We start from the raw sequence: 115,343 nt of genomic DNA on the forward strand, positions 1-115,343 counted from the left end.
TGCGAATACCAAGTTTGCCTTAAAAGCAGAAGCTTGTGGCGTTGATGCCATCGTAGCGGAAGGCTTTGAGGCTGGCGGACACAATGGAAGAGAAGAAACGACAACGCTGTGTTTAATCCCAATGGTCGCTAAAGCGGTGGCCATCCCGGTAATCGCTGCCGGTGGAATCGGAAGCGGTGCTGCGATGCTCGCTGCATTTGCCTTAGGCGCGGAAGCGGTTCAGATTGGATCAGCCTTTGCCATTGCAGAAGAATCTTCTGCCCACCCGAATTTTAAATCGAAAATCCTTGCCGCTGCAGAAGGCGATACGAAACTTCGCATGAAAAAACTGGTTCCCGTTCGGCTGCTCAAAAATTCTTTTGCTGAAGCAGTGGCCCAGGCAGAAGCGGAAGGTGCAGATGCAGAAAAGCTGCAGCAACTTTTAGGTCGCGCAAGGGCGAAATTAGGTATGTTTGAAGGAAATATGGAGGAAGGAGAACTGGAAATCGGACAGGTATCGGCCATGTTAAAGGAAATTAAACCTGCAGCAGAGATCCTGCAAAGCATCTGGCAGGAGTTTTTAACAGAAAAAGAAAGAATCAATAAGTTAGATTTTAGATCAATATAAGAATGAAACACATCAACATAAGAGTTACCGGAAAGGTGCAGGGGGTATCCTTTAGAGAGACCACAAAAGCAATCGCAGATCAAATGGGCGTCCGCGGAATAGTTAAGAATGAGAAAGATGGTACCTTATACCTGGAAGCAGAAGGCGATGATGCTTCTTTAGAAGTCTTTGAAGAATGGTGTAATGAAGGACCTGACCGGGCAAAAATTGAAACGGTAGAAGTAACTCCAGGAGAACTGAAGGGCTACCGTAATTTCGAAATCATCAAGAAATAGCGCGTGTCTGTCATCAAGAAATTCCTCGGTCAGACTGCCATCTACGGTTTAAGTACTGTATTTTCCAGGCTGTTTAACTTTATCCTGACCCCGATTTATACCAGCAAATTTGCTGCGGGAACGTATGGTATTTTCACCACAATGTATGCCTACGCCTCGATGATCAATGCAGTATTGGCATTCGGGATGGAGAGTACCTATTTCAGGTACCTCAATAAACACGAGGATAGAAAACAGGAGGTATACAACAACTCCTTCCTGGTGATCGCTTTTATCTCTACCCTGTTTTTAATTACAGGTTTTGTCTTATCAAACCCGATCGCGGCGTATCTAACAGATGATCCTAAGCAACTTGCAGATTATAAACATTATGTGCAGTTCTTTATTGGTATCCTGTATATCGATGCGATCTGTGTGATTCCATTTGCCAAACTGAGAGCAGATGAAAGAGCATTTAAGTATAGTTTGATCAAGTTCCTGAATATTGGCTGCTTCGTAGGTTTCAACTTATTGTTCATTTATGTGATCCCATTGATGATTAAAAATCAATGGCCAATGGCCGAATGGCTGTCGTCCTGGTACCGGGGTGTATGGGTAGGCTATGTATTTATGGCCAATCTAATTGCCAGTGTGGTTACCTTTTTGATGCTGCTGCCGGAGTTTTTGAAGCTGCAGTTGAAGTTCGACAAAGAACTTTTCGGAAAAATGTTTTCTTATTCATGGCCGGTATTGGTGGCCAACCTTTCCTTTATTGTAAATGAAAATCTGGATAAGATTGTATTGAGCAGGTTATTGCCCGATATGATTGCAGATCATGAAGTCGGCATTTATGGCGCGGTTTGTAAACTGGCTATTTTCATCAGTATTTTCGTAACGGCCTTCCGTTTGGGGGCAGAACCTTTCTTTTTCAGTCATGCTAAAAAGGAAAATGCCAGGCAGACTTACGCCATCATCCTGCATTATTTTGTGATCGCATTGGTGGTGCTATTTGTAGGCTTAATTGCCAATATTGAAATTTTGAAACACTTTATCAGCAATCCGGAGTACTGGGTGGGTTTACCAGCAGTGCCTTATTTACTATTCGGTTATGTCTGCTTGGGCGTATATTCCAACCTTTCTATCTGGTACCGCTTGTCGGATCAAACCCGTTTCGGCTTATATATTTCCCTGATTGGCGCCTTGATTACCATCGTGTTCAACTTTGTGCTGATTCCAAAATTCAGTTATATGGGCTCTGCATGGGTTTCTATGCTGGCGTATTTTGTAATGATGGTGATCTCCTATATATTAGGCCAGAAATATTATCCGATACCTTACAATTTGAAAAGAATTCTTTCTTACTTAATCGTTTCTGTGGTACTGGTGGTGTTATCTTTCTGGGTATTCAACAGAAACATTTACATTGGAAATCTGCTGCTGCTTGCGTTTATAGGCGGCATCACCTATCTGGAAAAAGACCAGTTGAAGGCTATATTATTTAAAAAGTAAAAACAATTATAATGACCATGAAAATCAATATCATTAATCACTCAGGACACGCTTTACCTCAATATGAAACGGCTCATGCGGCAGGAATGGACATGCGCGCGTTTGTAGAAACTGAAATCACGATTAAACCTTTACAGCGTGTTTTGATTCCAACAGGACTGCACATTGAGTTGCCTGTAGGTTTTGAAGCACAAATTCGTCCACGCAGTGGATTGGCTTATAAACATGGCATTAGTATTGTGAATTCGCCGGGAACAATCGATGCGGATTACCGCGGAGAGATTAAAGTGCTATTGGTCAATTTATCTGATACGGATTTTGTAGTGAACAATGGCGATCGCATCGCACAAATGGTGATTGCAAAACATGAAACCATTTCATGGGAAGCGGTAGAAGAATTGTCGGACACTGCACGTGGTGCTGGTGGTTACGGCCATACTGGTAAATAAAAAATATAACAACGATGAAGCAAAGGTCTCTTTTACTGTCATTACTTCTTGCAGGTGCTACTGCTGCGGCACAGCAACCTGTAAATCCAAAATTGGATAGTACTGAAGTGAAGACCCTTTTCTTCGCCGGACTGCGGGAAAAGCTGAATGAAAATTACAGCAAGGCAGGGGAGAGCTTTCAGAAAATCCTGACGCTGGATCCAAATAATGCCGCAGTTTACTATGAAATTGCGAGTCTCAATTACCGCCAGAACAAATTGCAGGAAGCTGAGGCGGCCATCAAAAAATCAGTTGCACTGGATGCCAATAACCTTTGGTATTGGAAAATGATGGCGGAGCTGTATAAGCGCAAAGGCGATATGGATGGACTGGTCAACGTTTTTAACGAATTGATTCGCCTTTCGCCAGATAATGATGCTTTCTATTATGACAAAGGAAACGCTTATCTGTTGCTGGGTAAAACCACTGAAGCCTTCAAAACTTATGATGAGCTGGAAAAGAAATTTGGGGTTTCAAAAGCCCTGATCCAGGCGAGACAACGGATTGACCTGGGCAATAAGAAAACGGCGACCAAGGCCGAAATGGAAAATATGCTTTCCGCAGGGGTAGATGATGTACCGGGAATGCTGGACCTGAGCCAGTCGATGGTAGAGCAAGGGCAAATGGAAAATGCAGTTCTTCTCCTTAAAAAAGCGAAAAGCATCAGCCCTGAAAATTATGAAATCGATCTGGCATTAGCCGATTACTACCAAAATATAAAAAACAGCACTGAAGCAGGATTAGCGCTAAGGACAGCTTTCGCCAATCCGGAAATGCCGGCACAAAGGAAAGGGAAAATCATCCTGATGATTGCGGGTACTGCAAAAAACACCACACGTCTGGAAGAGGCAATTGACTTAACAAAGTTAGCCTTGAAAAGCTCAGCCAATGATCCCAATATGATGGCGCTTTATGGCGATTTACTGTATCAAAAAGGAGATTTATCCGGCGCATTGCAGCAATATCAGGAAGTGCTGAAAGTAAGCGATCAGCTGTACCCGGTATGGGAACGTGTGCTGACCATTCAAAACAACTTAGGAAAATATAAAGACGCTGCAAAAAGCGGAGAAGAGGCCCTGGCTATTTTTCCGAATCAGGGAATCCTTTATTATTACCTGGCTTTCGCCTTGCATCGCGATCAGCAGAATGGGGAAGCAATGACCAACATCAAGGCTGCTTTGCAAATGGATGGCGACAATCCAGCGCTTCAGGCCCTGATTTTTGCATTGCAAGGGGAGATTTTTCTCGATGAACAGAAGTTTTCTGAAGCCAATATCGCGTTTGATAAGGCAGTGAAGCTGGATCCAAAAAATTACCTGCTGTTGAATAACTATGCATTTTATCTGGCGCTAAGCAATCAGGATCTGGCGAAAGCAGAAGAATTGGTGGCAAAAGCAGCAGCAGCGATGCCCGGGAATACTTCTGTAGCGGATACTTATGCGCTGGTGCTGTTGAAGCGCGGGAAATATGATGCCGCGAAACCTTGGGCGGAAATCGCCATACAGCATGATGGTGCCGGTAATGGGCTGTATCTGGAGCATTATGGCGACATCCTGTTTCTAACAGGAGCACGCGAAGCGGCACTGGTACAATGGCAGAAAGCAAAGGCTGCAGGAAATGATTCTGCCAACTTAAACCGAAAAATTAATGAGAAGAAATATATTAAATAGCTTAGTTTTTTTGGCGTTGATATCGCTGACTACGGCTTGTAAAACGAAGAAAAAGATCGTCGTTGTGGCGCCTCCGGTAACAGGGGTGGCTCCGGTAAATTCGGAAAAGCTGGAAACGTTAAACCTGCTGCAAGGCAAGGATATTTCTTATACTACTTTATCACTGAAGGGAAAGGCAAAGTTGGAGATGAATGGAAACTCCAATAATGTAAGTATTAACATCCGAATCCGTAAGGATGAAGGGATCTGGGTTTCTATTACCGGTGCATTCGGAATCGAGGGAGCCAGGGCATTGATCACTCCAGATAGCATCAAAGTGCTGAATAAACTGCAAAGCGTTTATCTGGCGAAGCCGTTCAGCTATGTGCACCGATATACAAATCCACAAGTCACGTATAAATTGTTACAGGCGATTTTATCGGGCAATACCATTTCTGAATTCATGACTGCCGATGCTGATCTAAGCGGTAATAATGGCGTTTGGGAAATCAAAGGCGAAGATGCAGATCTTGCCTATCGTGCCTTGTTCAATACGCTGTTTAAAGTTTCGGAGTATGAGTTAAACGATCTGAAATCTGCGAAAGCAATGAAGGTAGTTTACGGGGATTATCAAAGTATGAATGGTACGCTCTTTCCTACTACCCTTCAGCTCAATTCTATGGCAGGAATGCAAAAAATCGCGCTGAATATTGATTTTTCAAAGGTTGAAAGCAATCTTCCGGTGGAGTTTCCGTTTAATGTTCCAGGGAAGTATGAAGTAATAGACTGATTTTTTTTATACTTTTGACGCAATGAAGCTAAATAAACTATTATTCCTCTTCTTATTTTTATTATCCGCCAACTTCGCCGTTGCGCAGAACAGTTCAGAGCTTAAAAGAAAAAAAGAAGCCATACAACGGGAAATAGAACTGCTTCAGAGAAATCTGACGAAGACGGCTAAAAATAAGAAACTTACCCAGAGCCAGATCAATGCCTTAAACACTAAAATCAGTTTGATGCAGGAGAAGATTTCGGTTATCAATTCTGAGATTAAAAACCTGGACAACCAGATTCACGAAAATACCAACACGGTTATCAATTTAAAAGGACAGCTGTCGCAGCTTAAAAAAGAGTATGCGGGGATGATCCGTTTCGCACAGCGCAATCAGAATGCCTACGACAAGATGATGTTTGTGTTTGCAGCCAGTGATTTCAATCAGGCCTATAAAAGAATCAAATACCTGCAGCAATTCGGTCAGTACCGTAAAAAACAAGCCGGATATATTCAGGGAACGCAAAAAGACCTGAACTATAAGATTGTGGTACTCGATAAAAACTTAAAGCAGAAAAGCAGCTTGCTCCATGAGCAGGAGACTGAAAAGGATAAACTGGGTAAGAACAAGAATGAGCAGGCCCAGGTATTGAACAAAATCAGCAAGCAGGAAAAGCAATATAAACAAGACATTGTAGCCCGTAAAAAACAACAGGCACAGATCGATAGGAGCATCCGTGCGGCCATTGCCCGCGAGATTGCGATCGCTAAGAAAAAAGCGGAAGAAGAAGCAAGGGCTGCGGAACGCGCTAGATTAGCGGCGATTGCGGCGGCAGAGCGTGCCAGAGCGGCGGCTGTGGCCAAAGCAAAAGCAGAAAATAAACCGGTTCCTGTTGCAGCCGCTGCTCCGGTAGCGAAGGCAAAAGTAGCCACAGCAAACAGCAGTAACAATTACCTGACCGCAACGCCGGAAGCAGCAAGACTATCTGCAGCTTTTGAAAGCAATAGGGGCTCTTTACCTTGGCCGGTAGCTGCCGGGACCACCACGGAGAGCTTTGGTAAACATAAAGAAGGACAAGCCAGTTACGACAATGCCGGTATTACCATCCAAACTGCTGAAGGTGCTGCGGTAAGAGCGGTATTTAACGGAAAAGTTACTAAGGTCGGAAATGCGCTGGGCAGGTATTATGTACTGATCAAACACGGACAGTTTTTTACGGTGTATCAGAACCTTAAATCAGTTAGTGTAGGCCAGGGAGACGATGTGAGTACCAAACAAACCATTGGCAGCGTGGCTTCCTCGGGAGATATCCCAGAGCTTCAATTCCAGATCTATAGAGGAACAGTTGCGCAGAATCCTGCAGGATGGCTATCTGCAAAATAGAGGATTGCGAGAGAAATGTTTATATTTGTATATTGATTTAATAAATAGAGCTTAAAATGTATTCAGGAACAGTTTTGGAATTCTTAAATATGGGCAGCGGTGAGATTATGCTGATCCTGGTTGTAGTTCTTTTGTTATTCGGAGGTAAAAAACTTCCGGAATTGGCAAGAGGCCTGGGAAAAGGAATCCGCGATTTTAAAGATGCCTCAGATGGCGTGAAGAGAGAAATCCATCGCAACATAAATTCCGTAGGTATTGTGGACGACATTAATGACGTGATTAACGACAACAGCCGTCACCATCCAAAAGAAACAAGCCTGGAAGAGCAAATGTATCCTGGCAGCACTACCGCTGCTGTAGAAACTACGCCTGCCGCTGCTGAAGGAATTGATTTAGAAAAAAAGGAAACAGTTGCTGTAGCCAGTACTGAAAATCCTAAAATAGAAACAGATAAAACACAACTTTAACTAATCATATCATGTTAAACACACCAATATTAGCCGCATTAGGAGGCATGGAAATTGCCGTTATCCTTGTAATTGTTTTATTACTTTTCGGTGGTAAAAAAATTCCAGAACTAATGCGTGGCTTAGGTAAAGGCATTAAAGAATTTAAAGACGGAAAAGACGGGATGGATGATGCTGCTGACAAAGTAGAACAAAACCGCACCAACAAACCATTATAGGTTTCAATCCGATTTTTAAATTTAACCTATTCTTGAAATTTGAAGAAGTATAACTCCTTATCAGAGATACAAACCCTTATTGCTCAAAAAAAACTTAGTTTAACTGAGCTCCTGGATCACTATTTTAAGCAAATAGAAACTCATGAACACCTCAATGCTTTTAATGAGGTGTTTTTTTATTCTGCGGCCGCTCAGGCTAAAGTAGTACAAGAGAAAATAGACAATGGTACTGCCGGTAAACTGGCAGGAATGGTGATTGGTATTAAAGACAATATTTGTTATAAAGACCACATCGTGACCGCCTCTTCCAAAATGCTGGAAGGTTTTGTTTCTCCTTATTCTGCTACCGTAGTAGAGCGTCTATTGGCCGAAGATGCCATCATTATCGGAAGACTCAATTGTGATGAGTTTGCCATGGGTGGGTCCAATGAAACTTCTTATTATGGCGTGGTAAAAAACGCGGCAGATGCAGAACGCGTTGCCGGAGGCTCTTCAGGAGGCTCGGCAGTAGCGGTACAGGCAGACCTTTGCTTATCAGCATTGGGAACAGATACCGGCGGCTCTGTCAGACAGCCCGCTGCTTTTTGCGGATGTATCGGAATGAAGCCTACTTATGGCCGCATTTCCAGATATGGCGTGATCGCTTACGCTTCTTCCTTTGATCAGGTAGGTACCATCACCTCTTCTATCTCTGACGCTGCCCTATTGCTGGAAATTCTAGCTGGTGCGGATGATTATGACAGTACGGTTTCTAAACAGGAAGTACCGGATTATACTGCCGGACTATCAGCAGGAGGACCGAAAAAGATTGCGGTATTGAAGGAAACACTGGAAAGTGAAGTTCTGGACCCTGCAATTAAAGCATCCATTCTAAGCGCAATTGAGCGTTTTAAAAGTCAGGGACATACTGTAGAATATGTATCTTTTGACTTGCTGGATTACCTGGTTCCTGCTTATTACGTGTTAACCACTGCGGAAGCTTCTTCTAATTTATCCCGATATGATGGGGTTCATTATGGGCACCGTAATATGGATGCGGTCACTTTGAACGACTTATACAAGACTTCCAGAGCGGAAGGTTTTGGAGAAGAAGTGAAAAAGCGAATCCTGATTGGGACGTTTGTGTTGAGCGCAGGCTATTATGATGCCTACTATCAAAAAGCACAACAGGTGAGAAGACTGATCCGCGAAAAAATGGAAGAAATGCTGGTAGATTTTGATGTAATTCTAAGTCCTGTAGCCCCAACTCCTGCTTTCAAAATCGGCGAAAATATGGAAGATCCATTGGTCATGTACATGGCAGATATCTTTACGGTACTGGCATCGCTGACAGGAATTCCAGCAATTGCAATTCCTTTGGGCAATAATAATGAAGGATTACCGTTAAGCTTACAGCTTATGGCAAAGCACTTTAAGGAACAGGAACTGTTGTCCCTGTCCCATACATTTTTAACCTAGAACCATGTCACCAAACATTGCCTATGAAAATAAATGTACTTTTTGCATCCTGTATTATAGCATTAACCAGCTTTTCAGCAGCAGCTCAGCAACCGCAAGGGTCCCTACAAATTATTGATACACTTGCTTTACCGGTTTTACCAGAAACACCAACTTTTCACAACCATAATTACGTGTTTAAAGCACGTCTGGACTCGATCCAGAAAATGGTGCCCCTCAGCTATAATGAACATGTACAAAAGTACATTGACGTATATAGCAGTCGGAAAGATATGATGGGGAAGATGATCGGCCTGTCCGATTATTACTTCCCCGTTTTTGAAAAAGCACTGAAGTTTTATAATATCCCCGAAGAAATCAAATACCTGCCCATTATAGAATCTTCTATGAATGCCCATGCGGTATCCCGGGTAGGCGCCACAGGTTTATGGCAGTTCATGTTTGCCACGGCAAAAGATTATGGACTGAATATGGACAATTTTGTGGATGAAAGAAAAGACCCGATCCAGGCCAGCTATGCAGCAGCAGCTTATTTTAAAGATGCTTATCAGGAATTGGGCGACTGGCTCCTGGCCATTGCCGCTTACAACTGCGGAATGGGCAATGTAAAAAGGGCTATCATCAAAGCAGATTCCCATGATTTTTGGGAAATCAGACCTTACCTTCCTTTAGAAACACGTAATTATGTGCCTGCATTTATTGCTGCTCTTTACGTGATGAAGTGTTCCGGACAACACCAGATTAAAGCACAGGCCTCCCCATTTGTTAAAAATACCGATACCATTCATGTGAATCGCTTTGTGTCCCTGCCGCAATTGGCTACGGCACTCAGCATGGAAGAAGATGCACTCTGCAGTCTGAACCCAAGTTATAAGAAGAAGATCGTGAATGGGACGGAATTAGAACCCAAGCGCATTGTAATTCCTAAAGTAAACATGGCACAGTTTGCGGAAATCTATGAAGTATTGAACAATGCAGAGCTGGACGTGAACCAGAATGTATACCTTGCTTCCAATGATGACCGACGTGTCAAAAAGAAAATCACGGCAAAACCAGTTGCTGCGGTTAGTTACCATAAGGTGGTTCCCGGGCAAACCCTCAGCGCCATCGCCAATAAATACAATGTAGAAGTCCAGGATTTAAAAGTATGGAACGGCCTTAAGAGCTCCTCCATTGTACCTGGACAAAAACTAAAAATCCATAATCCAGAACCTGCCAAGCGAAAAAAATCCGCTATTCAGGGATAAAACCTGCCACTCCATACTGATTCCTTTTTTATTTCAGGGCTAATTAAAAGATTGTAACTTTGGCCCTTTATAAATGACTGATTTATGAGTAAAATTAACAGGAAGCAAGATGCTTTGGATTACCACTCGCAAGGGCGACCGGGAAAAATACAAGTTATACCCACGAAACCAACGAACTCTCAAAGAGATCTGGCGCTGGCGTATTCTCCAGGGGTAGCTGAACCTTGTTTAAAAATTGCAGAAAACACTGAAGATGTATATAAATATACTGCTAAAGGAAACCTGGTAGCTGTAATTAGTAATGGTACAGCAGTATTGGGTCTTGGCGATATAGGTCCGGAAGCGGGTAAACCGGTGATGGAAGGTAAAGGTCTTCTTTTTAAGATCTTCGCTGATATTGACGTTTTTGATCTGGAACTGGATACTAAAAATGTTGATGATTTTGTTAAAATCGTAAAAGCACTGGAGCCAACTTTTGGTGGGGTGAATTTAGAAGATATTAAAGCACCAGAGTGCTTTGAAATTGAACGTCGCTTAAAAGAGGAGATGAATATCCCTGTGATGCACGACGATCAGCATGGTACCGCCATTATCTCCGCTGCAGCATTAATCAATGCCTGCGAATTGCAGAAAAAGAAAATGGATAAGATTAAGATTGTGGTGAATGGGGCCGGTGCTGCCGCGATTTCATGTACCCGTCTTTATGTTTCTTTAGGTGCTAAAAAAGAAAATATCGTGATGTGCGACCGTACTGGCGTCATCAGAGCCGACAGAGAAAAACTGGACGACATCAAAGCTGAATTTGCGACGACAAGAGACCTTCGTACTTTGGAAGAAGCTATGAAAGATTCTGATGTATTCATCGGTCTTTCTTCTGCCGACTGCGTAACGGTAGAGATGTTGAAATCTATGGCTAAGAATCCTATTGTTTTTGCAATGGCGAATCCTAATCCAGAGATTGCTTACGAACTGGCCATCAGTTCCCGTAAAGATTTAATTATGGCTACAGGACGTTCTGATTATCCTAATCAGGTGAATAACGTACTGGGCTTCCCATATATTTTTAGAGGTGCATTAGATGTTAGGGCAACCAGCATCAATGAGGAAATGAAAATTGCCGCGGTGAAAGCAATTGCTGAACTGGCTAAAAAATCTGTTCCTGAGGCGGTAAACATGGCCTACAATGAGAAAAATATTAAATTTGGTAAAGACTATATCATTCCTAAACCGGTGGATTTGCGACTGATGACCAATGTTTCTTCGGCAGTAGCCAAAGCAGCAATTGACTCAGGAGTAGCACGTAAAATCATCACCGATTGGGATGCTTATACGGAAGAATTGAAAACCAGGTTGGGAATGGATGATGCCATCATGCGCGCCATCACCAATAAAGCGAAATCTGATCCTAAACGTGTAGTATTCACCGAGGCGGATAACTATAAAATCCTTAAAGCGGCACAGATCGTTAAAGACGAAAATATTGCCATTCCAATCTTATTAGGTAAAAGAGCGGTTATCGAGCAGATCATTGAAGAAAATGCACTGGAATTAGAAGGTGTAGAGATCATTGATCCAATGTTAGAGCCGGAACGCATGAAAAAATATGCGGATAACCTTTACCAAAAGAGACAAAGAAGAGGGGTAACCTTGTTCGAAGCCAACAAATTCTTACGCGATAGAAATTACTTCGGTGCTTCTATGGTAGAATTTGGTGAAGCAGATGCCATGATCTCTGGTCTGACCAAAAATTATGTGTCTACCATCAAGCCTGCACTACAGGTAATCGGTACGGAGCCAGGTGTAAACCGTGTGGCTGGAATGTACATGATGATGACCAAAAAAGGTCCAGTATTCTTTGGCGATACTACCGTAAATGTAGATCCTACAGTAGAAGAATTAGTAGACATTACTTTGTTACTAGACTCTGCGGTGCGTAAATTCAACATTCAGCCGCGTATAGCCCTACTTTCTTACTCTAATTTTGGGTCAAATGAAGGTGTTGTGCCTGAAAAAGTGAGAAAAGCAGTGAAAATTCTTCACGAAAAGCACCCTGAAATTATCGTAGACGGTGAAATGCAAGGAAATTTTGCAATTAACAACGAGTTATTGAAAGATAACTTTCCTTTTAGTAGCTTAGTAGATGCCCCTGCAAATACACTGGTATTCCCTAATTTGGAATCTGGAAATATTGCCTACAAATTGTTACAGGAACTAGGCGGAGCAGAAGCAGTAGGTCCTATTCTATTGGGATTGAACAAACCTGTTCACATTGTACAGCTAGGTAGTTCAGTTCGTGAGATTGTGAACATGGTCACTTTAGCTGTTTTAGATGTACAGTCTAAAGAACAAGAAGCCCTGGCTAAAAAGGGTGGTTTATTAAAAAGAATAATTAAGAAATAAGATATGTTTGAATATATTGATGGTAAGCTCACCTTTAAATGCCCCGCTTATATTGTTGTGGAGGCCGGAGGAATTGGTTACCACATCAATATTTCACTAAATACTTATAGCAGTCTGGCAGATGCAGAAAGATGTAAAGTTTACCTCTGGACGCATATTAAGGAAGATGCACATACCTTATATGGATTTGCAGAGGAGGGAGAGCGCAGGCTCTTCCTTCATCTGATTTCCGTTTCTGGAATCGGTCCCAATACCGGTAGGATGATGCTCTCTTCCATTACCCCTATAGAAATTCAAGCTGCTATTGTAAATGGTGATTTGCCTTTGATCCAGCGGATTAAAGGTATTGGTACGAAAACGGCTCAGCGCCTCGTGCTGGAATTACAGGATAAATTGAAAAAAGAAGGTACAGGATCACTGATCGCCGCACCGCTTAATAATACTGCTAGAGAAGAAGCTTTATCCGCTTTGATGATGCTTGGGTTTGCAAAACAACCGGCAGAAAAATCAATCGATAGTGCAGTGAAAAATGGAGGTGCAGATTTAACAGTAGAACAAATGATAAAAATAGCTTTGAAGAACTTATAGAATTTTACCTTGAAAACCCTATTAACGCTCCTCTTTACCTTATTTCTCTGCCTTGGCGGACAAATAGCTTTTTCCCAGACTGTAAGGCCTCAGGTAAGAAATTCCGATACGACAAAGAATTCCTTCAGTTTGAAGGAAAAGCAACGATTAGGTCTTAGAAACCTCAACAATTCCTTCAAGCCACTTCCCGACAATGTGAAAAGGGAGGTCGAGTATGATGCGAAAAATAAAAGATACATCATTCGCCAGCGGATTGGGAACCAGCTATTCTCTGCTCCGCAATATTTAACCATTGAAGAATACCAGCGTTTGGTGAATTCTGAGATGAAGCGCGACAACTGGCGCATGTATTCCAACGAAGAAATTAATGAAGTCAGAAAGAATGGGCTAATTCCTAGCCTGAAAGTCAATAGCAAAGCTTTTGAAAGGATTTTTGGCGGAACAACCATAGACATACAGCCTCGTGGTGAGGCCGAACTGACCTTCCTGGGAAGGATCAATAAAAATGAAAATCCACTGTTCAACGAACGTCAGCGCGTACAGGGAAATTTTGATTTTAACCAGCGCATCCAGATGGATGTGATCGGTAATATTGGTACCCGTATGAAGGTCAATATGAACTACAATACCGAAGCGCAATTTGATTTTGAAAATCAGGTGAAACTAGATTATGTAGGAGGAAAGGACGACATTATCCAGAAGATTGAAGCAGGTAACGTGAGCCTGCCCCTAAGTACCTCGCTGATCAATGGCACACAGGCGCTTTTTGGGATAAAAACACAGCTGCAATTTGGGAAGCTGAATGTGAGCACAGTGTTCTCCCAGCAGAAATCACAATCGCGGGAAATCCGCATCAATAATGGCGCACAGCAGAATGAATTCAGGTTAAGTGCCGATAATTATGAAGCCAATAAACACTATTTCTTAGCGCAGTATTTTAGACAAAATTACAATAAAACCTTAGCTACGCCCCCAACGCTTACTTCAGGCGTGTTGATTACCAGGGTAGAGGTTTGGATTACCAATAAAACAGGAAATACACAGGGCTCCAGAGATGTGATGGCCCTGATGGATTTAGGGGAAAATGCACCCTACAATCAAACGATTGTTGGTGGTGGATCGGCCCTGCCTTCTGGATTTGACAATCCACAGTTCCCAAGACAATCCAATAATTTATTGTCGCAATTGCCCGCAGATGCCAGGTTAACCAATTCAAATGCCATCATTCCTTTCTTTGCAGCAAATGGAGGTACAGATAACTACGCCAAGCTCACGTATGCCAGAAAATTGGCCGATAGAGAGTTTACTTTCCATCCGCAGCTGGGTTATATTTCCCTGAATAATGCCTTGAACACAGATGAGGTATTGACCGTCGCTTACCGATATACTTACCGTGGGGTAGAATATCAGGTGGGGGAGTTCTCTACCGACATTTCATTCGACCCGGGATCGCCAAAGGTCTTGTTTACAAAGATGCTGAAAAATGAAACTTTGAAAACTAAATTGCCAATCTGGAACCTGATGATGAAAAACATCTATTCTATCGGTGGATACCAGATCAGTCCGATGAATTTTAAATTGGACATCTTCCGCATCGATGATAAATCAGGCGTAGAAAAACCATACATCGAAGAAGGGGAGAAGCTGGATGCCAACCGGAGGCCATTGAAGAATAAACAATGGATTCAGGTAACCGGTTTAGACCGCTTAAATCAACAAAAAGAAAGAAGTCCAGATGGGGTATTCGATTTTGAAGCAGAAAATAAACCCTTTGGAACCAATGATAATATCGCATTTAATACCCCGATAAACAGCAATAACAACCCGGGAAATACAAATGCCTCCAATACCAACCTGACCAATTTCTCTACCAATACCATGAGTGGTTACATTACCATTGATCCCTTGAATGGAAGAATCATCTTCCCTTTAGTTGAGCCCTTTGGTAGGGACCTGGCCGATCAGTTTGAGGCTTCAGAACTGCCATTGATCCAAAAATATACTTATCCCGCTTTATATGACTCCACAAAAGTGGTGGCACAGCAGCTGTTCAGCAACCAGAACCGCTATTTCATTAAAGGTGCTTATCAAAGTCAGGTGGCTTCAGAATTTAGCTTAAACTCTATCAATGTTCCGGAAGGATCGGTAAAGGTGTTTGCCGGTACGATTCCTTTGCAGGAAGGCGTGGATTTTACAGTGGATTACCAGGGTGGAAGGGTGAGAATCCTCAATACCGCAATCTTGATTTCTGGACAGCCGATCAGAATATCTACAGAAAATAATGAGCTATTTGGTTTGCAGCAGCGTTCGTTGTTCGGAACCAGATTTGATTATAAAGTAAACAATAAACTGAATCTTGGGGCAACCTTGATGAACCTAACGGAGAAACCACTGACGCCAAAAGTGAATGTGGGGGAAGAGCCGATTTCTAACACCATGTGGGGAGTAGATTTGAACTATAGCACGCCATCCAGATTCCTGACGAAATTGGTGGATAAACTGCCTTTCATTTCTACAAAAGTACCTTCCAGTCTGACGTTCTCCGGAGAGTTTGCACAATTGATTCCAGGCCATCCGAAAGCCTTGAACTTCGGCGGACAAAAAGGTGGCGTGAGTTACCTGGATGATTTTGAAGCCTCACGCTCCGTGATTGATTTGAAAAGCTCTATGGCCTGGCAATTGTCGGGAACACCACAGCTTTTCTCTGAATCCAGCAGGATTGACGATTTAAGCTATGGTTTCAATAGGGCCTTAATCGCTTTCTACAACATCGACCCGATATTTTACAATAGAAATGATGCCAGCTTACCGGCCGGTTTGAGAAATAACAAAAATGAATTGTCTAACCATTATGTTCGTCAGGTTATCGAACAGGAGGTGTTTCCTTTCAAAGAAACGGGTACAGGACAGCCATTCGCCCTGCCAACTTTGGATGTGGCATTTTATCCGACAGTTCGTGGTCCTTACAATTATACGCCTACAGGATTTAACCAGGCGGGTATGTTGAATAACCCACGTTCCCGCTGGGGAGGTTTATTCAGAAGGATTGAAACCAATGATTTTGAAGCTTTGAACATTGAGTTCATTGAGCTTTGGGTAATGGACCCGAATATTTATAAACCGAACAGTTTGGGGGGTGATCTGTATTTCAACTTGGGGAACATCTCGGAGGACATTTTGAAAGACGGAAGAAAATCTTTGGAGAATGGTCTCCCTGCCGATGGCGATCCTTCTAAATATGATGAAACCAATTGGGGAAGGGTACCGAAATTGCAGCCGGTAGTTCAGGCTTTCGACAATGATCCTAATGCCAGAAAAGCACAGGATGTGGGATTAGATGGATTGGCAAATAAAGACGAGCAACTGAAATTCTCTACTTTGATCAACCAGATTAAAGGACAGTTGAATCCTGACGCAGCCAATGCTTTAGAAAATGACCCTTCATCGGATGATTACAGTTATTTCAGAGGTCCGGATTTAGACCGTGAAAATGCAGGGATTTTAAAACGTTACCAACGCTATAACGGAACAGAAGGAAACTCAAAAACGGCAGAGCAATCCCGTGCAGAACTGGGCGTAGAAAACTCGGCTTCGACTTCTTTACCAGATGGGGAAGACATCAACAGAGATAACAATATGACGCAATCTGATGAGTACTTCCAATACAAAGTTTCCATGCGTCCGGGCGACCTGATGGTGGGACAAAACTTTGTGACGGATAAAGTAACTTCTCAGGTGAAACTGGCAAACGGAAGTACACAACCTGTGACCTGGTACCAGATCCGTATTCCTTTGGCGCAATACCAGGACCGTATTGGTGGAATCCAGGATTTTAAGTCTATCCGTTTCATCAGGATGTTCCTGACCAATTTTGCCGATACTACCGTATTGAGGTTTGGAAAAATCCAATTGGTAAGAGGTGAATGGAGACAATACAATCCAAATGATGATCCTTCACAAACGATCGTAGATCCTGCTTTAGGGACGATTGCTTCTGATAAATCGACGATAGAAGTTGCTACCGTGAATATTGAGGAGAATGGTAAACGTACCCCGATTCCTTATGTGATTCCTCCAGGTATCGAAAGAGAACGTGATTTTAGCAATTACCGTGGCGATACCCGTCAGAATGAGCAGTCGCTATCAGTGACCATTAAAAACCTGAAAGATGGTTATGGAAGGGCAGCATTTAAAACCGGTTTCAACGATTTCAGGTCTTATAAACACCTGGAAATGTACATCCATGCGGAGGCTTTAGGAACCAGTATATTAAAAGATAACGACCTGAGTGCTTTCCTGAGAATCGGTACCGACAATCAGGACAATTACTATGAATATTCACAGCCTTTAAAGGTGACGCTTCCTGGTACCAGTGATCCGAATGCGATCTGGCCGGAGCAGAATAAAATGGACATTACCCTAGAGTTTTTCCAGAAAGCGAAACTAGAAAGAAACAACGCGAAAACCAGTACCGGTGCGCCATGGCCAATCAATATTCCATACATCTATACGGTGGATGGCAAATCGATTACCATCAAAGGACAGCCGGATATGAGTAAAGTAAGGGTCTACATGCTGGGGGTTAAAAATCCTTACCGTGCAAATGGCAATGACGATGGGATGGAGAAAAATGCCATCATCTGGTTCAATGAGCTTCGTTTAACGGAATTTGATGAGCGAGGCGGATGGGCAGCTACTGCTAGAATGAATGCTAAACTGGCCGATTTTGCAGATGTTAACGTATCCGGAAGTAAATCGACCATCGGTTTCGGTTCTTTAGAAACCAGAGTGAGCGAGAGAAACAGAGCAGACAATGTGTTCTTTGACATCTCTTCGAGCATGGAACTGGGCAAGTTTTTTCCTAAGAAAACAGGCATCAAAGTGCCGATGTTTGTAAGTTATTCCAGTCAGGTAGCTACTCCTCAATACAACCCGAGCATGCCGGATATTGAGTTGAAAAATGCATTGGATGCCGCTTCAAAACCACAGCGGGATTCTATCCTGAACTTTTCACAGGACTATACCACCAGAAGCAGTATCAACTTCACAAATGTGAGAAAAGAAAGAACAGACCCGGAAGCAAAACCTAAGGTTTGGGACATTGAAAACTTCAACGTCAGCTATGCTTATACGAAGTATTCACACCGTGATTTTATCATAGAAAATAATTTCCAAAAGACTTACAGGGCTTCCCTGGGCTATAACTATGCCGGATTGGCGAAAACGTATGAGCCTTTCAAAAAGATCATCAAGAACAATACACTGGCCTTACTGAAAGATTTCAACTTTAGCCTGATGCCTTCTGCGATTAACTTCAGAATAGATGTAGATCGTTTCTATTCTGAAAATAGTTTGAGAAATAATGATCCGATGAATTCTATTCCGGTTAACACTACGTTTAATAAAAACTTCCTGGTGTCGAGGGTGTACGGAATTTCCTGGAACCTGAGTAAATCGCTAACCATGGACATTGATGCGACCAATTATTCCATCATCGATGAGCCTTTCGGCAGAATCCAGGGGTTGAAAAGAGACACCTTATGGCAGAATATGCTGAGGCTGGGCCGTACTACAGATTACAGTCACAACCTGAACTTTACTTATAATTTGCCGATCAGTAAGATCCCAGGATTGGATTGGGTGAATGTGGCCACACGTTACGGAACCAATTTCAACTGGCAGACAGAACCGCTTTCTACCTTGAGAGATCCAAACATCAACCTTGGAAATACGATTCAAAACTCCAGAACAATTCAGGTAAATCCTAATTTAAACCTGGCTTCACTCTATAACAAATTCGGATTTGTCCGTAAAGGAAATGGGGCAGGAGGAAAAAATGTCTGGGTAGGCTTATTGACAAGTGTGAAAAATGTAGTGGGAGCTTACACGCAAACCAAGGGGATTTTCTTACCGGGTTATTTGCCTAAAACAAATTTCTTCGGGATTGACCAGGCTACCGGTGCGCCGGGCTTAGGCTTCGTATTGGGTAGTCAGCGGGACATCAGAACTGAAGCCCTATTGAAAGGCTGGATCACAACCGATACCCTGCAATCGCAGTTGTACATCAACACGATGCGGGAAGATTTAAGCTTTACCAGTTTGGTGGAGCCAATCAAAGATTTGTCGATCACACTAACGGCCAACAGAAACCAAACAAAAAACTACTCTACCAATTTCAGGTACGATGAAGAATCAAGGGGTTTTGAAAACTTCAGTCCATTTACAACTGGTGATTATAGCATTTCCTATATCAGTTTAGGTACTGCTTTCTCGGAGAAATCCGGCAGCACGATGTCTAAGTTATTCGCTAATTTCATGAACAACAGGGTGGTCATTTCCCAGCGCTTAGGTTTAACAAACCCGAACTCTGCAGGAGTTAGAAACGGCCTGTATGCCGATGGTTATGGTGCAGAATCTCAGGATGTACTGACTGCCGCTTTCCTGGCCGCTTATTCTGGCAAAGATGCAAAAACATCCAGCCTGAGTTCCATGCCTAAGATTCCATTGCCAAACTGGCGCCTGAATTACCGCGGCCTGATCGGGATTCCTTTCCTGGCAGAGCGTTTCAGCTCGATTGATCTGAGACACGCTTACCGCTCTATTTATAGCATCAGCAGCTTCAACTCCCTATTGAAATACCAGGAAAATAATGGAGGAGTCATCAGCAGAGACTTAAATGACAACTTCCTTCCGGAGTTTCAATATGCACAGGTAACGATCGCAGAGCAGTTCTCGCCATTGATCGGAATTGATACCCGTTTGAAAAACAACCTGACCGCTAATTTTGAGATCGGAAGATCGAGGATGCTGGGATTAAATATGGCGAATAGCCAGCTGGCACAATTAACAGAAAGCAATATGGTGTTTGGATTGGGTTATCGTACTACGAAGTTCAGGTTCCCTTTTGGCTTGTTCAAAGGACTGAAAATGGACAACAATATGGACTTTAAACTGGATGTTGCAGTGAGGGATAATAAAACCGTGATTTATCGTGCAGACATTCTGGAGGCAGAAGTTTCTTCCGGTGCCAAAAACATTACCTTAAGACCAAGTGTGGATTATATCCTGAACCAGCGTTTTAATGTGCGCCTGTTCTACGACGCTAACATCACCAAGCCATATACCTCTCAAACATTCAATACTTCATTTAGTAATTTTGGATTTAGTTTAAGAGTTACCCTGAATTAGGCATTGTGATAAATACTTATATTAATTACCTTTGAACCAACAAAAAATTATACACATGAATTTTCCATCAGAATTAAAGTACACTAAAGACCACGAATGGGTTAAAATTGAAGGTAACGAAGCCTATATCGGTATTACTGATTTTGCACAACGTGAATTAGGTGATATTGTATACATCGATATTAATACCGTGGGTGATGAAGTAAATAAAGACGATGTTTTCGGTACAGTGGAAGCTGTTAAGACTGTTTCTGATTTGTTTATGCCAGTAACTGGTACAGTAACTGAAACTAATCCTGAATTGAATGACAACCCGGAATTAGTAAATTCTGACCCTTATGGAAAAGGATGGATGGTTAAAGTAACACTTTCTGACGCTGCTGAAGTTGCAGGTTTATTAGATGCAGATGCTTATAAAGCTCTTGTAGGAGCTTAATCAATGAATACTAAAGCATTAAAATATCAGATCTGGGCCATCCTATGGACCGTGGTGATTTTAGTCCTTTGTAATATGAAAATGCCTGACACTTCTGGGTCAGGCATTTTTTTTGAAGGATTTGACAAGCTGGTACACCTTGGGTTTTTCTTTGTACTCACAATTCTGCTGTTCTATGGCAGGATCAATTACCAGCACAGCTACAGCTTTCGTTCCCTAACGATCTTTAAAGTGATTCTGATTACCGCAGGTATCGGGGCAGGAATTGAATTTCTGCAGTGGAAGGTGTTTACCTACAGGTCTGCAGAATGGTGGGATTTCGGCTGCGATATGATCGGTGTGTTTATGGGCGTATTCAGTTTTGTTCTGTTGCATAAATCGGATTATCATAAATCTCTTCAGCATGAAAAAAATAAAGGTTAAACTGCTGCTTTTATTTGTCGCTGCGGCATTGAGTAGCTGCAGTATTTTTAAGCCGGGTTGTAAGTGCCCTCCGGTGAGTTACAACCGCTATCCAGACGGGATAAAACTCGCGGGTATCTAAATAGTTACCCTACTGTGACCTTAGGATTATTTAATAACGCGCTATACGCCGTTAAACCTGATTTCAAGCAGGCTGATCCAGGTTCCGGTATTTGGAATTATTATAAATTAAGGCTAAATTGCGCCTGGTTTAGGAGAGGAAATCATGTCCGATCCGAACATAAATAACCTATAGAAAGATGAAGCTATCACAATTGAATCCAGGGGAAAGAGGTACTATAGTTGAGTTTACTGATCTTGAGATGTCCGTAAAACTTATGGAAATGGGCTGTTTGCCGGGGGAGGTTGTTGAGGTAGAAAGATTTGCTCCACTTGGTGATCCAATCGCGATCCGTGTGGCCGGCTATCAACTTTGTTTGCGTAAGAACGAAGCATCTGTTATCATAATTCAGTAATACTAAATTGGCTAAGGATTTGAAAATAGCGCTGGTTGGGAATCCCAATACAGGCAAGTCTACTCTTTTTAACCTGCTGACAGGTTTAAATCAAAAGATCGGTAATTTTCCGGGTATCACCGTCGACAAGAAGGTGGGATATTGTAAGCTGGCAGATGGCAAGGTTGCAGAAATCATTGACCTTCCAGGGACATATAGCTTATATCCGAAGAGTAAGGATGAAAGTATCGTGTTCCAGGTACTGGCGGATAAAACGAATTCGAGTTATCCGGATGTAGTCGTTTTAGTGGCGGATGCAACCAATTTAAGAAGAAACTTATTGCTGTATTCGCAGGTTGCGGATTTGGAAGTGCCAATGGTATTGGCACTGAACATGACCGATATGGCCCAGAAGGAAGGGATTGACATCAATGTCAATAAGCTTGCGGAAAGATTGGGTATACAGGTGGTGGCCATTTCGGCAAGAAGCAAAACTGGATTAAAAGAATTAAAACAAGCCATAGAAAATACCACCAAAATTGCCACTCAGGCAAAAGGTGCAGATATATTCACCTTAGCACCAGAAGCAATTTCTGAGGCAAAAGCGAAATTAAAAACAGACAATGATTATTATGCTTTGCAGGTATTACACCAGCACCAGCATTTAGACCTGTTCTCTTTAGAGGAACATGCGGCATTTGAAAAGATTAAAAAAGCCCATGCCTTTGAAACTTCAGAATTGCAGGCTGCAGAAACCATCGCCCGTTACCGTCATTTAGGAACCATACTTTCTGGTGTAATTCAGGATACCGGCGCGGCCAAAAAGTTTGCATTCAGTGATAAAATCGATGCCGTACTGACCAACAAATTCTGGGGATTCCTGATCTTTATCGGGATTCTGTTTTTCATCTTTAACTCTATTTTCTCCTGGTCTGCGTATCCGATGGAGATGATTGAGGCTGGATTTATGAAGCTGACAGAACTCGGTCATGAGTATTTACCAGATGGCATATTAACCAACCTCTTACTCGATGGGGTCCTGGCAGGTCTGGGCGGCGTAATCGTCTTTATCCCGCAAATCGCGATTCTCTTTGCCTTTATCTCCATATTGGAGGACACCGGATATATGTCCAGGGTGACCTTTATGATGGATAAAATCATGAGAAAGTTCGGATTAAGCGGTAAATCTGTCGTACCAATGATTGGCAGTCTGGCCTGTGCCGTGCCTTCCATCATGAGTGCCAGAAACATCGAAAGCTGGAAAGATAGGATCATCACCATTATGGTGGCTCCTTTGGTGAGCTGCTCGGCAAGATTACCAGTGTATACCTTATTAATCGGTCTTGTTGTTCCGGAAAAGATGGTCTGGGGATTCATTAACCTACAAGGTTTAACCTTAATGGGAATGTACCTGATCAGTATCGTAGCAGCAATATTAGTGGCTTTTGTAATGAAATTCATCATCAAAGCGAAAGAGAAATCTTACTTCATCATGGAGCTGCCGGTATACAGAATGCCGCGCTGGAGCAACGTATTGTATACCATGTACGAGAAGTCTAAAACCTTCGTTTTCGAAGCGGGTAAGGTGATTATTGCAATTTCTATTATTCTATGGGTGATGGCATCTTATGGTCCTTCGGATACCTTTGCCATGATTGACAAGAAATATGACGCCATAGAGGCTCAAAAAGATAGCGTACAGATTTCTACACTGGAAAGAGATAAGTCGGCAGAGAAGCTGGAAAACTCTTATGCAGGGATATTAGGTCATGCGATAGAACCAGCGATCAAGCCATTAGGGTTCGATTGGAAAATAGGCATTGCATTGATCACTTCATTTGCAGCAAGAGAAGCTTTTGTGGGTACTATGGCTACTATCTATAGTGTAGATGGCGGTGATGAAGCTGTAGGGACGATTCGTGATAAAATGAGAGCAGCTGTAAATCCAGATACGGGTTTACCAGTCTTCACTTTTGCCACGGCATTTTCACTGATGCTATTTTATGCCTTCGCGATGCAATGTATGAGTACGGTAGCAGTGGTATTCAGAGAAACAAAGTCCTGGAAATGGCCTTTAATTCAGCTGACCTATATGACTGCAATGGCCTATATCGCCAGTTTGATCGCCTACCAGCTTTTGAAGTAATTTACTTATCTTGGGGAGGTGAAAAAGGAGGAGATCTTAGCGCAGTACATGCCCCAGGCAGCCGCACCGATCATCGCGAAGTGGATAGATTATTTTCAATGTGAGTTTAAAATATCTAAAAACCGGGTGACGAAATTGGGCGATTACCGCCATCCCTATCAAGGGCTGGGGCATAAAATATCTGTGAATAACGATTTGAATCCCTATGCCTTTCTGGTCACCACAGTTCATGAATTTGCGCATTTGCTTACCTGGAATGACCATAAGAATAAGGTGAAGCCGCATGGCGGAGAGTGGAAGCACAATTTTAAGCGCATGATGGCACCCTTTATTGAGCAGAAAATTTTCCCTCAGGATGTGGAACTGGCGATTGTCAGTTACCTGCACAATCCTTCTGCGGCCAGTTGCACCGATTTAAAACTCTCCCGCGCACTTAAAAAGCATGATGTATTAAAGGATGCCTCCCGATTGGAAGAACTTCCTTTAAACGCGGTGTTTACCATCAAAGATGGCAGGCAGTTTAAAAAAGGGGAGAAGCTCAGAAAAAGATACCGCTGCCTTTGCCTGGACAACGGAAATGTTTATTTATTTAATCCTTTAGCGGAAGTCATCTTGGCGCCAACAGGTACATAAACTGCTTCATTATCCGCAATTTCCCATTTAAAATTCAACTTTTCATTCTTGAATATCGTAGGCTGATGTTGTAAACTGTCAATCAGGGCATCCGGTTTTCTCACTATTACGTTTGCAGTATAGCCATTCTGGCCAATGCCTTTAAGCTGTAGGATACTTTCTTCAGGGATGTCTATAAATTGCTCAAAACGCATTGCAAAATCGCCTTTTTGGCCAATAGCATCTTCCAGTTTTTTGAGCTGCTCTGCCTCGTCTTCTGATGTTTGGACAGTTCTCATTGCAGACTTAACAGATAAAAAAGGTTGTTTTTTCAATGCCGCAGCGTTTGCCGCTGTACGCTGTTCCTTTTTAAAAGAAATGTTGTTCCTGAAATAATTACGCGTTTCTGTCAGGCCATTATTGGCTTTAACGCTTTCCTGAACAAGGATTAAAGTGTCGTTTTTCAGGAAGTATCTTTTGCTGCTGTTACTGATGAGCTTATTGTCTACGTTTTCTTCATATAAAACCGGTTTCCCATTCGCGCTGTACTTTTCTACATACATGGATTGTTCTCCCTGCTGGAAAATAAGACTGCTTTGTTTCTCCAAACCACTGAGGTTTGATTGAATAGAATCTGCATAACGAAGGATGGACGCATCGGTCATTGCCGCTGGAGAACTCTGGTTGATCAGGTCTGCCTGGGGGTGTTTGGGTTGCTGATTACAACTGGATAGCGCTAAGGTCAGCGGGACGATGAGTGATAGATAAGCGTGCTTCATAGTATTCCTTAAGTAGTTCAGGAATCAAAATGCGATTATCGTGCCATAAGGAGACCTGGATCGACGAAATATTTCTCAGATAAATTGTTGTTAATAACTTTCTGTAAAATTAACTTGTTTTTAGTTTAGGTAATAATAATATTAATCTAGTGTGGTTAATTAATCTATTATGTTACTGCCAACTGGGGTCAGTCAGTTGTAAATCAGTTGGCGGAATTTTTAGAACAAAAAGAACCTGGTTTAAAGGGTTTTTCAAATAAGAATCTTTGGCGAATGAGGCAGTTTTATGAAATCTATCGTGAAGATCCAAAAGTCTCACCACTGGTGAGACAAATTAGCAGGACAAATAACCTCATCATATTTTCTAGAGCTAAGACGGGAGAAGAACGGGAGTTTTATCTAAGATTGTGTATTCAAGAGAAATATGGTAAACGTGAATTGGAAAGGCAGTTGAGCAGTAGCTTTTACGAAAAGGTAATGATCGGAAAATCAGAATTCTCAACATCGCTGAGACAAGCTAAGAATGATGTTCCGGTTAATTTTAAAGATAGTTACATCTTTGAGTTTTTAAACCTGGCAGAACCATATACTGAAAATGATTTAAAAAAGGGTTTAATCAAGCAGATGAAGACTTTTATCCTTGAAATAGGTAAGGATTTTATTTTTATGGGTGAAGAGTACAAGGTGATGATCGGAAATACTGATTTTTACCTTGATCTATTATTTTTTCACAGGGGATTACAGTGTTTAGTTGCATTTGAATTAAAAGCAGATAAATTTAAACCGGAGCATTTAGGGCAGCTAAACTTTTATCTGGAAGCTCTGGATAGAGATGTGAAGAAGCAAAATGAGAAACCTAGTATAGGAATTTTATTATGTAAAGATAAGGACATCGAAGTGGTAGAGTACGCATTAAGTCGAAGCCTTTCGCCTACCATGGTTGCAGCATATAAAACTCATCTTCCAGATAAAAAACTATTACAAAGAAAGCTACATGAATTATTTGATGTACATCATGAACCTTTAAAAGAGGACTGACCGCTTAGTAAGCCAGCAGCTGATCCACCATACCGGATAACCTGCTTTTCGCAAGGAAATCTTCTTCCAGTACTTTACTCATTGGAATGGCCGTATCTGCACTGGCGCAACGCATTACCGGTGCATCCAGATCGCTAAAACAATGCTCGCCGATCCATGCTGCCAATTCTGCTCCAAAACCACTGCTTAAGGTGTCTTCATGCAAAATCAATACCCTTCCGGTTTGCTTTACAGCAGCACTGACTGCAGTTTTATCCCAGGGCTGCAGACTGCGTAAATCAACGAGTGTGATGCTTAAGTCAGGATGTTCCGCGATATAGGAGAGTGCCCAGTGTACTCCAAGGCCGTAAGTAATGATGCTCAATTGCGTCCCTTCCTGTAATACATTCGCTTTGCCGATTTCCAGGTTGTATTCTCCTTGCGGAACTGCTCCGGTTAAACTCCTGTACAGGTATTTATGCTCAAAAAACAACACTGGATTCGGATCATCAATTGCCGCCAGCAATAGTCCTTTTGCATCAGCAGGGAAAGCCGGATAGACGATTTTTAGTCCGGGTGTTTTTGTAAACCAGGCTTCATTACTTTGGGAGTGGAATGGACCAGCACCGGTTCCGGCACCTGTAGGCATCCTGACCACCACATCTGCTTTTTCTCCCCACCTATAATGAGTTTTAGCCAGATTGTTTACGATCTGATTGAAACCACAGGTCACGAAATCGGCGAATTGCATTTCCACCACTGCTTTATAACCATTGATAGAAAGGCCCAATGCGGTGCCTACAATTGCAGATTCGCAGATGGGGGTATTTCGTACCCTTGCCTTGCCGAAAAGAGTAACAAAGCCCTCTGTAATCTTAAAAGCACCACCATATTCGGCAATATCCTGACCCATCAATACCAGGTTTTCGTGTTTAGACATCCCGATTTTCAGCGCCTCGGTAATGGCATCCAGGTAACGCATTTCTGAAGAAGGAAGTTCTAAAGGGCTGACAGGTTCAAAAGCATAGGGAGCGTACATATCTTCAAGTTCAGCTTGAGCATCTGCTGCTGGTTCTTCCTCCTGAAAGGCGGCCTCTATTTCATACTCAATACCAGCTTTAAAATCTGCTTTAATTTCGGCGATCAGTGATGCTGTCAATACGTTTTCTGCTAATAAATAGCGTTCAAAGTTTGTTACCGGGTCTTTTTCCGCCCAGGCATCCATCAGTTCCTGCGGAACGTATTTCGTGCCTGAGGCTTCTTCATGACCTCTCATTCTGAAAGTTAAACATTCAACCAATACTGGTTTCGGGTCTTTACGGATTTTTGAGGCGATTGCAGCCAGCGTATCATAGACTTCCAGCACATTATTACCATCGATTTGAAAACCTTCAATACCATAACCTGCTGCCCGATCTACCAGATTTTTACATTTGTATTGTTCGCTGGTAGGGGTAGAGAGGCCATATCCATTGTTTTCAATCAGGAAGATCACCGGAAGATTCCATACGGCTGCCACATTGATGGCTTCATGGAAATCACCTTCACTGGTAGCACCTTCACCGGTAAATACCAGAGTTGCTTTTTCCTGACCGGAGATCAGATCTGCGAGGGCGATACCATCTGCAACGGCCATTTGAGGCCCCAGATGGGAAATCATGCCGATAATTTTATAGTCCTGAGTACCGAAATGGAAGGAGCGGTCCCGACCTTTGGTAAAGCCGTTCAGTTTTCCCTGCCATTGCGCCATCAGTTTCTTTAAAGGGATATTACGTGCAGTAAATACACCCAGGTTTCTGTGCATAGGAAGGATATACTCGGATTCCTCCATGGCGAGTGTACTGCCGATGGCAATGGCTTCCTGACCGATGCCGGAAAACCACTTGCCAATTCTGCCTTGACGTAATAGGATAAGCATTTTTTCCTCTACCATTCTTGGGTAGAGCAATTGCGTATATAAATTTAGTAATACCGCATCGTTCTTATCTTTTCTGTCGAACTGCATATTTTATGGATTTTTGTTGGCTTTCTTTTTCTCTTCGTAAAGCTTCGCAAAAGACTTCGGTGCAACTTCCGGCATACTCCGGTATTTACCCCAGGTCTTCTTGAAGAAAAACTTGAGGAAGAAGTTTTTCATTTTCCCTCCTAACATATCCATTCTGGATCGTTTTTGCATGGTAGTCGTGAAAGCATTCCATCCGATCTCCTCTACTTTCGTATTTTGGTTATCGGCTACTGCATCTCTTCTATTTAGCAATAACATCTTATGAACGTCAATCTTTACCGGGCAAACCTCTGTACATTTACCGCATAAACTGGAAGCATTGCTGAGGTGCTTGAATTCCTTCATCCCCTGTAAATGTGGGGTGATAATAGAGCCGATAGGGCCACTATAAGTGGTGTTATAGGTATGTCCGCCAATATTTTTATACACCGGACAAGCATTTAAACAAGCGCCGCAGCGGATACAATATAAGGCCTGACGCTGTTCTTTTTGTGCCAGTAGATTGGTCCTGCCATTGTCTAGCAATACCACATACATTTCCTCCGGACCATCAGTTTCATGTGCCTGTCTGGGGCCGCTCAATATCGTATTGTAAACGGTCAGGTTTTGTCCGGTTCCATGACTAGAAAGCAATGGCCAGAACAAATCCAGGTCAGCCATAGAAGGAATGACCTTTTCTATACCTACAATCGCAATATGGATTTTAGGAAAAGTAGTACATAACCGCGCATTTCCTTCATTTTCTGTCAGGGCGATGCTGCCGGTATCGGCAATTAAGAAGTTTCCTCCGGAGATGCCAATGTCTGCCCTCAGGTATTTTTCCCTCAATAGTTCTCTGGCTTTTTGCGTCAGCTGCTGTGGAGTCGCATCTAGTGGTGTCCCAAATTTATCATGGAACAGCTTTGCAATTTCCTCTTTACTGAGGTGCATTGCAGGGGTAACAATATGGTATGGAGCCTGACCCAATAGCTGAACAATATATTCACCAAGGTCACTCTCTAAGGATTCAATGTTGTTTTTCTCCAGGAAATCATTGAGGTGGATTTCTTCGGTCGTCATCGATTTAGACTTGATGACCGTCTTACCGCCACTTTTCTGGATGATGTTTAAGATCTCTCTCTGTGCCTCTTCTACATCATTTGCCCAGATTACTTTCCCGCCTCTACGTTGAAAATTGGTTTCAAATTCAGGGAGAAACTTATCCAGGTTCTCCATCACCCTCCATTTAATCACATGCGCTTTCTTTTTCGAGTTTTCTAAATTCTCGAACCTCGACACACCCCGCTCTACCGCAACATTATACTTGCCAATATTATGATTAATTGTCTTGCGATGCCCTAAATCAAAGGCTTTTTCATCGGCCTTAACCAAAAATTCATCAGATATCTTCATCGTCATCAAATATAAAAATAATTAGGCTTGAAATGGATTCCTGCCCGGAAATTACAATATAAGGAAAGGAAGAGGAGTATCGACGAAATATTTTCGTCGATTGGTCGAGAAGTTCGGCCATTTCGTCGAGAGGTACACTGCTATGGTCTAAAGCGCCAAAAATCGCTGAAACGTTTCTCATTTGGCCACGTCTTATCTACAAAACAACCTTAAAAAATTAAAAACTTAAAAATTAAAAGATATGAAAACTGCTATCAAAACTCTAATCGCAACTTCTCTAACCGCTATCGTTTTAACTTCTTCAGCGTTCACAACGTTCGCAAAAGAAAAAGCACCAATGGGCACTGCTGCCGCTGCTGTAAAATTCAATAAAATTGTGGTAACTGGAAACGCAAATGTGGTATTAGTACAAGGAAATAGAGAAGACATCAATAGTTATAATGCCAACTCAGAAGAAGGTACAAGTGTAGTACAAAAAGGATACACTTTATACATCAACTCTACTGACAACAGCACGATCTATGTAAATGTAAAAGACCTGCAAAGAATTGATGCAGCAAATACTGCAACGGTTAAAACTCGTGGTCATTTCGACCTGGCTGTGCTTCAGATCTTCTTAAAAGATGATGCTAAAGCAAATGTAAATGCAAAAGTAGGTAGTCTTTATACGGACATCAGCGGTTATTCTGACTTGAAATTGAGCGGTTCTTCAAAAGAACATGCACTGGTAAAAAACGATGTTTCTAAATTGAACCTGAATGACTTCGTGATTGCTAAACTTTAATTATGATATAGCCCACACATCTAGGAACCAAACGAGAACCGCTCTAAACCAGGGCGGTTTTTTTTGCATAAAAAATGCCCCTTAAACTTATGTTTAGGGGGCATCATTTGAATTCAGAACTGAGCTTTAAAGCTCAATACTTATCTATACGAGTATTTAGTTTTTTCTGGTACCGTCTTCGTTCTTATCAACTTTCGGGCGGTTGGCACGGTTGGCCAGTTCCCAGGCTGTAAAGTAAACCAATCTTGCTCTTTTAGCCAACATTGGGAAATCAATCTTGCTGATCTCATCACCTGGCTGGTGGTAATCCTCATGAACTCCATTGAAATAGAAAATTACAGGGATACCATGTTTCGCAAAGTTATAATGATCTGAGCGGTAATAGTAGCGATTTGGGTCGGTTCTATTGTTGTAACGCTCATCCAATTGAATATTTACGTAATCTTTATTTGCTTTTTTACCGATATGGTCTAACTCTGTGCTCAACATATCAGAACCGATGATATAAACGAAATTGTTGTCCTTTTCATGGTCTTTATCCCCTCTGCCGATCATATCGATATTCAGATTTGTGATCGTTTTTTCTAAAGGAAATACAGGATGTTCAGAATACCATTCCGAACCTAAAAGTCCTTTTTCTTCACCGGTCACTGTCATAAACAAGATACTTCTTTTCGGACCTTTACCTGCTTTTTTTGCATTGGCGAAAGCTTCTGCTAACATCAATACACCAGTAGTTCCAGAGCCGTCATCATCTGCACCGTTGTTGATCTTATCGTCGCCTTTCACTTCCGGAGTGATACCGATATGGTCATAATGACCAGTTACTACCAACACTTCATGCTTCAATTTCGGATCAGAACCTTCCAGGAAGCCCAGTACATTTTCTGCTCTTACTTTCGTCTCTACTCTCTTTGCAGAGGCAGAAATGGAAACATTAATCTCTTGTGTTGCAGGTTTACCAGTATCCGCAATTTTCTTTTTAACGTCAGTGATATTCGTTTTTGCAGCAGCAAGAATTTGATTAGCTACACCAGATCCGATATAGATCACCGGTGTTTCCTGTGGGGCATTCAATTTTTCAATTTCTTCCTTAGTCTTCATCACCATTCTTGGTGCAGTCAGATAGCTTTTCAAGTTTTCCGGCATCACCTCTACAGTAGGGTCGATCACCAATACCGCAGCAGCATTTTTTTCCGTCAGGTATTTTACTTTCGCCATCAATACAGACCTGCTGTTTGTAGAACCGGCAGTCCCATTTGGCTCTCCTGATTTAAAGATCATCACCACTTTTCCGGCAACATCAGCACCTTCAAAATCATTGTAACTATCATTTTTCAGGCCATAACCTGCAAAAAGAACAGTAGGGGTATTGAATCCAAAACCTGCTCCAGAAACTGTTTGTGGAACGATATAGAATTCTTTTAAAGCTTCTGCCGGCTGACCATCCAGCGTTAAGATCTGAGAAAGTGAGGTGTTCACCATGTCGATCGGCTGGAAATAATCTCCGTTTACCGGACCTTTTAAGCCCAGGCTTTTGAAGAAATTCTTAATGTAATCAGCGGCCATCCAACCCCCTTTTGTACCGGTTTCTCTACCTTCATAGGCATCAGATGCCAATACGGAGAGGTGTTTATAAGCATTGTCTTTACTGATCGTTTTACTAAATTTCACCGCATCTTTATTTTGAGCAGTGGCAGAGCAAGCCATCGTCAGTACGAAACTGGCGTACAATAAATGTTTTTTCATCTGGGTCTTTTTCTTAGCGGTTAACAAGAAATTTTGTTCACTCTGTTCTCATGTCTGCCACCTTCAAATGCAGTATTTAAAAAGGTAGTGGTCATTTCTTTTGCCAATTCTTCAGAAACAAACCTTGCTGGAATACACAATACATTCGCATTGTTATGTACCCTTGCCAGCGATGCAATCTCGTTCAGCCAGCAAATGGCTGCACGGATATGCTGGTGTTTATTGGCGGTAATGGCCACACCATTTGCGCTGCCGCACACTAGAATTCCAAAGGTATATTCCTGACTTTCCACGGCCAATGCTACAGGGTGAGCAAAATCCGGGTAGTCAACAGATTGTGTAGAATGGGTTCCGAAATCTTTGACCTCATAGTCGCTAAGAAAAGACTTTAGCAATTCTTTGTATTCAAAACCGGCGTGGTCGGCGCCGATTGCAATTTTCATTTTTGGGGCTGTTGACATCTTCAAAAATATATGGTTTGGTTAGTTTTTTCTAATGGTAGACACACCGTAAAGCTCTTTATTTTTCTTACGCTCAATATTGGCGGAAATCAGGATACTCAATTCATAGAGCAGGAACAATGGTGCTGCTACAATTAACATCGTATATGGATCTGCAGTAGGTGTAACTACAGCGGCAATAATCAGGATTAAAACAGTAGAGTACCTTCTGCTGGAACGCATAAATGCAGGTGTCATCACCCCTAATTTCGACAGGATGTAAATGATCACCGGCAATTGGAAGATCACACCTGAACCAATGGTCAGGGTCATTACTGAAGATAGGTAAGAGTCAATGGTAAACGTATTTTCAATCTCCGGACTCACGGTAAAGTTGGTCAGGAAGTTGATAGATAGCGGGCAGATCAGGTAATAACCAAACATAATCCCCAGGAAGAAAAGAAAAGAAGCGAAAGCTACAAATCCACTGGCAGACTTTCTTTCATTGTCGTGTAAGGCAGGTTTAACGAACAGCCAGATTTCAAAAAGCAAGTAGGGGATCCCTAGAATAATCCCGACCATCACACAAGAGTTCAGCTGCAGGGTAAATTGTCCTGCCATTTCCGTGTTGATGATCTTCGCATCGATCTTTGTAATACAAAAATCTGAACCTATAGAGGGGAACCGCTCTACCAGTTTACACATCATTCTGTAAGTCCAGAAGTTAGGGTTTTTAGGCCCCATGATGATGGTATTAAAAATGAAGTCAGTAAAGTAAAAAGCTCCGGCTGTTAACACTAAAACGACTGCTAATGCGCGTAATAGGTGTTTGCGGAGGACATCGATATGGTCAAAGAATGACATTTCTGCCTCTAAAGTTTTTCCTTTTTCTTTTATAGCACCAATAAGGTCCCTTTTCTTAGTATCACTCATGTACGTTATTTGTAAAACAAAAATACCATTCTATTTTGTTTAGAATGGTATTTACGTTTTAAATCTACTAAATAGTTTTTGTTAGCGGGAATTTGCTTTGTAACAAGTATAAATCCCGCCATTACTATGACTTATTTATTCCGAAAACTCGAAAGTTTCCATAAACTTCGTGGTAAAATTACCAGCTCTGAAGTTCGGGTCTTTCATCAGTTTTAAGTGGAATGGGATCGTCGTTTTAATACCTTCGATTACAAATTCACTTAGGGCACGCTCCATGGTACTGATCGCTTCTTCGCGGGTTTGAGCCACACAAATTAGTTTAGCAATCATTGAGTCGTAGTTGGAAGGAATCTGGTAACCAGCATATACATGCGTATCTACCCTCACCCCATGACCACCCGGAGAGTGGAAGTTGGTGATTTTTCCAGGACAAGGTCTGAAGTTATTGAATGGATCTTCAGCATTGATCCTGCACTCGATCGCGTGCATATTTGGTAAATAATTTTTTCCTGAGATCGGTACACCAGAAGCTACTTTAATCTGTTCTTTGATCAGATCGTAGTTGATCACTTCTTCCGTTACCGGGTGTTCTACCTGGATACGGGTATTCATCTCCATGAAGTAGAAATTACGGTGTTTGTCTACCAGGAATTCAATGGTTCCAGCACCTTCATATTGTACCGCAATGGCACCTTTGATGGCTGCTTCACCCATTTTCTCACGAAGTTCCGGGGTCATGAATGGTGATGGTGCTTCTTCAACCAGCTTTTGATGGCGACGTTGAATTGAACAATCACGTTCCGACAAGTGACAAGCCTTACCATATTGATCTCCGATGATCTGGATTTCAATGTGACGAGGATCTTCAATATATTTTTCTAAGTAAAGACCATCATTTCCAAAGGCTGCACCCGACTCTTGTCTGGCACTGTCCCATGCATTTTCAAAATCTTCATCTTTCCAAACTACACGCATTCCACGGCCACCACCACCGGCAGTTGCTTTAAGAATAACCGGGTAGCCCATTTCATTGGCCATCGCAATACCATCCTTGAAATTTTCAAGCAATCCCTGCGAACCTGGAATAGTAGGAACACCAGCTTTTTTCATCGTTTCTTTTGCCGAAGCTTTATCACCCATTGAGTTGATCTGCTCCGGTGTAGCACCGATAAATTTAATTCCATAATCACGGCAAACTGAAGAAAACTTAGCGTTCTCAGAAAGGAAACCGTAACCTGGGTGAATGGCGTCTGCATTTGTTAATTCTGCAGCTGAAATGATATTCGGGATGCTCAGGTAAGAATCCTTACTTGGCGGCGGCCCTATACAAACAGCTTCATCGGCAAAACGTACATGTAAACTTTCTCTGTCTGCAGTAGAGTAAACAGCTACGGTTTTGATGCCCATTTCTTTACAGGTGCGGATGATACGCAAAGCGATCTCGCCCCTGTTGGCAATTAGTATCTTTTTAAACATATATTTTTTCTTTTCCCCCCCGAATTAGTTCAGGGCATATTAAGCAATGAGCTGTTGATCTTTCAATTCAGAAAATTGAATTTTCAACAAAACGAATTACATAGGTTCAACTAAAAATAACGGTTGGTCATATTCTACTGGAGAAGCATTCTCTACTAAAACCTTCACGATTCTACCAGAAACTTCACTTTCGATTTCATTGAACAATTTCATCGCTTCGATAATACAGATCACTTTACCTACTGGGAATTCATCACCTACATTTACGAAAGATGGTTTATCCGGGCTAGATGAACGGTAGAAAGTTCCGATCATTGGTGATTTAATAGTGATGTATTTTGAATCATCTTCTACAGCAACAGGTGCTTTTGTTTCTGTTGGGGTAGTTGGTTGAGGTGCTGCCGCTGCCGGAGCTACTGCTGGAGCAATCTGTGCTGGTACCGTTGCCTGAACGTAGGTAGGAGCCTGATTGGTTTTAATTGTTATTTTGAAATCTTCCTGCTCAATAGCGACTTCATTTACGCCCGAACGAGAAACAAATTTAATAAGTTCCTGAATTTGTTTGATATCCATTTTTTGGTGTTTTTTAGAGAAAACAGTATGTCTTAACAATTATCTAAGTTAAGATTAATTATTTTATAAAATTAATAAGCCCATTTTAAGTACACAGAACCCCAGGTGAAACCACCTCCAAATGCCGCAAGGATGATGTTATCGCCTTTTTTCAATTGGCTTTCCCATTCCCATAAACACAGTGGAATTGTTCCATTAGTGGTATTTCCGTAACGTTGAATGTTGATCATTACCTTTTCTGTGCCCAGTCCCATTCTTGATGCCGTAGCATCGATGATCCTTTTATTGGCTTGATGTGGAACCAACCAGGTCACATCATCAGAAGTCAGGTTATTGCGTTCCATGATTTCGGCCGCAACATCTGCCATATTAGTAACCGCAAATTTGAATACTGCCTGGCCTTCCTGATGCACAACGTGCTCATTATTGTCCACAGTTTCATGGCTTGCCGGTCTGGCAGAACCGCCAGCTTTTTGGTGTAAGAATTGACGACCAGCGCCATCACTTTTCAGGATGGAGTCCTGGATGCCCATTCCTTCCTCATTTGGCTCTAAAAGAACTGCACCGCAGCCATCACCAAAGATGATGCAGGTGGTACGGTCCTGGTAATTGATGATAGAAGACATTTTGTCGCCGCCAACCACCAATACTTTTTTATGTTTACCGGATTCGATGAACTGAGCCCCAGTAGACAAACCGAAGATGAATCCTGAACAAGCTGCCTGCAGGTCATACCCCCAGGCATTCTTTGCGCCGATTTTATCAGCAAGGATATTCGCCGAAGCAGGGAAAGGCATGTCAGGAGTGGTGGTGCAAAAGATGATCAATTCGATCTCTTCCGCAGTAATCCCACGTTTTTTAAGTAAACCATTCACCGCATGAACTGCCATGTCTGAAGTACCTAATCCTTCACCTTTCAATATTCTCCGCTCTTTGATACCAGTCCTGGATAAAATCCATTCATCCGTAGTTTCTACAATGGATTCTAGCTCTTTATTAGTTAGTACGTAATCTGGTACGTAACCATTAACAGCCGTAATCGCAGCGTGAATTTTATTCATTTTCAATGTTCTTATTTAAATGCAGCTTGAATTTTACCTACCAAGCCAGTAGTAATCATGTCTCTTGACTGAAGAATCATGTTCTTAACAGCTGTCGGACTTGAAATGCCATGACCTATGACCACAGGGGCATTGACACCTAGAACCGGGCTTCCGCCATAGTTTTCGTAGTTAAATCGGTCAAAGAAATCATCCTTTAAACCTCTTTTTAGTGTCAATACATAAAATGACTCTGCCAGTTTCAGCATCACATTTCCTGTAAATCCATCGCATACAATTACGTCAGCCTTATCGTTGAATAAGTCCCTTCCTTCTACATTACCCACAAAGTTGAAAAGATTGGTATCTTTCATTAAAGGGAAAGTTGCCAAACTAAGCATATTGCCTTTTTCGTCTTCTTCACCAATATTCAATAACGCAACCTTAGGCTGTTCAGTACCAAACATGCACTCGGCATACAAACTACCTAAAGCACCAAATTGAAGCAAGGTGTCAGGCTTACAGTCGGCATTTGCACCAACATCAAGCATTAAACCTAGGCCTCCACTGAGTTTTGGAAGAATTGTAAGGATACATGGCCTGATGATTCCCGGAATAGTTTTTACACTAAACACGGCACCAACAAGCATTGCACCAGAGTTACCGGCGCTGGCAAAAGCATCGATTTTACCTTCTTTAAGTAAGGAAAAGCCGACAGCAATGCTGGAATTAGGCTTTTGAACAATAGCCTTAGTGGGATGTTCGCCCATACCAATCACTTCTTCGGTATGAACATATTCAAAGTGATCCGGATTGAATCCGTTTTCAGTGAGAAGGGGCTTAATCTGCTGTGTATCTCCGATCAGCACTATGTGCTCCCCGGGAGATAACAATTGATGGGCAGCTATTGCTCCTAAAACGTTCGCTTTAGGAGCATAGTCTCCGCCCATTATATCGAGACCTATTTTCATAGTAAAAAATCAGTTTGTGTTTAGAAGGCAAAATCGCCCTAGTTTTCCAGTCGCTAAAGGTAAACTTTCAGCGACTTAAAACACAAACTATTTTTCAAGAAAATTAACCTATTGAAGTGTTTTCAATAACCAATTTACCGTTGTAGTATAGGTTACCATCAACGTTGTATGCATGGTGAGGTACGTGAATTGCACCAGTGGTTTGACAAGTAGCCAAAGAAGGAGCTACCGCTTTATAGTGAGTTCTTCTTTTATCTCTTCTACTCTTAGAAATCTTGCGTTTTGGATGTGCCATTGCTGATTTGTTTAATTATTATTTTAATTTTTTTAATGCTGCCCAACGCGGGTCATCATCGTTATTTTCTTCTTGTTGTTGTTCTTGTCTATCAATTGAAAAACTTTCCAGTCTCGCAATCATTTCCTGGTCGCATTTCTGGCCATTGCCATCCTGCTCACAGGCTTTAATATAAGGTACTGATACATTGATGAGTTCGTAAATCGGAAGCGCAACGTCTACTTCGCTCTCTTTTGTACTCAGGACAATGATTTCTAAATCATCACTTTCCAGCTCATCTTCAGCAAATTTTACAATCTGCCTTTCTTGTATACTTATTGGTGCATTAAACTCCGACAAACATTTGTCACAATCCAATACGATCGTCCCCTTGATGTCGAACTGCAAAAGTAGCATTGTTTCCTGTTTATCCAGTTCAATGCCAACTTTTAAATTTCCTTTTTTTACTAAAGAGTATTCAAAGGCATCAAAAAAGCTGTTATCAACCTCAAATTCAAACTGATGCTTGCCGATTTTAAGGCCGGTAAATGGGATTGAAAATTGTTTTAATGGTTTCAATTGTAACAAAATTTTAGCCCGCAAATGTAGGAATTATTTTATAGAATTAAAATGTTTTTTCATTCTAATTTGCATCGTCTTTTATATCCGCTGCAGTTTCTATAATTTTTCCACCACTTCTCAGCTGGTTTTTCAATAATTCTTCCTGTTCTCTTCTATTTCTCAGGATGTGAGTTGCTGCAAATAAGGCTTCTATAAATGAACTTGGATCTGCCAGGTTCTTTCCTGCAATGTCGTATCCTGTGCCATGATCCGGTGAGGTACGTACGATTTTCAGGCCTGCAGAGTAGTTCACGCCAGTGCCAAAAGCGATGGTTTTAAAAGGGATCAAACCCTGGTCATGGTACATCGCCAATACGGCATCAAATTGCTTGTAACTGCCTTTTCCAAAAAAGCCGTCTGCAGGGTATGGACCAAAACAAATTACCCCTTTATCGAATGCCTGCTGAATCGCCGGCATGATAATGTCTGCTTCTTCAGTACCCAATAAACCATTGTCGCCCGCATGAGGATTTAATCCCAATACCGCGATTTTCGGTTTTTCAATCCAGAAATCTTTCTTTAAAGTCTCATTCATCAGGGTCAGTTTCTTCACAATCTTCTCAATCGTGATGCTTTTTGAAACTTCAGTGATGGGAATGTGACCAGTTACCACACCAACTTTAATGTCTTCGCTCACTAAAAGCATCAATACGTCGCTGCTTCCGCTGCGTTCCATCAAATATTCGGTGTGTCCCGGAAATTTAAAAGTATCTGATTGTATATTATGTTTATTGATCGGGGCCGTTACCAAGGCATCAATTTCCCCTTTGATCAGATCTTCTGTTGCTTTCTCTAAAGAAAGTAAGGCATATTTACCACCAGTTTCATTGGCTACACCCAGGTCGATTTTCACATCTTCCTCCCAGCAATTGATCATATTCGCCTTCTTAGGATTGGCCAATGCAGCCTCCGTAATCACATTGAAGTTGAAATCACTCAGCCCTAAAGCCTTGCGATGGTAAGAAGCAACCTTGGTATGTCCATAAACGATAGGGGTACAGTAATCCAGGATCGCGCTCTCAGCTAAAGTCTTCAGGATGACCTCCAGACCTATGCCGTTCACATCTCCTATGCTGATTCCAATTTTAATCTTATTGCTCATACTTCAAAAAAATTTAGCGCAAATTACAGAATTCATTTTAAAATGGTCAGTTTTTCTGGCGCTTGTATTTTCTGCTTTTATAGAAATGGAAGCCGATCTCTAAAACGATCGGAAAATGATATCCTTATTTTTAAGGCTGTAGAGGCTGTTTTAGTGGATTGTTGCTCTGATACTCGCAAAACTTTGCTTATTTTGCAGCTTTTAGAAGGAGAATATATGAGTTTGGTAAGGGCAAAAAAACATTTAGGACAGCATTTTTTAACGGACAAAAAGATTGCCGCGAAAATCGTAAACGGTCTGGTACATACCGATCAGTACAAACAAGTACTGGAAGTAGGACCAGGAATGGGGATCCTTTCGGACCTGCTACTGGAAAGAGCAGATCTGGAAACTTTCATGATCGATATCGATGTGGAGTCTTACCATTTCCTGAAAGAGAAATATCCGCAGTTAGGAGATCGCTTAATCAATGGCGACTTTTTAGCCTTGGACCTTTCTTCCATCTTCAAAGAAAAATATGCCATTATCGGTAACTTCCCATACAACATCTCTTCTCAGATTCTTTTCAAAATATTGGAAAACAGAACGCAGGTGGTAGAAATGGTAGGGATGTTCCAAAAGGAAGTGGCAGAACGTTGCGCTTCTAAAGAAGGCACTAAAGACTATGGAATTTTAAGCGTCCTGATTCAGGCGTATTATGATATAGAATATCTGTTTACCGTGAAACCGGGCACATTTAACCCACCACCGAAGGTAAATTCGGGGGTGATCAGGTTGAGCCGTAATGACGTGGAAACACTTCCATGTGATGAAAAACTGTTTTGGCGTACCGTGAAAGCAGGCTTTAATCAACGTAGGAAAACCTTGAGAAATGCACTTTCAGGTGTAGTTCCAAAAGAGAAAATGGACGACCATATTTTCTTCGACAAGCGTGCCGAGCAATTGAGTGTTGCCCAGTTTATTGAGCTGACGCAGCATTTAACGCAACTTTCACAGTAGATAATAATTGATCAACAGCAATATGAGTAAAGGAAGAATTTTAATTGTGGATGAGTTACATCCTGTCTTTAAGGAACGTGCCATCGCTATGGGGTATGAGGTAGATGACCTGCCATTGTATACCCGGGAGCAAACACTAGCTGCAATTTCCAACTATCAGGGAATTGCCGTGAGAACGAAATTTAGAATTGATCAGGAGCTGATGGCCGCTGCACCTTCGCTGAAATTCATTGCCAGAGCAGGTGCCGGTTTAGATAATATTGATGTGGATTACGCAAGAAGTCGTAGCATCGAGTTGTTAAATGCGCCGGAAGGCAATATGGATGCCGTAGGAGAACATGCTACGGGGATGCTGCTGTCGCTGATGAACAATTTTCGTAACGCGGATCAGGAGGTTCGTAATGGCACCTGGGACAGAGAAGGAAACCGCGGTTATGAATTAAAAGGTAAAACAGTAGGGATCATTGGCTACGGATTTATGGGCAAAAGCTTTGCAAAAAAGCTGGCCGGATTTGAAGTTAACGTGATTGCTTATGATAAGTATAAAACCGGTTTCAGTGATGCTTATGCGAAAGAAGTGAGCATGGAGGAAATCGTAAAACATAGCGATGTACTCAGTTTGCATATTCCGCTTACCTCAGAAACGCGTCAGATGGTAGATGAAGAGTATTTCTTCCATTTCCGTAAACCTATTTTCTTTATCAATACCGCCAGAGGCGAAATTGTCCATACTCAAGCCGTATTACAGGCGATTCAAACGGGTAAAATTCTGGCTGCCGGCTTAGATGTGCTGGAAGTGGAGAAATTTCCGGCATTGCAGCAAACACCTTGGTTTAATGACCTTAAATCGGCTGGAAAAGTCATTCTGACGCCGCATGTTGGGGGCTGGACCTTTGAATCTTACCGCAAAATATCGGAAGTTTTAGCGGATAAGCTGATTGCTGTCATTTAAACAGACATTTTTGATAAACTGCCCAAAATCAAATTAAATAATTTGTTTTTGTGGTTATACCCCATTATCTTCGTTTTTATTGAAGCAAGACTATGTAGGCTTAACAGCCCATATAGTCTTGTTTGTTTTTATAGTACTACATAAAATAAATTGAGCTATGACAGAGGTTACCTATTATACCCAAGATGGTTTAGACAAACTAAAGGCAGAATTACACCAGATGAAAACCACCGGAAGGCAACAAATCTCTAAGGCAATTGCCGAAGCTAGAGATAAAGGGGATCTTTCCGAGAACGCGGAGTATGATGCAGCGAAGGAAGCACAGGGTTTGCATGAAGCTAAAATAGCAAAATTGGCAACTACGCTTTCTACCGCCAGATTAATTGATGAATCAAAGCTGGATACTTCTAAAGTATTGGCCTTATCTATAGTGAAGATCAAAAATGTAAAGAATGGTTCTACCATGTCTTACCAATTGGTTGCAGAAAGTGAAGCAGATCTTAAAACGGGAAAAATTTCCGTTAAATCGCCGATTGCCAAAGGTTTATTGGGTAAATCAGTAGGTGATAAGATTGAAATTCAGGTTCCTGCGGGAATGATCGAATTTGAAATATTAGAGATAACCCGATAACCCTTTTAAATTACCCATTCCATGGCAAGTATATTTTCAAAAATAGTAGATGGCGAAATCCCTGCACATATCGTAGCAGAGACCACCGAATTCCTGGCTTTCTTAGATGTTAACCCCCTCACCATGGGCCATGTCCTGGTGATTCCTAAAAAGGAAATTGACTATATCTTTGATATGGAGGAAGAAAGCTATGTTGGATTAACCATGTTTGCCAAGATTGTGGCAACAGGGCTAAAAGAAGCGTTCCCTTGCAAAAAAGTAGGCGTTGCCGTTATCGGCCTGGAAGTACCGCATGTACACATCCATTTGATCCCTATGAATGCAGTGAACGACATGAATTTTAGTAAGGAAAAATTAAAACCTTCCCAGGAAGAACTGGCAGAAGCCGCATTAAAAATTAAAGCAGCGTTGAATGAAACGACCGCTTAATAGCTAAAAATGAATGGGTATTGACCCGAAATGAAAAGGGGCGTCTGTATAGACGCCCCTTTTTTTGTTAAACAGAAATTAACTAATGGTTAAAATGGTTTTTACTCGAATATACAGCTTTTGATGTCCTGCTTTGCTGCTGTCCCTGTTTTGCTTTTCTTTTGCTGGAGCAATGCCGGAGCTAAAGAAAAGCAAAACAAGAGCAAAACAAGAGCAAAACAGATAGCGTCTGCTGTCCCGGTTAAAATGGGTAATTCTGCACCAGAATCAGGAAGGAATTTTTACAAAGCAGTCGTCAGTTTTTCCTGCATTGGGAACTGAGCTGTATTCTTTTTAACAAAAAAGAAGAAATAAATATTGCTATTTTCTTTGCTTTATTTCTTTTTATGACAGGTTAATGGATTCTGAAATGAAGGGTGCCCAAAGTTTTTGGGCACCCGATTTCTATAGGGTGGTAAATGTAGGGGCAGGTTGTTGCTGAAAGCTGTAATTGAGGCCTTCTGGATTGCTGATCAGGTCGGCTAGTAACTCATCAATCTGTGCATGACCCACATTGGGCATACAGATGAGGTGCGAAAGACCATTTTCTGAGGCCAGCTGCCACTTCTGACAAATCCATTTGGATGGGGCAGGAAAAACTACGGTAATCGCATTTGGATTGCTCCAGGCCTCGATTCCGAGGTCTTTCAATTTAGCTTCGGCATAAGCAGCAATGCTTAGGCTGTGAATCGCTCTTTCTTTCAGACCTTTTAAGCCTAACTTTTTTAAGGTATACCAGAGGAATAAGGGCGTGTGTCCATTTCTGGAGCCGGTAATCGTGGTATCTACGCTTCCGATGTAATCAATGGAACGCGCAATCCTGTCGCGGTTGGTCTTTTTGACAATCACTAAGCCGCATGGCATTGGAGAACCCAAAAATTTATGTCCGCTGATGGCAATACTATCCGCACCATCGGCAAAATCAAAAGCTGGACGAGGCTCAATAAACGCACTGTAGCTTCCGGACAAAGCGCCGTCGGCATGGATATAATGGTTTTTTATCGCCAGGTTTCTGAGGATGCCTTTGATCTTTTTCACATCGTCCCTCGCTTCGGTCATGGTGGTGCCAATATTGGCAAAAATCACGACCGGTAGGTGTCTGTTCATCAATAGGCTATTGTGTAAATCCTCATAATCCATTTCGCCATTCTCCTGAGAACGAATCGCAATATTTGGCATGTTGAGCAATAACAAATTCTTTTGCACACTATAATGTGTCGCATCGGAATAGTAAACCATTGCTTTAGGATACAGTTCTCTGGCCAGATAAAGGCCATATAAATTACCTTCAGAGCCGCCATTGGTTACATATCCCCACCAATTGTCGGTAGGGGCGCGAAATAAATTCGCGAAAAATTCGATCACTTCCCTTTCCATTTCCCTGGTATCTACCGCATAAGTAGATTCCGTAAAAGGGTCTCCGAGGTTATTGATCGGATATTGAAGGAAAGGAAGCAGGTCGGTATAGTCAAAATCTTTAGAAACAGGGTAGCCCAGGAACAAACGCGTCCGGTCTTTCACTTTTTCATAAAGTTCTGATAATCTTTTGTTATCCTCGGCTGAAAGGTTAAAGTCCATAGTTCTAATAGGTGGTTCAGACTACAAATCTAGAGATATCAATTCTATTGGTCTTCAAAATCATTAATATTAGAAAATAAACACTTAATTTTACCTTCATGTAGTTTTATTCGTCTTAATGGCGCGAAATTACTGTAGAAATTAGAAAAACTAAACTAGATGGAACAGTTCGATAAAATGGATCAGCGCATATTAAATGCGTTACAGCAGAATGCAAGGCTAAATACAAAAGAGATTGCGCATAAAGTTGGGCTTACGGTAACGCCAACTTATGAGCGATTGAAAAAGATTGAAAAGTCTGGAGTGATCAAGAATTATGTGACTTTACTGGATCGGGAAAAGATTGGAAAAACGCTGGCTGCCTTTTGTAACGTGACCTTGCAGGTGCATTCGCTGCCCTTATTGAAAAAGTTTGAAGCCGCCATGACTAAGCTGGAGGAAGTAATGGAATGTTACCACGTTGCCGGTACTTACGATTACCTTCTGAAAGTAGTAGTGAAGGATATGAGCAAATACCAGGACTTTTTAACGAATAAGCTCGCCGCAATTGAAAATATTGCCAACGTAAACAGTTTGTTTGTGATGACAGAAATCAAGCACAACACTGCATATACCATTGATCAGTAAGGAACTATTTCAGCTTTTCGTTGTTCTGATGGCGGTCGGTATCTCTGATGGTTTTTTTAACCAGGTTTTTCTCTAAGGCGCTGGTCAGGTCGATGCCGGTTTGGTTGGCCAGACAGATCAGGACGAACAATACGTCGGCCATCTCATCGCCAAGGTCTACCGCCTCATCGCTTTTTTTGAAAGACTGCTCGCCATATTTTCTGGACATGATTCTGGCCACTTCACCTACTTCCTCCATCAGGATCGCGGTATTGGTGAGCTCATTGAAATAACGGATCCCTGTTTTATTGATCCACTGGTCTACGGTTTCCTGGGCTTCTGCTATCGTCATGTTATTCTTTATTTTTAGTATCTATCATAATGGTAACAGGGCCATCATTAATTAAACTGATCTTCATATCTGCGCCAAAAATTCCTGTTTTGATCTCTTTTTGAAGAAGTGCAGATAATTTGGCAATCATTTCTTCGTATAAAGGAATGGCCTTTTCGGGTCTGGCTGCTCTGGTAAAACCAGGTCTGTTGCCTTTTTTCGTGGAAGCAAAGAGCGTAAACTGACTAATCAGGAGAATATTGCCCTCTACATCAGCCAGGGACTTATTCATCTGGTCATTTTCATCGCCAAAGATCCTCATATTGACGATCTTCTGGCTAAGCCAGTCGAGGTCTTCAGTAATATCGGTATCTTCTATCCCTAATAATATCAGAAAACCAGTACCAATGCTGCCGGTAATTGTTCCTTCTACTACGCAGCTGGCTTCCGTAACTCTTTGTATAATTGCTCTCATCGTTTAAAAAAATGGATTAAGCGCGGGTTTCGTTACCATGGTAAATACTCAGGTAACTTTCGTACCTGCTGATTTCAATTTCTCCATCTTCTACCGCTTTGATGACGGCACAGCCTGGTTCATTGACATGGCGACAATTATTGAACTTACATTTGTTCATCAAGGCACGCATTTCTCTGAAATAATGCCCTAATTCTTCGGGTCTGATATCGAAAATACCCAGTTCCCTGATGCCTGGAGTATCAATCAGGTAACCACCAAAAGGTAAAACATGCATTTCTGCAAAAGTGGTGGTATGCTGTCCTTTATCACTTGCTTCAGAGATTTCCCCGGTTTTGATGTGTCTATCTGGAAGCAAAGCATTGATCAGGCTTGATTTTCCTACTCCGGAATGTCCCGAAAATAAGGTGGTTTTGTCTTTTAACAGGCTTTCTATCTGTGGGATATTGGTGCCTTCCAATGCGGATACCGTATAACAAGGGTAGCCGATCTTTTCATAAATATGCTTGTATTCTTCTAAAACCGCTAGTCCATCTTCATTAAACAAATCCAGTTTATTGAAAATCAATACTGCAGGAATGCGATACGCCTCGGCAGTAGCCAGAAACCGGTCAATAAAGCCCAAAGAAGTTCTTGGAGAAACGAGGGTAACCACCAAAAATGCCTGGTCCATATTGGCCGCAATAATCTGCGCCTGCTTGGAAAGGTTGATGGATTTACGGATAATGTAATTGTTCCGCTCATGTAATTTATGTATTACCCCATTTTCTGAATTTGGCTCCAGCTCAAAGTCTACCTGATCGCCAACGGCAATCGGATTGGTGGTTTGAATGCCCTTGATCCGGAACTTCCCTTTAATACGGCAGTCGTATCTGTTGCCGTCTTCCGCTTGTACCTGATACCAGCTTCCTGTTGATTTTATGACTAATCCTTGCATATTATGGCGTAAAGGTAATAAAATGTTTGTCGGGAATCAGCGTCTGTAATCGCGTAGCTTACGCTTTCCATAAAACTGGGTTAATTTTAAGAGGATAGGGGTGCCGGAATCATTTTTCTGCTTTTTGCCCCTGAATAAGAGTGCCTTATCAGGAAAGGATTGATAAAACCTGCGCTACGCCCTTAAATCGCAATATTTTTAAAATTCACTCAAATATTTAGGTAATCATTTGTTAATTAGAAAAATATAACTTTACTTTACGCCACAGCACACTAAGTGTATAATGTACAATGTTTAATAATTCAACCATTATTTCCATTATTATTACCACCGGGATATCTCGGAGGGAGGATAGCTAATGGGTATAAAATACTAAAAATAAAAACCACAAAAAGCGCCTTCCTCTAATCGGGGAAGGCGCTTTTTTTTTAACCTAAAACTATGAACATATTAAAATTTGGAGGTACATCTGTTGGTTCCGTAGAAAGCATCACTGCTTTGCTGGGAATCCTGAAGGAGCAGCAAGGCGCTGAAAATCCCATTGTCGTCTTATCTGCCATGAGCGGGGTAACCAATGCCCTGGTCGAGATGGCAGAAAACGCAGGAAAAGGGAAGATTTATGGGGAGGAATTGAGTGCTATTGAAAAGAAACATTTTGAAGTGATCCGTGCCTTATTGCCAGCAAGCGCACAGAATCCGGTACTCACCAAGCTAAAAATCTATTTTAATGAGCTGGAAGATATTTTGCAGTCGGTTTATAACCTGAGAGAACTGAGCCTGCAAACGAAAGACCTGATATTGAGTTACGGAGAGCGTTGCTCGGCAGTAATGGTGAGCCATATTGCCAAACAAGCTTTTCCGCATGCCTTATATGTGGATGGTTCTGAACTGATTAAAACAGACCAGAACTTCGGACAAGCGAAGGTGAATACCTATCTCACAGAAACTTTAATCAAAGATTTCTATGAGTCAAATGCTGATAAATTATTATTCGTAACTGGTTTTATTGCCAGTAATGATGAAGGAAGAATCACCACTTTAGGGAGGGGAGGAAGTGACTACACCGCCGCTATCTGGGGTTCTGCGCTGAATGCCTCCGAAATTCAGGTCTGGACAGATGTGGACGGAATGATGACTGCCGATCCAAGAATGGTGAAAAAAGCCTTCTCTCTTGCAGAATTGAGCTATACAGAAGCCATGGAGCTTTCTTATTTTGGCGCTAAAGTGATTTATCCGCCAACGATGATCCCTGCGTTTTTAAAGCGCATTCCTATTGTGATCAAAAACACATTCAATGTCGATTTCCCGGGTACTTATATCAAACACGGTGCGGGAAGTTCAAAATTGCCGATCAAAGGGATCTCTTCTATTGATGAAATCAGTGTATTGAACCTTTCTGGTAGTGGAATGGTTGGAAAAGCGGGTTTCAGCGGTCGGTTGTTCTCTTTACTTTCCCGTGAACAGATCAATGTTATCCTCATTACACAGTCTTCTTCTGAGCATAGCATCACTTTCGCGGTAAAACCGGGTGACGCTTTGAAAGCTTTGGCATTGATCAATAAGGAGTTTGAACTGGAACTACAGGCCAGAAAACTAGAATATCCGGAAGTAGAAAACGGTTTGTCCGCCTTAGCTATTGTTGGTGAAAACATGAAACGGACCCCTGGAATGTCGGGAAAACTGTTCCATGCTTTAGGTAGAAACGGAGTCAATGTCAGGGCAATTGCACAGGGATCTTCGGAGTACAATATCTCTGTGATCATCTCTAAACCGGATTTGTCGAAAGCTGTAAATGCAGTGCATGATGCTTTCTATGCGAATCTGAAAAGAACACTGCCTATCTTTTGTCTGGGAACAGGGAATATTGGCAAGACCTTATTTACACAGCTGGAAGCGCAAATGAATTTTCTGGCCACCAATAATGACCTTCAGGTAAAGGTAATGGGCGTTTGTAATACCCGTAAGATGTACCTCAATGTAGATGGAATCGCTTTGAGCAATTGGGAAGAAGCGCTGGAAAGTGAGGGAGAGCCTGCAGATTTACCCCTTTTCATTAAAAAGATGAAAGCGATGAACCTGCCAAATTGCGTGTTTGTAGACAATACTGCCAGTCATAATCCGATTCAGTTTTATAAGGATGTGCTGCAATCGAGCATTTCTGTGGTGACTTGTAATAAGATTGGTAATTCTGCAGATTACGAACAATATGCTGCGTTTAAACAGGCAGCAAGGACTTATGGTGTAGATTTTCATTACGAAACCAATGTGGGTGCAGGCCTGCCAATCATCCGTACTTTAAAAGATCTGATGATGAGCGGCGACCGGATTCACCGCATTGAGGCCATCTTATCCGGAACGATCTCTTATATATTCAACAATTATACTGGTGATAAATTGTTCCATGAGGTCGTGAAAGAAGCACAGGATAAAGGCTATACTGAGCCAGATCCTAGAGACGACCTGAACGGAAAAGACTTTATGCGTAAAATGTTGATTCTGGCACGTGATGCCGGTTATCCATTGGAAGAATCAGACATTACGATTGAAAGTATGCTGCCTCCTGCTTGTCTGGCAGCAGCAACCGTTGCTGATTTTTACAAGGAACTGGAAAACAATACCGAGTATTTTGAAAAGTTTAAAAAACAAGCCGCAGCGGATAAAAAAGTGCTGCGTTATATCGGGAAACTGGAAGAAGGAAAGGTGGAAATCACCTTGCAAATGGTAGATGACAACCACCCTTTTTACATGTTGTCTGGTAGTGACAATATCATTTCATTTACTACCGACCGTTACAAAGACCGTCCATTGGTAGTTAAAGGCCCTGGTGCAGGTGCCGAAGTAACTGCCGCAGGTGTTTTCGCTGATATTATAAACGTTGGTAAACGATGAAAGAATCTATAAAAGTTTTTGCCCCGGCTACAGTAGCCAATGTGGTGTGTGGTTATGATGTTTTGGGTTTCGCAGTGAATGAACCTGGCGATGAAGTCATCATGAAATTGACAGGTGGTTCTGGAATTACCATTACCAAAATCACTGGTGATGATGGGCGTTTGCCGCTTGATCCGAAGAAAAATACGGTAAGTGCCAGTGTGCAGCATTACTTAAATCATATCGGGAAACCGGATACCGGGATAGAAATTGAACTGCACAAGAAAATGCCGATTGGCAGTGGATTAGGTTCCAGCTCTGCCAGTACGGTAGCCGGATTGTTCGCGGTAAACAACTTATTTGATGGTTTATTGACCAATAAAGAATTGGTGCCTTTTGCAATGAAAGGCGAGGAACTGGCTTGCGGTTATGGCCATGCGGATAATGTAGCTCCAGCTTTATTGGGTGGCTTTGTGCTGATCAGGAGTTATGAGCCTTTAGACATCATCAGCTTGCCGCACCCTGAAGATTTATATGCAGCCATTGTGTATCCGGAAGTAGATGTACCCACAAAAGATGCCCGACAAATGATTCGTTCCAAAGTATTATTGAAAGATGCCGTGACGCAATGGGGAAATGTAGCAGGTTTAGTGAGTGGTTTGTTTTTAAAAGACCATGACCTGATTGGGCGCAGTATGACGGATATTCTGGTAGAACCGACCCGTTCCATCCTGATTCCGGATTTCTACAAGATGAGGTCGCTGGCTTTGAAAACCGGCGCTATTGGATTCGGAATTTCTGGTTCCGGCCCCTCTGTTTTTGCTTTAACAAAAGACGAAGCCACTGCAAACACCATCACCCAAAAACTACAGCAGCATTTAAAAGGAATTGGCATCAACAGCCTTTCTTTTGTATCCTCCGTAAATCAAAAAGGCCCTGTTATTTTAGATTAATCCACATGAAATTATACAGCACAAATAATCACGAACTAAATGTTGACTTTCCAACGGCTGTTTTTAACAGTATGCCTTTGGATAAAGGCTTATATATGCCGGCAAATGTTCCTTTGTTAGATCAGGAGTTCATTGAAAATATCCATAAATACAGTATGCCGGAGATCGCTTTTAAAGTGGCTTCGACCTTGTTGGATGGGGCAATTCCTTTAGATGATTTAAAGAAAATAGTGGAAGAAACCATCAGTTTCGATGCTCCTGTAGTAGAATTGGAAGCAGATACTTACGTATTAGAACTGTTTCATGGCCCTTCATTGGCTTTTAAAGATTTCGGCGCACGTTTCATGAGTAGAATCATGGCCTATTTCTTAAAGGATGGGGAGCAATTATTAGATGTATTGGTGGCTACTTCCGGCGATACGGGAGGAGCAGTAGCACTGGGTTTTCTTGGGGTGCCCAATACCAGGGTCACCATTCTTTATCCAAAAGGAAAAGTAAGTGAGATCCAGGAATTACAGCTTTGCACCAATGGACATAATATCCATGCGATAGAGGTGGAGGGTACTTTTGATGATTGTCAGCATTTAGTGAAACAGGCATTTGCTGATGCTGAATTGAACGAGAAACTTCGCTTGACCTCTGCAAATTCGATCAATATCGCCAGATTGATTCCACAGACTTTTTATTATTTCAATGCCTGGGCGAGATTGCGCAGAGCGGGTAAAAAGGAAGTGATTTTTTCTGTGCCCAGCGGAAATTTCGGAAATATTGCAGCGGGATTGCTGGCTTATAAAATGGGCTTGCCGGTGAAACAATTCATCGCGGCAACCAATGTAAATGATACTGTTCCGCGTTTCCTGAAAACAGGAGTTTATGAAACGAAACCATCTGTACAGACTTACGCGAATGCGATGGATGTTGGGGCGCCAAGCAATTGGGTGCGGATTATGGATCTTTTTAACCAGGATGTGGAAGCTTTGAAACAGATTTTGAAAAGCTATACCTATACCGATGAGCAGACATTGGCTGGGATTCAATCTATCTATGATCAATATGGCTATATCGCTTGTCCGCATACCGCGATTGCAGCTTTAGCTTTAGCAGACTATAAAAAAGAAAACCCAGAGCAAAACGCTGCGGGTGTATTTTTGTCGACTGCCCATGCCTGTAAATTTCCAGATGTATTTCCAGCAGAACTGGCTGCAAAGATCAAAATTCCTGCTGCTGTACTGGAACTGGATTTAAAAACTAAACATGCAGAAAAAATGGATACGGATTATAGTTCATTTAAGAACTACCTGACTACTTTTTATGAAAACGCATAATGGCAATGTCGCCCATCATGAAATTCAGGGTGCTGTCGCTCACTGAATAACTGCTGGTTTTCCTTAACATTTCCATAAAGATGGCCTCTCCTTCACCGGGACAGGCCATTTTTGTCATGGCCATTGGATGGGTGAAATTGATGGTGGTATCATCCGCTACCAAAGCACCGGAAAAAGAATTACAGCTGGTATTGCCGCTTACTTTCTTGTTGGTAATGTCAAAAGTCAGGCTTGGTTTCTTTGCTGGATACAATCCGTTGAAAGCGATTCTGGGGCCAGAAATGTAATTCAACTCCCAGCTTCCTCCCAATTCTGACAGGCCACCATTTCCTATTGTTCCAGGTTTTAAGGTGGTACATGCAGCGAAAGTACTGGTCATGACCATTGCCAATAAGATGATTCTTTTCATAGCCTTACGTTATTAATGATAGCCGAAAGGTACAAAGAGTATTCCAAAAAATACCTATCGGCTATCATGAAGGGCTAAAACACGGCGTTGGCGATTTTTTTTGTTGGTTCTGGATTCCCCATCGTGTAGAAATGAAGTACTGGTGCGCCCATTTCTTTCAGCTCTTTACATTGATGGATCATCCATTCGATTCCAACTTCTTTTACGTCTTTTTCAGACTTGCAGGATTGAATTGCTTCGCTCAGTTCAATAGGAATATCCAAATGGAAAATCTTTGGTAAACTGATCAGCTGTTTGCTGCTGGTAATTGGTTTAAGTCCCGGGATAATAGGGACATTGATCCCGTTTTCACGACATTTATCTACCAGTGCTTTGTATTTTTTATTGTCAAAAAACATCTGGGTAACGATGAAATCAGCACCCAGATCTACCTTATGTTTTAGGTATTTGAAATCGGTATCCAGGTTCGGCGACTCATAATGTTTCTCCGGATATCCGGCTACTCCGATACAGAAATCCGTCTTTTCAGAGTTCTCCATATCATCATGCAGGTAGCGGCCATTGTTCATATCCACTACGTGTTGTAACAATTCTGAGGCATAGGCATGGCCATCCGGTGTTGGGATGAAAGCATTGTCGCTTTTTCGGGCATCACCGCGCAATACCAGGACATTATCAATGCCCAGGAACTGAAGATCGATCAAAGCGTTCTCTGTTTCATCTTTGGTAAAACCACCACAGATCAAATGAGGAACCGCATCTACTTTGTACCTGTTCATAATCGCAGCACAGGTAGCCACTGTACTCGGACGTTTCCGGTAAGCGACTTTTTCCAACAAGCCATTTGCATGTTGTTTGTAGATGTAATCTTCTCTCAAATAGGTCACATCAATAAAAGGAGGGTTGAATTCCATTAAAGGATCGATGGCGTCAAAGATGCCTTTGATGCTTTGTCCTTTTATAGGTGGCAAGAGCTCAAATGAGAAAAGGGTTTTTCCTTTTGCGTTGCTGATATGGTCTACGATCTTCATTAAATATTGCTTGTTAGGTCTCGTTATCTGTTATTTAGTAAGCCAGGTTAGGGCTCAACCATCTTTCCACTTCTTCCAGTGGCATGTCTTTTCTGGTCGCATATTCTTCGACCTGATCTTTGGTAATTTTCCCCAATCCGAAATATCTGGATTGCGGGTGTGCGAAATAGAAACCACTTACCGCTGCGGTAGGGTACATGGCATAACTTTCTGTGAGGCGAAGTCCGATTCTGTTTTCGGCATCCAGCAATTCAAAAAGTGTTCCTTTTTCACTGTGTTCCGGGCAGGCAGGATAGCCTGGTGCCGGGCGAATCCCTGCGTATTCTTCTTTAATGAGGTCTTCGTTGCTCAGTTTTTCATCTTTTGCATAACCCCAGTAATCTTTACGCACCAGCTCGTGCATCCTTTCAGCGAAAGCTTCTGCAAGCCTGTCGGCTAATGCTTTTGCCATGATGCTATTGTAATCGTCGTAATTGGCTTCAAATTCTGCAACCAGTTCATCGCAGCCGATACCTGTGGTGACTGCAAAGCCTCCGAAGTAATCTGCAACACCTGATTCTTTTGGCGCTACAAAGTCGGAAAGTGCATAATAAGGTTCTCCAGCCATTTTTTCCGCTTGTTGGCGAAGGGTATGAATGGTCACTTCTTTACCTGCTACATCCAGGATAATGTCGTCGCCAACAGTATTTGCCGGCCAGAAACCGATTACGCCTTTGGCAGTCAATAGTTTCTCGTCAACGATGCGTTTCAATAAGGCTTGCGCATCATCAAATAGTTTTTTTGCTTCATCACCAACGCTTTTATCGTTGAAGATTTTAGGGTAACTGCCGCGTAATTCCCAGGTATGGAAGAATGGCGTCCAGTCGATATAAGGGACCAGATCTTCCAGTGGATAATCTTCAAATACCTTTGTTCCGGTAAATGCAGGGGCAGGGGCTACCAGATCCAGGTCGATTTGAAACTGGTCTTTTCTAGCTTCTTCTATAGTTTTATAGCGTTTATCGGAGCGTTTGTTTAAATGCGCTTCTCTGGCTTTATCGTATTCCTGTTTGATGCCATCAATATATGCACCTCTGGTTTCCGGGTTCATTAAGGTACTGCACACGGTTACACTTCTTGAAGCATCTAGTACATGAATGGCAGGGCCTGAATAGTTTGGCGCTACTTTTACTGCGGCATGGATTCTGGAAGTGGTTGCACCACCAATAATCAAAGGAATGGTAAATCCTTCACGTTCCATTTCTTTGGCAAAATGTACCATTTCATCTAGGGAAGGGGTAATTAAACCACTCAATCCGATGATGTCGGCATTGATTTCTTTTGCTTTTTGAATAATAGTTTGCGCGGGAACCATCACGCCCATATCTACGATTTCGAAGTTATTACAGGCCAATACTACGCCTACAATGTTCTTACCGATATCGTGCACATCGCCTTTTACAGTGGCCATTAAGACTCTTCCTGCCGAAGAACTGGTGTTCCCATCAGGGTTGTCCAATTTTTCCTGTTCAATGAAGGGAAGGAGGTAAGCTACCGCTTTTTTCATTACCCTGGCCGATTTTACGACCTGTGGCAGGAACATTTTTCCGGCGCCAAATAGGTCTCCAACAATGTTCATTCCGTCCATTAAAGGACCTTCGATCACATGGATAGGTTTCGGATATTTTTGTCTGGCCTCCTCTACGTCGGCATCCAGATATTCAATAATTCCTTTTACCAAAGAATGAGAAAGGCGTTCTTCTACACTGGTTTTTCTCCATTCTTCATCTCTAACGATCTCTTTGCCTTTAGATTTGATGGTTTCAGCAAACTCTACCAGGCGTTCTGTGGCGTCCTCTCTGCGGTTCAGCAGCACATCTTCCACACGTTCTAACAATTCTGGCGGAATTTCCTGGTAGACTTCCAGCATCCCTGCGTTTACAATCCCCATATCCAGACCCGCTTTAATGGCATGATAAAGGAAGGCAGAGTGCATTGCTTCCCTCACGGTATTGTTTCCGCGGAAAGAGAAGGAAATATTAGATACTCCGCCGCTTACTTTAGCATAAGGCAGGTTTTCTTTGATCCAGCGTGTCGCATTGATGAAATCTACGGCATAGTTGTTATGTTCTTCTAAACCGGTTGCCACGGTTAGGATATTCGGGTCAAATATGATGTCTTGAGCTGGGAAACCTACTTCGTCTACTAATATATCGTAAGAACGTTTACAGATTTCTTTTCTACGTTCAAAGTTATCGGCCTGTCCATGTTCGTCAAATGCCATCACGACTACAGCTGCGCCGTAATTCATGATCTTTTTAGCACTTTCAATAAATTTTTCCGGTCCTTCTTTCAGGGAGATGGAGTTCACAATTCCTTTTCCCTGCAAACATTTCAGACCGGCTTCAATCACCGACCATTTTGAGGAATCGACCATGATAGGCAGCTTGGAAATGTCCGGTTCTGAAGCAATGAGGTTCAGGAATTTCACCATTGCTGCTTCACCGTCCAGCATCCCTTCGTCCATGTTGACGTCGATGATTTGTGCACCACCTTCTACCTGCTGACGGGCAACAGTTAGCGCGGCTTCATAATCACCTCCTAAAATCAGCTTGGAGAATTTTGGAGATCCGGTGATATTGGTACGTTCCCCGATGTTTACGAAAATGCTTTCCGGGGTAACGGTAACCGCTTCTAATCCGCTTAAACGCAAATATGGAGGGACGGTAGGGATTTTTCTTGGTGTGACCTTTTTCGCTTTTGCAGCGATACAGGCGATGTGTTCCGGCGTTGTTCCGCAGCAGCCACCTACAATATTTACGAAACCATGCTGGATGAAGTCTTCCACAAGGTGAGCGGTTTCATGCGGCATTTCATCGTAAGCACCAAATTCGTTAGGTAGTCCTGCATTTGGATAGGCAGAAACGTAACAAGAGGCTTTTGCAGACAGTTCTTCAATGTGCGGCCTCATGTCTTTGGCGCCTAAAGCACAGTTGAAACCGATGCTGATCGGATCGGCATGGATCACAGAGTTCAGGAATGCTTCTACCGTTTGTCCGGATAAAGTTCTTCCCGAAGCATCGGTAATGGTTCCAGAGATCATGATCTCTATCTTTTTCCCGATTTCTTTCTCATATTTTTTGATGGAAAAGATAGCCGCTTTCGCATTCAGGGTATCGAAAATGGTCTCGATTAACAAGACATCCGAACCACCATCTACCAATCCACGTACTTGCTGATCATAAGCAGACACCAGTTCATCAAAAGTCAGGGCCCTGTATCCAGGGTCGTTTACATCTGGTGAAAGGGAAAGTGTTCTATTGGTTGGGCCCACAGCACCTGCAACGAAGGACCTGCGGTCCGGGTTGGCAGCCATGAATTCGTCTACTGCCTCACGTGCTACTTTAGCACCGGCAAAACTCATTTCATAGTCCAGCTCCTCCATCTGGTAATCTGCCAGGGAAATGCGCTGTGTGCTGAAGGTATTGGTTTCAATAATATCTGCACCGGCTTTTAAGTATTCGGTGTGTATTGCTTTGATAATATCAGGACGCGTAAGGTTTAGCAAGTCGTTATTGCCTTTCACATCACAAGGGTGATCTTTAAATCTTTCGCCTCTAAAATCTTCTTCTGTCAGGATATAACGCTGGATCATGGTACCCATGGCTCCGTCAATAATTAATATGCGTTTCTCTAACTCTGCTCTAATGTCCATTTTTTTATATCTCCGGGTAAGGCCTGGGTAAAAGATTCCCGCTTAGGAATGTCCTGTCGGTTAAGGTTTTACACACAGTTAAAATGCTTATTGAAAAGTCCGGTATCGGGTCGACTTTAACTTATCTTTCGGGTACCGATGGTCCGGTTCCGGTAGAATGTAGCACCTTGTAAGCACAGGTTGCTAAGACATCGCAGGGTCTAATCCCTCCGTCTTTCTCTATAAGCTCTGCAAAAGTGCAACAAAGAAAAATCATTTCCAAAAAAACAGCGGTTAAAGCATATAATATTGCAATAGTCGGGGGGAATGAGGGGCAGTTCGGAATAATATTCTGGATTCTCTGGCTTTGTAATTAAAATACGTCGAATTTTTCCTGCTGATCTGTCTCTGTAATATAACGTATGCTTATTGTTAAATATATTAAAAGACAGTTCTTATGTATTGAGATGAGCTCCAGTGGATGTAGGAGCGTTCGGTATTTTATGATCAACAAGAAAGGGCTATCAACAATTGTTGATAGCCCTTTCTTGTAAAATGTTGATCTGGTATTCGAAACCGATTGGTTTTTTATCCCTTATTTTCTGCTTCCGAAGATTCTCAATAAGAAAAGGAAGATATTGATAAAGTCAAGGTATAGAGATAAAGCGCCCATAATGGCTAATTTTTTACCATCAGCTTGTACGATAGGATCACCACTTTCTTCCAGACCTGCACCGATACGTTTCAGTTTCTGAACGTCATAAGCGGTTAAAGCGGTAAAGATGGCTACACCGAAGAAGCTCATTACATAGCTGAATGTTGGGCTGCCTAAGAACAGGTTGATGATGCTGGCGATGAATAAGCCGGCTACACCTACCATTAGGATAGGACCGAATTTAGTTAAATCTATCTCTGTAGTATACCCTAAAAAGGCCATGATTCCAAAAATACCTGCTGCGGCACCAAAACATGCGGCAATAGATCCTGCGGTATATACTAATAATATAAAGCTTAAACTGATCCCTAATAAGATAGAGAAAAGGGTAAATACACCGATTAAGGCACCATAAGAAAGGCGGCTAAAGCCGGCTCCCATGAGTAAAACCAGGCCTAGTGGTGCAAACATGGCGATATATCCTAAAACTGTTCTTTGTCCGGTTTCGAAGTTGACCAGCTGTCTTAAAGCGGCTTCAGAATTCGAGATGAATAAAGCGGCTACAGTTGATAAACTCAGGGCAATAAACATCCATAAGAATACATTTGCGAAGAATTTCTTAGCAACGACTCCTCTTTCCTGCTCCACAAATACTGTTTTGTGTGCCCATTCGTAATTATTGTTGTTGTCCATTTTTCTTTAAATTTTAATAGTTAAAGGTACTAATTAGTTTACGTTCTTACAAAACCTATGCCCCAAGCCTTTTTGTCAGCGTTTCTTCTACTTTCTTGAAAATTTGCAGTGGTTTTAGGGTTCTCCATGCCAAATCGTCAAGCTGACCACCAAAGTTGATGTAGTAATCCAGGTTGGCAGATCTGAACTCTTCGACCACATGCTCCTGGAAATTGATGCCGCAGATCCATCCATCTTCCACATCCTGGAACCACTCTTCGTAATAGCTGTCTTCGGAAGAATGGAAGTTCAGTATGTTTTCTCCGATGAGGATAAACTTGTTGATGCCTTCATCGATCATCAGCTCAAGGATTTCTCTTTTGAGCAGCATGATGTCGTTGTCTATGGCATCATTCCATTCACCAATAAATTCAATGATGGCATAATTCCGATCGTAATCCGCATACAATACTTTTATGTAGAGCGTGTTGGAGCCGAAATCATCCCATTGCGGGTGGATTAAAAAATTGTACAGCTGCTTATCAAAATAGAATTCTGAGTATTCGGTGTCATAAAACGGAGAACGCTCATCTTCCGCAGCGATGTAATCGTCGCGCCAGAGGTAGAAAGGTTCGATTTCGTGCATATAGTTTTTGTTATTTGCTGCCGGCCTCTACTGCTTTACGTACGCTGCCGTGGCGTAAAAGCAAGTCTTCCGCCTTCGCGTAGTCAATGTTTAGTTCTTCCATTACCATTTGTGTGCCACGATCCACCAGTTTATGGTTGGTCAGCTGCATGTCCACCATTTTGTTCCCTTTTACACGTCCGAGTTTAATCATGACGGTAGTGCTGAGCATATTTAAGGCTAGTTTTTGTGCGGTTCCGGATTTCATGCGGGTAGAACCGGTCAGGAATTCTGGGCCGACTACAATTTCTACAGGGAAATCACTTTCTGCGGCAATTGGGCCACCGGCATTGCAGACAATACATCCGGTCAGGACGCCATGCTGACGCGCGGTGTTTAATCCGCCTATTACGTAAGGTGTAGTCCCGGAAGCAGCCAGGCCAATTAAACTGTCTTTTTCATTGATCTGATATTCCTGTAAGTCTATCCAGGCCTGTTCAACATCATCTTCTGCATTTTCAACAGCTCTTCTGATCGCAGTATCACCGCCGGCAATGATGCCAACTACCCAGTCGAAAGGGACACCAAATGTTGGCGGGCATTCTGAGGCATCTACTACGCCCAAACGGCCGCTGGTTCCTGCACCTATGTAAAATAAACGTCCACCATTCTTCATGCGTTCCGTAACCGCAATTGCCAGTTTTTCCAGCTGCGGGATTGCTTTTTCCACTGCCAGTGGAACGGTTTGATCTTCTTTGTTGATCCCCTGAAGAATTTCAAGGACAGACATCTGATCGATGTGATGATAGGTGGATTCCTGCTCGGTAACTCTGATCATATTTTTTTTTGTTAAAACTCGGGATTTTCTTTTTAAACGCGAAATATTCGCCTATCATATAGGATCTTCGGGAACAAAGCTGCAACATTCTTGTTAATTCTTATAAAGAGTAAACAATTGTGAATGATTAGGACTTAATTTACTAAATGATAGGGTTATTTTATAACTTTACGCAGCAATAAACCATGAAAAAGACCACCCGAAATCACCTTTTAATCGCGCTTACTTATTCTCTTACTTTAATAGGGGGGATGTTTGTGGGCTATAAGTTTTTAAAAGATCAGGGGTATACGATGCAGAAGCCGCTTGCTTATGCGGCAGATAGCAGCAGGAAGGTCGATGAAATCATCCACATCATCAATAAAAACTATGTGGATGAGGTGAATGCAGACAGTTTACACCATTTGCCAATTGATAGTTTACTTCATCAGCTGGATCCGCATAGTGTGTATTTACCTCCGGCTAAAGCCAATGAATTTGCCGAAAATTTAGGAGGTAATTTTGAAGGTATCGGAATTGAGTATTACATTTTGAATGATACTTTATTGATTACTAATGTAGTCAAAGAAGGACCTGCATACCTTGCTGGACTTCGCCAGGGCGACAAGATCCTTAAAATCGACACCATATTTGTGAGTGGTCGTGCTCTGCCGAGAGAACAGATGATTGGCAAGATCAAGGGTAAAAAGGGGACTGCCGTGAAATTGAGTATTTTGCATCCCGGGAATCTTCAGCCGGTGACCATCAGCGTAAACCGGGCGAGGGTAAAAGTGAGCAGCATTGACGCAGCTTATATGCTCAATCCGGAAACAGGATATGTGCGCATCAGCAAGTTTGGTGCAGATACGGATTCCGACTTTGTCGAGTCTGTGCGTAGTCTGAAAGCAAAAGGAATGAAAAAGCTGGTTCTGGATCTTCGTGATAATGGGGGAGGCTACCTGACTGCTGCCACGGGTTTAGCGAATCAAATTCTCAGCGAAAATAAGCTGATTGTCTATACACAAGGAAAACATGAACCGCGTACCGATTACTTTACGACCGGCGGTGGGGAGTTTGAACAAGGAAAACTGGCGATATTGATCAATGAAAATTCGGCTTCTGCCTCGGAAATTCTTGCCGGTGCGGTTCAGGATCTGGATCGTGGGATCATCATCGGACGCCGTTCTTTTGGCAAGGGATTGGTACAGGAGCAATTTCCATTTGTGGATGGATCGGCTTTGAATCTAACGATTGCGAGGTATTATACGCCATCAGGCAGGAGTATTCAGAAATCTTATAAGAAAGGGTACAATGCCTATCAGAATGAAATTGAAGACCGTTTCAATGATGGGGAGCTGACCTCAGAAAATCTAAAGGATAGTTTGAAGAAGAGTAAAGACTTTTTAGGTGGGGGCATCCAGCCAGATATCTATGTAAAAATGGATACCAGTGGTTACAACAGGTTTTACGCAAAGCTGATCGCTAAGAAAGTACTGTTTGATTTTGTGTATGACGTATTGGGAAATCGGTATACGGCTCCCTTTTTAGAACAAAACCTTGCAACCTTTACCATTAATGATGCAGATTACAAGGATTTGATTAAATATATTCAAAGTAAGAATATTGTGATTGAGCCTAAATTACTTCAGGCAGCAAAACCTTTAATCCTGAATGATGTTAAAGTTTTGCTTTGTAAATACCACCTGGGTGATGCCGGTTATTACAAAGCGCTCAACTTGAGTGATGCAATGGTCAAACAGGCATTATCCAGTTTGCAGTAATTTATAGATTATTTCTGTCTGAAATAGATCTGAATAGGTACTCCGCTAAAATCGAAGTTTTCACGCAGTTTGTTTTCAATGAAACGTTTATACGGTTCTTTGATGTACTGAGGTAAGTTACAGAAGAAAGCAAACATTGGTGAAGTACCATTGATTTGCGTGATGTATTTGATCTTGATGTACTTTCCTTTCAATGCTGGCGGCGGATATTTTTCAATAATCGGCAGCATCACATCATTTAATTTAGAGGTTGGAATTTTCTTTCCTCTGTTTTTGTGTACTTCCAAGGCAGTTTCAATTGCCTGGTGAATACGCTGTTTAGTCAGTGCTGAGGTGAAAACAATTGGTACATCAGTGAATGGTTGTAATTTAGTACGAATCTGATCTTCAAAAATCTTAGTGGTTTTGCTGTCTTTTTCTACTAAATCCCATTTGTTAACCAGGATCACGATACCTTTTTTGTTTTTCTCTGCCAGGTGGAAAATGTTAACGTCCTGCGATTCTAACCCTTCCATGGCGTCAACCATTAAGATCACGACATCTGCTTCTTCCAAAGCTTTGATGGTACGCATTACAGAATAAAACTCGATGTTCTCTTTTACTTTAGTCTTTTTACGAAGACCTGCGGTATCGATGAACATGAATTCGTGTCCGAATTGATTGTAGTGGATATGTATAGAGTCTCTTGTAGTTCCAGCGATTGGGGTTACAATATTTCTTTCTCTACCAATCAATGCATTGATTAGTGATGATTTTCCAACGTTAGGTCTGCCAACAATAGTAAGTTTAGGCAATGTATTCTCTTCTTCTACTACATCTTCGAAGTGTTTGATCACATCATCTAATAAATCACCTGTTCCAGAACCAGTCATAGAAGAGATCGGGTAGATCTCACCTAAACCAAATCCGTAAAATACGGAAGCATCATTTTGTAATTGAGTATTGTCTACTTTATTTACAACGATGAATACAGGTTTATTGCTGCGTCTAAGTAACTGTGCAATTTCGTCATCCAGGTCGGTAATGCCGGTTACGACATCCACCATAAACAACAATACAGTTGCTTCTTCAATAGCAATAACCACTTGTTCGCGGATTGCTGCTTCAAATAAATCTTCGGAATTGGCTACATAGCCTCCGGTATCAATAACAGTAAACTGCTTATCAGTCCATTCTGCCGATCCGTAATGACGATCACGGGTTACACCGCTAAAATCATCAACAATGGCTTTACGACTCTCTGTTAAGCGGTTAAATAGGGTAGATTTGCCTACGTTTGGTCTTCCGACGATTGCGATAATGTTGCTCATGTGTATGTATGAATTGTATTAATTATTAAGGGGTTGCAAAGGTAAGCTTAATTTTCGTACCCGAAACTTTTTAAATAGTTCTTTTTACTTCGCCAGTCTGGAACTACCTTTACAAAGGTCTCTAAAAAGACTTTTTGGTCCAGGAATTTCTCAATATCCTTACGGGCCTCAGTACCCACCTTTTTAAGCATTGCACCACCTTTACCAATCAGGATATTTTTCTGTGAATCACGTTCTACGATGATCTCTGCACTAATCCTGGTAATTTTCTCTTCTTCTTTGAAGGAAGTAATCACTACTTCTGTGCTATAAGGAATCTCTTTCTGGTAGTTGTTGAAGATCTTCTCTCTGATGATTTCTGAAACGAAGAACCTTTGTGTACGGTCTGTCAAATCTTCTTTATCATAGAAAGGCGCATGTTCGGGTAACTGATCCAATACTGTTTCCATGATACCATCTAAGTTATATAGGTGTAAAGCGGAGATGGCATATATATGTTTAGGATTTAACTTTTCCTGCCAGTAGGTCATTTTCGCTTCTACTTCTTCTTGTGTTGCGTTGTCGATCTTATTGATCAGGACAATCATTGGGATCGTGGTGTCAATGATTTTATCTAATACATCATTCTCATCATGTGTTTCGTTAATGTCGGTAACGAACAGAATAAGATCTGCATCAGTCAGTGCTCCTTTTACAGAACTCATCATAGAATCTTGTAAACCATAACGTGGTTTTATGATCCCCGGAGTGTCCGAAAATACGATTTGATAATTTTCTTCATTGACAATTCCCAGAATACGGTGACGGGTAGTCTGAGCTTTCGGAGTAATGATAGAAAGCTTTTCACCCACCAGGGCATTCATTAACGTTGATTTACCCGCATTGGGCTTACCAATTATACTTACAAAACCTGCTTTATGTGACATGAAAATATTTTTTGAAATAAATTTGCACCGCAAAGAAACGAATTATATCTTTGCATTCCAATTCGGAGGAAGAGTTAACCAATTAATTAACACAATCGGAATTGTATATAGTGCGGGATGGAGCAGTTGGTAGCTCGTCGGGCTCATAACCCGAAGGTCATCAGTTCGAGTCTGGTTCCCGCTACCAAAATTGATTCGCTAATTGTAAAGTTAGTGGCAGTCAAAATGGCCCGTTCGTCTAGGGGTGAGGACGCCAGATTTTCATTCTGGTAACAGGGGTTCGATTCCCCTACGGGCTACGATCCTCCTTACGTGTAAGGAGGATATTAATAAACTTGACTACAGAGGTAGGATAGTAATAACATAGAGTGCGGGATGGAGCAGTTGGTAGCTCGTCGGGCTCATAACCCGAAGGTCATCAGTTCGAGTCTGGTTCCCGCTACCAAAACAGGTTCGTCAACGCAAGTTGAAGGCAACCTTAAATGGCCCGTTCGTCTACCGGTTAGGACGCCAGATTTTCATTCTGGAAATAGGGGTTCGATTCCCCTACGGGCTACAATCTTCCTTTACGATGTAAAGAAAGATCATTAACTTGACTACAGTGGTAGGAGAGTATTAACATAGAGTGCGGGATGGAGCAGTTGGTAGCTCGTCGGGCTCATAACCCGAAGGTCATCAGTTCGAGTCTGGTTCCCGCTACCAAAACAGGTTCGTCAACGTAAGTTGAAGGCAACCTTAAATGGCCCGTTCGTCTACCGGTTAGGACGCCAGATTTTCATTCTGGAAATAGGGGTTCGATTCCCCTACGGGCTACGAAGCCGCTTTACGAAAGTAGAGCGGCTTTTTGCTTTAATTGGCTTTCCCCCATTACCTGCCTCCAATTTCTACAAACTTTCATTACTATACTATCTCAATTCCATCGCAGCCGAAAATGATGATGTTGGTACAGCTAATATTGAATACCTTGCAGCAGCATATTATTTGACTCAATTAAGTATTCATGGAAAAAAGAACCGTATTACAGATCTCTGCAGTTTTATTAATCATTTTAGGAATCGCTATTATTTTTGTTGGTTTATCAGGACCTAAGCTCATGCTGCCACCAGTGATTACTGGTTTGGGATTTTTTGTGGTCAGTTGGGCGCTGTTTGCATTAAAAAAATAGAACAATTTTTTCGTTTTTCTGTTTGTTTCGTTAATGGTGCTGCTAATTTATAAATGGAGTGGTTTCATTAAAAAGAAATATTCATTATATTGAGTTAATCATTAAGCTTTTATTTATAGAAATCATTATATCATGAAAAAATCAATTCTTTATCTGGCCTGCATGGCAGTACCATTGGTATATAGCTGTAGCGGTAACAATTCTGAAAAAAAAGCCGCTGTAAAAGTCGACACTACGGTGAGCAGCGAATGTTATGTAGCTATAGATGCTTTAGATACGGCCAATCTTCACCTGAATACAAGTAGTGAAGGGAAAGTTACCGGGCACCTGCTCATCAATTACAAGGATAAGGGAGATAATATTGGTGAAGTAGTTGGGAAATTTAGTGGGGATACCTTGTTTGTGGATTATACCTTTAAAATTGGGACTGCAAATCCATCAATTTACAAAAATCCATTGGCATTTTTAAAGAAAGATGGCAAGTTGATTTTAGGCGTTGGTCAGATTGAAACTTCTGTAGGGCGGTCTTATTTTGTAAAAGGTAAACCGATCTCTTTTGATAAAGGCAGATTTACATTTGCTCCTGAAGCTTGTAAGTAATCATCTACCTTATATAAAAAGCTGCGGAAATTTTTTTCCGCAGCTTTCTTGTGAAATGAATTTTAACAGGGCTGTAAAACTGAATAATTTGAATAAGCAGCTTAATAAATGATTGTTCAGTACTAAAAGTTGCTTTTTGAGTTATTTTAGGTAACTATCTATAGGTGAGTGTTTTGTTTTTCGTGTTTCCAGGTTAAAGGCTGTTTATTTATTGTAGGAAGGATCATTACCTTAGGGTAAACTTAAAAATTCCTATTATGAAAAATTCAGAATTAAAAAATCTTGGTCTTCAGGAAATGGAACTCAAAGAAATGACATCAATTGAAGGCGGTGCCTTAATTGGCGGTGATCCAACTGCTTTTTTAGGAGGCCTTCTAGGAGCTGTTTTAGGTACGGTAACTGCTGTGGCAGGTGATGCCGGCACTTTTGTAAACAAAACATTGGCTAATGTTTTGAAATTAATCATGATGCAATAATAGCTTCGTTAAGCGCTGTGCTGAATTTCAATGCAGCGCTTTATACGCGCTCCATTCCTCTTTTAAAAATCTGGTCATTCACCCGATTGATCCTCATTCGCTCTTCTTCTTTTAAAAAGCGCTCCGGAATTATTCATTTTTTTTCTCTAAATCTTCAGCGATTTTGGTAAGAATAGGACTTAAAAGCCTCATAATAGGCGATTAGGAAGGTTATTCGGATAGGATAAAACTAATTTCAAATAAATTCTATTAAATTAGTAGACTTTATTATCTTTGAACTCAATAAGCATTAAGAATTTGATTCTCAGTTCGTCCGGACTGTTGCTTAAAAATTAGATGTTTGGTTAGATCTAAGTTTTGTTTGGTTAAAAGCCAGGTTGGATGACCTGGCTTTTTCATTGTCCGGCCCCTGGCTTTCAGCTCAAAAGGATGAATCATAAAAAAATTAATTCTTAATTTACGACACACACATAAATGAACCTAATCAATGAACAAAATTTCAACCAACACCAACAAACTCTTAATCCATGAAGACTGGGCAGTAGTGATACTCGGCTCCCTTGTTATCTTAAGTAGTCTTTTCTTTTTCTTATTGCCCATCCCGGTTTTCAAATGGGATACCCTGGCCAGTTTAAGCGAGAAGATTTTCCAAATGGAGAATTTAACCGCTATTTTTATCCAGTTTGCATTTATTACAGTGATTGGGGCGATAGGTGCCTTCCTTATGGGTAAATCCGTAAAAAGCTTTTTAATGGGCTTTCCGGTAGTGTATGTGCTCACCATTATTGCCTTGCTGATTGCCGGGAGTTCCAGTATGCGCGCGCTGAACCTGGAAGCTGTAATTTTTAGTTTAATGATTGGTTTGGCCATCAGCAATTTTTTTAAACTGCCGCAGTGGTTCAAATCAGCCCTGTCTACCGAGCTTTTTGTAAAAATTGGATTGGTCTTATTGGGGACTACCGTGATCTTTGCAGATATTTTAAAGGCAGGATCTTTAGGCTTAATTCAGGCTTTGGTAGTCGTTATCTCCGTATGGTATTTCGCTTTCTGGCTTTGTAAGAAGTTAAAAGTCGATGATGAACTGACCATGATGATTTCCAGTGCAGTATCTATATGCGGAGTTTCTGCGGCAATAGCCACCTCTGGCGCAATCAAAGGAGATTCCAAAAAACTCTCGTATGTGATTTCTATGGTACTGATCACTGCCATTCCAATGATGATTTTTATGCCTTACATCGCACATTATTTCTCTTTTCCACAAGCGGTAACAGGTGCCTGGCTGGGTGGAAGTATCGATACTTCCGGAGCAGTAGTCGCTTCCGGAACTTTAGTAGGGGAAGAGGCTTTGAAAATCAGCACAATTGTGAAATTCTCCCAAAATGTATTGCTTGGGATTGCCGCTTTTGCCATCAGTATTTACTGGTCTTATACCAACCATAAAGATGAAAATGGAGTAAGGGTAAGGCCAACGGTAGGGGTGATCTGGGAACGCTTTCCTAAATTTGTATTGGGCTTCATTGGCGCCTCTTTATTGTTCTCTTTTTTCTTGCCCCAAGAGACGATTTCCAATGTGAAAGACAGCTTGAAAAATTTACAGGGCGCCTGGTTTGCATTGGCATTTACCAGTATCGGTTTAGAGACTAACTTCAAGGATTTATTCGGTAATCAAAGCAAGAAACCTTTGTATGCTTTCTTGCTGGCACAACTGTTTAACGTGATCATTACATTAATTATCGCATATTATTTGTTTGGCAACATGGAGGTCTTTGCTTAACTTTTCTGAAATTACAGATCATGGCAGGTTCCTTGCTGTTCTATCTGTACATTTGAAATTGTGTTTGTAAAAGATGAGTGATACCCCAAAGAAAAGTCTGTTTAAAGCGATTAAAGGAAAGGTAATTATTGCCCTGCTGCTCGCCTGTTTTGCCTTAATTATGGCTTGGGCAGTGAGTAAAGTCGCTTTTAATGAAATGCTGAATACCGTAGAAAATATCTCTACGCCTAGTGAACGACTGAGGATGGTAAACCTCATCTCTTTAAAGATCAGCCGACTGGATCAATTGCAGAAAACGCAAGCCTCAAATGATCCGAAAAACTATAGTAAACTTTTAAAGGAATCCGGGGAGTTACGTGCTTCCCTGGATTCTTTATCCAGCTTATATACTAAAGATTCTGTTCAATTGCAGCGGATCAGCAGTATTCAAAAACTGCTGAAAGAACGTGATAACCAGTTTCTGAATTATCTAAAGGTGAGAGAGCGGCTGGTGAACAACAAATCCTTCTCCACCCAAGTACAGAATTTAAGTGAATTGGTCAATAAAAGTGGGAACGACAGTACTGTTTTGGCTTCTCAATTGCAAACCTCTACCACCACCATTTACTCCTCAGAAGATAAAAACAGAGGTTTCTTTGGCCGTCTTTTTGGAAAGAAGAAAGAAAGCGAAGACAATAAGTCTTATAAGATCATCAATGAAAAGAATCTGAAAGTAGATACCATTTCTCTTTCAAATGAAGAAAAGACTTCTAAAAGTCTGGAAGAAACACTTCGCAACATTGAAAAAGAACAAAAAAGAAATAGTGCACGTTTTTTAAATAAAGAAGCGGAACTGGCCAACGCCAATAACCTTTTGATCAATCAGATGCTCGACATTCTCCGTAAGGTAGAAAGCGAAGTGGTGACGCAGATTGAACTCAATGGGATTCAGGCAAAGCATGTGGTGAATACCGGGATCAATACCATTAGTGTCATTATGCTGGTTTTTTTCCTGCTCATGCTCCTGATGCTTTATTTTATTCTAACCGACATTACCAGAAGTAACCGTTATAAAAATGAGCTGGAACAGGCCAGAGATCTGGCCGAATATCATGGGATGGCTAAGCAGCGTTTCCTGTCCAATATGAGCCATGAAATCAGGACACCACTCCAATCTATTATTGGTTATGCGGAACTCATTCGCCAGCAGGAAAAACCAAATATCCGGGATATTGATGCCATTTATCATTCTTCAGAACACTTACTACAGATTGTAAATGAGGTGCTGGACTATAACCGGATCATTTCCGGCAAATTTACTTTCATAGAAAAGCCTTTTGATATTGCTAAATTATTGGAAGAAGTGATTTTCGTGATGCGACCACAAGCCGAGCGTAAATCCCTGGATCTGCTGACAGAGATCTCCCTGCATGAAACAAAATACATCAATGGTGATCCTTTCCGCTTAAAGCAAATCCTATATAATTTATTGGGTAATGCCATCAAATTTACCAACGAAGGAGAAGTGGTTTTATCTGTTTTTTATAAACGACAAGGTGAAAATCTGCATTTTACTTTTATGGTAAGAGATACTGGAATCGGCATTTCAGAGGCTTCAAAAGCAGTGATCTTTAATGAATTTGAGCAGGTCAATGAAAATGATCAGGAAGTGCTGCATCAGGCAGGAACGGGTTTAGGATTAACCATTATCAAATCTCTGATAGAAACGCAGGGCGGAAGAATTTATGTGAAAAGTAAAGAGGGAGTAGGCAGCGTATTTACCGTTTACCTTACTTTTAAAATCGCGGAAGAACCGATAGAAGAGAAGTTATCACAATCAAAAGATCGGTTGAGCTGGAAACCATTTAAAGTATGGGTGGTAGATGATGATCCACTAATTTTAGAGCTCTGCAGTATTATTTTTGAACGCAACCATATTGATTATCGCAGTTTTAATTCTCCGGTACAGCTGCTTCATGAAGCAGAGAAGGCCGCAGGTTTGAAATATATACTATTGGATATGCGGATGCCGGAAATGAATGGCATTGAACTTTGTCAGCTGTTGCGGAAAAAGATGGGGAATACGGTTAAGATCTTTGCAATTACCGCTCAGGTACTTCCTGATGAACGCGAGTTTCTTTTAAATAATGGGTTTGATGGCCTGGTGATGAAACCTTTCCGTGAAAATGAATTGCTGGCCGTTTTTTCTGAAGAGCTGGAGGAAAAATCATTTTCAAAAGAAGAGGAACCTGTAATCGCGGAGGAGCGTAAAACAGATCTAAAAGTGACAGATGCAGGTACTGATGCCGAAATTGCTGATGCAGCAATTGAACTGGATCTTGGCCCCTTGAGAAAAATGACCTTTGATGATGAGGAGCAATTGAAAAAGATTTTGAACAGGTTCACATTGGACTGCGAAAATGACCTGCAGGAATTGGCGGAGGCAATACAGCAGGAGGATACGGAAACGCTCGGTTTGCTGAGTCATCGATTGGCCGGTCGTATCGCACAGATCGGTTCGAAAAATCTGGCCAGTGACTTCCGGCAATTAGAACTTGTTTTTCATCAACAAAGCATGCCCGATAGAAAGAGCAAACAAACTGTTGTCGAATTATCCGTAAAATTAAAGCAGCTAATTGACCAGATCCGAAAAATGTAATGACTATTCTATCTCATAGCGTTCCATTTTACTGTATAAGGTCTTGCGATCAATATTCAGTAATTTGGCAGCTTTTGATTTGTTGTATTTTACTTTAACCAGGGTTTCCATGATCAGCATCTTTTCATTGACTTCATTGATGGCTTTAAGATCTGATCCCTGTGGTTTAGGGACCTGATTAATGGAAATGATCATTTCTTCTGGTAGGGCATCTATCCCTGCAGTTTCAGTTGGTGTCAATAGCACCATTCTTTTGATCACATTTTTCAATTCTCTTAAGTTTCCTGGCCAATCGTATTGCAGTAGCAGGTCTTTTGCAGCTGGAGAAAGGTGCTGTACATTTCTATTCAACTCTTCATTTGAGAGTTTTATGAAATGATTGATAAACAGTTCAATGTCTTTTCCTCTTTCTCTCAATGGTGGAAGCTGAATTTTAAACTCGTTTAAGCGATGGTAAAGATCTTCTCTGAAATCACCATTGCTGACACTGTTCTTCAGGTCATCATTAGTGGCCGTAATGATTCTGACGTCTACTTTTACATTCTTGGTGCTGCCTAAAGGCTGAATGGTTCTTTCCTGTAAAGCGCGCAGCATTTTCACCTGCACTTCATAGCTTAGGTTTCCTACCTCATCTAAAAACAAGGTGCCTCCATTTGCGGCTTCAAACTGTCCTTTTTTATCGTTTAGGGCACCGGTAAAAGCGCCTTTGGCATGTCCGAACAATTCACTTGCAGCCAATTCTTTTGACAATGCACCACAATCTATTGCAATGAAGGGTTTGTCTTTACGCTTGCTGTGGACGTGTAATGCCCTGGCTGCATATTCTTTTCCTGTTCCGGTTTCCCCTTGAATAATCACCGACATATCTGTTGGTGCAACCAGGTTAATGTGTTCGTATAATTTATCAGCAATACTGCTTTTTCCTTTGATGGCATCGGCATGTTCGATCGAATTGCCGGTAACGGGTTTTTCTTTTTTACCTAAAGCATTGTTGATGATCATCAGCAACTCATCAGGATTTACAGGCTTCGTAATGTAATCGAAGGCCCCTAATTGTATGGATTTTACGGCGGTCCTGACATCATTAAAACTGGTCATAATGATCACTGGCTGGCTCATACCCATATCGCGGATATGTGAGAGGACATCGAGCCCGGTACCATCCGGAAGACGGTAATCTACCAGAAATAAGTCGAAATTTTGTTCAGCTGTTAACTTCAGACTTTTCTTCACATCATTGACCGCAACAGGTTCATGCCCGTGCTTGGTCAGGAAGCCTTCCAGAATTTGCGAAAAGGTAAGGTCGTCTTCAATAATCAGTATTTTTGCCATAAGAATCTCGCTTGTAATTATAGCAAAAATACGAAAGCCGGGGGACATCCGGCTTTCGTACACTATATTAATTGTTATTTATTGATGGTTTACTCAATAACAGCACCGTCTTTAGTTATTTTTAACGATGCGGCTTCGTCTCCTTTTTTAACATCTACCTGAAAGAATTCAGTTTTATCGGCATTCACAATTAAGAATGCTGCTGTTGGAGTCCAGTCTTTATATTTGTCGGAAGCCAATGTAGTTTTTACTGCATCTGGAAGATCTTTCAATTCAACTGGAGTTTTTGTAGTGCTATCTTGTTTTACACTGATGATAACTGGGTTTTTAACGTCAGTTGCTTTTACTTGTGTTAATCCTGCGAATGCTAAAAATGCTGCTGATAAGATGATCTTTTTCATAACTCTATATTTAAATTTAAATTCTTTTTGTTTCAATTACGATTAGATAAGTTACATAATGGTGCCAGAATCAATGAATCTCCAGTAAAAGGCTTGTAATCAGTGTTTAACTGGTTTGTGCCAAAATTTGAACTGTTGCATTATTCCACACTTTGTGGCCGAAAGAAACATGGGGAAGGGCTATTTCGACAAATTATTACCTGATGAGAAAGTAATGGATTTTTCTTAACTTTGTCTTATGCTATCTAAGAAGACTAAATATGCAATAAAGGCGCTTGTAGCGCTCGGAAAAAACGCTGGAAACCCTCCTATGCAGATCGTAAGATTGGCAGAGCAGGAAATGATCCCCCGTAAATTCCTGGAGCAGATTCTATTGGATATGCGTAATGCAGGATATTTATACAGTAAGAAAGGTGCCGGTGGCGGTTACAGTTTAAATAAAGAACCGGGAGATATTTTCCTGGCTGATATTCTTCGCATCACAGATGGCCCTATTGCCATGGTTCCTTGTGCCAGTCTTAAATTTTATCGCAAATGCGATGAATGCCATGATGAAATCACTTGTGGAATTAGAAAAACCTTTATTGATGTTCGTGATGCTACACTTAAAGTGCTGGCGCAAACCTCTATTGCAGATGTGATTGCACGCGAAACGGATGGTAATTTCATAGAATAATCAACTATTTTAAAATAAAGTCTACTACTTCTATAGAGTTTTTATATATTTGTGTCAGCAATACAAATATATAATCCCTTTAAACCTAAGGCTATGATTTTGAATAAGATTGAAAATGGTGTAAAAGAACCTAAAATTACATTAGTAGGTGCTGGTCCAGGTGATCCTGAACTGATCAGTTTAAAGGGAGTAAAAGCCATCAATACAGCAGATGTGGTACTGTATGATGCACAGGTGAATGAAGCATTGCTCAACCACGCACCAGAGAAAGCAATTAAAATATTTGTAGGGAATAAATCTGAAGAGGCCTCCTATTCCCAGGATGCGATCAATAAGCTGATGATCGATTACGCTTTAAACTTTGGCCATGTGGTGAGGTTGAAAAGTGGTGATCCATTTGTTTTTGCCCGTGGATTTGAAGAAGTGGATTATGCAGAATCTTATAATATCCAAACGGAAATCATCCCAGGGATCTCCAGTGCTTTAGGAGTTCCTGGTTTACATAAAATTCCAATGACTTATGATAGACTGAGTGATAGCTTCTGGGTATTGAGTGGTACTAACGCAGCTGGGGAGCTTTCTCCGGACTTGAAAGTGGCCGCAAAATCCAAAGCAACCGTGGTGGTACTCATGGGAATTGAGAAGATCAGAGAGATTGCCGCTATTTTTCAGCAGGAAGGTAAAAATAGAATGCCGGTAGCAGTTATTGAAAATGGTTCTTCTGTGAATGAAAACATTAAAATAGGGGTAGTAGATACAATTGCAGAATTAATTGAAGACCATAAGATCTCCGCGCCAGCATTACTGGTATTTGGAGATGTGGTTTCTTTACATCCTTCTTTTGCCAGAATTAAGAATTTCTATGAACTGATGGAGCTGCAATAAGCTTTTATCTTGTCAAATTGACTATTAACTATAATTTTTTCAGAGAGCCGGATATCAAATCCGGCTTTTTTGCGTTTATGCTGGGATATTGGTGATCGTCGCATATTTGATACGAACACCATTCCTCATTTATTATTTAACTTTGTCCAAATTATCTATTATATGAATATGAAGAAAGCGAACTTTTGCTATCGTGGAATATTGAGCTTGTCCTTATTGGCAATGGTTCCATTCGTGTCTGTAGCACAAAAGCCAAACTGGCAGAACCTGGACCTTAAAACAGATACTACCTTTGGTATCAGTACTGAAAAAGCTTATAACGAACTGTTAAAAGGGAAAAAGTCTAAACCTGTAATTGTAGCAGTGTTAGACGGTGGGGTTGATATTAAACATGAAGACCTGAAAAGTGTCATTTGGGTAAATAAGAAAGAAATCGCCGGAAACGGAAAAGACGATGATAAAAACGGATACATTGATGATGTAAACGGCTGGAGCTTTTTAGGATCTAGCAAAGGATCTATCAACTATGAAACTTTAGAATTAACACGTTTGGTTCGCAGAGACCAAGCGAAATTCGCGAACTTAGATGCGACTTCAGTAAAAGCAGAGGATCTTCCTGCGTTTGAAACTTATCAGAAGAACAGAGCTGAATTTGAAAAACAATTGGTAGAAGCTAAAGAGAATCTGGAGCGTTATACTGCCTTGAAAGATGCAATTGACGGAGTAGTGAAAAAGATTGGTAAAGAAAATCCTGCTGCGGGAGATTTTCAAAGTTACCATCCTGCAGATGGCATGGAAAAAAACATCCAGAGAATCATGGTGCAGCAATTACAAGAGACCAATTTTAAAGATTTTTATGCAGAGCAGATCGTAGATGGTGTGGATCATTTTAAGTCTCAGGTGGAGTATAATCTAAACCTTGACTTTGATCCAAGACCAATCGTTGGGGATGATCCTAATGATGTGAAAAACCGTTTCTATGGTAATAATGATGTTGCCGGACCAGATGCTTTGCACGGTTCTCATGTGTCAGGAATCATTGGCGCAGTAAGAAATAATAAAATTGGGATCAATGGCGTAGCAGATAATGTGGTGATCCTACCGGTTCGTAATACACCAAATGGTGACGAACGTGATAAAGATGTAGCCAATGGTATTCGTTACGCAGTGGATAACGGGGCAAAAGTGATCAATATGAGCTTTGGAAAAGGTTATTCATGGGATAAAAAGATCGTTGATGATGCCGTGAAATATGCCGTATCAAAAGATGTTTTATTGGTACATGCTGCAGGAAATGATAATAAAGACCTGGATGAAGCTCAAAACTTCCCTAACCCGCAATACCAGGATGGTGGTGAAGCTGCTTCATGGATTACAGTAGGTGCTTCAGGATGGAAAAAAGATGAAACCATTAAAGCCGATTTTTCTAACTACGGAAAAACTAAAGTAGATGTATTTGCACCTGGTGTAAACATCAACTCGACTACTCCCGGTTCTAAATACCAAAAATTGAATGGGACCAGTATGGCTGCTCCAGTGGTAGCTGGTTTGGCTGGTTTGATCCGTTCTTACTACCCTAACTTAACTGCTAAGGAAGTAAAAGACATCATTATGAAGTCTGTAGTGAAAGTAGATCAAGTGGTAAAAGTACAGCAAGGTGACGCGGTTAAGGATATTCCTTTTGCGGATCTTTGTATTAGTGGTGGTGTAGTTAATGCTTATAATGCACTTAAACTAGCTGCTGGATACAAGAAATAATCGCATAAGTTTTAAGATCAGCCTGACATTCCTGGATGTCAGGCTTTTTTTTTGCCCTAAATCAGTACCCATTACTGGGTATATTTCCTGAATTGCAAGCGGAATGCGGTAAAATATAACGCAGATAATCTAACGCTATTGTATTTTTGTTAAAACGACAGGCAGATTTGATATGGGGTTATGAAATCCATGCTTGTTTTTCAAAAAAATTAAAAATTCTAAGATGTTTTCTTTTTTTAACAAAAAAACGCACATCGACCATATGGAGTGGTTAGGTGTGGACATGCATGCACATTGGTTACCGGGCATTGACGACGGTGCTAAGCATATGGAAATGACGCTAAATTTTATGAAAAGTTTACAGGATCTGGGCTTTAAAAAATTACTGGCAACACCTCATATCTTCGCCGGACTGTATCCAAATAATAGGGAGATTATAGAAAACATCTTAGAAGATACCAAACAGGCTGTAAAAGCCAGCTCTTTACCAATAGAAATCGGCGCTGCTGCAGAATATATGGTAAATGAAGATTTCGAAATTACCAGCAATATGATGTGCCTCCCCAAAAAGCACATTCTGATAGAGATGTCTTATATATCGGAAATGCCAAACATAGAGCAGGTCATTTTCAACCTCCAGGTTAAAGGATATATAGTCGTGCTGGCACATCCTGAGCGTTATAGTTTTTATCAGGATAAGCATCAGCGTTTCCACCGTTTGAAAGAAATGGGAGTACTGTTCCAGCTCAACCTGCTTTCTGTATCTGGCTATTATGGCAAAGACGTAAAAAGACTGGCCGACTACCTGCTTCAAAAGAATTACTATGATTTAGCGGGAACAGACTTACACCACGACAAGCATTTGCAGGCATTGACTGCTGAAATACAAAGTGGACGCCTGTTTGCTAAGCTCGGAAATGTTGATTTCAAGAATATGGAGCTGTTTTTCTAGCTAAATACCCATTTGTAGCTAGGTGTAATTGAAATTTAAAACGATTATTTTTGCTTTCACATGATTCTGGTGATTAAGCCGTTTTTTAGATCGAAATTACTATGGTTAAAGTTTTGTTATCAAGAAAATACCTGAATTATTTGGCTATTTTCTCTATTATTTTGCTGAACTCTTGTTCTACGACAAAAAAAGTTCCTTATTTCCAGGATATTACTGCTAATGGTCAGTCTGATATTGAAAATACTACGATTTTTAAGGGTTTAACGATAAATCCTGATGATATTCTGTCGATTTCATTGGTAACTGTTGATCCGACGACTGGAATGCCAGTAAATCAATTGGCTAGTCAGACGGCAAATGGCAGTACTACAGCTGCTGCCGCAGCATCAGGCAGCAGCACTTCCGCAGCCAGCGGTTTTCTGGTAGATAAAAATGGAGAGGTAGACCTCTCTATCATTGGCCAGGTGAAAGTTGCCGGTTTAACTACTTACGAGGCACGTGAACTCCTGAAAACCAAAGCTGCCGTCTTTTATAAAGATCCCAATGTGCAGGTCAGGTATGCCAATTTCAAAGTAACTGTATTAGGGGAGGTGGCAAGACCTTCTTCTTATATCCTCCCAAATGAAAAGGTGAGTGTACTGGATGCCCTGGGTATGGCTGGTGACCTCACGATTTTTGGAAGAAGGGAAAATGTATTATTGATCAGAGATCAGGACGGCAAAAAAGAATTTGCACGATTAGACCTCAATTCCTCCCGGATTTTTGACAGCCCATTTTATTATTTGAAACAGAATGATGTGATCTATGTGGAGCCTAATAAAGGTAAAGCAGCCTCTTTAAATCAGGCAAGAACACAAACTTTTGCAGTGATTGGAACAGTTCTGTCCGTCTTAATTGTATTGTTTTCAAGGATTTAACTGCCATTACTTTATTAACCGCTAGACTATAATAAATGAAGAACATAAATTCTGAAGATAAAACCGCGCATGAAAATTCAGATGGCCTGGATGTTAAACAGCTCCTATTACGCTTACTGGACAATTGGTATTGGATTGCGTTATCCGTATTCCTTTGTCTTGGGCTTTCTTATTTATATGGGAAGTATAAAACTCCCTACTATAAAATTTCCGCCAGAGTTCTGGTAAATGACGAGAAAAAAGGGGCAGGAATGTCGGGCGGTGGTGATCTTTTAGGTGACATTGGCGGGCTTCTAGGTACAAAAAGTACCGTGGATAATGAAGCTGAGATCCTAAAAACCAGGAATCTGATGGCTGAGGTGGTGAAAGATATGAACCTGAATGTTACCTATTACAGGACGGGGGCAATTAAAAATGTAGAATTATATGAATCCCCTTTTCAGGTAAAGGTTTTGGCCCCAGTAGATACTATTAAAGCGGCTGAAGTAAAAGTAAGCTTTGCAGAAAAAGGAAAAGTAGCGGTGACCGCCGATGGACTGGATACACTGGTTGCCTTTAACCGTTCCTTTACAATTCCAGAGGTAGGTGTAGTTCAGATTGTAGAAAATACAGCGGTTGCTCCAGCCAATGAAAAATACCTTTTTACCATCATGTCTGTGGATTCAAGGGTAATTGACTTGATGGCTGCATTAACCGTAGAGGTTAAAAATAAACAGGTGACCGTGATTGACCTTGCGCTGAATCACCCTGTGCCAAAAAAGGGAGAAGATATCTTAGGAAAACTGATTGAAAAGTATGTGCAGGCGAACCTTAAAGATAAGAATGAAGTGGCTGACAGTACGGTAAAGTTTATTCACAACCGATTGGCACATATCAGTGGTGAGCTAGGGGGCTTAGAAGGTAACATTCAGACATTTAAGCAGAAGAATAACCTGGCAGATATGTCGGAGCAATCTAAATTATTGGTGCAAACCAGTGGTCAGTATATCAATGATCTGGGGAAGATAGAAACCCAAATCAGTGTTTTAAGTAGTTTACAGGACTATTTGAGAGATGAAGGCAAGAATAAAAAAGTGCTGCCAAGTTCATTGATCCCTACTGATATGGTGTTCAATGCGGTGGTAGAAAAATATAATGCCCTGACTTTAGAAAGGGCGAGAAGGATGATTGGCCTGACCGAGTCGAATCCGACCATTCAATTGATGGATAAGGAGATTTCTAATGCCAGAGCAGATATTGAAACTAATATTGCCAGTACGCTAAATGGTTTTGTGATCACTAGAAACCGCATTAATGAGCAAATGAAAAAGGCAGAAGGCCAGGTGCGAAATGTCCCTCAAATGGAGCGCAGTTACCTGAATCTCGCCCGCCAGCAGCAGATCAAACAGGAGCTTTATATCTTCCTGATGCAGAAAAGCGAGGAAACAGCGATTTCGAAAACAGCGAATATTGCCAATTCAAGAACCATAGATCCACCTAAATCTGAAATTAAAGCTTTTAGCCCTAAAAAAGCTTATGTCTATCTGTTCGGATTGATTGCTGGCTTGGCCATTCCTCTGGGAATAATGTACCTGAAAGACCTCTTGAATGATAAAGTACAATTGAAGGAGGACGTCACCAAGGCGACTAAAGTTCCCGTAATCGGAGAAATCAGTCACCAGGAAGACAATGAAAATATGGCCATTGCAAACAGTTCACGTTCCGCAATTTCAGAACAGTTCAGGGCATTGCGAACCAACCTTTCCTTTCTGTTTAAGAATAAAAATGAGAAAGTCATCCTGTTTACCAGCAGCATGTCTGGCGAAGGGAAATCTTTTGTGGCGATGAACCTCGGCCATATTTTAGCCCTGGCCAATAAGAAAGTGCTGCTGATGGAACTGGATCTACGTAAACCCGGTCTTTCTGCAAAACTAAACCTGCCGGGTACAGTTGGATTTACCAATTATGTGGCCAATTCTGAATTCAAAACAGCAGATATCATTATGCCGCTGAAAATCCAGGAGAACTTGTTTATGATCAGTTCAGGCCCGATTCCTCCGAATCCAGCAGAGTTGTTACTGAGTGAAAGAACACAATCGCTGATGGAAGAATTGAAAGAACAATTTGATTATATCATCATTGATGCGCCACCGATAGGCATCGTAACGGATGCGCAATTGCTGGCTTCCTATGCGGATGTATGTATTTATGTAGTGAGACAAAATTACACGTTAAAGCAGCAATTGACGATTGTGGACGACTTGCAGAAAAGTCAGAAGATGAAAGGTCTAAGCCTGGTGATCAACGACATCAAGGCCACTAAAGGATACGGTTATGGCTACACTTATGGTGACTATGGCACTAGTCCGCAGAAAACAGGTTTTTTCAATAAATTATTCAAATCATAATCATCATCAGATCAAATGAAATCAGGAAATAAGGTAGTGGTGAACATGGGGATATTGTATGCCCGCATGTTGGTTACCATGGGGATTTCATTATATGCAACGCGGTTGGTGTTAACGGCATTGGGTGCAGCAGATTATGGGGTTTTTAACCTGATCGCCGGATTGATAGCAATGCTTTCCTTTCTGAATACCGCAATGGCTACTTCCACCCAGCGTTACCTTTCCTTTTATCAGGGGAAAAATGACCTGCCAATGCAGAAAAGAGTTTTTTCAAATAGCCTTGTTCTGCATCTGGGAATTGGAATCCTGATTGTTGCCGGATTGGAAATCGCAGGATTATTCCTGTTCAATGGCTTTCTGAATATTCCAGCAGATAGAATTCATGTTGCCCAAATGATCTATCATTTTATGTCGGTCACGGTTTTCTTTACGATTGTTGCCGTTCCTTTTACCGGTTCTTTAGTGGCACATGAAAATATGCTGTGGGTAGCAATTGTGAATGTGGTAGAAACCCTGTTGAAATTGGGAATCGCTTATTTATTATATGTAGTTACTCAGGATAAACTGGCCGTTTATGGTTTATTGACGGCAGGGATTAGTATCATCAGCTTGTTGATGTATGCGGTTTATTGCTTCTATAAATATGAAGATTGTACACTGAAAGGGATCTTTTCAATTGATACAAAATTGATGAAGGAGCTGACTTCTTTTGCTGGTTGGAATTTGTTTGGGTCTTTATGTGCTCTAGGAAGAGCAGAAGGTCTGGCGATCTTACTGAATATCTTTTTAGGAACTGTCGTGAATGCGGCTTTCGGTATTGCCAATCAGGTTGCAGCACAGCTTAACTTTTTTTCTTTCACACTATTGCGGGCCATCAATCCACAAATCATGAAAAGTGAAGGTGCGAACAACCGTGAAAAGATGCTGAGGTTATCTATGATCGGCAGTAAGTTTGGATTCTTTTTGCTGGCTTTTGTAGCTGTTCCCTGCATTTTTGAAATGGATGCCATCCTTCATTTATGGCTCAGCAAAGTTCCGGAATATACGGTGGTATTTTGTTCCTTAATGTTGTGCGCAACTTTAATTAATCAGCTCACCATAGGTTTACAATCTGCAGTACAGGCTACGGGAAGAGTGAAAGCTTACCAGATGGTAGTAGGATCCGTTTTATTGCTTGCTTTACCACTGGCATACCTGCTGTTAAAGTTAGGTTACCCTCCTTACTATGTATTTATTGGGTATTGTGCGGTGGAGCTGATTGCCTGCACGTTGAGGCTGTTTTTCTTAAGAAGCATCGCCGGATTGTCTATTTCGCTTTACTGCGCTAACGTAATTTTTAAAATTATTATTCCTCTTTCACTACTGGTGCTGACCTGCTATTTATCGGTGTCTTACCTGCATTTCGAATTCAGGTTTTTCTTTACCGGCATCGCCGGAGTCCTGGTCTTTGGAACAGGGATTTACCTTTTCGGATTGTGTGAGGATGAGAAACTATTTATAAAAAAGATGATTCCTGCTTTGCTGGAAAAGCTGCAGGCAAAGAAGCGGCAATTGAAACATACATAAAACCAACCAAATATAAACTGAATGAACTTAACCTGCGCTGAAACCTAGTTTCGGCGCATTTGAGTAAGACCAGCATTTAAAAATTATAAAACTCCGAATGAAAAATTTAATTAAAAAGATCGTTCCAAAATCAGCTAAACGGCTTTATAGAGCGAAGCAAACACAGTTGTCGATTATTAAAGATTATTTATATGATTACCGGAAGTTTAACAGAGAGTCGGCCTCCTTCAAGTTAAAAAGCAAGGAAATGATGCAGGCCTATATTCTTAAGGAATACCACGCCGTGGAAAAAGGATTGGCATTGCGTGAACCACGTCCAGGGTTTGGAGGACCGAGGATCGGCGCATTGGCAGATATTGTGGATGATTATGTGACTAAATACGGCAAAGATGCGATTACAGATATGACCGCTTACACACTTCGTGAATATTTGAATTTCGATGAAGGCCACCACCAGGTGTCTGCGGAATTGAAAAGCAAACTGGAGCGGTTGCTATTGAGATGCGATGAATCTACGCTCAATAAAACCGGAGGGACAAAGATGGTTCCCCGTCAGGATATTCTGAATACCCTGGATTTTGATTACGAGCGTTTTTTCAAATCCAGAAATAGCGTCAGAGATTTTTCTGAAGAACCAGTACCCACAGAAAAGATATTAAAAGTGATAGATACGGCCAGATATACGCCATCTGTTTGTAACAGACAGTCCTGGAAAGTCTATGTAATTGAGCATTCTAATGTGGAACTGAAGCGGAAACTTTTGAATGTGCAAAATGGGAATAAGGGTTTTGGAGAGCACATCAGTTCCTTAATTGTCATCACCGGAAAACTGTCTTCCTTTTTCGCTTATGAAAGAAATCAGGTGTACATCGATGGAGGAATGTTCGCGATGTCTATCGTATTGGGCTTACATGCGCAGGGATTAGGGGTTTGCTGTTTAAATACCAGCTATGCTAAAAAGCAGTATGAAGCATTTATAAATTCCATGGAAATGGACAGCGACTGTGTTCCAATCATGTTTTTAGCCGTGGGGAATCTCAAAGAGAATTACAGCGTCGCCATCTCGGAGCGCAGGCCATTGACAGACATCGTGGAGGTAAGGTAGTAAACGTAATTTTTAATATATAATTGATGAACAAGTTAAAAGAAGTATTTAAAGGGATTTATGTAGAGTTTTTCTGGTCTTTAGCCCTTTTCTGTTCCCTTTTTGTAAAGGGTAAAAAGGACGCGAAGAAAGTATTGGTACTTCCTGCTGCTAATTTAAATGGTGGATTTGGTGAGGACATTATGATCACTTCCTTTATCAATAACTTCGCAAATGATGCGCAGGTTTGTATTTTAAATGGCCATAAAATTATTCGTGAAGACTATAGAGCGATCAACAAAAATGTGGTGTTCCTGGATGGCTTTAATGAAAAGGTTAATTTTCTTAAGCTGTTGTTTCTGATCAAAGATTGTGCTTTAGTGTATGTGATCGGAGCAGACATCATGGACGGTACCTATCGCGTTCATAATTCCATCAACCGCCTTAGGGTAATTGAGCTGGCAAATCGCATTGGCGTGAAAGCCCAGATCTCTGGATTTAGTGTTAGCAAAAACATATTGCCAGTCGTGAAAGCTAAGTTTTCATCGGTGGCAAAAGATGTTAAATTGAAAATAAGAGATGTAGAATCTTATGTAAGAATGAAAGATTTCATCCCTGCAGACCGGTTGATCCTGACCAATGACATTGCTTTTATCTGTCCTGATTTACCGGGAGTTTATCAAAGTGAAACTTTTGATGCCTATAAGACATGGGTTCATAATGTAAAAGCCAGTGGTAAAACGGTAATTGGTGTTTGTCCAAATGCAATTCAAGCTAAGAAAATTGGGTTTGACAAGTATCTTTCCGGTTTCAAGAGCTTGCTGGAAGGATTTTTAGATGCGGGAGACTATGCTTTTGTATTTCTTTATCATGACATCAGACCGATTTGCGATGAGGCGAGCGACAGTACCATCAGTCGGATTCTGGACGGATACTTCAGCGCTAAAAACCTGGACTGCTTTTTTACCGATCAGATTAAAAATGGGGTGGAACTTAAAGGCTACGTTTCACTGGTAGATTTTACCATCACCGGAAGGATGCATTTGGGGATTTCAGGGCTGACTTATTCAAAGCCGATGTTCGGCGTTTCTTATGCCAATAAGTTCGAAGGTATGGTGAAGCTGTTTGATATTGATCCGAACCTTTGCCTGATTGATTACGATAAGCTGGACAATTCAAAAGAAAAGATCCGTCTGTTTACGGAAAACTTCCCAGCAATTCAAAATAGTGTCCATAAGCACATCAGTAGTGTAAAATTAGAAACCACCAATAACTATACCTATGGGTAAAGGAATATTATTATTTCTGATCATCTTCTGCTATATTTTTAGATCGGTAGCCCTTAAATCTAAAAATAAGGACACCAAATTTTTGTGGGTTAGTTTTTTTATTTTCTGCATTCCTTTTGAATTTGGAAAAGCACTAAATACCCCAAAATTCAATGATATCGCCGGAACAGTACAGCCAATTTATATCATTTCCTTAACCATAGGATTGATCATTGCGGTATTGCCCTCGGCAAAAAGAAGATGGATGGAGTATTCCTTTAAACCCAATAACTGGGTCAATTGCGTGTGCCTGCTGCTCCTTTTGTCCTTTCTGAATCCTTATAATTCTTTTCCTACAGGAACCTGGGTGCTGGCCATTTTTTTCTTGTCGAACATCCTTTTATTTAAAATGCTCAGCAGTTTTCTGAGCATGGAAGATGTGCTGAATGGCCTGTTTGATGGCTTAATGCTGTTGACGGTTGCACAGTTTTTTCTGGCCATCTGTTTTCCGGTACTGGGGATATCCGCAGTCACCAAGCTGTTCCATGAATCAGCTGAAATTTGGGCCACCAGGTTGGATACCCGAAGCGGGGCAGTAGGTTTCTTTAACCATCCCGGCCGACTGGCTTTATTTATGGTGATTACCGCCGCGTTTTTCCTTGCGACCTATCTTTATGATTTTAGGAAAAAGGCCAGTAAAATGGCGTTGATTCTTTGTGTACTGATTATTTTTTTAACGTATTCCAGGACCTCTTATTTAGCCCTGATCATCACGCTTTCCAGCTGTTATTACCTCAATAAAAACGCGCATAAAAACCTTTTTTCTGTTGGTAATATCTTGAAGTTCGTGGTGCCAACGGTACTGGCCCTCGTTTATCTGATCGCTTATTCTCCTTTGAGTGAGCTGTTCATGGGAAGTGATTCCTCTGATCAATATGACAACCGCATGGTGCATTGGCTGATGGCCCTCCATTTATTTGATGCCTCGCCAATTATTGGTGTAGGCTTAAACGGCCACCTTTCTTACTTATCTCAACACCTGGGTATTGTCAATCAAATGACAACAGACGATTTTTTTGCCATCAATCCCATCCATAATATCCACCTGATTGTCCTTGCAGAAGTGGGGATGATAGGCATGATCTTATGGGTCTGCTTTTTATTTGGCAACATCTTTAAAGCTAAAAAAGAAATTAGTAAAGGGCATAATGAAATCCTTTCCCTCAGTATGATCGGCTTATTTATCGCCTATATCATTTACGGGCTTAGCGGCTGGGCTCCATTTTCAACCGCCATCTTACCCATATTTCTTTTCATCACCTTTTTTTCAATTAAATATAGACAGCAATGAGGAAGATATTAATTGTTACCCCCTATATGCCATTTCCTCTAAATTCGGGAGGCAGGATCGCCCAATTCGAATTCGATAACGAGTTGCGCCATCATTTTGACATGACCATCGCATTTACCATGAAAGCTGAAGAACAAAAAGATTTGGAACAGCTGAAAGCCCTATGGCCGAATGTGAGTTTTAAACCTTATCTGATTACCGAACAATCCCTTTCCGGTAAGGTGAGTTCCATACTATTCCGCTTCTCGGAATTTTCAAACCGCTTAATTGGTAAAGGCGTGTTTTCTGCTTTTTGTAAAACAAATTTAGATCGCCTGCTGAAGGTAAATACCACACTTTTCAGGTCGAAAAGCTTTGGCTTTCCCCGCGGTTTTATCGACCATTTCAGAAATGTTCTGCTGGAGAATAACTTTGAATTTGTGCAGGTAGAATTTCATCAGTTGATTTCCTTTGCTAAATATATTCCCCGCAGTTCTTACCGGATCTTTGTCCACCATGAGCTGCGATTTGTAAGAGAAAAAAGAGAACTGGAACTTTTCAGTTTTCAATCGGGTTTTCTAAACCGGGTGTACAAAAAGAACAAATCATTTGAGCTGTCTGCACTGGAGAAATATGATATGGTCTGTACACTTTCAGAAGTAGATAAAGTCATTTTGGAAAAAGACCTGAAAACAGCGCGACTGGTTTCTTCCCCTGTGCCCATCAAAGCGATGGCATCCGGAGCGAATTATTCTTTTGCTCATAAACTGGTATTCCTTGGTGGAGAAGACCACTTTCCAAATAAAGAAGGATTGGATTGGTTTTTAAGAAATTGCTGGACAGGCTTGAAAGCAAATTACCCTAAGCTGGAATTGCTGGTGATCGGAAAATGGCACCAGAGCAGCATTGCTGAATATGAAGCCGAAATAGGTGCTGTGAACTTTATGGGCTATGTCGAAGACCTCGCTGCCGCATTGGCAAATAGTATTTTTATTGTTCCGATTCGCATCGGCAGTGGCATCCGCATGAAAATTATTGAGGCTGTAAATATGGGCGTTCCTTTTGTTTCCACAGAAGTAGGAGTAGAAGGATTGTGTTTTAAAAATGGAAAAGACTGCTTAATTGGCAATACCCCGCAGGAGTTTTGCTCTTCTATCGCCAAGCTCATTGAATCAAATGATTTAGGTCCTCTTTTGTCAAAAAATGCGCTGCATACTTTGAATGAAGAGAATTCTTATCAGAAGTTAATGGACAAAAGATTGGCTATTTATAATTAATCAATCAGCAGCAGACTACATACAAGCGCAGCCCAGTGGCTTAGGAAAAGCACAGACAAACTGATAGGAAATGAAAAATATTGAAAAGCAATCGCCAATGTTCCAGCAAAATAAATCAACTATGATGGAGAACGAGCAAACGACCAAACCGAAATTGATGGTTTTAGTAGTACTGTATAAAAAGATGATTTCAGAATCTCCCACGATTAAATCCCTTTTGCTCCAACGTAGCGGTTTATTTGAGCTGGAACTGGTGATCTGGGACAATAGTCCGGAAAGGTGTCCAGACGATCAGATCTATGAACTTGAAAAGGAGTTTAGCAAATTTCAATACCGATGGACACCAGAAAACACCTGGCTTTCGAAGCTTTATAATAAAGTGTTGTCTGCCTGTACTTATGATTATGCTTTGTTGCTGGATCAGGACACAGACATTCCACTTTATTATTTTGATAAGCTGAAAGATGCCCTATCTAAATTTCCAAAAATTGCGCTGTTCCTTCCCTTGGTGCTCCATAAAGAAAAAGTAGTAAGCCCAGGTTCCTGGGTTTATTTCAAAGGAAAACATTGGGAAAAGATAAAAACAGGCATCATCCCGGCAAAGAATGTATTGGCCATTACCAGTGGCATGGTGGTCTCTGCAAAGGTGTTCCTTGAACATCAAATGAAATTCGATGAACGCTTGAGCCTCTATGGAATTGACACTGGGTTTATGCTCAACTTTTCAAAATTTGAAAAGCAGCTGTATGTGTTGCCGATCAAATTTGATCATGATACGGTATTGTGGTCTAATCCTTCTGCCGATGTCATGTTAGGCCGGTTTAGAAATTTGAAAAGTACCTGGCCGAAGATTTTATCGGACAGGCCTGTAGCGAGGGTGCTGGTTTATTTTTACAGCATGGCGGTGTCTTTTAAACTGGCACTGAAATATCAGGACCTCCGATTTTTGAAATGAGGTTTGATTGATCAGCACTGATCTTAAGGCTTTGCTGCTGACATGGATGAAATAATGCGAAGAAAAAATTCGAGGCTTTGGTCCTCACAGAATAACTTTTAAAATATAATCGCTGAATAATGAATATCATTTGCGTACACCAGAGTGCTGATATGTATGGTTCCGACCGGAGTTTTTTACAAGTTGTAAACTACCTGAGCCTGTCGCCCAACTTTGAAAAGATTACCGTTATTCTTCCAAGAAATGGCCCATTGGTGCTGGAACTGGAAAAATTAAAAGTGGAAATCATTTTCATGAACCTTTCATTATTAAGTAAAACTTATTTGATGAAACTTCAATGGGGGAAGATCATTTTTCCTTTGTTTTCATTTTCCGCTAAAAAGAAACTGTTTGACCAATACGATGTGGTCTATGTGAACACTTCTGTGATCCTTGACTTTTACCTGTTGGCACCCTTTCTGAAACAAATGAAAATTATTCATATCCGGGAGATTCCAAATCGGATGATCAGCAAAGTGCTGTCCTTCTTTTTAAAAGGGGCTAACTCTAAAATTATATTCAACTCCCAGTCTACCTTAAAGAGTTTTGATCCTTTAGCACAAAGTCTGGTGATTCACAATGCATTTGAAGGCTTTGCTAAAGCAAAATCCATCTCCGAAACAGGAGCGATTGCTGAAACAAAAGCGGCTGTTTTTTCAGAAAGTGAAGTGTTTAAGCTTCCTGAAAAAGCGCCATTAAAGGTATTGCTGATTGGCAGGATCAATACTTGGAAAGGACAGGATTTTGCCATTGAAGCCTTAACATTAATCGCCAATGCGAATGTATTGCTGAGAATAGTGGGGAGTACCTCTGCTGGAAATGAGCAGATGGTGCTGGATTTAAAGAAAAAAGTAACTCAGCTTGGATTAAAAGACAAGGTGGAGTTTATGGACTTTGTTTCTGATACTGCAGAAATTTACAGCTGGTCGGATGTAGTGATCGTCCCAAGTACCAAACCGGAGCCTTTTGGTAGAATTGCGATTGAAGCGATGAGCCTAAATAAGCCGGTTATTGCAGCCAATCATGGTGGATTGCCCGAAATTATTGCCCATGGTTACAGTGGATTTCTATTTGAACCGAACAATAAAGCCGAGTTTATAAAGGTGCTTCGCCAGTATATCGACGACCGGGATTTGTTGAATAAGCATGGCCGGAATGCGAAAATGGTATTTGAGGAAAAGTTTTCTTTAGTTGGTTTTTATAAAAAATTAGACCAGGCTTTTAAAAATGAACCTGTTTAAAAAAAAATCAAAGGACAGCCAAATGAAAAAAATAATCTTCTGCTCTTTCCTACTTTATATGGCCTTATTGGGTAGGCCTATCAACCCGGTTTACGCACAAAATAATCAGACTGCCCAGTTAAAAGTTGGTGCTTATTATTTTGATGGCTGGACAGGAAAAACCAATCACATTACCAAGTCATTAACAGAGCACTATAAGGAACGCGCTCCGGTTTGGGGCTGGGTAACCAGTACGCCAGAGATCATTCGAAAGCAGGTGACCGCTGCGGTTAACGCAGACCTTGATTTTTTCACCTTTTGCTGGTATTATTCTGATCTTTCTAAGAAGAACCTGGAAGAACCCCGAAATAATGCACTTCAGTTGTTTGTCAGTTCAAAAGATAAACAAGGGCTGAAATTCAATCTGCTGGTGTCCAATCATTACGGATATATCATCGGCCCTGCCGATTGGCAAAAGGTCTCCAGGATATGGCTTGATCTCTTTGAAGACAAGGCGTATTTGAAATTTAATGAGCAGCCCCTAATCTCCTTTTTAAGCTTAAAGATGCTGATGAGCTCATTCGGTTCTGCTGCAAAAATTAAACAGGCTTTAAATCAATTGAGAGCCGATGCAGTAAGCAGAGGAATGAAAGGGCTAAGTATTGGGATCAGCATTACTCCCAATGAAAAAGAAATCGCCCTGGCTAAACAATGCGGGTTTGATGTCCTGACGGGCTATAATTACCATGACCAAACCTTAATTAATGGACAGTCGGTTAGTCCGTCAACGGCGATTCCTAAAAGAGAAAAGGCGGTTTGGACCAGCTTTTTGAAGTTTGATATGCCTTATATCCCAGTGAGCACGTTAAACTGGGACCCGCGGCCATGGGATGAAATGAATAAGATCAGTAAGCCTTCACCTCATTTTAAAGGATATGCTCCGGAATCGGTTTATCAAATAGTGAGCGGGTTGAAAGAATGGACGCTCCAAAATAACCCGACCAAATCAAATGATCAGATCGCAGTGCTTTATGCATGGAATGAATATGGGGAAGGCGCATGGTTAACCCCATCCCTGATGTATAAAAATGGGCTGCTGGATGCAGTTAAGAAAGCTTTAAAAAACTAATACATTAATGAAAACAATATTTCAATCGATTATCAGAAAGAGAAATCCTGCTTTCAAATTTGATGAAAACATCAGCAGCCGAACCTTATTCAACCTGGCATTCAGTAAAAGTATGGAGCTGCTGAGAGGAATGCTGTTCCAGATTTCTCATTTGAAAAAGCCAAAGCCGATCTTTTTGGGCAGCGGAGTGAGGACCTTTAATAACCAGCACATCAGCATTGGCAAATGGGTTAAAATTGATACAGGAGTGTATTTAAGTGGATTGGGTAAAGGGAAATTGATCATTGGCGATTCTTCTGGAATCGGTGCCTATTCTCAAGTGATCATTTCTACTTCATTTAACAATTTAGGAGAGTTTATACATATTGGTAAACAGGTAGGAATCGGGCAGTTTGCAAGTATTGGTGGTTCTGGGGGTGTTACAATTGGAAACAATACCATCATCGGACAATATTTTAGCTGTCACCCGGAAAATCATAACTACAATGACCCGGGTAAATTGATCAAAAATCAAGGAACTACCCGTGCTAAAATTACTATTGGGGAGAACTGCTGGATAGGGGCCAAGGTGACTATCCTCGCAGGAGTTTCCATTGGGGATAATTCAATCATAGCTGCGGGAGCGGTGGTCAATAAAAGTATGCCTGCAAATTCTATTATTGCCGGCGTTCCTGCTCGCGTGATTAAAGGAACTTATGACTAGAAATGGGCTTTTAATTTAAAACAGGCAAGATGTTTAACAAGGAAAAAAGGTGGAAAAATATAGTTTTAGCAGTTTTTTGTGCGCTGATCCTGACTACTGGTACCAGTGTTTATGGACGTGGCTTATCAGATTCAATCCCTTTAAAAGTGCTGGTTTTGGGAAATAGCATTACCTGGCATGGCGCAAAGCCGGCGGTAGGCTGGTCTGGAAACTGGGGGATGGCGGCAAGTGCAGCAGATAAAGATTTTGTACACCTGCTGAAGTCCAGGATAAATGCATTAAGTCCCCAGACGGAATTTCAATTTGCCAATATTGCAGATTCCTTTGAAAGGAAATTCTGGAAATATAATGCCGCAGATTTCAAGAAATTCAGCGATTGGCATCCGGACTTAATTGTGCTGGAAATAGGGGAGAACATCAACGATACACTGGCAGTAACATACGAACTAGGCAAGCATCTGGAGCGTTTTTCAACGCAGCTATCAGGAGGAAAATCAGTTAAAGTTTGCTTGGTAGGCAGCTTTTGGCCAAACCAGCACATAGACCAGGTCATGAAATCAACCGCTGCTGAGCACAGCTGGATGTATGTAGATCTGCAAGGCCTTTATAAAAATAGAAATGAAAATACTGCCATTCAGCAATACCAAAATCAAGGCGTAGGGATGCACCCTTCCGATGCTGGAATGGAACATATAGCAAATAGAATCTGGAATGAAATACAACACTTATTTAAGTAATCTATAATGAAAATAGCAATTATTGGTACCCGGGGTATCCCAAATCATTATGGAGGATTTGAGCAATGCGCAGAATATTTAGCATTGGGTCTGGTAAAAAAAGGACACGAGGTTTTGGTTTATAATTCGCATAACCACCCTTATCAACAGGATAAATGGAATGGTGTGGACTTGCGTCATTGTTATGATCCTGAGTACAAATTAGGGACAGCCGGGCAATTTATCTATGATTTGAACTGCATTCTTGACCTGAAAAAGCGAAAATGTGATGTGATTCTTCAGCTGGGGTATACCAGTGGTTCGGTTTGGGGATGGCTATTGCCAAAGAATGTGGTAGTGACTACCAACATGGATGGACTGGAATGGAAACGTACCAAATACTCCAATAAAGTAAGAAAATTCCTGCAATGGGCAGAAAAACTAGGTGTAAAATATAGCGATCACCTGATCTCGGATTCTATTGGTATACAAGATTATTTAAAGGAAAAATACCATGCGGACTCTACCTTTATTGCCTATGGTGCAACCTTGTTTAAGGAGCCTACGATAGGTATTCTGAAAAGTTACGACTTGCTTCCTTATCAATATGATATGCTGATTGCCAGATTGGAGCCTGAGAATAGTATTGAAATCATCCTGGATGGCGTCGCAAAAGCAAATGTGAAACGCCCTTTTCTGGTGGTTGGGAAGCATGAAACGACTTACGGAAATTATTTAAAAGAGAAGTTCGAAGCCTATCCGCAAATCAAGTTTATCGGAGGCATTTACAATATTGATATTTTAAATAACCTGCGTTATTATGCGAACATTTACTTCCATGGACATACCGTTGGTGGAACCAATCCTTCTTTATTAGAAGCAATGGCATCCAATAGCTTAATGTGTGCCAATGACAATCCTTTTAACAGGTATATTCTAGGGGATGATGCCATCTATTTCAGGACGGCTGATGAAGTGGCTGATCATTTGAAAACGGTCCGTTATGACCTTGAAAAGTATCAAATGATGAGGAGAAACAATTGTGATAAGATTACAGAAATATACGATTGGGAACTGATCGTAAATCAATATGAAAAACACCTTCTGGAGGTAAAAGGTGTTTTTACAAGGTAGCGGAATGAGATCCGGGGGGATGTATTCCTTAGGCAGTATGGCAACGCATTTTACCGCGTTCCAATACTGCCGGGAATTCTTTTAAGTACCTGTAAATTTCAATCGTTTTTGGTTATTGAAAATCCTTTTTCAATTTCAGCATCAGGCCAAAAGAGTTATTCAGTAATTTCCCCTGATCCAGAGCTGTGGCAAATCCCGCACTATAACCATTTTTCAATGGTTTGGTGCCTTCCAAATAGTAGGAAAACTGATTCACCTTTTCAAATATTTCATGATTCACCGGACTTTTAATATCCCCTGTAGAATTTCCGTAAATGCTGGTTCCAAAGGTTCCGTAGTTGTTAGAATAGGTGATTTTGGTCATGAAATCCCAGTTGTAAAGCCTTCCGGTAAGTCCGGCATGAAGCGCTACAACCCGGTTGTTAATGAAATAATCCGACTTTTTTACCGCCTGTCCTGCCCGGGCCTCATGTCTGGGCGTGATCAATGGATTTCCTATTCCCATTCCCTGGTAAGACCAGCCTTCTACATAATAAAAGTTGTTGTAGTAATCTTCGTCCCCCGACTTGGTGAACTTAGACCAGGGATATCCCGCCTGATCTTTTGAATAGAAGTATTCCAGTAACAGCTTCTTCCAGGCAAAACCCGAGCTTTTCGGGTCAAAGCGCTTGTTTTCCAAGGTAACCCCGGTTAAGCCATCTTTGATATTGGCCAGTTTTGATAAAGCACCTACATCATAAAAGGTTTGTCGGTAAAGCATCACTTTAAGGTCATTAAAATCATATTCTGCACCAACATCGATGGAGCCCAGCTGGTTCCCGATTTTAGAGGTCGGAACCCCTTTTGTACCATAAGATTTGCCGGTCACAACATATAAAAAGGTTTCGGCAGGGGAGAGTTTGAAATTGCTGCCATAGGCGGCTTGTTCATTTCCCCAAAATACCTGGTGGTTAAAACCTCCATACATTTTAAAGCGCCAGTCTGCTTTTCCTAACCTTACATATAAGGACTTCTGATGGAAATAGCTGACCGGTTTAGTGTCCTTGATGTAGTATTTAATAGTGGGGCCGGCAATGATGCTGTCCAGGATTTTTGTCCTTCCCAGCCAGCCATGCACAAAGTTTCCTTTCACAGAAAATAGACCGCCAAAGATAGGTAGGGTGTAGTAATTTGGGATAGACAGCTCTAGCTTTGGTATGCCTGGCGCATTTCCGGAGACCGAAAAGTTACCCGTACTCAGTACTGTATCGCCGTTTAAACCCATCACATCTTTTGATCTTCCCGCTTTGAGCTGAAAGATGCCCATCCGTCCTTTAGCATAAGCAGAGATCAGTTGAATATTTGAGCCTTTTCCAGCATTTGCCCTGGCCTCTAATCCAAATCCCCAGTCGAAAAGGCGCTTCTTGCTGAGGCTGTCAGTGCTGCGGTAAGTACTGTAATCTCTCTCCGCTTTTCCGAGGAAACTTCCAGATATACCGGAGAGTGGAACTGAGCCAAATTGGTTGGATCGCATCCAGAAAGGAACAACGTTATTCGTCGTGCCTATGGCTTGTGCCTCCACTGAGTATTTAATTTCAGGTTGCTGTGCCTGAGCTGCAGTGGCAATTGTCAAAAGCAATAGTGTGGGGAGAAGCGCGTGTTTTACTTGTTGGATGCCATTCATAGTCTGAAGGTTTTTAAGTAAGCTTATACATAGTGATTTCCATAGGTTGCTGCCATAGTTTTTACGACGTCTTTAATTTCCTGTTCCTGGTCTTTTGGATAAATTAATAAGGCATTGCCATCATCTACGACAATAAAATTATCGAGACCTCTGATGACTGCCAGTTTGTTTTCATTGATCTGAATGATGCTGTTTTTGGTGTCTTTTAAATTGATCTGAGCTGCAGAAATGACATTTCCTGCAGTATCTTTAGCTGCAGATTCATGTAACGATGCCCAGGTGCCCAGATCAGACCAGCCGAAATCTGCCGGAATGGTGTAAATGTTATCCGCCTGTTCCATGATGGCATAATCGATGGAGATATTTGGAGCTTTTGGATACTGTTCGTCAATAAAAGCCCTTTCTTCCGGAAGGTTGTAGTAGGGGGTTCCAGCTTCAAAAAGTTCATAAATGCTGCTGGTGTATTGCTTTAAAGCCTGGATGATTGATTTCGCTTTCCAGATGAAAATTCCTGCATTCCAGAGGTAATTTCCTTCTTTAAGGTACTCCAGCGCAGTGGAAAGGTTCGGTTTTTCCCTGAACTTCTCCACTTTATAAATGCCTTTCTCGCTTTCAGCCCCATATTGAATATAACCGTATCCGGTATCTGGCCGTGTTGGACTGATCCCTAAAGTAACCAGCGCCTCATGGGTATCGGTATACGCCAGGGCAGCGCGGATTTTCTCTATAAAAATAGCCTCATATTGTATGAAATGGTCGGAAGGAGCGACTACCAGATTTGCATCCGGGTTCAGTGCAGCCAGCTTAAAAGAAGCGTAGGCAATGCATGGTGCCGTATTGTTTCTGCTGGGTTCGCAGATCAGCTGGTCCGGCGAAATCCCAGGCAATTGTTCCTGCACAAGCTCACTATATTGACTATTCGTGACAATATAGATATGTGATGCCGGGCATAATTTCAGGAAACGTTCATAGGTGATTTGTAATAATGACCTCCCTGTTCCTAAAATATCTAAAAACTGCTTCGGAAAATGATTACGGCTTTTTGGCCAAAAGCGACTGCCCACACCGCCGGCCATAATCAATACATAATTGTTTTTATCCATGTTTTTCAGGTGTTATAAAGACACAAGTTCGTTTAGATTACCTGTGAGATCTGCTTGATTTTCCTCCTCAGCTGCGTTTGCATCAGGGATAATTAAAGACCTTCCGATGCTATTGTAATAGTATCCTAAATCAATCATTTTTTGAAGATCATATAGATTTCGGCCATCAAAAACGACTTTATGGTCCATGATTTCGTCCATCTTTTCAAAATCTGGATTTCTGAAAACTGACCATTCCGTAGCGATCAACAGTGCGTCTGCGCCCTTCAAAGCATCGTATTGGTTGCTGGCATAACTGATCTGATCACCTAGCAAGGCCTTGATATTATCCATTCCTTCAGGGTCAAAAGCAGTTACTGTTGCACCATTAAGGAGCAGTCTGTTGATGATGTATAAAGCTGGTGCCTCCCTGATGTCGTCGGTTTCAGGCTTGAAAGCCAAGCCCCATAATGCAAAATGTTTGCCTTTCAGATCCCCTTTGTAATACTTCAAAACCTTATCTACCAGTACCGTTTTCTGTTTTTCATTTACGGTCATGACTGCTTTTAAAATCTGGAAATCATATTGATTTTCTTCTGCTGATTTTGACAGCGCCTGTACGTCTTTAGGGAAGCAGCTGCCGCCATATCCAAGGCCAGGGAATAGAAAACGCTTGCCAATCCGTTCATCGGAACCAATTCCCAGACGCACCGAATCCACATCTGCATGAACCAGTTCGCACAAATTGGCAATCTCATTCATGAACGTGATTTTAGTGGCAAGAAACGCATTTGCAGCGTATTTAGTGAGTTCCGAAGACTTCTCATCCATAAACAAAATCGGGTTTCCTGACCTGACATAAGGCGCATACAGCTCGGTCATCAGTTTCTTAGCCTTTTCGCTTTGTGTCCCGATCACTACGCGATCTGGTTTCATAAAGTCCTCAACTGCAACTCCTTCTCTTAAAAATTCAGGATTGGAAACGACATCTACTGCTACGGCCGTATTGGCCTTGAAGACTGCCTTTACCTGATCTGCCGTACCCACAGGAACGGTAGATTTGTTGACAATCACCTTATAAGAAGTGATCAGCTTTGAGACATCTGCTGCAGCACCAAGGATATAAGAAAGATCTGCATTACCATCTCCACCCGGTGGCGTTGGCAATGCCATAAAGATAATCTGTGCATCTTTTATCGCCATGGCCAGATTGGTAGTGAAACTCAACCTCTTTTGAGTGATGTTTCTCAGAAACAAAATGTCCAGTCCTGGTTCATAAATTGGAATAATCCCATGCTGCATCTTTTCAACCTTCAGCTGATCAATGTCTACACAGATCACCTCATTTCCTGTCTCAGCGAGACAAGTACCGGTCACTAAACCGACGTACCCTGTTCCTATTACCGCGATTTTCATAAATGATTTATTTTTTAATCTTATTTTATTGTAAAAATACCCATCATTTTGCGAAATGAAGTCCTGTGTATGTTGTTAATGTTGTTGTTTTTGTTAAAATACCTATTTGTGGGGAGCTTTTTATTCCGTAATGGAGTTAATTTTGGTGAATGTTATTGTGTTTTTAATCTAGCATGATTATTTCGTGTGGTTTTTTTAATAATAACTGATTTTTTGAGTGGTGTTTATTGATAATGCTTTAATAATTCAAACTAATTTATCCAAATTCAGATGCAGACTCGTTATTTGTACTTACTTAGATACATTTTGCCTATTGTCGATGTGGTAATGCTTAATTTAATCTATGTTTTAGCTTATTATCTTACGGAATATCTGGGGAAAACAGTTTCTTATGAGCTTTGGCGGCATTATATGGTGGTTTGTAACCTTGCATGGCTGTTTAACTCAGCGATTTTTGGTCTTTATACAGATTATGGCTCCAGAAAGTTGGAAAGAATTTACAGAGGAACCTGGAGAAGTGTCGCCTTACATGCAGTGATTTTTGCTTTATACCTGCTGTTTTCAAGGGACATTGAGTTTTCAAGGACTTTTTTAGTGGTGTTTTATGCCTTATTAGTGTTCGGATTTGTACTGAATCGTTTTCTTGGGACGGCTTTTCAGTCCCTGCTGGTCCATAGGTTTAATGTCAGTAAGAAAGTGGCTTTAATTGGGGTAAACCCAACAGGTTTAAGGTTGGCTCATTATCTTGATCGTCAGTATAATATAGATTTTTATGGTTATATTGATGACGGAAGCCGCATTTATGCGGACGAAAATGGTCGCCTGTCCACAAACTTCATCTCAAAAATGGGAAAAGCTGCATTAAACGGAGTGAAAGACATTTATGTCTCTTTGGAACCGCATAAAATGGCATTGGTACAGCCGTTTTTGCAGGAAGCCGATAAACACTGTCTCCGTGTAAAATTCATTCCCGATATGGCCACCACCATCGCCACACCTTATACCATTAGCTACGTAGGCGGGGAATTTCCTGTCATTTCACTAAGAAAAGAACCACTGGAAAGTATTGGAAATCGTTTCAAAAAGCGTGCTTTCGACATTGTTTTTAGTCTGGGCGTAATTGTATTTATCATGAGCTGGCTCTATCCTTTAATCGCAATTCTGATTAAAATGGAAAATAGAGGACCGGTATTGTTTAAACAGCTGAGAAGCGGGCGTAACGACGAGCCATTCTATTGTTATAAGTTCCGAAGCATGAAGGTCAACAACGACAGTGATCAGAAACAGGCAACTAAAGATGACGATCGCATTACCGGTATCGGAAAATTCCTGCGTAAATCCAGCCTGGATGAACTTCCGCAGTTCTTTAATGTATTGATGGGGAATATGAGTGTGGTAGGGCCAAGGCCTCACATGCTGAAACATACAGAAGAATACCGTGCCATCATCAACCAGTTTATGGTAAGGCATTTCCTGAAACCAGGCATCACTGGATGGGCGCAGGTAAACGGCCTTAGAGGAGAAACCAAGGAAGAAGGCTCGATGCAGAAACGTGTGCAGCACGATATTTGGTACCTGGAAAACTGGACCGCCATGCTAGAAGTGAAGATTGTTTTTATGACAGTCATCAATATGATCAAAGGAGAAGATAATGCCTATTAACAGCTTTTAAAGTATATAAAATGAGGAAAAAGATTTTAATTACCGGGGGAGCGGGTTTTATTGGCTCTCATGTAGTCAGACAGTTTATTAAAAAATACGCTGATTACCAGATTATTAATCTGGATAAGTTAACTTATGCAGGTAATCTGCTGAACCTTAGGGATGTGGAGGACGCTCCCAATTACCGCTTTATCAAAGGAGACATCACGGATTCGACATTCATAACAGAACTTTTTCATCAGGAAAACCCCGATGCAGTCATTCACCTGGCTGCCGAATCACATGTGGACCGCTCCATTAGCAATCCTATGGAATTTGTGATGACCAATGTGATTGGGACGGTGAATCTATTGAATGCAGCAAAAGAAAACTGGAAAGGCAATTATGCTCACCATCGTTTTTACCACGTAAGTACGGATGAAGTGTATGGCTCTTTGGGCGAAACTGGAATGTTTACAGAAACTACGGCCTATGATCCACATAGCCCATATTCTGCTTCAAAAGCAAGTTCTGATCATTTTGTTCGTGCTTACCATGATACTTATGGCCTGGATGTGGTCATTTCCAACTGTTCAAACAATTATGGATCTCATCATTTTCCAGAGAAATTAATCCCATTGGCGATTAATAATATCAAAAATAACAAGCCCGTTCCGGTATATGGAAAGGGAGAAAATATCAGAGACTGGCTTTGGGTAGAAGACCATGCTGCGGCAATAGACCGGATATTTCACCAGGCTAAAGCTGGCGATACTTATAATATTGGAGGTCATAATGAGTGGAAAAATATAGACCTGATCCATTTGCTATGTCGGATTATGGACGAAAAACTCGGCCGTGAAGCAGGAGCATCCGCAGCGTTGATTACTTACGTAACGGACCGTGCAGGCCATGATCTTCGCTATGCCATTGACTCTAGTAAATTACAGAATGAGCTGAACTGGACGCCTTCTCTGCAGTTTGAAGAAGGCCTGGCCAAAACAGTAGATTGGTACCTGGAAAATGGCGAATGGTTAGAAAACGTAACTTCAGGAACATATCAGGACTATTATAAAGAACAATATGCAGCACATGAGCAATAAAAAAATACTTGTTTTCGGTGGAATTGGGCAGCTCGGACAATGTTTGAGTAAGGTGAGTGAAGAAAGTAATCTGTCTGGTCTTGTTTTTCTGGATGAAATAGCCGGAAATATCCTCGATCTGGATATATTACGCGCCTTGTTCCAGAAAGAATCGCCAGATTTTGTCATCAATTGTGCAGCTTATACAGCAGTAGATAAAGCGGAAGATGAGCCTGAGCTTTGCGAAAAGATCAACAGTCTCGGAGCGGCTAATCTGGCTCAGTTTTGTGCGGAATTTAAAGCCACACTGATCCATATTTCTACCGATTTCGTCTTTGAAGGGAATGTGCCTGTCCTATTGAAAGAAACGGATGTGGCCGCCCCAATCAATGTTTATGGGAAGACCAAATTGCAGGGAGAACTGGAAATTGCAAAATATCTGGAGGCGCATTATATCCTGCGCACCAGCTGGCTGTATTCAGAATTTGCAGGCAATTTCGTAAAAACCATGCTTAAATTAGGTGCAGAACGCGAAGAGCTGAGCATTATTGTAGATCAGGTAGGCACCCCAACTTATGGCGTAGACCTCGCTGCGGTGATTCTTGACCTCCTTGATTCTGGCCAGACAGCAGCCTACGGAACTTACCATTATAGCAATGATGGCCTGTGTTCCTGGTATGATTTTGCAAAGGCAATTTTCGAAATCAGTGGTACTAAACTGAAGGTGTATCCTATTCCAACAAGTGCTTATCCTACCAAAGCCAGACGTCCGTCCTTCTCTGTGATGGATAAAACTAAAATAAAAACCACATTTAACCTGGAGATTCCTTATTGGAGAGACAGTCTGGTTAAGTGTATTCACGCCATAAAATAAAGAATACATGAAAGGAATTATACTTGCCGGGGGGAGCGGTACGCGTTTACATCCCTTAACTCTGGTAATGAGTAAGCAAATGATGCCGGTTTATGATAAGCCGATGATTTACTACCCATTGTCTACTTTAATGCTGGCAGGCATTAACGAGATCTTAATTATATCGACACCGCATGACCTTCCTAATTTTGAGAAATTGCTGGGCGACGGTACTCAGCTGGGCTGTAAGTTTTCTTATGCCGTACAGCAGGAGCCGAATGGTTTGGCACAAGCCTTCGTGATTGGTGCAGATTTTATCGGAACAGACAAAGTAGCATTGGTACTGGGAGATAACATATTCTATGGGGATGGAATGGCCAGGTTATTGCAAAGCAGCGCTGATCCTGAAGGTGGGGTGGTCTTTGCATATCCCGTGTCAGATCCTGAACGTTATGGGGTTGTAGAGTTCGATGCCAATAATAAGGCCGTTTCTATCGAAGAGAAACCAGCCCTTCCTAAATCCGATTATGCCGTTCCTGGGCTGTACTTCTACGACAACTCAGTCGTGGAAATCGCTAGAAACATCAAGCCTTCTCCAAGAGGGGAGTACGAAATTACAGATGTAAATAAGGTCTATCTGGAGCAGGGAAAACTTAAAGTAGGTGTATTGAGCAGGGGAACAGCCTGGTTAGATACCGGTACTTTTGCTTCCTTAATGCAGGCAGGGCAGTTTGTACAAGTCATTGAAGAACGTCAGGGATTAAAGATCGGATGTATTGAAGAGGTCGCTTACCGCATGAACTTTATTGACCAGGAACAGCTGTCTAAAATTGCTACTCCATTAGTCAAAAGTGGTTATGGTGCCTACCTGTTGAAAATGATTAAATAGAACAATCTTGTGTATTTTTTTTTAACTGTTTTGTTTCCTTTTTTTCAGCATAGTTTATAATATTTTTATTCGTATTTTCTCTAATGGCTTTTTAAAAATATAGAAATCTAATAATAAGTATGAATTCTTAGATTTTTGGACAGTTATGTAGGGAAATCATACAATTTTAAGCCTTTGGAATCTGTGATTTTTGGCAAGTATCATATTCAGGCCGATATGATCAGCTGATTTTTTTATAAATAACGACAAAAGCATCCTTTTAACTCAGTGTAATCCATTTATTGAATCCTTCTTCAATAAAATCACTAGTTATAGGGATGCTTTTTTTGGGTACTTGGATTAGTTTTTGTGGTTAAATGGTCATTAGAAATTCAATGCTTCTGGAATTTTCCATTCCTGAAGGTTGTGAATCACTTGAGTTTCTTTTAAATTAAAATAACTAGTTTTTTTATGCTGATGCTCATCCTTAATTTATGCCTGCTTAAATCAATATTGCTCTTCATTCGAAGCAATAATCTTCCATTTGTATCGTTTTTCAATTGTCACTTTATTGATACCTTCTGATGAGGCAAGTTAAAATTTGCTCAAATCAGTCGAAAATGATGGTTTTTGATTGGAGAAAGGATGAGGCACCTTAAGAGAATAACTAGTTACACCCTTTTAAATATGAATCTAATCAATCCATAATTATTAATCTAATCCCTATTTACAATGTTAAATTATTATCTTAATTCTTTCGCTTTACGAGTCGTGAGCGAAACCAGTCAACGCTACGATGAGCGATCTTTAGACGTCAATTTGTTAATGAATAATTGTATCTGGTAACGGCCTGGGCTGAGTATCTTTTTTAGCCTCCCAGCGCTCTTCAGTTTACATTTTTAGAAAAGATAAAGAACCCGTTTTTTATTTTTTTAATCTATTTAATTAACCTTATGGAATCTAATAACAACGTCATACACGATACCTGGAACAGGTATAGTGATTTTTACACACGTTCGACTATAGCCCTGCCTGAAGTGAATTTAGATCAGTTTTTACCCTCATTTCTTAGCTCGGGGAACTTCTACTATTTAGTTGATTTTTGCGATAAAAAAATCAAATATGTAGACCCGGGTATTGCAGATGTTTTGGGCCTTGATCCTACATCCGCCACTGTAGATGATATTTTAGGACGTATACATCCTGAGGATGTCAATTACGTAGCCCAGACTGAATCAGCAAGTGTTCGATTTATGCTGGATCAAATGAACAAAGAAAGCATTAAGAGTTATTATAAAACATCTTATTGTTTTCGGTTTAAACTGGCAGATGGCAGCTATGAATTGTTTCACAATGAATCTGTTTACCTTTCAAAAGATGATTCAGGACGAATCAACCAGGTACTGCACATTCATACCAATGTGAACCACATCACCTCAGTAAACAATTATATGCCTTCGCTGGTAGACACGAAAGGAACCAAGAGAGTTTGGCCCGTAAATGTCAGCCGCGACCCCGAAAGCCAGCCCTTAAATTTGCAGTTCAGCAAAAGAGAAATGGAAATTATTAAACTGATTGCATTGGGCTATAAAAGCGAAGAGATTGCGGATAGCTTATTCATCTCCCTGCATACCGTGCATTCACACCGTAAAAATATCATTCGGAAGTCTGGCGTTAAAACCAGTTCTGAACTGATTAGTTTATGCGTGAGAGAAGGGTTAATCTAACCCGAATCTAATCACAAAAACAGCCTGTATTTTATTGAAATGCAGGCTGTTTTTGTTAAAAGGAATTTATCCTACCGTTACTAGTAAGCGATGTGGGATTTTTCTTTCCTCCATAAAACACAGCCTTTCATATTTATACTCATTTACTTTGATGGTATCCTGTAGATCCTGAAATATGGAAATCATAAGGTCGTAAACCATAATACAATTGAGGTTGAGCTCATTTCTTTTGAAAATCTGCAGACTTTCATTGGAATATTCATAAGCCTTTACAAATTCTCCACGCAGCCTCAGCTGATTGGCTTGTACCATTCTAAAGATACATTCTGAATACTCAGTCAGCTTAAACCGGGTGCTGTTATGATGGACCTCAGATAAAATACGTTCCAGTTGATCTGTCTTTTTTCCGGGCTGAATTTTTGAACTTGCCAGTGCAAAAATGTTCATGATAAATATTGGAAAAGCAGACCTTTTGGAAAAAATTCTGGGCTGCTGTTTCCTGATGGCCTGCACAATTTCCAAGGTGCCTCTATCTGTTCCATAAAAGGTATTGAGCAGGATCAAAAGCAAGTAGGAAATGCCTTGTCTGGTGTCTAATGCAGTTCTTTTTTCCAAAAATGTATAGTTGAAGTGCTCAAGGTCCTTAATCAGAGGGTGACTGTTATCTGGCCGGTTACTGAGCTTCAGGTAAATCAGCCAACAAACTTCATAAGGACTGATAGACCAATTGCTTAAATCCATAGCCGCAATTTTTGTCAGCCTCAAGGCAATACTATCCTGATCCATACTCATCACGTCAAAAATGGCCAGGATGCTTTGGTAAATGGCCCTGTTCTCATCATTGTCGGCTACATCTGCCAATACATTGACGGCTTCTTTATAGCAGGAATCCACAAAATCAAAATTGATCAGCTGTTTGATCAGAATCTCATGTAATTTATGCTCAGTCAGTAGTTTAAAAGTATCCGGACTGTAACGGGCACGGAACCTGATGTTTTCTGCAATAAATAAAAGGAGGTAATTGCGCTCGAAATAATTGATTTCCAGATCGAATACATGCGCTAATGCTCCAAAATCACCAATTCTGATGATAAAACGGATGGTCCATTGTATCAGGTGGAACCTGACATTATTGCTTTCATAATTGCGCTGAATATACTCAAAGAAAGTCCAGTTGACCTGCAGATGGAATTTTTCCAGCAATTCAATAAATAGAAAATATTCGAAGAGATGCGGGTAAATAAAACGAACAAATTCCCTTGGCTGGTAATCGTCCTGACTCTTTTCCTCCACCAAAATACCTTCGGAAACCAGTTCCATATACGCATTTTTAAAGGCCGATAATTCTGCAATCAGCAGATCTTTCGGTACTGAATTAGCTTTCTTGCCATATTCAGTAAGTTGAATAACTTTTTTTAAGAAAAGAATCTTCTCCGTATAGTAATTGGATTTGTATATTTTTTCCTGAATGAACCTCGAAATCAGTTCATGGAAAGTAATGCTGCTCGAATAGTTAAAGTATGGATCTTCTTCCTTCAGCTGATAATAAAGCTGTATGTATAAAGGGAATTTTAATTGAGATTTGAGTTTCGGATTTAATTCATGGACATCTGACTGGTTGATTTTATCAATAATCCGGTCTATTTCTTTGCCTGTTAGGGGAGGGACATTGGAAACTTCATTGTGATTGAAGTAATTTCCGGTAAACCATTTAGACCTTAAAAACGCAGAATGTCTGATACAATCGTAAAATCTTGTCCAGGTGGTAGAACGCATGCTCATCACCAATTTTATAGCATCATTGTGCTCAATACTGCAAATGAAACTGATGATGTTTTCAAACATCTGCTTTTTTAAATCCCTTTTAACCATCACTTCCGAAAAGCCATCTATAATGACCACAAATTTTCTACCTGTGGCCTTATGATTTTCTGTGATCAGCTCCAGAAGGCTTTCGTGATGGGGGATGCCCAATTGTATTTTTAGCAGGTCCTCAAAACTGATGTTATGCTGATCGGGGTTGAAAATGTTATTGGCAGAGAGAAATAATACCGTAGAATCTAAATGTACGGCGTTTTCTCCATGAAAGAATTTTTCTACTAAATGACTCAGTAAAATCGTTCTGCCATAACCTGGCTGTGAAATGAAGCAAGTATAACTGTAATCGCTTTTGAAAAAATCATCGAAGTCATGTTCAGCAAATTTTCTGCTGATCGTCATCTCATAAGGTATACCAGACCTGTTTTTGATGCCTTTTAAAGTGAAATTCGTTACTTTTTTAGCATTCATCCGGATGTCAGGCCAGCTGTTTACCGGAGCTTGTGTGTTGGAAGGAAGTGCGCTGGTCCAATTTTGTGGATCCTCTTTATTTACGTACTCAGAAAGTGTCGTCAGCGTGAATTTAGAAAAATTGTGTTTGACAACAGCAAAACCAAACAGACGTTTGATCGTCGTTTCGCTGACGTTTTTATTGAGCGTTTTGCTGATTTCAATGGAGATCCTTTTACAATCAGCGGGAGTGATGGTTCGAATTCCTGTTTTTAATAGGATGAGACTCTTCACTTCATTTAGGGTAAATATATCCTCCATATGTAGTCTGAGTGAGCATTAATTTCTTAAACTAAACGAATATAATGCTTTCAGTACAATAATGAACAGGTGTAAATCAAGTAAAAACTGAATAAATATCCAGGCTTACGTATAAATACCTGTTGATTAGGTTTTTATACCTGTTTTTGCACATGTTGGGAAAAATCGTCCACAGCAAAATGAACAAAATGAATAAGAAAATCATTTTGTTTTAAGCAAATGAACAATTCGAACAGGTCTTAGGAGCGTGCGTATGATTAAAATTGCACTAAAGTAAAATTTAATCGTCCCAATTCCGCTCCTATGAAATCTACATCTACCCATTCGGGAAAGCTTAGAAACTTAAAGGTAATAAAATTTATTCTTATAAGTTGTATCTTTCTAACGCTAAATAATTTCAAATCGTATGCACAGGTCAAAAATTATGCAACAGTAACACCCTCAACTGGTGCATTTGCTTATCCGGTACTGCTAGGCATCGAAGGGGACCCTACTGTAAACGCCTCAGGAGGTTCTGTAGATAATCCGGCAAACGCAACGACAGGAGGTAGCGGGACATTCGCCACCATGAATGCCAACTTTTTCAGTATTGCTATAGTAGGTAATAACGGAGAAGCCTGGATGCAATTGAAATACCCTCAGCCAGTAGCTGCAGGAAAAACTACGTATATACGGTTTGATACCCCTACCATTACCGGAGTCAGTTTGGATCTATTGCAAATTGTAGGGAATCTCACCGGACTGATCAAAAATAACTTAGTAAAATTTGAAGCTTATACCGGTGCTACTTCAGCCTCGGATGGAACCCTCATTCCTGTAGAGAATGTACAGGCTACCGTAGTTCAGGATACGGATGGTAAGACTTATTTTGCCGTTACTTCCTCCTCAGCCTATAACTCGATACGTGTCAAATTAAGCATTAAATCAAAGCTGCTGAATGTCTCTCTGGGTGCAGCAATACACATGAATGTTTATGATGCTTTTACCATCTCTCCATCAGGAATTTGTTCAACTGCAGTGCTGGCGAGCACCGGCGAATCAACAGGAGTGAATGTAACCTTATCGCCATTGGTAACCAACCCTGCACTTGCTGCGGATAATAATATCAATACTTTTTCTATACTTAAAGCAGGTTTAGTTGGTGTTGCCTCCACAACTGCCCAATCCATATACTTTAATCAATCTTCTGATGCGAACGCAGTAGCTAAAATCTGGCTCTCTGTTCCACCAAGTTTATTGACCGTAAATTTATTCAATGGCATCCAATTCCAGGCCTATAATGGAAATACACCGGTCGGAGCTCAGGTGGCTGCCAGTTCTCTTCTTGGAGGCCTGGACTTATTAGGGCTTTTTGCAAACGCAAAACCTATTCCAATTTATTTTACTCCTGGTGGATCCTTTGATCGCATCCAGGTGATCATGGGTAATGTAGTCGCACTCGGATCAAACATTGTTGGCGGCGGACTAAATATTCATGAGGTAGAAGTAACGGTGCCAAAGCCATCTTTAGCTGGTGTAACCAACGGTGCCTTAGCAGGGGTCTGCGGAAATACAGTGAATTTAAGCATCACTTCACCAGCAAGCGGTACCACCTATACCTGGTACCGTAAAAGTGGAACTTCAAAAGTCTCGCGCGGAACGAGTACAAATGGAACTTTTACAGAACAATTAACCAACCCTGGAACTTACACGTACTACGTGTCTGCGCTAAAAACCGGATGTACTGCAGAGTCAGACCTGGATAGTGCAACGGTTACCCTGACAGCCATTCCGGTTTTACCAATAGTAACAGCAAACCCAATATGTTCCGGAGCACCTGGAATCTTTACGGTAACTAACGCCGAAGCGGGTGTGGTTTACAATTGGTATACTGGCAATACAGGTGGAGTTCCGGTATTTTCCGGCAGCACTTACACCACCGGTCCTTTATTGGCCAACACAACTTTCTACGTGGAAGGCGTAAACGGCAGCTGTTTAAGTCCAGGCCGAACGCCAGTTACCCTTACGGTAAATGCAATTCCTGCAGATGCACAGGTGATCACCAACAATGTGATCATCAGCAGCGGTCAAACAGCCACCTTAAACGCGATTCCAACTACCGCAGGCAGTACGATCAGCTGGTACACTGCCTCATCAGGTGGAGCAGCGATTGCAACAGGAAATACCTTCACGACTCCAGCACTAACTACGCCAACCACTTACTATGCCGGAACGATCAGTGCCGGCGGCTGCCCAAGTGTAAATCGTGTCGCCATATCGGTCACCATTGCCCCGGTAGGTACAGGATTGAATTGTAAAACAGCAAATGCGCAGACGAATGGGGTGGAAGGATTACTTTGTGTTGGATGTGCGATCGTGGACCCAACGTTTGCAGTTGACAATATCCCAACCAATTTCAGCTCGATCCATGCGCCGGTAAGTTTGCTTGCTGCGGCTTATCAGCGACTGATTTTCCCAGCCGCAGGTATTGCTACAGATAGCATCCGCTTAACACTGGCAGTTCCAGGCGGATTGACAGATGTTTCCGTACTTGGAGGAATTACAGTGAATGTCATGAATGGCAATACCGTAGTAAGTGCTTACCCAATTAACTCTGGATTGGTACACCTGCAATTATTACCCGATGGTCAGACCGTTAAAATAACAGTACCTGCAGGAGGAGTTTATGATAGAGTAGAGCTGAGACTTTCCGGAGTGGTACAAGCACTTACTACACTAAATGTGTACGGTGCAGAAGTGATCTATCCGAATCCAGTAATCAGCACTAACGGAACAGCAGTTTGTTCCGGAGCAGGAACAACTTTAACTGCAACACCTGTAACTGGTACCACACTGAGCTGGTTTGCAAACTCCACAGGAGGAACAGCACTGGCTACTGGAAACACTTATGCGCCAACAGGCTTAACTGCAACCACAACTTATTATGTGGAAGTAGCCAGAGGTGGCTGTGCCAACACAGACCGCGTACCGGTTACCGTAACAGTGAATCCGGCAATCGTTTTTGCGGCGACTACTTTAAACAATGCAACAATAGGTTCTTCTTATAGCAAACAAATTAATGCAGCTACCGGTGGAACACCAGCCTTTACTTATACGCTGGCTCCAGGTGGTACGCTGCCTGCCGGAATGAGCTTGTCCAGTACAGGGGTGATTTCGGGAATACCATCGGCAGCCACTGCCCCAGCTGATTATGCTTTCTCTGTGATTGCGAAAGATAGCAAAGGATGTGTGGCAACTGCAGATTATACCTTAAAACTAACTCCGGCACTAGCGCTGCCAGCAGCAACATTGCCTAATGGAGTGGTCAGCGTAGTCTATCCAAACCAACCGCTGCCGGTAGTCACTGGTGGAACAGGTCCATATACCTATGTGGTCACTGGCACGCCTCCGGGAATTTCTTTCAATAATGACAATACCAACCCTGGCATTTCAGGTACGCCAACACTTGCCGGTACCTATACCGTAAAAGTGACGGCCACAGATGCCAATGGAAATAGCATCAGCCAGAACTATACACTAGTAGTGAAAGACCTGCTGGTATTACCTCCGGCAACATTGGCCAATGGTACCGTGGGGATCAATTATCCAGCGCAAACCATTCCGGCTGCTATCGGCGGAACTTCACCCTATACTTATGCGGCTACAGGAACGCCTCCAGGATTAACATTCAATACCAGTACCCGTGAAATTTCCGGAATCCCAACAACTGCAGGTACCTATACGGTGCAGGTTACAGCAACGGATTTCGAAGGAAAAACGGTAAGTAATAATTATCCGCTAACTATCGGCCCTGCATTGGTACTTCCTCCAGCTACTTTGGCTGATGGTAATGTAGGGATACCTTATACACCTCAAACTATTCCGTCTGCTATTGGTGGAACTTCACCTTATACCTATACGATCGCTAACCTCCCTTTAAACCTGACTTTTGATCCCATTACAAGGGTGATCTCAGGAACGCCTGCGCAATCTGGTGCTTACAGCGTCATTGTAACGGTAAAAGACCAGACGGGAGCTACGGCAAGCAATACTTATGCTTTAAGGATTATTGGTGCTTTATCACTGCCATCTGCAGCTTTGGCTGATGGTACAGTAGGCACAGCTTATCCACCAGTAGTGCTGCCTTCAGTAACTGGCGGAACAGGACCTTATACTTATACTGCGGCAAATGTGCCAGCGGGATTGAGCTTCAATCCAGCAACAAACACTTTGTCGGGAACACCAGCAACTGGCGGAACATTTACTTTCCAGATCACCGCAAAAGATGCAGCCAATAATAGCACCACTACAGATTTTGTGATTAAAGTAAATGTAGGCGATCCTACAGTAGCTGCTGCCAGCACCTGCGCTGGATCAACGGCTACACTTAGCGTCACTAATGTACTTCCAGGTGTAACCTATAACTGGTATGCCGCAACAGGAAGTACCTCGATCTTTACCGGTAATTCCTTTACTACACCAGCCTTAACTGCCAATACTACTTACTATGTAGAAGCGGTTTCTGGTACAGCAGTAAGTAACCGTATTCCAGTTGCCGTAACGGTAAGACCAGCAGCAACTTTAGCTGTAGTGACTGAAAACCAAATCATCAGTGCCGGACAAACAGCTACCTTACAAGCTACTGCAGATGCAGGAAATACCATCAGCTGGTTCAGCAATTCAACTGGCGGTATAGCGTTAGCTACTGGTACCAGCTTTACTACCCCAGTATTAAATTCAACGACTACTTATTATATAGAAACTCAAAATGCCGCTGGCTGTCTAAGCGCTACCAGAGTTCCGGTAACGGTTACTGTAACCGGCTTACCAACCAATACCAATTGTAATGTGGCAACAGGTCAGCAGACTGCAATTGATGGCGTTTGTTTGTTGTGTGGCATTACCGATGCGGGTGCTTCCACAGATGCGGACCCAGCTACTTTCACTTCCATCCATTTAACGGTTGGCGTAGGTGCAACGGGTTACCAGCGCTTAATCTTTGCAAACCCTGGAGTGGCAACCGATAGTATCCGTCTGGATCTTGGTTTCCCTGTAGGATTAGCTGATTTAAGTGTGTTGAATGGGGCTACCGTGACCGTTTTCAACGGAACTACACCAGTGAAAAGCTATCCTTTAAATTCTACACTCATCCACCTTTCGTTGTTAAACCCATCAAGGCTGACTGCCACATTCGCAGCAACCGGTGCTTATGATAGGGTGGAGATTCGTTTTGGTGCCCTGGTTTCTGCATTAAGTACACTTAATGTGTATGGAGCGACCGTAATCTATCCAAACCCAACAGTAGCAAGTACAGGTCAGACTACCTGTGCAGGAAATACCACTACGTTGACTGCGACGGCAAATGGAGGGACTACCTTAAAATGGTACGCTACCGCAAACAGCGGTACGGTATTGGCAACAGGCCCAAGCTTTACTACTCCAGTTTTAAGTGCAACCACTACTTATTATATAGAAGTAAGTAAAAATAATTGTGCGAATACAGAGCGTATTCCAGTTACAATAACCATTACACCTGCACCTTCAGCACCAGTATTGGCCAGCGTACCACCAGTATGCTACGGCAGTACTGCGAGCCTGAGCGTAAATAATGCAACACCAGGATTAAATTACAACTGGTACACTTTACCAGCAGGAGGTTCTGCTGTATTCACAGGAGCAACATTTGTCAGCCCAGCTTTATTTGCCAATACTACTTATTATGTAGAAACGGCCAGTCCAGGATGCGGCGTGTCTACCCGTACTGCGGTACCGGTAACAGTAAATCCAATGATCGCTTTACCACAGGTGACTGCTTCTGCAACTACGGTGAATGCCGGACAAACGGTGATTTTAAACATCAGTCCAGTTGCACCGGATGTGACCTATAACTGGTTTACAGACGCAACCTCAACAACGCCAGTATATACCGGCTCTACTTTTGTAACGCCGCCACTAATGGTGAATACCACTTATTTTGTAGAAGCAAAATCAAACCTGACCGGCTGTCTTTCTTCAAGCCGTGTTCAGGTCACTATCAATGTAAACAATGGAGGTAATCCAAATCCAGTGCCATGTCAGGCTGCAGTTTCGGAAACACATGGTGTAGACGGAGTAGCCCTGCTTTCAGGAGTGTTTAACCCTGAACTTGCGTTTGATAACGATACCCAAACGGGATCATCTTTATTGATGCCAGTAGGAGCATTGGGAGCTTCAGTTTATCAGCGCCTTAATTTTGGCAGCATCTCCACAGTAGGTGATACCGTTAAGGTTTTATTAAATACACCAGGTAAATTATTATCACTTGGTTTATTGTCAAATATTCAAATCGGAACCTATAACGGAGCCAACAGTAATAACGATGGAGTTCAGGTCAATAATCAGCTGGTAAACCTGCAGCTATTGAGTAACAATACGCAGGCCCTGCTAACTTTTGTGCCAACAGCACCTTTTGATCAGGTAGAAGTACGCTTGAATTCTGGTCTTGCAGGTGTCTTGTCTAGTGTAAACTTAAACTATGCACAGAGAGTGATGCTGGCGCCAACCTTGACGGTTGCCAATCCAACTGCATGTGCCAACCAGGCTGTTACTTTAACAGTGCTGAATCCAAATCCAAGCCTGACTTATACCTGGTATGATGCCACAGGCGCAACGGTACTTTCAACAGGACCAACGTTTAGCCCAACAGTGGCCGCAAACACGATTTTCTACGTGTCAGCGAATGCAGGAACTTGTGCCAGCTATAAAACAAAAGTTTCCGTAACGGTAACGCCAATTCCTGATGTGCCAACCCTGGTAAATGCCAATGTTGAAACCTGTGCAGGAAGCGATGTAGTACTTTCTGTAAAAGACCCATTGCTTGGCGTAACTTACAGGTGGTACGATAGTAATGGCGTACTTCAGACAGGTAAAGATGGTACGACATTTACCATCCAGAATGTAACAGCCAATACTTCATATTCAGTAGAAGCTTTCATCAGCTCTTGCGGAATCACTTCTGCCACTAAAGCAACTGCTTCGATTACTGTAGGTAACTTAAGTAATCCAGTACTGCAGCCAGCATCAGTAACGGTAAGCTCTGGCGCTCCTGCAATATTGACGGCAACTTCAAGTACTGCCGGTGCGGTATTTAAATGGTACACTTCAAATGTGGAAGCTGTTCCATTCTTTACCGGCGCAGTATTACAGGTTCCAGGAGTTGTAAATCCTGGTCCGGGTAACCTCGTGACTACCTATTATGTGACTGCAGAAATTCCAGGCGGTTGTGTTTCTCTTACCAGATCCACAGCTACAGTTACGGTACTCCCTGCTGGCCTGCCAGTAGATGCACCTTGTGAATATGCTTCTGTTCAAGTGGCTGGAGGTGTAGACGGTGTGGGTGTATTAGCAGGTCTGTTTAATCCTGAGAATGCAGTTGACAATTCCGCAACTACCGCTTCTTCACTTGTGATGCCAGTGGGCGTTTTAGGTGCCTCAGTTTATCAGACAGTTGGATTTACCAGCCTGTCGAATATCGGAGATACCGTTCGTGTACGTGTGACTGTCCCAGGTAAACTATTGGATGTAGGTTTGCTGTCTGCTATTGAATTGACCACTTATAACAACTTAGTCAGTAATGGCGACATGATTACGGTAAGTAATCCTTTAGTTAAACTTGATCTGTTAACGAATAATAGCGAAGGAATCCTTTCTTTCGTGCCTGCAAAACAATTTGATGCAGTAGAATTGAGGTTGAGATCAGGACTGGCATCAGTGCTGAGTACCGTCGATCTGAACTATGTACAGCGCGTACAAATTGCACCAAAAGTATCGAGCCCTACAGCTTCCGCTTGTGTGGGTACCGGTGCTGTGCTCAGCGTGCTGAACCCTAATGCTGGTTATACTTATAAATGGTATATCGGAACAGCAGCAACAGCCGCTGCAACAGGTCCTACTTACACGACCGCAAATAACCTTGCTGTAGGTAGCTACGATTATTATGTTACCGCTACACGCAACAATTGTGAAAGTGCAAAAACCAAAGTAACAGTGACGATACTGGCTGCGCCAGATGCACCGGTAGCAGTGGCAGGAAATCCATTAACTACCTGTCCAAATCAACCGGCTGTCCTGGCAGTAACTGCAGTAGCAGGTGTGTCTTACAACTGGTATGATGCTTTAACAGGTGGAAATGTACTGGCTTCAAATACCAGTACTTATACTACTGCTGCAAACCTGAGTGTAGGGGCTCATGATTTCTTCGTAGAAGCGGTCAATGGCAATTCATGTGTGAGCACATTAGCGAGAACAAAAATCACCATTACGGTGAATCCTTTAGCTACACCAGCAGACATTACCGTAACCGGTGCTGACCTTCCTTTCTGTGGCACGACAAAAGCAACACTAACGGCAAGCACCAGTGCTGCAGTAATCAATCCTAAATTCGCCTGGTATACTGATGCGGCATTGACACAATTGGTATCCAGCAATGCAATTTACGAACCTACCATTACTGCCAGCACCACGTTCTATGTAACGGTGTTTGGAGATAACCTGTGTTTGGGTAACGCTGCGAGTGCGAAAGTAGTGAGCATCGTAGTGAATACACCTGCAACTGCAAATGACATTACCGTAACCGGAAATGAAGCTTCATTCTGCGCAGGAGCGAAAGCCAGTCTGAAAGCTGCAAGCACCATCAGCAACCCTACATTTGTATGGTATAGTGATGCAAACCTGACAACTGAAGTTTTCAGAGGGCCAGTATATGAGCCAATAGTTACCGCAAGCACCACTTTCTATGTGAGTGTGAGCGGCGATAATAAATGTCCAAACCTTCCTGGAACAGGTAAAGCAGTTGCGATCACTGTCAATACACCTGCAATTGCAAGCGACATCACCGTAACCGGTGCAGATGCTCCTTTCTGTGCAGGTACAAAAGCAAGCCTAAGCGCAAGCAGTGTTGGCGTTGATAATCCGACTTACATCTGGTATGCCGATGAAGGTTTAACTCAAGAAGTATTCAGAGGTTCATTATACGAGCCAGTAATCACCGCAAATACCACTTATTATGTAGTGGTCAGCGGAACGAATAAATGTCCAAACAATATTGGAAATGCAAAAGTAGTCACCATTACCATGAATACACCTGCAACAGCAGCAGATATCATTGTTGATGGTAACAATACCAATTATTGCAAAGGAGCTAAAGCAACCTTAAAGGCGAGCAGTACCACTGTAAACGCTCCGGTGTTTACCTGGTACAACGATATAGACCTGACGGATGTTGCTTTCAGCGGTCCGGTGTTTGAACCAGTATTGAATGCCACTACTACGTATTATGTTACGGTAAGCGGTGCCAATAAATGTGAAAATGTAAGAGGAACTGCGAAGGTAGTCACCGTTATGGTGAACCCACCAGCAACAGCAACCGACATCAACATTGCAGGTAATAGCGCACCATTCTGTGTTGGCACCAAAGCATTATTAACAGCAAGCAGCGACAATGTAGACAGTCCGATATTTACCTGGTATAGTAACCCTGAACTGACAATTATAGCTTCAACAGGTCCGGTATTCGAACCTGTAGTGAACACCACTACTACTTATTATGTAACGGTAGCAGGTACCAACAGGTGTCAGAATACCATGGGCAATGCCAAAATTGTAACGCTGGTTGTAAACCCACCAGCAACGGCTGCAGACCTTATCGTTTCAGGTGCAGAGACCGCTGTTTGTGAAGGGACATCGGTGAAATTAAATGCATCGAGTACCACGGTAAGTAGCCCGGTATTTACCTGGTATACCGATATCAATTTAACAAACGCGGTCTTTACAGGTCCGGAATTAGAAAAGGTATTTACCACTACCACCACTTATTATGTGACGGTAAAAGGAGCCAATAAATGTGAAAACCTACCAGGTACTGGTAAGATGGTTACCCTAACCGTAAATGCATTGCCGGAAGTACCGGTAATTGTAAATGGTGCAGGAGGAGGCGTGTGTGCAGGCGATGGAGCTACCTTAAGTGTACAAACTCCAAGAGCAGGCACTAATTACGAATGGTATGATGCCGCAACTGGAGGTACCTTACTAGGCAGCGGTTCAACTTTCTCAACAGGGGCACTATTAATCACTAAAGATTTCTACCTGCTGGCTACCAATACTTCGGGTTGCGGTCTGGTCAGCGGAAGAGTTAAAGTAACGGTAAATGTCAATGTGAAACCGACTGTGCCTTCCGTAGTGTCGGCAGCAGTAAATGCATGTGCAGGTTCATCGGCAGTATTAACGATAGCGAATCCCGTAAATGGAGTTACCTACAATTGGTATAGCGCTGCAGCTGGTGGATCAATCCTGGGAACGGGTGTTAACTTTAACACAGGACCAGTCTTAAGTACCACTACTTTCTATGCAGAAGCAGCCACAGCAACTTGTACCAGTGCCAGCAGAACAGCAGTAGTCGTATCGGCAACTGCATTACCAGCCGCACCAGTATCTGTTTCGGGTAATACCGATCCATTCTGCAGCGGAAATACAAGTGTACTGACAGTGAACAATCCTGACCCTAGCC

Annotated in this window: 89 protein-coding genes, 6 tRNA genes and 1 riboswitch (2 of these 96 running past the window's edge); of the genes, 64 read left to right on the forward strand and 31 right to left on the reverse strand. The window is 41.6% G+C overall.

From position 1 onward, the window contains the following. The 19 genes from K7X70_RS02650 to K7X70_RS02740 form a co-directional block, all read left to right on the forward strand. Positions 1 to 607, forward strand: partial view of an NAD(P)H-dependent flavin oxidoreductase gene (locus K7X70_RS02650; RefSeq protein ID WP_222535605.1) — the 3' portion only. The gene continues 350 nt to the left of window position 1, outside the view; the window shows 607 of its 957 coding nt (coding positions 351-957); its start codon lies beyond the left edge, outside the window; the stop codon is at positions 605 to 607. Positions 608 to 609: 2 nt separating this feature from the next. Continuing rightward, positions 610 to 882, forward strand: coding sequence for an acylphosphatase (locus K7X70_RS02655; protein ID WP_062546696.1), 273 nt, complete (start codon positions 610 to 612; stop codon positions 880 to 882). Positions 883 to 885: 3 nt separating this feature from the next. After that, positions 886 to 2,370 (forward strand): oligosaccharide flippase family protein, encoded by a 1,485-nt coding sequence (locus tag K7X70_RS02660; protein ID WP_222535606.1) that lies wholly within the window; start codon positions 886 to 888, stop codon positions 2,368 to 2,370. 17 nt (positions 2,371 to 2,387) lie between these two features. Further along, on the forward strand, positions 2,388 to 2,819 hold the full coding sequence (gene dut / locus K7X70_RS02665) for a dUTP diphosphatase (RefSeq protein ID WP_222535849.1): 432 nt from the start codon (positions 2,388 to 2,390) through the stop codon (positions 2,817 to 2,819). Positions 2,820 to 2,833: 14 nt separating this feature from the next. Next, positions 2,834 to 4,528, forward strand: coding sequence for a tetratricopeptide repeat protein (locus tag K7X70_RS02670; RefSeq protein ID WP_222535607.1), 1,695 nt, complete (start codon positions 2,834 to 2,836; stop codon positions 4,526 to 4,528). Further along, positions 4,506 to 5,297, forward strand: a complete 792-nt coding sequence (gene lolB1, locus K7X70_RS02675; RefSeq protein WP_222535608.1) for a lipoprotein insertase outer membrane protein LolB1 — start codon at positions 4,506 to 4,508, stop codon at positions 5,295 to 5,297. Before K7X70_RS02670 ends, lolB1 begins: the two co-directional genes overlap by 23 nt. Positions 5,298 to 5,319: 22 nt before the next feature. Further along, on the forward strand, positions 5,320 to 6,663 hold the full coding sequence (locus tag K7X70_RS02680) for a murein hydrolase activator EnvC family protein (protein WP_222535609.1): 1,344 nt from the start codon (positions 5,320 to 5,322) through the stop codon (positions 6,661 to 6,663). A 56-nt stretch (positions 6,664 to 6,719) separates the two neighbouring features. After that, on the forward strand, positions 6,720 to 7,130 hold the full coding sequence (gene tatA, locus K7X70_RS02685) for a twin-arginine translocase TatA/TatE family subunit (protein ID WP_222535610.1): 411 nt from the start codon (positions 6,720 to 6,722) through the stop codon (positions 7,128 to 7,130). Positions 7,131 to 7,141: 11 nt separating this feature from the next. Continuing rightward, a complete protein-coding gene (locus K7X70_RS02690) occupies positions 7,142 to 7,348 on the forward strand; it encodes a Sec-independent protein translocase subunit TatA/TatB (RefSeq protein ID WP_182958011.1) in 207 nt (68 codons plus the stop codon). Between the two features lie 39 nt (positions 7,349 to 7,387). Next, positions 7,388 to 8,806: an Asp-tRNA(Asn)/Glu-tRNA(Gln) amidotransferase subunit GatA gene (gene gatA / locus K7X70_RS02695; RefSeq protein WP_222535611.1), complete on the forward strand. Its 1,419-nt coding sequence runs from the start codon at positions 7,388 to 7,390 to the stop codon at positions 8,804 to 8,806. 23 nt (positions 8,807 to 8,829) lie between these two features. Beyond that, positions 8,830 to 10,053: a lytic transglycosylase domain-containing protein gene (locus K7X70_RS02700; RefSeq protein WP_222535612.1), complete on the forward strand. Its 1,224-nt coding sequence runs from the start codon at positions 8,830 to 8,832 to the stop codon at positions 10,051 to 10,053. A gap of 84 nt (positions 10,054 to 10,137) precedes the next feature. After that, complete coding sequence (locus tag K7X70_RS02705) at positions 10,138 to 12,453, forward strand: NADP-dependent malic enzyme (protein ID WP_222535613.1); 2,316 nt, start codon at positions 10,138 to 10,140, stop codon at positions 12,451 to 12,453. Between the two features lie 3 nt (positions 12,454 to 12,456). Continuing rightward, positions 12,457 to 13,041: a Holliday junction branch migration protein RuvA gene (gene ruvA / locus K7X70_RS02710; RefSeq protein WP_222535614.1), complete on the forward strand. Its 585-nt coding sequence runs from the start codon at positions 12,457 to 12,459 to the stop codon at positions 13,039 to 13,041. Between the two features lie 9 nt (positions 13,042 to 13,050). Further along, entirely contained in the window at positions 13,051 to 20,229 is a 7,179-nt protein-coding gene (sov, locus tag K7X70_RS02715; protein WP_222535615.1) for a T9SS outer membrane translocon Sov/SprA, read from the forward strand. Between the two features lie 55 nt (positions 20,230 to 20,284). Next, positions 20,285 to 20,665, forward strand: a complete 381-nt coding sequence (gene gcvH / locus K7X70_RS02720) for a glycine cleavage system protein GcvH (protein WP_222535616.1) — start codon at positions 20,285 to 20,287, stop codon at positions 20,663 to 20,665. A 3-nt stretch (positions 20,666 to 20,668) separates the two neighbouring features. After that, positions 20,669 to 21,088 carry a VanZ family protein gene (locus K7X70_RS02725; RefSeq protein ID WP_222535617.1) on the forward strand — a complete coding sequence of 140 codons (420 nt, stop codon included), beginning with the start codon at positions 20,669 to 20,671 and terminating at the stop codon, positions 21,086 to 21,088. A 299-nt stretch (positions 21,089 to 21,387) separates the two neighbouring features. Further along, entirely contained in the window at positions 21,388 to 21,603 is a 216-nt protein-coding gene (locus K7X70_RS02730; RefSeq protein WP_062546709.1) for a FeoA family protein, read from the forward strand. Between the two features lie 19 nt (positions 21,604 to 21,622). After that, the gene (gene feoB, locus K7X70_RS02735; RefSeq protein WP_255606879.1) at positions 21,623 to 23,728 is read left to right on the forward strand and encodes a ferrous iron transport protein B; all 2,106 of its coding nucleotides are present in this window, start codon (positions 21,623 to 21,625) and stop codon (positions 23,726 to 23,728) included. A 48-nt stretch (positions 23,729 to 23,776) separates the two neighbouring features. Next, on the forward strand, positions 23,777 to 24,361 hold the full coding sequence (locus K7X70_RS02740; RefSeq protein WP_222535850.1) for a sprT domain-containing protein: 585 nt from the start codon (positions 23,777 to 23,779) through the stop codon (positions 24,359 to 24,361). Here K7X70_RS02740 and K7X70_RS02745 read toward each other — a convergent pair. After that, entirely contained in the window at positions 24,310 to 25,119 is an 810-nt protein-coding gene (locus K7X70_RS02745) for a hypothetical protein (RefSeq protein ID WP_222535619.1), read from the reverse strand. The two genes, K7X70_RS02740 and K7X70_RS02745, sit on opposite strands and share 52 nt — an antisense overlap. A gap of 162 nt (positions 25,120 to 25,281) precedes the next feature. Between K7X70_RS02745 and K7X70_RS24510 the strand changes: the two genes are divergently transcribed. After that, positions 25,282 to 26,157, forward strand: a complete 876-nt coding sequence (locus K7X70_RS24510; RefSeq protein ID WP_368388185.1) for a PDDEXK nuclease domain-containing protein — start codon at positions 25,282 to 25,284, stop codon at positions 26,155 to 26,157. A gap of 4 nt (positions 26,158 to 26,161) precedes the next feature. On the opposite strand, the gene K7X70_RS02755 is transcribed toward K7X70_RS24510, so the two are convergent. Both K7X70_RS02755 and K7X70_RS02760 read right to left on the reverse strand, forming a co-directional pair. Then, positions 26,162 to 28,141 carry an alpha-ketoacid dehydrogenase subunit alpha/beta gene (locus K7X70_RS02755; RefSeq protein ID WP_222535621.1) on the reverse strand — a complete coding sequence of 660 codons (1,980 nt, stop codon included), beginning with the start codon at positions 28,139 to 28,141 and terminating at the stop codon, positions 26,162 to 26,164. A 3-nt stretch (positions 28,142 to 28,144) separates the two neighbouring features. Then, entirely contained in the window at positions 28,145 to 29,539 is a 1,395-nt protein-coding gene (locus K7X70_RS02760) for a LutB/LldF family L-lactate oxidation iron-sulfur protein (RefSeq protein WP_222535622.1), read from the reverse strand. 235 nt (positions 29,540 to 29,774) lie between these two features. Here K7X70_RS02760 and K7X70_RS02765 point away from each other — a divergent pair, with 235 nt between their 5' ends. Beyond that, a complete protein-coding gene (locus tag K7X70_RS02765; RefSeq protein ID WP_222535623.1) occupies positions 29,775 to 30,317 on the forward strand; it encodes a GIN domain-containing protein in 543 nt (180 codons plus the stop codon). Positions 30,318 to 30,473: 156 nt separating this feature from the next. Here K7X70_RS02765 and K7X70_RS02770 read toward each other — a convergent pair whose 3' ends face one another. From K7X70_RS02770 to pdxA, 10 genes are all read right to left on the reverse strand, one after another. Then, the gene (locus tag K7X70_RS02770) at positions 30,474 to 32,066 is read right to left on the reverse strand and encodes a M28 family peptidase (protein ID WP_222535624.1); all 1,593 of its coding nucleotides are present in this window, start codon (positions 32,064 to 32,066) and stop codon (positions 30,474 to 30,476) included. Positions 32,067 to 32,086: 20 nt separating this feature from the next. Next, on the reverse strand, positions 32,087 to 32,509 hold the full coding sequence (rpiB, locus tag K7X70_RS02775) for a ribose 5-phosphate isomerase B (protein WP_222535625.1): 423 nt from the start codon (positions 32,507 to 32,509) through the stop codon (positions 32,087 to 32,089). Between the two features lie 39 nt (positions 32,510 to 32,548). Then, positions 32,549 to 33,439 carry a twin-arginine translocase subunit TatC gene (gene tatC / locus K7X70_RS02780; RefSeq protein ID WP_187666140.1) on the reverse strand — a complete coding sequence of 297 codons (891 nt, stop codon included), beginning with the start codon at positions 33,437 to 33,439 and terminating at the stop codon, positions 32,549 to 32,551. Positions 33,440 to 33,574: 135 nt separating this feature from the next. Then, positions 33,575 to 34,915 (reverse strand): acetyl-CoA carboxylase biotin carboxylase subunit, encoded by a 1,341-nt coding sequence (accC, locus tag K7X70_RS02785; protein WP_187666139.1) that lies wholly within the window; start codon positions 34,913 to 34,915, stop codon positions 33,575 to 33,577. A 96-nt stretch (positions 34,916 to 35,011) separates the two neighbouring features. Next, on the reverse strand, positions 35,012 to 35,488 hold the full coding sequence (gene accB, locus K7X70_RS02790) for an acetyl-CoA carboxylase biotin carboxyl carrier protein (protein WP_062546719.1): 477 nt from the start codon (positions 35,486 to 35,488) through the stop codon (positions 35,012 to 35,014). Positions 35,489 to 35,559: 71 nt separating this feature from the next. After that, positions 35,560 to 36,549, reverse strand: a complete 990-nt coding sequence (locus K7X70_RS02795) for a beta-ketoacyl-ACP synthase III (RefSeq protein WP_062546720.1) — start codon at positions 36,547 to 36,549, stop codon at positions 35,560 to 35,562. Positions 36,550 to 36,560: 11 nt separating this feature from the next. Continuing rightward, a complete protein-coding gene (gene plsX, locus K7X70_RS02800) occupies positions 36,561 to 37,499 on the reverse strand; it encodes a phosphate acyltransferase PlsX (protein WP_222535626.1) in 939 nt (312 codons plus the stop codon). Positions 37,500 to 37,602: 103 nt separating this feature from the next. After that, the gene (gene rpmF / locus K7X70_RS02805) at positions 37,603 to 37,794 is read right to left on the reverse strand and encodes a 50S ribosomal protein L32 (protein ID WP_073238280.1); all 192 of its coding nucleotides are present in this window, start codon (positions 37,792 to 37,794) and stop codon (positions 37,603 to 37,605) included. A gap of 18 nt (positions 37,795 to 37,812) precedes the next feature. Then, a complete protein-coding gene (locus K7X70_RS02810; RefSeq protein WP_222535627.1) occupies positions 37,813 to 38,352 on the reverse strand; it encodes a YceD family protein in 540 nt (179 codons plus the stop codon). Positions 38,353 to 38,416: 64 nt separating this feature from the next. Further along, positions 38,417 to 39,496: a 4-hydroxythreonine-4-phosphate dehydrogenase PdxA gene (gene pdxA / locus K7X70_RS02815; RefSeq protein ID WP_222535628.1), complete on the reverse strand. Its 1,080-nt coding sequence runs from the start codon at positions 39,494 to 39,496 to the stop codon at positions 38,417 to 38,419. Between the two features lie 216 nt (positions 39,497 to 39,712). Here pdxA and rsmA point away from each other — a divergent pair, with 216 nt between their 5' ends. The 4 genes from rsmA (at position 39,713) to K7X70_RS02835 (ending at position 42,507) form a co-directional block, all read left to right on the forward strand. Beyond that, entirely contained in the window at positions 39,713 to 40,495 is a 783-nt protein-coding gene (rsmA, locus tag K7X70_RS02820; RefSeq protein WP_222535851.1) for a 16S rRNA (adenine(1518)-N(6)/adenine(1519)-N(6))-dimethyltransferase RsmA, read from the forward strand. Between the two features lie 22 nt (positions 40,496 to 40,517). Then, a complete protein-coding gene (locus K7X70_RS02825; protein WP_222535629.1) occupies positions 40,518 to 41,447 on the forward strand; it encodes a 2-hydroxyacid dehydrogenase in 930 nt (309 codons plus the stop codon). A 157-nt stretch (positions 41,448 to 41,604) separates the two neighbouring features. Next, the gene (gene greA, locus K7X70_RS02830; protein ID WP_062546725.1) at positions 41,605 to 42,078 is read left to right on the forward strand and encodes a transcription elongation factor GreA; all 474 of its coding nucleotides are present in this window, start codon (positions 41,605 to 41,607) and stop codon (positions 42,076 to 42,078) included. Positions 42,079 to 42,099: 21 nt separating this feature from the next. Beyond that, positions 42,100 to 42,507, forward strand: a complete 408-nt coding sequence (locus K7X70_RS02835) for an HIT family protein (protein WP_062546726.1) — start codon at positions 42,100 to 42,102, stop codon at positions 42,505 to 42,507. 444 nt (positions 42,508 to 42,951) lie between these two features. Here K7X70_RS02835 and K7X70_RS02840 read toward each other — a convergent pair whose 3' ends face one another. Further along, the gene (locus K7X70_RS02840; protein ID WP_222535630.1) at positions 42,952 to 44,124 is read right to left on the reverse strand and encodes a histidine decarboxylase; all 1,173 of its coding nucleotides are present in this window, start codon (positions 44,122 to 44,124) and stop codon (positions 42,952 to 42,954) included. Positions 44,125 to 44,283: 159 nt separating this feature from the next. Between K7X70_RS02840 and K7X70_RS02845 the strand changes: the two genes are divergently transcribed. Further along, positions 44,284 to 44,751 carry an Lrp/AsnC family transcriptional regulator gene (locus K7X70_RS02845; protein WP_062546728.1) on the forward strand — a complete coding sequence of 156 codons (468 nt, stop codon included), beginning with the start codon at positions 44,284 to 44,286 and terminating at the stop codon, positions 44,749 to 44,751. Between the two features lie 4 nt (positions 44,752 to 44,755). Here the strand turns inward: K7X70_RS02845 and K7X70_RS02850 are convergent, their stop codons facing one another. From K7X70_RS02850 to rsgA, 3 genes are read right to left on the reverse strand one after another with little or no spacing between them, the layout of a single operon-like run. Further along, positions 44,756 to 45,082 (reverse strand): nucleotide pyrophosphohydrolase, encoded by a 327-nt coding sequence (locus K7X70_RS02850; protein WP_062546729.1) that lies wholly within the window; start codon positions 45,080 to 45,082, stop codon positions 44,756 to 44,758. Position 45,083: 1 nt separating this feature from the next. Beyond that, positions 45,084 to 45,536, reverse strand: coding sequence for a D-aminoacyl-tRNA deacylase (gene dtd, locus K7X70_RS02855; protein WP_222535631.1), 453 nt, complete (start codon positions 45,534 to 45,536; stop codon positions 45,084 to 45,086). A 16-nt stretch (positions 45,537 to 45,552) separates the two neighbouring features. After that, entirely contained in the window at positions 45,553 to 46,473 is a 921-nt protein-coding gene (rsgA, locus tag K7X70_RS02860) for a ribosome small subunit-dependent GTPase A (RefSeq protein WP_222535632.1), read from the reverse strand. A 441-nt stretch (positions 46,474 to 46,914) separates the two neighbouring features. Between rsgA and thrA the strand changes: the two genes are divergently transcribed. The 3 genes from thrA to thrC are packed head-to-tail and all read left to right on the forward strand — an operon-like array spanning position 46,915 to position 51,619. Continuing rightward, the gene (gene thrA, locus K7X70_RS02865) at positions 46,915 to 49,362 is read left to right on the forward strand and encodes a bifunctional aspartate kinase/homoserine dehydrogenase I (protein WP_222535633.1); all 2,448 of its coding nucleotides are present in this window, start codon (positions 46,915 to 46,917) and stop codon (positions 49,360 to 49,362) included. Then, positions 49,359 to 50,294: a homoserine kinase gene (locus K7X70_RS02870; RefSeq protein WP_222535634.1), complete on the forward strand. Its 936-nt coding sequence runs from the start codon at positions 49,359 to 49,361 to the stop codon at positions 50,292 to 50,294. Before thrA ends, K7X70_RS02870 begins: the two co-directional genes overlap by 4 nt. A gap of 5 nt (positions 50,295 to 50,299) precedes the next feature. Next, positions 50,300 to 51,619: a threonine synthase gene (gene thrC, locus K7X70_RS02875; protein ID WP_222535635.1), complete on the forward strand. Its 1,320-nt coding sequence runs from the start codon at positions 50,300 to 50,302 to the stop codon at positions 51,617 to 51,619. Here thrC and K7X70_RS02880 read toward each other — a convergent pair. From K7X70_RS02880 to murQ, 6 genes are all read right to left on the reverse strand, one after another. Then, positions 51,597 to 52,028: an META domain-containing protein gene (locus K7X70_RS02880; protein WP_222535636.1), complete on the reverse strand. Its 432-nt coding sequence runs from the start codon at positions 52,026 to 52,028 to the stop codon at positions 51,597 to 51,599. The genes thrC and K7X70_RS02880 overlap by 23 nt on opposite strands. 74 nt (positions 52,029 to 52,102) lie before the next feature. After that, a complete protein-coding gene (locus K7X70_RS02885; RefSeq protein WP_222535637.1) occupies positions 52,103 to 53,059 on the reverse strand; it encodes a methylenetetrahydrofolate reductase in 957 nt (318 codons plus the stop codon). A gap of 34 nt (positions 53,060 to 53,093) precedes the next feature. Further along, on the reverse strand, positions 53,094 to 56,753 hold the full coding sequence (gene metH, locus K7X70_RS02890) for a methionine synthase (RefSeq protein WP_222535638.1): 3,660 nt from the start codon (positions 56,751 to 56,753) through the stop codon (positions 53,094 to 53,096). A gap of 118 nt (positions 56,754 to 56,871) precedes the next feature. Beyond that, positions 56,872 to 56,981, reverse strand: a riboswitch (SAM riboswitch). 346 nt (positions 56,982 to 57,327) lie between these two features. After that, complete coding sequence (locus K7X70_RS02895) at positions 57,328 to 58,080, reverse strand: Bax inhibitor-1/YccA family protein (protein WP_222535639.1); 753 nt, start codon at positions 58,078 to 58,080, stop codon at positions 57,328 to 57,330. Between the two features lie 55 nt (positions 58,081 to 58,135). Next, the gene (locus tag K7X70_RS02900; RefSeq protein WP_222535640.1) at positions 58,136 to 58,705 is read right to left on the reverse strand and encodes a hypothetical protein; all 570 of its coding nucleotides are present in this window, start codon (positions 58,703 to 58,705) and stop codon (positions 58,136 to 58,138) included. Positions 58,706 to 58,715: 10 nt separating this feature from the next. Further along, positions 58,716 to 59,522: an N-acetylmuramic acid 6-phosphate etherase gene (murQ, locus tag K7X70_RS02905; protein WP_222535641.1), complete on the reverse strand. Its 807-nt coding sequence runs from the start codon at positions 59,520 to 59,522 to the stop codon at positions 58,716 to 58,718. A 185-nt stretch (positions 59,523 to 59,707) separates the two neighbouring features. On the opposite strand from murQ, the gene K7X70_RS02910 reads away from it, so the two are divergent. Next, on the forward strand, positions 59,708 to 61,282 hold the full coding sequence (locus tag K7X70_RS02910) for a S41 family peptidase (RefSeq protein ID WP_222535642.1): 1,575 nt from the start codon (positions 59,708 to 59,710) through the stop codon (positions 61,280 to 61,282). Between the two features lie 8 nt (positions 61,283 to 61,290). On the opposite strand, the gene der is transcribed toward K7X70_RS02910, so the two are convergent. Together der and era are read right to left on the reverse strand one after the other, a co-directional pair. Next, positions 61,291 to 62,592: a ribosome biogenesis GTPase Der gene (gene der / locus K7X70_RS02915; protein WP_222535643.1), complete on the reverse strand. Its 1,302-nt coding sequence runs from the start codon at positions 62,590 to 62,592 to the stop codon at positions 61,291 to 61,293. Positions 62,593 to 62,639: 47 nt separating this feature from the next. After that, positions 62,640 to 63,518 (reverse strand): GTPase Era, encoded by an 879-nt coding sequence (era, locus tag K7X70_RS02920; RefSeq protein ID WP_062546744.1) that lies wholly within the window; start codon positions 63,516 to 63,518, stop codon positions 62,640 to 62,642. Between the two features lie 111 nt (positions 63,519 to 63,629). Here era and K7X70_RS02925 point away from each other — a divergent pair. The 11 genes from K7X70_RS02925 to K7X70_RS02975 all read left to right on the forward strand — a co-directional run bounded on the left by K7X70_RS02925 (position 63,630) and on the right by K7X70_RS02975 (position 70,171). Then, positions 63,630 to 63,705, forward strand: a tRNA-Met gene (locus K7X70_RS02925). Between the two features lie 40 nt (positions 63,706 to 63,745). Continuing rightward, positions 63,746 to 63,817 (forward strand) — tRNA-Glu (locus tag K7X70_RS02930). Between the two features lie 70 nt (positions 63,818 to 63,887). Beyond that, positions 63,888 to 63,963, forward strand: a tRNA-Met gene (locus K7X70_RS02935). A gap of 39 nt (positions 63,964 to 64,002) precedes the next feature. Then, positions 64,003 to 64,074 (forward strand) — tRNA-Glu (locus K7X70_RS02940). A 70-nt stretch (positions 64,075 to 64,144) separates the two neighbouring features. After that, positions 64,145 to 64,220 (forward strand) — tRNA-Met (locus K7X70_RS02945). Positions 64,221 to 64,259: 39 nt separating this feature from the next. After that, a tRNA-Glu gene (locus K7X70_RS02950) sits at positions 64,260 to 64,331 on the forward strand. 187 nt (positions 64,332 to 64,518) lie between these two features. After that, positions 64,519 to 64,683, forward strand: a complete 165-nt coding sequence (locus K7X70_RS02955) for a hypothetical protein (protein ID WP_222535644.1) — start codon at positions 64,519 to 64,521, stop codon at positions 64,681 to 64,683. Between the two features lie 132 nt (positions 64,684 to 64,815). After that, positions 64,816 to 65,283: a hypothetical protein gene (locus K7X70_RS02960; protein ID WP_222535645.1), complete on the forward strand. Its 468-nt coding sequence runs from the start codon at positions 64,816 to 64,818 to the stop codon at positions 65,281 to 65,283. Between the two features lie 257 nt (positions 65,284 to 65,540). Further along, positions 65,541 to 65,759, forward strand: coding sequence for a hypothetical protein (locus K7X70_RS02965; protein WP_222535646.1), 219 nt, complete (start codon positions 65,541 to 65,543; stop codon positions 65,757 to 65,759). 487 nt (positions 65,760 to 66,246) lie between these two features. After that, positions 66,247 to 67,533, forward strand: coding sequence for a YeiH family protein (locus K7X70_RS02970; protein ID WP_222535647.1), 1,287 nt, complete (start codon positions 66,247 to 66,249; stop codon positions 67,531 to 67,533). A gap of 73 nt (positions 67,534 to 67,606) precedes the next feature. Next, the gene (locus tag K7X70_RS02975; RefSeq protein ID WP_222535648.1) at positions 67,607 to 70,171 is read left to right on the forward strand and encodes an ATP-binding protein; all 2,565 of its coding nucleotides are present in this window, start codon (positions 67,607 to 67,609) and stop codon (positions 70,169 to 70,171) included. Between the two features lie 3 nt (positions 70,172 to 70,174). Here the strand turns inward: K7X70_RS02975 and K7X70_RS02980 are convergent, their stop codons facing one another. Then, a complete protein-coding gene (locus K7X70_RS02980) occupies positions 70,175 to 71,503 on the reverse strand; it encodes a sigma-54-dependent transcriptional regulator (protein WP_222535649.1) in 1,329 nt (442 codons plus the stop codon). Positions 71,504 to 71,592: 89 nt separating this feature from the next. Then, positions 71,593 to 71,904: a hypothetical protein gene (locus tag K7X70_RS02985; RefSeq protein ID WP_222535650.1), complete on the reverse strand. Its 312-nt coding sequence runs from the start codon at positions 71,902 to 71,904 to the stop codon at positions 71,593 to 71,595. Positions 71,905 to 72,142: 238 nt separating this feature from the next. On the opposite strand from K7X70_RS02985, the gene K7X70_RS02990 reads away from it, so the two are divergent. The 17 genes from K7X70_RS02990 to K7X70_RS03070 all read left to right on the forward strand — a co-directional run bounded on the left by K7X70_RS02990 (position 72,143) and on the right by K7X70_RS03070 (position 91,900). After that, the gene (locus K7X70_RS02990; RefSeq protein ID WP_062546749.1) at positions 72,143 to 72,580 is read left to right on the forward strand and encodes an RrF2 family transcriptional regulator; all 438 of its coding nucleotides are present in this window, start codon (positions 72,143 to 72,145) and stop codon (positions 72,578 to 72,580) included. Positions 72,581 to 72,673: 93 nt separating this feature from the next. Then, positions 72,674 to 73,465, forward strand: coding sequence for a uroporphyrinogen-III C-methyltransferase (cobA, locus tag K7X70_RS02995; protein WP_222535651.1), 792 nt, complete (start codon positions 72,674 to 72,676; stop codon positions 73,463 to 73,465). A gap of 162 nt (positions 73,466 to 73,627) precedes the next feature. Continuing rightward, positions 73,628 to 75,223, forward strand: coding sequence for a S8 family peptidase (locus K7X70_RS03000; RefSeq protein ID WP_368388120.1), 1,596 nt, complete (start codon positions 73,628 to 73,630; stop codon positions 75,221 to 75,223). Positions 75,224 to 75,446: 223 nt separating this feature from the next. Beyond that, positions 75,447 to 76,175: a tyrosine-protein phosphatase gene (locus K7X70_RS03005; protein WP_222535652.1), complete on the forward strand. Its 729-nt coding sequence runs from the start codon at positions 75,447 to 75,449 to the stop codon at positions 76,173 to 76,175. A 101-nt stretch (positions 76,176 to 76,276) separates the two neighbouring features. Next, a complete protein-coding gene (locus tag K7X70_RS03010; protein ID WP_222535653.1) occupies positions 76,277 to 77,092 on the forward strand; it encodes a polysaccharide biosynthesis/export family protein in 816 nt (271 codons plus the stop codon). Positions 77,093 to 77,127: 35 nt separating this feature from the next. Next, entirely contained in the window at positions 77,128 to 79,479 is a 2,352-nt protein-coding gene (locus K7X70_RS03015) for a GumC family protein (protein ID WP_222535654.1), read from the forward strand. A gap of 15 nt (positions 79,480 to 79,494) precedes the next feature. After that, positions 79,495 to 81,045, forward strand: coding sequence for an MATE family efflux transporter (locus tag K7X70_RS03020; RefSeq protein ID WP_222535655.1), 1,551 nt, complete (start codon positions 79,495 to 79,497; stop codon positions 81,043 to 81,045). 97 nt (positions 81,046 to 81,142) lie between these two features. Continuing rightward, the gene (locus K7X70_RS03025) at positions 81,143 to 82,150 is read left to right on the forward strand and encodes a nitroreductase family protein (RefSeq protein ID WP_222535656.1); all 1,008 of its coding nucleotides are present in this window, start codon (positions 81,143 to 81,145) and stop codon (positions 82,148 to 82,150) included. A gap of 26 nt (positions 82,151 to 82,176) precedes the next feature. Then, entirely contained in the window at positions 82,177 to 83,418 is a 1,242-nt protein-coding gene (locus K7X70_RS03030) for a polysaccharide pyruvyl transferase family protein (protein WP_222535657.1), read from the forward strand. Beyond that, a complete protein-coding gene (locus K7X70_RS03035) occupies positions 83,411 to 84,748 on the forward strand; it encodes an O-antigen ligase family protein (protein ID WP_222535658.1) in 1,338 nt (445 codons plus the stop codon). Before K7X70_RS03030 ends, K7X70_RS03035 begins: the two co-directional genes overlap by 8 nt. After that, entirely contained in the window at positions 84,745 to 86,004 is a 1,260-nt protein-coding gene (locus K7X70_RS03040) for a glycosyltransferase (RefSeq protein WP_222535659.1), read from the forward strand. The genes K7X70_RS03035 and K7X70_RS03040 overlap by 4 nt, the downstream gene beginning before the upstream one ends. Positions 86,005 to 86,074: 70 nt before the next feature. Beyond that, positions 86,075 to 86,959 carry a glycosyltransferase gene (locus K7X70_RS03045; RefSeq protein ID WP_222535660.1) on the forward strand — a complete coding sequence of 295 codons (885 nt, stop codon included), beginning with the start codon at positions 86,075 to 86,077 and terminating at the stop codon, positions 86,957 to 86,959. Between the two features lie 119 nt (positions 86,960 to 87,078). After that, positions 87,079 to 88,239: a glycosyltransferase family 4 protein gene (locus tag K7X70_RS03050; protein ID WP_222535661.1), complete on the forward strand. Its 1,161-nt coding sequence runs from the start codon at positions 87,079 to 87,081 to the stop codon at positions 88,237 to 88,239. A 22-nt stretch (positions 88,240 to 88,261) separates the two neighbouring features. After that, positions 88,262 to 89,347 carry a glycoside hydrolase family 99-like domain-containing protein gene (locus K7X70_RS03055; RefSeq protein ID WP_222535662.1) on the forward strand — a complete coding sequence of 362 codons (1,086 nt, stop codon included), beginning with the start codon at positions 88,262 to 88,264 and terminating at the stop codon, positions 89,345 to 89,347. A 7-nt stretch (positions 89,348 to 89,354) separates the two neighbouring features. Then, positions 89,355 to 90,050, forward strand: a complete 696-nt coding sequence (locus K7X70_RS03060) for an acyltransferase (protein WP_222535663.1) — start codon at positions 89,355 to 89,357, stop codon at positions 90,048 to 90,050. Between the two features lie 29 nt (positions 90,051 to 90,079). Beyond that, positions 90,080 to 90,787, forward strand: a complete 708-nt coding sequence (locus tag K7X70_RS03065; RefSeq protein ID WP_222535664.1) for an SGNH/GDSL hydrolase family protein — start codon at positions 90,080 to 90,082, stop codon at positions 90,785 to 90,787. A gap of 6 nt (positions 90,788 to 90,793) precedes the next feature. Beyond that, positions 90,794 to 91,900 carry a DUF1972 domain-containing protein gene (locus K7X70_RS03070; protein ID WP_222535665.1) on the forward strand — a complete coding sequence of 369 codons (1,107 nt, stop codon included), beginning with the start codon at positions 90,794 to 90,796 and terminating at the stop codon, positions 91,898 to 91,900. 112 nt (positions 91,901 to 92,012) lie between these two features. Here the strand turns inward: K7X70_RS03070 and K7X70_RS03075 are convergent, their stop codons facing one another. Genes K7X70_RS03075 through K7X70_RS03085 form a run of 3 tightly spaced genes read right to left on the reverse strand, consistent with a single transcriptional unit; the run spans position 92,013 to position 96,061 of the window. Further along, positions 92,013 to 93,563: a capsule assembly Wzi family protein gene (locus K7X70_RS03075; RefSeq protein WP_222535666.1), complete on the reverse strand. Its 1,551-nt coding sequence runs from the start codon at positions 93,561 to 93,563 to the stop codon at positions 92,013 to 92,015. Positions 93,564 to 93,586: 23 nt separating this feature from the next. Beyond that, positions 93,587 to 94,666 carry a mannose-1-phosphate guanylyltransferase gene (locus K7X70_RS03080; RefSeq protein ID WP_222535667.1) on the reverse strand — a complete coding sequence of 360 codons (1,080 nt, stop codon included), beginning with the start codon at positions 94,664 to 94,666 and terminating at the stop codon, positions 93,587 to 93,589. Positions 94,667 to 94,678: 12 nt separating this feature from the next. Beyond that, a complete protein-coding gene (locus K7X70_RS03085) occupies positions 94,679 to 96,061 on the reverse strand; it encodes a UDP-glucose dehydrogenase family protein (protein ID WP_222535668.1) in 1,383 nt (460 codons plus the stop codon). A gap of 270 nt (positions 96,062 to 96,331) precedes the next feature. Here K7X70_RS03085 and K7X70_RS03090 point away from each other — a divergent pair, with 270 nt between their 5' ends. From K7X70_RS03090 to K7X70_RS03110, 5 genes are all read left to right on the forward strand, one after another. Continuing rightward, positions 96,332 to 97,723 carry an undecaprenyl-phosphate glucose phosphotransferase gene (locus tag K7X70_RS03090; protein ID WP_222535669.1) on the forward strand — a complete coding sequence of 464 codons (1,392 nt, stop codon included), beginning with the start codon at positions 96,332 to 96,334 and terminating at the stop codon, positions 97,721 to 97,723. A 20-nt stretch (positions 97,724 to 97,743) separates the two neighbouring features. Continuing rightward, entirely contained in the window at positions 97,744 to 98,805 is a 1,062-nt protein-coding gene (rfbB, locus tag K7X70_RS03095; protein ID WP_222535670.1) for a dTDP-glucose 4,6-dehydratase, read from the forward strand. Continuing rightward, positions 98,795 to 99,658 carry a dTDP-4-dehydrorhamnose reductase gene (rfbD, locus tag K7X70_RS03100; RefSeq protein WP_222535671.1) on the forward strand — a complete coding sequence of 288 codons (864 nt, stop codon included), beginning with the start codon at positions 98,795 to 98,797 and terminating at the stop codon, positions 99,656 to 99,658. Before rfbB ends, rfbD begins: the two co-directional genes overlap by 11 nt. A 7-nt stretch (positions 99,659 to 99,665) precedes the next feature. Next, positions 99,666 to 100,526, forward strand: a complete 861-nt coding sequence (rfbA, locus tag K7X70_RS03105; RefSeq protein ID WP_222535672.1) for a glucose-1-phosphate thymidylyltransferase RfbA — start codon at positions 99,666 to 99,668, stop codon at positions 100,524 to 100,526. Positions 100,527 to 101,458: 932 nt separating this feature from the next. Then, entirely contained in the window at positions 101,459 to 102,232 is a 774-nt protein-coding gene (locus K7X70_RS03110) for a LuxR C-terminal-related transcriptional regulator (protein WP_222535673.1), read from the forward strand. 66 nt (positions 102,233 to 102,298) lie between these two features. Here the strand turns inward: K7X70_RS03110 and K7X70_RS03115 are convergent, their stop codons facing one another. Then, positions 102,299 to 104,794 carry an NACHT domain-containing protein gene (locus tag K7X70_RS03115; protein WP_368388129.1) on the reverse strand — a complete coding sequence of 832 codons (2,496 nt, stop codon included), beginning with the start codon at positions 104,792 to 104,794 and terminating at the stop codon, positions 102,299 to 102,301. A gap of 330 nt (positions 104,795 to 105,124) precedes the next feature. On the opposite strand from K7X70_RS03115, the gene K7X70_RS03120 reads away from it, so the two are divergent. Beyond that, positions 105,125 to 115,343: the 5' portion of an Ig-like domain-containing protein gene (locus tag K7X70_RS03120; RefSeq protein WP_222535675.1), read on the forward strand. The gene runs 719 nt beyond the window's last position; only the first 10,219 of its 10,938 coding nucleotides appear in the window; the start codon lies at positions 105,125 to 105,127; its stop codon lies off the right edge, out of view.

This window comes from Pedobacter polysacchareus, assembly GCF_019802255.1.
Taxonomy (GTDB): Bacteria; Bacteroidota; Bacteroidia; order Sphingobacteriales; family Sphingobacteriaceae; genus Pedobacter; species Pedobacter polysacchareus.

Excerpts from the sequence above, each read along its gene's own strand:
- K7X70_RS02655 (WP_062546696.1), top strand. The coding sequence starts at position 610 with ATGAAACACATCAACATAAGAGTTACCGGAAAGGTGCAGGGGGTATCC.
- dut (WP_222535849.1), top strand. The coding sequence starts at position 2,388 with ATGAAAATCAATATCATTAATCACTCAGGACACGCTTTACCTCAATAT.
- K7X70_RS02670 (WP_222535607.1), top strand. The coding sequence starts at position 2,834 with ATGAAGCAAAGGTCTCTTTTACTGTCATTACTTCTTGCAGGTGCTACT.
- lolB1 (WP_222535608.1), top strand. The coding sequence starts at position 4,506 with ATGAGAAGAAATATATTAAATAGCTTAGTTTTTTTGGCGTTGATATCG.
- K7X70_RS02680 (WP_222535609.1), top strand. The coding sequence starts at position 5,320 with ATGAAGCTAAATAAACTATTATTCCTCTTCTTATTTTTATTATCCGCC.
- tatA (WP_222535610.1), top strand. The coding sequence starts at position 6,720 with ATGTATTCAGGAACAGTTTTGGAATTCTTAAATATGGGCAGCGGTGAG.
- K7X70_RS02690 (WP_182958011.1), top strand. The coding sequence starts at position 7,142 with ATGTTAAACACACCAATATTAGCCGCATTAGGAGGCATGGAAATTGCC.
- K7X70_RS02700 (WP_222535612.1), top strand. The coding sequence starts at position 8,830 with ATGAAAATAAATGTACTTTTTGCATCCTGTATTATAGCATTAACCAGC.
- K7X70_RS02705 (WP_222535613.1), top strand. The coding sequence starts at position 10,138 with ATGAGTAAAATTAACAGGAAGCAAGATGCTTTGGATTACCACTCGCAA.
- ruvA (WP_222535614.1), top strand. The coding sequence starts at position 12,457 with ATGTTTGAATATATTGATGGTAAGCTCACCTTTAAATGCCCCGCTTAT.
- gcvH (WP_222535616.1), top strand. The coding sequence starts at position 20,285 with ATGAATTTTCCATCAGAATTAAAGTACACTAAAGACCACGAATGGGTT.
- K7X70_RS02725 (WP_222535617.1), top strand. The coding sequence starts at position 20,669 with ATGAATACTAAAGCATTAAAATATCAGATCTGGGCCATCCTATGGACC.
- K7X70_RS02730 (WP_062546709.1), top strand. The coding sequence starts at position 21,388 with ATGAAGCTATCACAATTGAATCCAGGGGAAAGAGGTACTATAGTTGAG.
- K7X70_RS02740 (WP_222535850.1), top strand. The coding sequence starts at position 23,777 with ATGCCCCAGGCAGCCGCACCGATCATCGCGAAGTGGATAGATTATTTT.
- K7X70_RS02745 (WP_222535619.1), bottom strand. The coding sequence starts at position 25,119 with ATGAAGCACGCTTATCTATCACTCATCGTCCCGCTGACCTTAGCGCTA.
- K7X70_RS02755 (WP_222535621.1), bottom strand. The coding sequence starts at position 28,141 with ATGCAGTTCGACAGAAAAGATAAGAACGATGCGGTATTACTAAATTTA.
- K7X70_RS02760 (WP_222535622.1), bottom strand. The coding sequence starts at position 29,539 with ATGACGATGAAGATATCTGATGAATTTTTGGTTAAGGCCGATGAAAAA.
- K7X70_RS02765 (WP_222535623.1), top strand. The coding sequence starts at position 29,775 with ATGAAAACTGCTATCAAAACTCTAATCGCAACTTCTCTAACCGCTATC.
- K7X70_RS02770 (WP_222535624.1), bottom strand. The coding sequence starts at position 32,066 with ATGAAAAAACATTTATTGTACGCCAGTTTCGTACTGACGATGGCTTGC.
- rpiB (WP_222535625.1), bottom strand. The coding sequence starts at position 32,509 with ATGAAAATTGCAATCGGCGCCGACCACGCCGGTTTTGAATACAAAGAA.
- tatC (WP_187666140.1), bottom strand. The coding sequence starts at position 33,439 with ATGAGTGATACTAAGAAAAGGGACCTTATTGGTGCTATAAAAGAAAAA.
- accC (WP_187666139.1), bottom strand. The coding sequence starts at position 34,915 with ATGTTTAAAAAGATACTAATTGCCAACAGGGGCGAGATCGCTTTGCGT.
- accB (WP_062546719.1), bottom strand. The coding sequence starts at position 35,488 with ATGGATATCAAACAAATTCAGGAACTTATTAAATTTGTTTCTCGTTCG.
- K7X70_RS02795 (WP_062546720.1), bottom strand. The coding sequence starts at position 36,549 with ATGAATAAAATTCACGCTGCGATTACGGCTGTTAATGGTTACGTACCA.
- plsX (WP_222535626.1), bottom strand. The coding sequence starts at position 37,499 with ATGAAAATAGGTCTCGATATAATGGGCGGAGACTATGCTCCTAAAGCG.
- rpmF (WP_073238280.1), bottom strand. The coding sequence starts at position 37,794 with ATGGCACATCCAAAACGCAAGATTTCTAAGAGTAGAAGAGATAAAAGA.
- pdxA (WP_222535628.1), bottom strand. The coding sequence starts at position 39,496 with ATGAGCAATAAGATTAAAATTGGAATCAGCATAGGAGATGTGAACGGC.
- rsmA (WP_222535851.1), top strand. The coding sequence starts at position 39,713 with ATGAGTTTGGTAAGGGCAAAAAAACATTTAGGACAGCATTTTTTAACG.
- K7X70_RS02825 (WP_222535629.1), top strand. The coding sequence starts at position 40,518 with ATGAGTAAAGGAAGAATTTTAATTGTGGATGAGTTACATCCTGTCTTT.
- greA (WP_062546725.1), top strand. The coding sequence starts at position 41,605 with ATGACAGAGGTTACCTATTATACCCAAGATGGTTTAGACAAACTAAAG.
- K7X70_RS02835 (WP_062546726.1), top strand. The coding sequence starts at position 42,100 with ATGGCAAGTATATTTTCAAAAATAGTAGATGGCGAAATCCCTGCACAT.
- K7X70_RS02840 (WP_222535630.1), bottom strand. The coding sequence starts at position 44,124 with ATGGACTTTAACCTTTCAGCCGAGGATAACAAAAGATTATCAGAACTT.
- K7X70_RS02845 (WP_062546728.1), top strand. The coding sequence starts at position 44,284 with ATGGAACAGTTCGATAAAATGGATCAGCGCATATTAAATGCGTTACAG.
- K7X70_RS02850 (WP_062546729.1), bottom strand. The coding sequence starts at position 45,082 with ATGACGATAGCAGAAGCCCAGGAAACCGTAGACCAGTGGATCAATAAA.
- dtd (WP_222535631.1), bottom strand. The coding sequence starts at position 45,536 with ATGAGAGCAATTATACAAAGAGTTACGGAAGCCAGCTGCGTAGTAGAA.
- rsgA (WP_222535632.1), bottom strand. The coding sequence starts at position 46,473 with ATGCAAGGATTAGTCATAAAATCAACAGGAAGCTGGTATCAGGTACAA.
- thrA (WP_222535633.1), top strand. The coding sequence starts at position 46,915 with ATGAACATATTAAAATTTGGAGGTACATCTGTTGGTTCCGTAGAAAGC.
- K7X70_RS02870 (WP_222535634.1), top strand. The coding sequence starts at position 49,359 with ATGAAAGAATCTATAAAAGTTTTTGCCCCGGCTACAGTAGCCAATGTG.
- thrC (WP_222535635.1), top strand. The coding sequence starts at position 50,300 with ATGAAATTATACAGCACAAATAATCACGAACTAAATGTTGACTTTCCA.
- K7X70_RS02880 (WP_222535636.1), bottom strand. The coding sequence starts at position 52,028 with ATGAAAAGAATCATCTTATTGGCAATGGTCATGACCAGTACTTTCGCT.
- K7X70_RS02885 (WP_222535637.1), bottom strand. The coding sequence starts at position 53,059 with ATGAAGATCGTAGACCATATCAGCAACGCAAAAGGAAAAACCCTTTTC.
- metH (WP_222535638.1), bottom strand. The coding sequence starts at position 56,753 with ATGGACATTAGAGCAGAGTTAGAGAAACGCATATTAATTATTGACGGA.
- K7X70_RS02895 (WP_222535639.1), bottom strand. The coding sequence starts at position 58,080 with ATGGACAACAACAATAATTACGAATGGGCACACAAAACAGTATTTGTG.
- K7X70_RS02900 (WP_222535640.1), bottom strand. The coding sequence starts at position 58,705 with ATGCACGAAATCGAACCTTTCTACCTCTGGCGCGACGATTACATCGCT.
- murQ (WP_222535641.1), bottom strand. The coding sequence starts at position 59,522 with ATGATCAGAGTTACCGAGCAGGAATCCACCTATCATCACATCGATCAG.
- K7X70_RS02910 (WP_222535642.1), top strand. The coding sequence starts at position 59,708 with ATGAAAAAGACCACCCGAAATCACCTTTTAATCGCGCTTACTTATTCT.
- der (WP_222535643.1), bottom strand. The coding sequence starts at position 62,592 with ATGAGCAACATTATCGCAATCGTCGGAAGACCAAACGTAGGCAAATCT.
- era (WP_062546744.1), bottom strand. The coding sequence starts at position 63,518 with ATGTCACATAAAGCAGGTTTTGTAAGTATAATTGGTAAGCCCAATGCG.
- K7X70_RS02955 (WP_222535644.1), top strand. The coding sequence starts at position 64,519 with ATGGAAAAAAGAACCGTATTACAGATCTCTGCAGTTTTATTAATCATT.
- K7X70_RS02960 (WP_222535645.1), top strand. The coding sequence starts at position 64,816 with ATGAAAAAATCAATTCTTTATCTGGCCTGCATGGCAGTACCATTGGTA.
- K7X70_RS02965 (WP_222535646.1), top strand. The coding sequence starts at position 65,541 with ATGAAAAATTCAGAATTAAAAAATCTTGGTCTTCAGGAAATGGAACTC.
- K7X70_RS02970 (WP_222535647.1), top strand. The coding sequence starts at position 66,247 with ATGAACAAAATTTCAACCAACACCAACAAACTCTTAATCCATGAAGAC.
- K7X70_RS02975 (WP_222535648.1), top strand. The coding sequence starts at position 67,607 with ATGAGTGATACCCCAAAGAAAAGTCTGTTTAAAGCGATTAAAGGAAAG.
- K7X70_RS02980 (WP_222535649.1), bottom strand. The coding sequence starts at position 71,503 with ATGGCAAAAATACTGATTATTGAAGACGACCTTACCTTTTCGCAAATT.
- K7X70_RS02985 (WP_222535650.1), bottom strand. The coding sequence starts at position 71,904 with ATGAAAAAGATCATCTTATCAGCAGCATTTTTAGCATTCGCAGGATTA.
- K7X70_RS02990 (WP_062546749.1), top strand. The coding sequence starts at position 72,143 with ATGCTATCTAAGAAGACTAAATATGCAATAAAGGCGCTTGTAGCGCTC.
- cobA (WP_222535651.1), top strand. The coding sequence starts at position 72,674 with ATGATTTTGAATAAGATTGAAAATGGTGTAAAAGAACCTAAAATTACA.
- K7X70_RS03000 (WP_368388120.1), top strand. The coding sequence starts at position 73,628 with ATGAATATGAAGAAAGCGAACTTTTGCTATCGTGGAATATTGAGCTTG.
- K7X70_RS03005 (WP_222535652.1), top strand. The coding sequence starts at position 75,447 with ATGTTTTCTTTTTTTAACAAAAAAACGCACATCGACCATATGGAGTGG.
- K7X70_RS03010 (WP_222535653.1), top strand. The coding sequence starts at position 76,277 with ATGGTTAAAGTTTTGTTATCAAGAAAATACCTGAATTATTTGGCTATT.
- K7X70_RS03015 (WP_222535654.1), top strand. The coding sequence starts at position 77,128 with ATGAAGAACATAAATTCTGAAGATAAAACCGCGCATGAAAATTCAGAT.
- K7X70_RS03020 (WP_222535655.1), top strand. The coding sequence starts at position 79,495 with ATGAAATCAGGAAATAAGGTAGTGGTGAACATGGGGATATTGTATGCC.
- K7X70_RS03025 (WP_222535656.1), top strand. The coding sequence starts at position 81,143 with ATGAAAAATTTAATTAAAAAGATCGTTCCAAAATCAGCTAAACGGCTT.
- K7X70_RS03030 (WP_222535657.1), top strand. The coding sequence starts at position 82,177 with ATGAACAAGTTAAAAGAAGTATTTAAAGGGATTTATGTAGAGTTTTTC.
- K7X70_RS03035 (WP_222535658.1), top strand. The coding sequence starts at position 83,411 with ATGGGTAAAGGAATATTATTATTTCTGATCATCTTCTGCTATATTTTT.
- K7X70_RS03040 (WP_222535659.1), top strand. The coding sequence starts at position 84,745 with ATGAGGAAGATATTAATTGTTACCCCCTATATGCCATTTCCTCTAAAT.
- K7X70_RS03045 (WP_222535660.1), top strand. The coding sequence starts at position 86,075 with ATGAAAAATATTGAAAAGCAATCGCCAATGTTCCAGCAAAATAAATCA.
- K7X70_RS03050 (WP_222535661.1), top strand. The coding sequence starts at position 87,079 with ATGAATATCATTTGCGTACACCAGAGTGCTGATATGTATGGTTCCGAC.
- K7X70_RS03055 (WP_222535662.1), top strand. The coding sequence starts at position 88,262 with ATGAAAAAAATAATCTTCTGCTCTTTCCTACTTTATATGGCCTTATTG.
- K7X70_RS03060 (WP_222535663.1), top strand. The coding sequence starts at position 89,355 with ATGAAAACAATATTTCAATCGATTATCAGAAAGAGAAATCCTGCTTTC.
- K7X70_RS03065 (WP_222535664.1), top strand. The coding sequence starts at position 90,080 with ATGTTTAACAAGGAAAAAAGGTGGAAAAATATAGTTTTAGCAGTTTTT.
- K7X70_RS03070 (WP_222535665.1), top strand. The coding sequence starts at position 90,794 with ATGAAAATAGCAATTATTGGTACCCGGGGTATCCCAAATCATTATGGA.
- K7X70_RS03075 (WP_222535666.1), bottom strand. The coding sequence starts at position 93,563 with ATGAATGGCATCCAACAAGTAAAACACGCGCTTCTCCCCACACTATTG.
- K7X70_RS03080 (WP_222535667.1), bottom strand. The coding sequence starts at position 94,666 with ATGGATAAAAACAATTATGTATTGATTATGGCCGGCGGTGTGGGCAGT.
- K7X70_RS03085 (WP_222535668.1), bottom strand. The coding sequence starts at position 96,061 with ATGAAAATCGCGGTAATAGGAACAGGGTACGTCGGTTTAGTGACCGGT.
- K7X70_RS03090 (WP_222535669.1), top strand. The coding sequence starts at position 96,332 with ATGCAGACTCGTTATTTGTACTTACTTAGATACATTTTGCCTATTGTC.
- rfbB (WP_222535670.1), top strand. The coding sequence starts at position 97,744 with ATGAGGAAAAAGATTTTAATTACCGGGGGAGCGGGTTTTATTGGCTCT.
- rfbD (WP_222535671.1), top strand. The coding sequence starts at position 98,795 with ATGAGCAATAAAAAAATACTTGTTTTCGGTGGAATTGGGCAGCTCGGA.
- rfbA (WP_222535672.1), top strand. The coding sequence starts at position 99,666 with ATGAAAGGAATTATACTTGCCGGGGGGAGCGGTACGCGTTTACATCCC.
- K7X70_RS03110 (WP_222535673.1), top strand. The coding sequence starts at position 101,459 with ATGGAATCTAATAACAACGTCATACACGATACCTGGAACAGGTATAGT.